This is a genomic window from Actinoallomurus rhizosphaericola (assembly GCF_024055675.1).
Lineage (GTDB): Bacteria > Actinomycetota > Actinomycetes > Streptosporangiales > Streptosporangiaceae > Actinoallomurus > Actinoallomurus soli.
The window spans coordinates 1-112,264 of sequence record NZ_JAMXMW010000020.1; the positions used below are offsets into that span (position 1 = coordinate 1).

Consider the following 112,264-nt stretch of genomic DNA (forward strand, 5'->3'; position numbering starts at 1 on the left):
CTCGATCCGCTCCCACAGGCTGTCCCGCACGATCCACGGAGGCTGCTCGCCCTTCTTCACGGAAGATGATCAAAGCTGCCCGGCAGCCACCGTGGGACCAAAGTGATCATTTTGTTAGGACCTCTTAACCGATTTCGCTAAGACCCGTCACATACCACGGGCCTCCGGCGATCTGCCCAATGAGGTGTTAGTTCACGGAGCTGGGGCGGACGACCAGATGAGGGGCGTCAGTGCGATGAGTCATGCGTTGGGTGAGGGCCGTGTTCCGACGGCCGCGGACGAGGACATTCGGCGGGTGGGACCGCCCGAAAGTCACCCGGAGGCGCCGCGGCGCCGGGAGGGGCGGACATGAGCGGTCCTCGAGGCGGATCGGTGACCCCCGATCTGACCATCGGCGTCGTCGGACCACACGATCTGGTCGAGCGCGTCATGCTCATGGGCCACGGCCCCACTCCGGTGCCGAGCCGCCTCGTCGCGGCCGCGTACCGCGACGAGCAGGAGGCGGCGGACAAGGTCGTACGGCTCGGGTCGGGGGTGGACGTCTGCCTGTTCGCCAGCCCCGTCCCGTACGAGTTCGCCCGTAAGGCGGGCGTCCTCACGATGCCGGCGACCTTCGTTCCCCTCAACGGCGCCGCACTGCAGGGGGCGCTCCTGCGCGCCGCACTCGACGAGCAGCACGAACCCTCGCGCGTCAGCATCGACGTGCTGAGCCGCGCGGAGGTCGAAGAGGCGTACGGCGAGATCAACCTCAGCACCGAGCACGTGCACTTGCGGGAGGAGGCGGCCGGACCGGGGACTCTTGCGGCCTTTCACGAGCGTTTGTGGCGCCGCGGTGCCACAAGTGTCGCGCTCACTTGCGTCCACGCCACGGCCGAGCGGCTCGAGCTGGCCGGTGTGCCGACGCTCCGCATCCGGCCGACGGGCGCGGCGATCCGGTCCGCGCTGCAGACCTCGGCCCTGCTCGGCGCCCACCACCGGCTGGAGGAGTCCCAGCTCGTGGTGGTGGTCGTGGACGTTCCCACGCTGCGCGAGACGCCGCGGCGCGTCACGCCGCGCTACTGGCGCGAGGAGCTGAAGCTGTCGCTGCAGCGCCTCCTCCTGCAGGAGGCGCACCGGATGAGCGCCGCCGTCTGGCCGCTCGACGACCACAGCTACCTGGTCACCGCCACCCGCGGCTCGATCACGGCGGCGACCGAGGGGTTCCGCACCCCGCCCTTCGTCGAGCGGGTACGGGAGGAGCTGGGGCTGGCCGTCGAGGTCGGCATCGGCATGGGCCGCACCGCCCAGGAGGCGGAGACGCACGCGCGGGCGGCGCTGGCCCGCTCGCAGACGTCGCAGCGGGCGCAGGGCTTCGCGCTCGACCGGGACGGCCGGGCGCTCGTGCCCGCCCCGCGGACCCCGCCGCGCGCTCCGGCGCCGGCCAAGCCGAAGGGCCTGGAGATCCTCGCCCGCCTGGCCGACAAGCTGGGCGACCAGCCGGGGGAAGAGGGCCCCGACGGCAAGCAGCCGCTCATCGTGGACGCGGAGAACGCCGGGAAGATGCTCGGCGTCACCCCGCGCACGGCCCGGCGGCTGCTGCGGACGCTGGTGGAGGAGGGCCTCGCCTGGCCGCTGCCGCCCAACCGGACCCCGCAGCCGGGCCGTCCCCGTCAGCTGTACCGCCTGATCGTCGAGAAGCTCGGGCCGAAGGCCGGCTGATCCCTCGGCGATCCGCCGGCGGATCCCTCAGCGGCCGGGCCGTCGGCCGCGTGCTCGGCGGATCCGTCAGCCGCGTCGCCGGCGGATCCGGCGGCCGGTCCGGTGGCGGATCGGTCCGGTGGCGGATCGGTCCGGTGGCGGATCGGTCCGGTGGCGGATCGGCCGCGGCGGGGGGGGCCGCGCGGTAGTGCCGGGCGGCCCACGGCACGGCGCGAGCACGACATTCCGGTCAAAGCCCGCTCCGGAGCCATATCCGGGAAATGCGGCCGCTCTGTCGGACCGTTGGTCAACATAATGGTCATGGCCGTATTCGGCCACTTCAGCGCGTGCCCTCAACTCGGCGACCGCCGCGAACGTCGCATACGTAGTGTCGGGATCCCGACGCTCTCCGTCGTTCGAAACAAGGAACGCCATGGACGGAAACCGGCCGGTTCCCGGATACCGGCAGATCCGCCTTCTCGGCCAGGGCGCCTCGGGCACGGTCGTCCTGTCCGTCCACGAGGCGACCGGCACCCCCGCCGCCATCAAGTACCTCTCCGAGGAGCTCAGGTCGGACGCCGGCTTCCTCGACGGGTTCCGTGCGGAGGCGCGGCTGCTGGCCGAGCTGACCGATCCCCACGTCGTCGGCCTGTACGAGTACTACGAGACACCGACGACCGCCGCCTTCGTCATGGAGCTCGTCGACGGCGTCACGCTCAAGGACGTCCTCAAGACGCAGGGACCCACCGGACCGGAGGCCGCGCTGGTCGTCCTGAAGGGCTCGCTGCGCGGCCTGGCGGCCGCGCACGCCGCCGGGGTCGTCCACCGCGACTACAAGCCCGCCAACGTCCTGATCCGCGACGACGGCGAGAGCAAGCTCGCCGACTTCGGCATCGCGGTCCGCGCGGACGAACACGCCACCGCCTCCGGCACGCCCGCCTACATGGCGCCCGAACAGTGGACGACCGGTGCCGTCGGACCGGCGACCGACGTGTACGCCGCCACCGCCGTGTTCTACGAATGTCTCACCGGCGAACGCCCGTACCCCGTCGAGGGGCTGTGGGCGCTGGCCGCCGCGCACCGGCTCGACCCGATCCCGGTCGACCGGGTTCCCACGGGACTGCGCGGCCTGGTCGCGCGCGGCCTCGCCAAGGACGCCGCCGGCCGGCCGGCGTCGGCCGAGGCGTTCCTCGCCGAGCTGGAGGAGACGGCGCTCGCCGAGTACGGCCCGGGCTGGGAGGAGCGCGGCCGGGTCCGCCTCGCCGCCCTCGCCGCGCTGCTGGCCTATCTCTTCCCGCTCTCCCAGCCGATCGCCGCCGGCGGCACCGCGCTGGCGCTGACGCGCCTGGGCAAGAGCAGGCTCCTGGTCGTGGCCGGGATGGCGGCGGGCGCGCTGCTGGCGGGCGGCGGCGGGGCGTACGTCCTGGCCGACTCCCACCACCGGCTCGGCGCAGGCGCCACCGCGACCTCGACGCCGTCCGTGGTGGCCGAGCCGAACCCCTCCCCGAGCGACACCGTCTCACCGTCGCCGAGCCCGTCGCCGTCGGACAGCCCCACGCCGTCCGGGTCGACGCCCACGCCCGGGACGACGTCGCCGTCCGCCCCCGGTGGCCCCGGCGCGACGACCGCGCCCCCGGCCAAGGGCCCGACCAGCCCCGTGGTCGTCGTCCCGACGCCCACGCCCACCCCCACGCACACCGAGCCGGCCCCCACAGTGGTCACGGGGATCAAGGTCGAGGGCGTCTCCACCGGCTCCGCCGCCCGCGCCGCCGCGGGGTACTCGGTGACCGCCCGCATCAGCGTCACCGTCAGCGGACCCGGCACCGTGAGCGTCGCCGTGACCTTCGCCGCGAACCGCGCCGGCGACCACTCCACCACGGAGTCCGTGACCGGTCCCGGCACGCACTCGCTGACGTCCACCTACCACTACGAGAGCTGTCCCGGCACGTCGGTGACCGTCACCGCCTCGGCGGACGGTCACTCCGACTCCGGCTCCGCCTCCTTCGGCTGCGGAATCGAGTGAGGGCCATGGACGAGACGCGGCGCGACCTCCACGCGACCGGACGCGACCTTCACGAGACCCGGCGCGACCTGGACGAGACGGCGCGCGACCTCGACGAGACGCTGCGGCCGGCCGCCGATGGAACCGACGGGATCCTGCCGTACGAGGAGCCCGAGCGATCCGGGGGCGACCGCACCCTGCCGCCCGGCGACGGTTCCACCCTGCGGTTCGGGCCCGGCGTTCCGGCGGAGGTGGCGAAGAAGTGGAGCGGGGGCGGCCGGCGTCGGCGGCTCGGGCGCCGGATCGCCGGCGGGCTGCTGACCCTGGGCGTCGCCGCGCTCGCCGGCCTGATCGTCTGGTGGCTGCTGCGCGGGGGCACCGGGGTCGCCGTGACCGGCGTGGACGTCAGCGCGCCGACCGCGATGCAGTCCTGCGACACGACCGTACGGCTCGTCGGGACGATCCGGACCAACGGCGGCTACGGCGACGTCAGGTACCGCTGGCGGCGCAGCGACGGCCAGGTCTCCGGGGTCCTGACCGAGAGCGTGCGCAAGGGGCAGCGCTCGGTCCGGGTCCCGCTGCGCTGGACCGTGAAGGGCGAGGGGACCCTCCACGCGGTCGCGACGCTGGAGATCGTCCAGCCGGGCGGGCCGGGCCTGCGGGCCTCCGGCGCCTTCGACTACGCCTGCGGGTGACCGCTCCGGCCGGATCCGTGGGGGCGAGGGCCGAAAAAGAGCGTGGCGCGCAGAAGGGCGTACCCACTAGCGTGTAATGAGCCATGACCACACAGACTCATGACTCCCGCTCGCCGTTGACCTGGACGACCCTGTCGATCGTGTACGTCGTCTGGGGCTCGACCTATCTCGGTATCCACTACGTCGTCCAGACGATGCCGCCACTGATCAGCGCCGGGCTCCGCTTCATCGTCGCGGCCGCCGTGCTCGCCGCCGTCCTGGCGATCCTGCGCGGCCCCTCCGTGCTGCGCGTGCCGTGGCGCCGTCTCGGCACCGCCGCCCTCGTCGGCCTGCTGCTGCTGACCGGCGGCAACGGCATGGTCGGCATCGCGGAGCAGCACATCTCCTCGGGCCTGGCCGCGCTGCTGGTCGCGAGCGTTCCGCTGTGGCTGGTGCTGTTCCGGGTGGCCACGGGCGACCGGCCGCCGGTCGCGACGGTCGCGGGGGTGCTGGTCGGCTTTGGCGGCCTGGCGCTGCTGACCCTCACGCGCGGCGGCGGCTCGGGCGACGTGACCGGCGTGGCCGTGATCCTGATCGCCTCACTGTCGTGGTCGATCGGGTCGTTCCTGTCGTCCCGGCTGCCGATGCCGGAGAACCCCTTCGCCGCCAGCGTGTACGAGATGGCCGCGGGCGGGGTCGCCCTGCTCGCCGCCGGGTTCGGGCGCGGCGAGACGCTGCACCTCGGCGAGGTCTCGCGGGCGTCCTGGCTGGGCCTCGCCTACCTGATCGTCTTCGGCTCGCTCGTGGCCTTCACGTCGTACGTCTGGCTGCTCGGCAACGCCCCGATCTCGCTCGTCGGGACGTACGCGTACGTCAACCCGGCGGTGGCGGTGCTGCTCGGGGTGGCGTTCGCCGGCGAGCACGCCTCGTGGGCGATCCTCGCCGGCGGACTGATCATCATCCTGGGGGTCGGCCTCGTCGTGTCGACGGAGCGCCGGCCCCGTACGGACGCGGAGCCGGGCCCGGCGGCCGCAGTCGAACCGGCCGCCGCCGAGCCCGCGGCTCAGGAACCGCCGCGGTAGGCCTCCGCGACGGCGAGGAACGCGTCGTTCTCCTCGGGCGCGCCGATCGACACGCGCGCGCCCTCGCCGGGGAACGGCCGTACGCTGACCCCGGCGGCGTCGCAGGCGGCGGAGAACCTCATCGTGTCCTCCCCGAGCCGCAGCCACACGAAGTTCGCCTCGGCGGGCGGCACCGTCCAGCCCTGGGCGAGCAGCGTGTCGCGGACCCGCTCACGCTCCTTCACGGTCGCCTCGACGCGTTCGAAGAGCTCGGCCTCGGCCTCGAGGGAGGCGATGGCGGCCACCTGGGCGACGGCGTTCACCGTGAACGGCAGGTAGGTCTTGCGCACCTGCTCGGCGATGTGCGGCTGGGCGACCATGAAGCCGACCCGCAGGCCCGCCAGCCCGTACGCCTTGGAGAAGGTGCGCAGAATGGCGAGGTTCGGCCGGTCGCCGTAGAGGGTGAGCCCGTCGGGGACCTCGGGGTCGCGGATGTACTCGTGGTAGGCCTCGTCGAGGACGACGAGGCAGTCCTCCGGCACCCGGTCCAGGAACTCCTCCAGCTCCGCGCGCCGTACGACCGTGCCGGTCGGGTTGTTCGGGTTGCAGACGAAGATCAGGCGGGTCCGGTCGGTGATGGCGTCGGCCATCGCCCGCAGGTCGTGGGTCTCCTCGGCCAGCGGCACGCGGACCGAGGTGACGCCGGCGAGGTCGGCGAGGGTCGGGTAGGCCTCGAAGGACCGCCAGGCGTACACGACCTCGACGCCTGGCTCGCCGACGGACTCCAGCAGCATCTGGGCGACGCCCACGGAGCCGCAGCCGACGGCGACGTGCTCGGGCGGAACGCCGAACCGCCCGGCGATCGCCTCGACCAGTGCGACGCAGCCGTTGTCGGGGTACCGGTTGACCAGCTCGCCCGCGCGGCTGATCGCCTCGAGCACCGAGGGCAGCGGCCCGTACGGGGACTCGTTCGAGGACAGCTTGAACGACCGGCCCTCCGGCGACCGGGCGACCTTGCCGGGCTTGTACGCGACGTAGTCGTCGAGCACGGAACGGAAACGTGGCATGCGCTGCTCGGACACCCTTGTCCTCCCGGGACGGAGACGTACGAGATCACTGTACGAAGCTTGACGGGGCGCTGTCGCCACCGGCGGCCGGTCAGAGCACGCCAAGGGCCGCGAACGGCCATGAACCGCCCGTCGGCGGGCCGGGGCCCCGGGAGCCCGGGGGACTAACCGAGCCGCTCGAGCTCCCGGATGAGCGCGCAGATGGCGACCACCCGGATCGTCTCGAAGTCGAAGTCCTCGTCCGGCCACCAGCCGCGCTCGATGGCGGCGTCGGTGAACTCGTCGAGGTACTCCCGCAGGAACTGCGGGGTGAGCTCCCGGCCCGACCCCGCGACGAGGTCGCGGATCGCCGCCGCGTGCTGGTCGACCGCCGCGGCGAGGCCCGGCAGACGTCCCATCGCCGCGACGCCTTCTTCGCCGACCTCGCCGATCATCTGGCGTACGAGCTCGCGTGCAACGTCCTCAGGCATGGCAGGAAGGTACCAAAACCGGACAAATGCCCCATCAACAGCCCGGGCGCATCATCGGCGGGTGCAGTGACTCGGCGCTGCCCCGGCGGTAGAGGCGCGCCGGCCGCCCGCCGTCCCGCGTCGTCGTGCGCTCCGTCGGCACCAGGAAGCCCTCCGCCTTGGTCACCTTCCGGTGGAAGTTCCGGGGGTCGAGCGGCGTGCCCCACACGATCTCGTACACCCGCCGCAGCTCCGCGACGGTGAACTCCGGCGGACAGAACGCCGCGGCCAGCGGGGAGTACTCCAGCTTGGCGCGGGCCCGCTCGACCCCGTCGAGCAGGATGCGCCGGTGGTCGAACGCCGCCTTGTCGCGCTCCGTCAGATCGCCGACCGGCTCCCACAGCACCTGCGCCCGGCTGGAGGCGGGCAGGTCCGGAGCGAGCCCGAGGTAGGCCACGCTGACCACCCGCTGCCGCGGGTCGCGGTCCGGGTAGCCGTAGGTCGCCAGCTGCTCCAGGTGCACGCGCACCCCGGCCAGGCCCGCCCGCTCGGCCATCAGCCGCTGGGCCGCGACGGGCAGGTCCTCGTCGAGCTGTACGAACCCGCCGGGCAGGGACCAGGCACCGGAGTACGGCGCCCGGTCGCGGCGCCAGACGAGCGCGCACAGCCGATGCTCGCGAACCGTGAGGACGACGAGATCGACGGTGACGGCCACCCGCGCGTCGGTCATGCCGTTACGCTATCGGGCCGCGCGGCCTCCGAGGGCCGAGAGCGAACGCTCCGGCCCTCATCACATCAGGCGGCGTTCCTCGCCGGCCCGTACGCGATCGAAGGTCGAATGGACGGCAGGAACAGCTTCGGGTGTGGCCGGGTTCGGAACCGACCGGCACATCCCGGTCACCAGTGCGCGGGCAACGTCTCCGGGAAGCGCCAGATCGTGCGGCTGTCCCAACGGATCTCCTTCTCCGGAACGGCGAGTTCGATGCCGGGCAGGCGGGTGACGAGCGTAGTGAGGACGGTCTCAAATACCAGGCGGGAGAAGTGTTGACCCACGCAGGCGTGCTGGCCCGCGCCGAACATCAGGTGTTTGGTGCCGGTCCGGGAGTCGTCGAACTCCGCCGGGCGCTCAAAGACGGCCGGGTCGCGGTTGCCGCTGGCATACGAGTAGACCACCGACTCTCCTGCCGCGATGGTCACGCCGTCGAAATGCACGTCTTCGAGCGCGACCAGCGCCGGGCCGAATCCGACGAGCACCTGGGTGTACCGGGCGGTCTCTTCGATGAATCGGGGGATGCCGGCCGGGTCGGAACGGAACCTCTCCACCTGCCCAGGGCGTGTCAGCATGGCGTAAAGGATGTCGCCGAGCAGCGCGTTCGTCGGGGCGATGCCGATCGCCAGCAGCTGGCCCAGAGCCGTGATGATCTCTCCGTCGGTCAGACCGCCGGGGGCGGCTATCAACCGGCTCGCCATGTCGCCGCCCGGATGCGCGCGACGTTCCTGGAGCAGTTCGGCTAGATAGCCGAACAAGCCCTTCTTGGCTGCGGCGGTTTCCTCGTGCCGCTCCGGTTCCATGCTGAAGAGCGCGGTGGTCCACCTGCGGATGTCATCCAGCACCGGCCGGGGGATGTCCATAAGGCGGCCCATGACGGTCAGCGGGACCCTGGAGGACACGGTCTCGATGAGATCGCCCGGCCGGCCGTGCCGCACCAGGTCGTCGATGGCCGCTTCGACTACCTGCTGCACGACTTCGGAGTAGGCACGCATCCGCCGGTGGTTGATGCCCTTGCCGATCGACTCGCGCATCATGGCCGACCGCGGGAGGTCTTTGCGCTGCACGGCATCCGGCGGCACGATGAACGTCGGCGTGACGCGAGGCGGGTCCACGGTGACGCCCAGCGCTGCCCTAGTGAAGCGGGAGTCGTTGGTCACGGCCTGGATGTCCGAGTAGCGGGACAGCAGCCAAGCGGGATCGCCGTAAGGGAGTGTGATCCGGGTGATCGGCGCGTCCGCGAGGAGGACGGCAAGGTCGGCGTCGAGTTCCAGGCCGTCGATGGCCTGGCCGATCACCGGTTTGGGGGAGGGCGTCACGACGACGCCTCTCCGCTGAGCGCCCGGGTCAGGGACGGCGCGTCGTAGGCGTTCTCCCAGTGCTCGGCGCTGCTAGAGCAGGCTTGCAGATAACGGGCATCCGAGCTCCCTCTCTCCACTTAAAAATAAGTGCCGTCGGCAGTTGCCTGCCGACGCCAAAGTGTGCCCCAGACCAGCGATGGATGATGACTGGTCCGACACCGATAGGGCCCAACCCTTTTGAGCTGGGCTGAAAATAGCGTAAGGCCGAACACTATTACCTGCGAGCCTGATACACGTCGCCTGTCCGTGTCAGAAGATGATTCGTGTTCGGCAGCGTCGGAATCGGAACCGAGTGAGCCGGAGAGCTCTTCCGCTGCTCGCGATGCGACAGATACGACAACATCGGTGCCGCGGCGAAGGTGATCGACTGTGTCAGGAAGCCATACGCTATCGCCATGGACAGGATGCCCATCGGCAGGACGGTCACCGACAGTACGGTGAATGCCAGGAAGACCACGGCGAATACGCCCTCTGCGGCAGCGCTCTGCAAAGCTGCGAACCTAGGCTGTATTCGGCGGAACTTATCGGTCCTTCGCCAGATGGCCTTCCGGCCCAGGAGAGCCGCCAGTGAGGCTTGGCCTATCGTGTAGGTGAGCGCCTTTGAGGCCAGCGCCCATCCGACGTAATCACGGATATCGTATCCCAAGATGTTCCGGCACAGGGTCCAGCGCAGGGCCTGCCTGCCGATGGATATGGCGGCGAAGGGGACGATCCAGGCAAGCGGAAAGGGCCAGGTATCGTGGTGCGCGATCATGGAGAGCAGGAGCGCCGGTCCGAGCACCAGGCCGGCGAAACGGATTCCCTCAATCGCGTTCTTTACACCATGGTTCGCGTGGTAGATCCGTTGGGTGAGGTCAAGCATCGACGGTATCCGTCGCCTCCCCGGACGAAAAAGCCCGGCATGCCTGCGCAGCTCCTGTACCGGGCCGTAGGTCCATCGAAATCGCTGCTTCTTGTAACCGCTCCAGGTGTCGGGTATCAGGCCCCAGCCGTAGGGCCGCTCGACGTAGGTCGACGTGTATCCGCAGGCGTGAATGCGGATGGCCAGCTCGGAATCCTCGGTCAAACACCACTCCGCCCAGCCTCCGGCCCTATCGAGAGCGGCCAGGCGGATCAGCGACATGGTGCCCACCGTAATGCCTGCACGATTCTCGTCGAGCCCGATCATGTCGGAGTAGAAGAATCCGCGGTATTCCGCATTGGCCATGCTGCGGAAGACCGACGACTCGTGGTCACGGTATGCGTGCGGGTACTGGACGAAACCCATGCGGAGATCTACGAAGTGGCCGACTGCGTGCGTGAGCCAGTCCGGGGCCACCACGTAGTCGGCGTCGACCACGCCCACCAGTTCGGTGCCGGGGTTCATATATGGCCGAGCCCAGTTCAGCGCGCCCGCCTTGGCACCGGTGATTCCTTCAACGTGCAGGAATCGGAATCGCGGGCCCAGCATCGCACAGTGACGCTCCACCGGCCGCCACAGGTCCTCATCGGCCGTGTTGTTGTCGATGACCAGCACTTCGTAGTTCGTGTAATCCAGCTGACTCAGTGCGTTGAGTGTCCGGATGACGATTTCTGGCGGCTCGGCGTGGATCGGCACCTGCACCGAGACCATTGGCGCGTACCCCGGCGGACAGGGCTTTACGCTGCTGCGCGCCCTACGCCATCTGCATCGCAGCATGATCTGCCACCGCTCGAGTTGCGCCAACAGGTCGGACGGCAAAAAGACGGTGTACAGGATGGCACCGGCCGATACCAGGAATATCGTCTCGGCGCTAACACCATGTTCGATGATGTATCTCAGGAACACTGTGGTCCAGACGACCGGCAGCACGCACAACACTGCGATCGTCACCATGAACACCGAACCCGCCGGCCAAAAATCGGTTAGTTTCCGCCCCGTCAGGACACCCGCCACGCCCCCGGAGCCTGCGACGACGAGAGCGAGCAGCGGATCACCGCCGAATGCCACGCTGATCGACCACCCTGCTCCGAAGCACAGGAAGTTGACCAGGGGAACGCTTTGTTGTAGCCGAGAGCGTTGATATAGCCCTCGGTGACGAGGGTTGCGGGACATCAAGATGGCGCTGAGCATCTGAGCGACGCAGAACACGGTAACTATGGTTATAACGCCGTTCAAACCTCACCTCTCTCAATAGATGGCGTTCGGGATCCGGCTTAAAGATGACAGCACTATCTGCTGCGGCGTGCAGCAACGGTAGGACGCGATAAGGATCACTTGCGTTATGGACGATGCGTTAAGGAGCGGCGGCCATCTTTGAATGGGCGCATACGACAGCCTGTGACCAGGCTTCCCGAGGCTTACTCCTGAGAGTCCGAGAGAGAGTCGAACAACTCTCCTGCTCCCGACCGCTTCTTAGCTGCAATGACAGGCCTGTTTCGAGGCCGTATCAGCCCCGAGCTATACCCGTCTGAGCCACCGAACAGCAGCACTGAGGGTGGCGGCTCCGGGTCGGAGGTGGCAGCAAGGGGTCGCCATCGACCTTGTTCGGCTGCGAACGTGAGGGCCTTGTGGGTGACTCCTGAGCTCAGCCATCGGCGCGCCGGCGTCCGGGCCGCCGGCCCCCGCCGTGTGCGGTGACGGCGATCTGCACGTCACAGGCGGCTCGCCATTCAGAGAACGACGGGTCGAGGAGGGGAGTCAGTTTTTGTGGCCGACCTGTAGTTAACAGTTGTTACTGTCAGGGTTCATCACACAGGAGATGTCGCGGCTCCACGGAGCATGCCATACATTGCCGACGGCGACGCAATTGCCGTAGGTTGGTGATCACGCCACTCTTTGCCAATCGTTGGCGACTCCCGCAGTGCCTGCGGTAGTGACGCCCGCCGCCGCGATCCCCGCGGCTGCCAGTCCATTGACCAGCACTTTATGCAACATGCAAAGTCTTTCTGTCAGATATGACGATATCACCATCATCGCCCGTGCGTGCCGACGATCTTATCTTCACCGCAGGCTGTCGAGTTATCGGCAATGTTGCCTATTCTGTCAAGGTAGGCAGTTCGCCCACGGTCAGCGTGGCCCCCACGGCTCCCAGGGCGTTCGACCTACGCGGAACCCGGGCTACGGAGGTCCGCCCGCCGTGACTTCCCGTTCGTCTGCACGAGCGGGTACGGGCATCCACCGCTCCGGGCCCGCGTCACTACGGCGCGGGGCCGGCCGCTGTCTGAGATCCACCATCCGCCCCGCCCGGATTCCGCGGAGGAGAGTCTGTTACCGCACCGCCGCTGCGGAACTGAAAGCGGGAAGATGCACACCGAGGCAGCCAGTAATGACGTCCCTTGAGCTGGCAGGCTTTGGACGCGTCTACCGGATCCGTGACTGGTGAGCGGGGCGGCCTGCAAGTCGCCGTAGGCCTGTCGGACGTGCCGGAACGGGCGGCCTACGGCGGCACTTGCGCCGCCGCCTTGGCAGCTCCTCGGCACCGTGACCGGTCACCGCTTCGAGGTCGCCATCGTGATCGCGCTGGCGTACGGGATGCGCAGCGGTGAAGTGGCCGGGCTGCACCGTTCGGCGCCCTGGCTCCCATGGCCATAGGCAGAGGTGCCGCGTGATGGCCGATGCCGGTGTCAGCCGCCTTCCGGCGCGCCTCGTGCGTCCTGAAGACGCCGCCGATGCGCTGGTAGTCGGACGGACGAAGGTCTACGAACTGATGCCCTCGGGGGCGCTCCGCCCGGTGAAGATCGGTGGCCTCCGGAGGATTCCGGCGGCTGCGCTCGCCGAGTTCGTCGCTCAGCTCGAAGAGGAGGATGCGGCACCTGGACGGTCTGGCCGCGCGCCTTCCGAGGGCCGGGAGCGCGATGCTCCAAGCCCTCTTCCGGCCCGGCGCCGCCCAGGACGACCGACGGCTCGAGGCGCCATCCGGCTCCCGTACGGCTCGAGGCGCCGCCCCGATCACGGCAAGGAGCGGGAGGGCGGCGTCCGTACGGCCCGGGGAACCACCGGGCCGTACGGACGGCGGGCCGGGTCATCAGGCCGCGCCGCCGGTGTCCGCAGCCGTTCCCGGCGCGGCCTTCTCCGGCGCGGCCGGCGCCGTCCCGCCCGCCCTGCCGTCGCGGACCGCGATCTCCTGCTGCCCGTTGTTCATCGACGCGAGCAGCTGCCGGGCGACGCCGAGACCGGTGCCGCCGAGGGTGAGCGCCTTGGCGAGCATGTCCTCGACGCCCTCCGCCCCGTTGAGCACGACCATGTTGTCGACGTTGCCGAACACCTTCGCGCCGGCGGCGACGATCTCGGGCCAGTTCTCGGCGAGCTGCTGGGCGATGACCGCCTCCTGGTTCTCGGCGAGCGCGTCGGCCCTGGCCTTGATCGCCTCGGCCTCGGCGAGGCCCTTGACGCGGGTGGCCTCGGCCTCGGCCTGGCCGGTCATCTTGGTGGCCTCCGCCTCGGCCCGTGCCCGGGCCACCTCCGCCTGCCGCTCGGCCTCGGCGAGGGTGACCCGCTCGTACGCCTTCGCGTCGGCGGGCTTGCGGACCTCGGCCTCCAGGGCCTTCTCCCTGCGGGCGGCCTCCAGCTCGGCGTTCTTGGTCTCCTTCAGGATGACCTGCTGGCGGGCCTCGGCCGCGGCCTGGTCGACCTGGCCCTGGTACTCACGCTTCTTGATCTCGGTGTCGCGGATCTGAGCGGCGTTGGCCTGCTCGGCGAGCTGCTCCGCCTGGGTGGCCTCCTGGTTGCGCTGTGCCTGGGCGATACGGGCGGCGGAGGCGACGGCGGCGGAGTTCGGCTTGCCGAGGTTGTCGATGTAGCCGACCTCGTCCTCGATGTCCTGGATCTGCAGCGAGTCGACGACCAGGCCGAGCTTGCCCATCTCGTCGGCGGACGAGGTGCGGACCTGGTTGGTGAGCCGGTCGCGGTCGCGGAGCAGGTCCTCGACGGTGAGGTTGCCGACGATGGAGCGCAGGTGCCCGGCGAACAGCTGGTGCGTCTTGTCGTCCATCTGCTTCTGCTGGTCGAGGAAGCGCCGGGCGGCGTTGGCGATCGAGGTGAAGTCGTCACCGACCTTGTAGATCACCACGCCGCGGACGTGCACCTTGATGCCCTGGGAGGTCACGCAGGTGACCTCCAGCCCGGAGACCCGGGTGTCCAGCGAGAGCCGCCGGCAGGTCTGGAAGCCGGGCAGGACCATGGTGCCCTTGCCCGTCGTGATCTTGAAGCCGAGACTCTCGGCGGTGTCCCGGTTGTGCGCGCGCGCACCGAGCCCGGAGATGATCAGCGCCTCGTTGGGCTCGGCGACCCGCCAGATCGCCTTGAACAGGACGGCGATGACTATGACGGCGACGACCACACCGATCGCCACGGCGACTATCGGCATCTGCTCCTCCTAGGGAGCCGTGCGGTTAGGACGTCAAATAGACGCAGAGGAGACGTAGACGGTTCGCGGTGGGTGGTAATCCATCACGACCACGAGAGAACCGACCGCCATCTCCTCGCCGTCGATCGCCGGGTAGGCGTAGAACGCCTCCACCCCGCCCCGGATCGCGATCATCACCTCGCCGACCAGGCCTGGACCGATCTTGCCGGTCACCCGGCCCTGCCTGCCCACCACGGCGTTCCTCCTTCTCCCACGGGCACCGTACCCGCCGCGATGATCCCGCCTCTAGAGCGCGGCCGCCCGAGGTTCCACGGGGACGTTCACGGCAGGATGCGTTCGGCCTGCTGGTACGCCTGCCGGGCCAGGTTCTCGGCCTCGTCGCGGGTCGCGTTGGGCCCGAAGAGGGTGATGGTGGCGAGGTATCCGCGCGAGCGCAGCACGACGTACCAGGTCTTCACCGTCGCCGTGCCCGTCGTCGTCGCCACGCCGACGGTCCGGGTCGCCTCGCCGATGCGCGCGCCCCGTGCCTCGACGATCGTGCCGGTCGACGAGCGGCCGCCGACGGTCGTGTGGAAGGTGCGGCACGAGGCGGGGACGCGGAGCCCGACCTCCTGCGCGGCCGCGTCCGGGCCGACCGCCATCAGCGTCTCCGAGACGGTCTGGTCCCGGCCCTTGGCGAACGCGGTGAACGCCGAGGGCGCGGTCCAGACCTCCTTGTTCGAGGAGACGGCGCGGGTCGACGACGCGCATTCGGGTTTGTCGAGTTTCGCGGCCTGCTGCATCTGGAGGGAATTTCGCACGGACGTGAGCGCGCCGTACTGCCCCGATTGCGGCACCCCTGAATGCTCATATCCGGGAATGTCGGTGAGCAGCGCCTGAGTCAGCTGATCGGCGTTGTACCGCTCCGAGGCCGGCGGCCCCGTCGGCGCCGTGGCCGTGGGCTCGGGCCGCCGGTCCTGGCTACAGCCGGCCGCGGCCACGAGCAGAAATGCGATGGCGTAGAAGCTCCGCGATGTCACATCGAATGACGATATCGCACTTACCGACTTGAACCCTCGAACGCCCACGATCGCCCGCCGCCGTCACACGCACGGTAAAAAGGAAGTGCGATGCCGAGGGCGCATCTACATTGTCCAACTCAGTGGGCTATTCGGGGGAAACGAATGCTCCGCAGATCGTTCGTCATCATTTCCATAATGCTGCTCGCCCTGTCCGGGTGCGGCGGCGGCACCAAGAACAAGCCGGAGGCGCAGCCTCCGGCCGCCGGCGCACCGGCGGCCCCGGGCGCGACCGGGCAGGGGGCCTACGGGCAGACGGCCACCCCGGCGGCCTGCCCGACCAAGAGGGAGCGGCACTTCGTCAAGACGCGGTTCCTCACCAACGCCGGCCTGGCGGCGGGCACGTTCCGGCGCTACATCTACAAGCCGTTCCGGGCGGGCGCGTTCAACAGCGGCGCGCCCAAGCGGAAGCGGTCGATCATCAAGGCGGGCGCGGCGGCGGTCTTCGCCTTCGACCAGCTCCGGCGGGCCCGGGCGAACGCCCAGGCCGACCCGACCCTCTGCAAGGTGCTCATCGGGCCGATCGACAAGCTCAGCGCGTCGATGAAGGACCTGTCCGGCAAGCTCAAGGGCGGGACGGTCGACCCCACGGAGATCACTTCCGTCGCCGGCGGGGTCGACGGGTTCCACAAGGACGCCGCGAGCGCGGGCGCCGGCTTCCAGGACAAGAACCCGCCCGCGAGCGCGGTCGGCGGCTGAGACGGCCGTTCGGTGACGATCGCGTGCCGTCCGCCGTTCCGGACCACGCGGTCGTCACCAGGCCGTCCCGTGGCCGTCCGCCGCGTCCACGCCGCCGTTCCGGCCACACGATCGTCACCCTCCGGTGAACGGGCCGCGCAGGGATTAGGCTTCGGCAGGTGACAACGCAGCCGGGCCCTTCGGGCGACACGCGAGGTCCTTCGGGCGACACGCGACTGGCGAGCTGGCCCGCGTTCGTCCGCGAGCTGGACGCCACCCTGTCCGTCCACGCGCAGTACGTCCTGTGGGGCAACCTGCACGACAGCTTCCTCGCCCCCGACGAGGGCAGGCTGTTCCCGCTGCGCGAGCTGCTCTGGGAGGCCCTGCGCCGCAGCGGCTACTCCTTCATGGTCGTCTACGACCGCGTCGACGGGCTGCGGGTCCACCCCGCCGACGACAAGGCCGCCGCCGATGCCGCGGCGAGCCTGTTCGGCAGCCGCGTCGACGAGCGGAAGGCCCCCTCCCTGGAGGGGCTGCGCACGTACCTCAGCGCGCTGGCCCGGCCGACCCGGCAGATCCGCGCCGCGTTCGTCATCGACTACGCGTCCCGGATCGCGCGCAGCCCGACCGACCTCGAACCCGCCGAGCGCGACTTCTTCGTGTTCTGCGAGAAGCTGTCCCGCACGGCGCTGCCGGTGCGCGGTGACGGCGACCGGCCCAAGCCGCTGTACAACCCGGTCATCTGGCTGGCCGGCCGTCCCGGCGACCTGCCGCCGTGGTTCACCGCCGACAACGACGCGGTCCGCGAGATCGCCATCCCGCGTCCCCACCTCGGCGACCGCCAGCAGACCGCCCGGCTGCTGGCCCGCGCGTTCGAGACGAGCGATTCCGGCGTCGACGTCACCGACGACTTCGCCCAGGAGGCGGAGGGCCTCACGCTCCAGGCGATGATCGAGATCACCCGGCTCGCCAAGGAGCGCGACGTCCCGCTGCAGGACCTGCCCGACGCCGTCCGCACGTACAAGCTCGGCGTGCTCGACAACCCCTGGAAGCGCGAGCACCTGCGCCGGCGCATCGTCGAGGGCGAGGAGCGGGTGCCGTCCCGCGTGGTCGGGCAGCCGCAGGCGGTCACCAAGACCCTGGACATCCTCAAGCGCGCGGTGCTGGGCCTGTCGGGCGCGCAGGCCGCCCGCGCCTCCAGCCGCCCGCGCGGCGTGCTGTTCTTCGCCGGCCCGACCGGCGTCGGAAAGACGGAGCTGGCCAAGGCCATCACCTCGCTCGTGTTCGGCAACGAGGACGCCTACCTCCGTTTCGACATGAGCGAGTTCTCCGCCGAGCACGCCGGGGACCGGCTCATCGGGTCCCCGCCGGGTTACGTCGGGTTCGAGGCGGGTGGCGAGCTGACCAACGCGGTCCGCCAGGACCCGTTCCGGGTGATCCTGTTCGACGAGATCGAGAAGGCCCATCCGCGCATCCTCGACAAGTTCCTGCAGATCCTGGAGGACGGGCGGCTCACCGACGGCCGCGGCAACACCGCGTTCTTCTCCGAGTCGATCCTCGTCTTCACCTCCAACCTCGGCACCCGTGGCATCACACCCGGCATGCCGTACGAGGACCTGGAGGCCCAGGTGCGCAGCGCGATCACCGAGCACTTCACGACCGCGCTGAACCGCCCGGAGCTGCTCAACCGCTTCGGCGACAACATCGTGATCTTCGACTTCATCGGGCCCGAGGCCGCCGACCGGATCTTCGACCTCCAGCTCGCCAACATCTGCCGCCGCGTGAGTGACGAACACCACATGAAGCTGCGCCTGTCGGACGAGGTGACCGCGACCCTGCGCGCGTGGTGCACGAGCGAGCTGGACAAGGGCGGCCGGGGCATCGGCATGGCCCTGGAGTCGTACTTCATCAACCCCCTCGCCCGCGCGCTGTTCGACCTCGGGCCGGCCGCCGACGTGACGGTCTCGGGCGTGCACCGCGACGGCAGCATCGTCCGGCTGGACCTGCAATGACCGCCGGCGAGGACGGTGGCCAGGAGCGGACACTCCTGCTCGCCAAGGCGCACTTCCCGGTCACCACGCTGGGGCCCGGCCGGCGTGCGGGCATCTGGACCCAGGGCTGCACGATCCACTGTCCCGGCTGCGTGTCCCGCGACACCTGGGAGGCGGACCCGCGCACCGCCATCCCCGTGAGCGCGGTCCTCGGCTGGTTGAGGTCGCTGACCGGCGTCGACGGCGTCACGATCTCGGGGGGAGAGCCCTTCCAGCAACCGGAGGCGCTGCGCGCGCTGCTGCTGGGCATCCGGGCCTGGGCGCCGCCCGAGGTCGACGTTCTGGTGTACAGCGGCTACGCGGCGTCACGACTCCGGAGGTCCGCCCGCACCCGCGAACTCCTGGAGTTGTGCGATGCGGTGGTCACGGGACCGTACATTGAACGCCTGAACCAGGTAGATCGGGGGCTTCGGTGGCGCGGATCGTCGAACCAACAGCTCATCACCGTCAGCGACCTTGGCAGGAAACGCTATGGTGACGCGGAGAGGGGCGAAGAACCCCCCCATATGCAGGTTTCGGTGGAAGACAACCGTATCTACTACATCGGGATTCCTCGGAGGGGCGACATGGAGCGGCTGACGCAGCGACTGTCGCTCTCCGGGGTACACGCCGGGGAGGTTTCATGGCGCCCCTGACATGCCCGGTCTGTGCCGCGCCGGTACGGCAAGGGGATCTCATCTGCATCAACTGCGGAGCGAACCTGGCCCGGCGGGAGGCACCCCCGGCGGCCCAGCAGCCCGGCGGTTACCCGCCGCAGGACCAGGGGCAGTCGCCGTACGGGCAGCAGCAGTACGGCGCGCCGCAGCAGGACCAGCAGCCGCCCTACGGTGCGCCCCAGCAGGACCAGCCGCAGTACGGCGCGCCCCAGCAGCCGTACGGAGCGCCGCAGCAGGACTACCAGCAGCCGTACGGCGCGCCCCAGCAGTCCCCGTACGGCCAGGACCAGCCGCCGCAGTCCTACGGCGCCCCGCAGGAGCAGCAGCCGTACGGTGCGCCGCCCCAGCAGGACCCGTCCCCGTACGGAGCGCCGCAGCAGGACCAGCAGCCGCCCTACGGCGGCGCGCACCAGCAGCACGACCCGTCTCCGTACGGCGGCGCGCAGCAGTCCTACGGCGCACCACAGGACCAGCAGCGGGGGTACCCGCCGGCGCAGAGCCAGCAGCCGTACGGCGCGCCGCCCCAGCAGGACCCGTCCCCGTACGGAGCGCCGCAGCAGGACCAGCAGCCGCCCTACGGCGGCGCGCACCAGCAGCAGCAGTACGCCCCGCCGCAGCAGCAGGGGTACGGAGGCGGCTACGGCGGGCCGGGCGCGCCGCACGTGCCGCCGCCGCCGCGCGAGCCGACCATGACCGGTGGCGAGTCGACGGCCGCGTTCACGCCGTTCTGCCCGCACTGCGGCGCCGACATCCCCGACGTCGGCAACCCCGTCTGCGTCAACTGCCTGCGCCCACTGCACGACCAGAGCGGCGCCCCCGGCCCGCAGCAGGTCACGGTGTTCGTCCAGTTCTCCTCGGGTGAGGTGCAGGTCGGCGCGGGTCAGGAGCTGGTCCTCGGCCGGGACCCGGTGCAGTCACCGGTCGCCGGCACGTTCTCCCGCTTCGACAACGTGTCCCGGCGGCACGCGGTGCTGGGCGTCGACGGCAGCGGCCAGGCGTGGGTGCGCGACGAGCGCTCGACGAACGGCACGTTCGTCAACGACCGGCGCCTCGGCCCGGGCGAGCAGGCACCGCTGCGGGACGGCGACTCCGTGCGGCTCGCCGCCGACGCGCGCGGCCAGGTCAGGTTCGGCCGCTGAGATGGTCTCGTCCGTGTCGGCCCGGCCTCGGATCCTCGAGGCCGGGCCGACCTGGATCTTCGACCGGCCGACGCGACCCGCGCGGCCGTACTCCCCTGCCACCGGGCTCACGACGATCGTCACCCGTCCCCGAAAAGTTCCGAGAAGGCACGTGCAGCGTGCACCAAAGGACGTTCATTGGGTATATGAACTCGGGACAAAACTGAGTCACGGTGACACGGATGAGTATGACCTCGAATGAGGGGCACGGTGAGACAGACATGCGAGGGCTCGTTATGGCGGTCAGACACCCCATAGCGGGGTCCTGGCAGCCACCACCGAACGATTCGGCCGGCCCCATGAGCGAGATGAAGTTCACGGCGGAACAGCTGCCAGGCGTACGCCGCTTCACGGAGGAGCACGCCCGCCGGTACAAGGTCGACGACGGCCTGATCGGCGACCTGGTGATCGCCGTCAACGAGATCGCCACGAACGCCGTACGTCACGGGTCGGCCCACGCCGAGCTGCGCATGTGGACCGAGGACGGCCGCGTCATCGCGGAGATCCACGACAGCGGCAACTGGAGCATCTCCTCGGCCCCCGGCGCCACCCCGCCCCCGCCCGAGGCCGAGGGCGGCATGGGCATCTGGGTCGCCCGCCAGATCTGCTCGGCCGTCTCCATCAACACCGGAAACAACGGCACAGTCGTACGATTGGAACTCTCCTCGACAGCGCGGTACATCTGACCGGTACCGTGGGTCCTCCAAGGCCGAGGGGGGCACCATGGCAGCGCTCGAACTTTCCTCCAGCCGGCATGGCGACCGTACCGTCCTGCATGTCAGCGGCGAGTTGGACATCATCAGCCGGGCTGAGCTCGTCACGTACCTGGACAGGACCATCAAGGAACACGGCGGGCGGATCATCCTCGACCTGACCGGCCTGGACTTCATGGACACCAGTGCGCTGAGCACCGTCGTCTCCTACTGGAAGCGCCTGGCCTCCAGCGAAGACGGCTTCCTCGCCCTGGCGGGCGCCCAGTACCGCACCGCACGCGTCTTGTGGATCACCGGCCTGGCCCAGCGCCTCCCCCTGTACGACGACGTCGCCGCCGCCCTCGCGGGCACCGAGAGCCACGCCTGAGCCGGCCCTGGAGGCAGGACCACCGAATGTCCAGCGCGCAATCGGGCCCGCCCCGCCGTGCCCTGCTGGTGACCGCGGCCCTCCTGCCGCTGGCGGCCTGCGACTCGCACGATCCTCCGGTCTCCGTCGCGTCTCCGGCGGCGCCCCGCCGCCCCTCCGCTTCTGCGGACACATCGGGATTCACGGCGCTCGAGCGCAGGTACCGGGCCCGTCTGGGCGTGTACGCCCTGGCGACCGGCACGGGGGCGACGGTGGCCTATCGGGCGGACGAGCGGTTCGCGTTCTGTTCCACCTTCAAGGCACTCGCCGCGGCGGCGGTCCTGCACGGGAACCCGCTCGGTCACCTGGACGAACGCGTCACCTACACGAGGGCCGACGTCAACTCGATCTCCCCTGTCACACAGCACCACATCGCGACCGGAATGACCATTCGGCAACTGTGCGACGCCGCCATCCGCTACAGCGACGGCACGGCCGGCAACCTGCTGATGCGCGACATCGGCGGACCGGCGCGCTTGACCGCCTATCTCCGTGAGATCGGAGACGGCGTCAGCCGGATGGACGACTACGAACCCAAGCTGAACCGGATCCCTCCGAAGGACCCGCGCGACACCACCACTCCCCGCGCGGTCGCCACCGACTACCGGCAACTGATCCTCGGCGACGCGCTGACCGCCGACAGACGCGCCCTGCTCACGGACTGGCTGCGACGCAACACCACCGGCGCCGAACGGATTCGGGCGGGGCTGCCCAAGGGATGGACGGTGGCCGACAAGACCGGAACGGGCGACTACGGCAGGGCCAACGACATCGCCATCGTGTGGCCGCCTCATACGGCCCCGCTCGTCCTGGCCATCATGTCGGACAGATCCGGATACAGCACGCCGCCTAAGAACGCCCTGATCGCCGAGGCCACGAAACAGGTCGTCTCCGCCCTGACCTGAGCTCGGGCCGGGGGACCGGCCTAGGAACCGAGGACGTGGGCGTTCATCCGCGCCGCCGCGTCGGCGAGTTCGGGGATCTCCACGACGGTGATCCCGGCGGCCTCCAGGGCCTGCACCCCGTGCGCGTCGGCGACGAAGACCGGCGGTTCACGCCATGCGACGACCACCCGCCGGATCGGGGAGTCGAGGATCAGCTCGGCGCACGGCCGGGGACGGGAGCTGCGCCGCGTACAGGGCTCGAGCGAGCTGTAGAGCGTGGCTCCGGGCAGACGCTCGTCATCGGGCGCGACCTTGCTCAGGGCGGACTCTTCGGCGTGGAAGTGCGGCCGTTCCCGCGAGAAGCCCCGGGAGATCTCGGATCCGTCCGCGTCGACGATCACGCACCCGACCGAGAAGGCGGTGTCACTGGGCGGGCACTGCTCGGCCAGGTCGATGGTGAGGGACAGCCATCGCCGGTCCTCGGAACGACTGGACGGTGCGGAAGACAACGAGACGGCCCTTCCCTCGGGGAGGTAGCGCAGGAACGCGATGTCCCCGATCGTACGGGCCTCCGCGAGCGTCATCCGGTTCCCCGGCCCGTACGGGAAGCGGCCCGGGTTGACGAACCGCGGAGCGTCCGGGTCGCCGAGGAAGAACGGCGCGATGGCGAGGTGGATCTCATCGGCGAGGCCGGCGGTGAGGAACTGCGTGTGGATCGTCCCGCCGCCCTCGACCATGAGGCGTCCGATCCCGCGCCGGCCGAGGTCATCGAGCATGACCCCGAAGTCGAGGTCCGGGCCGAGGCCGGCGACGTCGGCGAGGTCGCCCAGGCGTTCGCGGAGCCTCGGGACGGCCGGGTCCGGGCAGTAGACGAGCTTGTCCCCGCCGTGGTGCCAGAACCTGAGGTCGCGATCGAGATCGCCGCTGCGGGTGACGGTGACCTTCAGCGGATACGGCGGGAGCCCCCGTGCCTCCCGCTCGTCGCGCCGCCTGGCGGAGTTGACGAGCAGGCGCGGGTTGTCCCGCCGGAGGGTCGTGGCGCCGATCAGGATCGCGTCGGACTCGGCGCGCACCTGGTCGACGCGGTCGAAGTCGGCCTCGTTCGACAGCACGAGCCGGTCGGGGCCGGTGTCGTCGATGTGACCGTCCACCGAGGTGGCCACGCTCAGCACGACGTACGGGCGCGGGTGATCCATCGCACAGGCCGCCTTCCGAGAACTCCGACCGGATGTTGTCGCTCGCCTTCGAGAGCGTACGGGCACGGCGGTCCGTCCGCAGGCGGCGGCCGGCCGTCACCCGGCGATCGCGTCGAGACCGGCCGCCGGCCGGTGCCGACTTTCGGTCCGACTCCGCGCACCCTCCGCCACATTTCAGGTTATTTCCGGTAGGCGGTGTGGCCATTTTTATTACGCCCGAAAAGGGAGGATGTTTGACTAATTTCTGACTCGTCACGATTCGGCGTTGAGCCCTAGCCAGCCCCGTACGGCCGTGATTCTTTCGACCTGCGCGGCGTCGGGGACCTTGGAGAGCCCGCGCAAGAAGGGGACATCGTGAAGAAGCTCGTAGTGATCACTGCGGCCGCGACGGGGTTGGTGGGCCCGGTCGTCGCGGCACCAGTGGCCGTGGCGGCGCCGGCGAAGGCGCAGGCCGACCCGCCGGTCGGCGGCGTCGCCTGGTCGCCCTGCCCGGACGACGACCCGGTCCTCGGGGGACTGCTCAAGGGACTGGAATGCGGCTCGCTCAAGGTACCGCTCGACTACGGCCGGCCGCACGGCCGCCAGATCACCCTGGCGCTGACCCGGGCCCGGCACACCGCGCCGGACGCGCAGTACCAGGGCATCGTGCTGCTGAACCGCGGCCAGTGGCCCGGTGGCATCGGACGCGACCTGCCCACCCGCTTCGCCCAGGGCACGACCGGGCTGCCCAGGGCGATCGGCTCCACGTACGACTGGATCGGCTTCGACCCGCGCGGCGTCGGAGCCAGCGAGCCGATGGTCACCTGCGATCCCACCTACATCGACCCGGGCCACGCCCAGGCGGACCCCATGCCGCACACGGCCGCCGAGGAGCAGGCGTGGCTCGACAAGGCCCGGGCGTACGCCGACAGCTGCGGCAGCAGGTACGGCGACGAGCTCACCTACCTCGGCACCAAGGACAGCGCCCGTGACCTGGACATGATCCGGCGGGCGCTCGGCCAGGAGCAGCTCAACTACCTCGGCTACGACTACGGCACGTACCTCGGCTCGGTCTACGCCTCGATGTTCCCGAACCGGGTCCGCCGGATGGTCCTGGACACCGTGGCGCGGCCCGGCAGCGTCTGGTACGACGCCGGCCTGGAGGAGAACGTCGCGACCGAGAAGCGAGTCAGGATCTTCTTCGCCTGGATCGCCAAGTACGACGCGGTCTACCACCTCGGCACGACCGAGTCCGAGGTGGAGGCCGCCTACGACAAGGGCCTGGCGATGGTCCGCGAGGCGCCGATCGACGGCAGGATCGGGCCGGCCGAGTACAGCGACTTCTTCTCGGTCGACGTGTACCGCAACTACTCCTGGACCTACCACGCGAAGACGCTGGCCGACTGGGTGCTGCGCCAGGACCCGACGGGGCTGCGGGCCGGCGTCGGCGCGCCGGGGTACCCCCACCAGAACCTCCAGGCGATGTACAACGCGGTCCAGTGCCGCGACGCGGCCTGGCCGCGCGACTGGAAGCGCTGGCACAACGACTACTCCCGCCAGTACAGGCAGGGCAACACGTTCTGGACCTGGCGGAACGCCTGGATCAACGCCCCGTGCGCGTTCTGGCCCGTGCCCGCCGACAAGCCGCAGAAGGTCGGACAGCGCGACGTGAACATCCTGCTGGTACAGCCGGAGAACGACGCCGTGCACTCGGTCGGCGGCGCCTACGAGACGCACAGGCTGTTCCCGAACTCCCGGCTCATCCTGGAGCGCGGCGGCGACAACGTGGACGCGTCACTGTCGGCCAACGGCAACGCCTGCCTCAACGACTACGTCAGCTCCTACCTGCGGGACGGCACCCGCCCGGCCGCCGAGAAGGGCACTGACGCCGTCTGCCAGGCCAACCCGGAGCCGAACCCGACCGCACCGGCCCCCTCCGCCGCGACCTCCGCGACGCAACCCGCCCTCCTCTGACCATCACGGGGCGACGACGCCCCACCCGCCCGCCGCCGGCGCGCCGGCACGGGCCGCTCCCCCGGCTGAGACGCGGGACCTCAGGTCCCGCGTCTCACCCCCTTCCGGCTCGGATGCCGGCGCCTGGCGATTCTTCGGGAATCCGTTAAATTGAGCAGACGCCGGCCAGTCGGTGCCGGGCTCGAAAGAACTCGCAATGGTCCGCCGCCGTTCGCTCTTGGGGGCTCATATATGCGTGCTGCCGTGCTCAGGGCCCTTGGCTGGACGCTGATCGGCCTGGTGGCGGCCGCGTTAGTCGTGCTCGTCGTGGCGGCATTCGGCCCGTTGCCCGCCCGGCTGCTCAAGTTCTCACCCGCGGCCGCTCGACTGTCGGCGAACGAGCACATCCTGGCCGAGGGCGCCATTCGCACCGCGCTGCTGCAGGCGGTCGGTGGCATCCTGCTGGTGTTCGGCGCGGTCACCGCCTGGCGGCAGATGTTGATCGCACGCGGTCAGCAGCGCCTCGGACGGCGGGTCGCCGTGACGGAGGCCTTCGCCAAGGCAGTGGAGCAACTCGCCAAGGACGACGCGTTGGCATTGCGGCTGGGCGGCGTCTACGCCTTGGATCGGATCGCCGATGACGATCCGACCGAGCGACGCCGGATCGCCCAGATCCTGTCGGCCTTCGTACGCGACGGCGCGCCCGCCAGTGGGGCGTTGCCACGCGATGTGCGTACGGCCCTGGAGGTCCTGACCAAGCGCGACTGGTCAGTGGGAATCGACCTGGCCGGGGCGCGCCTGGCAGGCGCCAGCCTGCCGGCGGCACGGTTGACCGACGCCGTGCTGACCGGAACGGACCTGTCCGGCGCCACCCTGCGGGGGGCGATATTGCGAGGGGCGGACCTCAGCGGTGCCGACCTCCGTCGTGCCGACCTGAGCGGCGCCGACCTACGGACGGCGACGCTCACCGGCGCCCACCTGTCGGCCGCGCGCGCCACGGCGTCGACCCGCTGGCCGGACGGGTTCGTGCCGGCCGAGAACGGCATCCAGTCAGACCGACCCGCGTAGCCGGTCGAAGCGTTCGGCGAGTTCGACCACGTCGCGCGCTTTCGCGATCGCGTCGGCCAACTGCACCTTCTCCGCCTCGCGCACGGCCACGTGATCGACCTCGAAGCTCGGGATCATCAGGAACGCGATGACCAGGTCATCGTCCTCCAGCGGTGACCGGTCCGCCAGATCCGTCGCCGCGTCGGCGAGGAGCCCGTGTGCCGTCGCCCAGTCGCCCTCCAGCGCGGCGGCGATCGCGCCGTTGTACCGGCTAAGCGCCCGGTCCTCGGCGAACTCGCCCAGGGGTACGGCGCGTTGAGCCCAGTCCCGGGTCGCCGGATAATCGCCTGCGACCAGATGCAGGTAGGCCAGATTGTTCGCGGCGCGCCAGTGGGGCGACAGCCGGAACGCGGCGTTCAGGTGCTCGAACGTCCCCGCGAGGTCGCCCTGCTCGTACCGCACGTACGCGGCGGAGGCGTGCCTGTGGGCCATGTTGTACCGCGTATCGGGGTTCGCCCAGGTGTCGACCAGCCAGTCCACGATCTCGGGCATCGGCCGCAGCGGGATCGTCGCGCGCTCGGCCCGCAGCGTGCCGCCCAACGCGGCGATCCGCTCCTGCGCGGCTCGGAACGCCGGGTCGGCGTTCAGGTCGAAGTCGTCGGCCGCCGCGCGGCAGATCCACCGGGTCGCCGAGGTCGCGCCGTACGAACACTCCACCGTGGTCAGGTGCAGCGCCTGCGGTGTGTCGGATTCGAGGATCGCCTCGTGCAGGTACTCGACGGTGTAGCAGCTCTTCCGGTCGGCCGGCAGCTCGCCCAGATCGAGCACTCCCTGTGCCAGTCGTTCCGGCCGCATCCCGCCGCAGCAGGTGCGCAGCAGCCACCGCTCGTTACCGCCGAACACCTGGTCACGGAGCAGATCGAACAGCTCGTTGGCGAGCAGGTGCTGGAAATCGGCCCGGCTGATCAGGATCGGGGCGGCCGTGCCCAGACGCTGGACCGCCGACAATCGTGCGTAGATGTGTTCGGCCGTGTCGCCGATCAGCCGGACCTTGTTGTCGACGAGCTCGATGAGGCCGTCGCGGACGAACTGGTCGAGGTAGCGGTCCAACCGATCCGTCTCCAGGGCGACCAGGCCGGACACCCGGCAGGCGAAGCGGATCTCGTCCACCGCGGCCTGTTCCATGGAGGAGCACCAGATGTTGAGCGCCAGCAGTTCCTCGTCCGACATCCGGCGGACCGCGTTGACGAGCGGATGGTCCTGGTGCTGCCCCCCGACCTCCAAGGCCGCCCTCACGCCGTCGATCGCCTCCGCCGTCAGGTTCATCCCGGCCGCCTTGCCGGTCTGCCATTGGGTGAACAGGACATGGCAGAACAGTTGAACCTCGTACGGGTTGCCGTCGGTCAGCGGCATCAGGTCATTGGCGACGGCGCCGATGGGGTTCGCGAAACAGCGTTCCGGGGTCAGGCCGATCGCCTTCAACGGCCGCGTCATGCACTGCAACACGTCGGCGACCTTCACGAAGCGCTCGACCTTGACGAACTCGAACTGCCGCAGCAGGAAGTCGAATACCTCGTTGATCCGCGCGACCAGCTCCGGGGTGCCCGCCAGCACCAGTACGTAGCCCTGCAGGCGCATGCCGAGGGTGCGGAGCATGGACAGCACGTCGGGCCGGTCGGCGATCAGCTGCGCCTCGTCGACTAACAACACGATGGGACGGCCGACCAGCTCCATCAGGTGACGCAGGTCGTTGCGCAGCGCCATCTCCGACAGCTGCCCGCCCGTCACCGCGTGGGCCAGATTCTCCGGGAACTCCAACGGGAAGTCGTCGTCGACCGGACCGCCCTCGATGATCCTGCGCACAACGCGCGGGGTTATCTTGCGGCCGTCCGGACTGGCCAATTCGGATACCGCCGTGACTGCGCCGATCAGCTCCTCGTACACGGTGGCGAAGAAGCGCGCCGGGTCGGCGTCGGCCGGCACGAGGTTGACCCGCACGACGAGGTAGCCGCGCTCGGCGGCCAGTTTCTCGGTCATGTTCAACAGGCTGGTCTTGCCCGCCGCCCGCCGGCCGTACAGCGCCAGGTAGCCGACCGGACGCGTCGTACCACCCTGTCCGAGCACGTAATCGATCGTGGCCAGTTCCGCCCCGCGACCAGCGAAGTATTCATCGGTCCGCACTGGATTCGCGTAGTCGTACGGATTGCGAAGCCCCGCAATGTCCACTATGACCCCAGTCCGTCGTTATCCCCGGGTCGGTCGGATCTCGTCAGTGTATGCGGGGCGGGAAAAGCGGTTCAGGCCCGTTGTGCTCCGGAGCAGGTGCCACATGCAACCTCGAAAGCAGCCCGGCGAGGGGTCACCTCGCCGAACTGCTCTCGACATTGCCGACTCAGAGTCCGAGCTGCCGGGCGGCGAGGGCGGTGCCCTCGACGCGGGCTGCGATCTTGGCGAAGGCGGTCTCGCGGGAGGTGGAGGTGTCGTCGGCGAAGGGCGAGAAGCCGCAGTCGTCACAGGTGCCCAGGCGCTCGGGCGGCAGGTGCCGGGCGGCCGCCAGGATCCGGTCGCGGACCTGTTCGGGGGTTTCCACGCGTGGGTCGATCGGGTCGATGACGCCGACGAAGAGCCGGGCGTGGGCGGGAAGGTGCTCGGCGGCGATCGCCAGGACCTTGTCCGGCTCGGCCTCGCTGGCCAGCTGGATGTAGAAGTTGCCGACCTTGAGCTGGAACAGCTTGGGCAGGAGATCCGCGTAGTCGATGTCCAGGCTGTGCGTGGAGTCCTGGTCTCCGCCCGGGCACGTGTGCACCCCGATCCGGGCACGTTCGGCGTCGGTGAAGCGCTCCAGGACCCGGTTGTTGAGCGCGATGAACTCGTCCAGCACGCCGCCGCTCGGATCGAGCTTGAGCGACAGGCGCCCTTCGGTGAAGTCGAGCTGGACCACATGCGCTCCCGCCTCCAGCGGGCCGCGGATGTCGGCCTCCACCTCGTCGGTGAGATCGGCCAGGAACTCCTCGCGGGGGTACCCGGGGATGCCCGCCGGTGGGTAGAGGAGGCTGAGCGCGGACGCGGCGATGACGCTCTGCTTGACCGGCACCGTCGCGTGCCGCGCCGCGGCCGTGTAGTAGCGGTCGGCGTGAACCTGGTAGCGGAACGGGCCCGCGGTCAGGACGGGCAGCTGCCGCTGGTGGCCGTCGGCGAACGGGATCACTGCTCCGTCGGGCGCCAGATCGGCAAGGCCGGCGATCGGGTAGGTCGCGAAGCTGGGTTTGGCCTGTTCACCATCGGTGACGACCGGCGCACCGATCGCCTCGAGACGCTGGATGGTGTCGCGTACGGCCTCGTCCTGCGCGGCGGCCAGCCGCGCGTCGTCGATCTCCCCTGCGGCGTGCGCGGCCATGGCGGTCAGTAGCTGCGGGGATCGGGGGATGCTGCCGATCGGTTCTGTCGGAATCGCCATGCCGTGAGCGTAGATAACGTAATGCAAGGCGACAATCGCTACGCGCAACTGCCGGTGTCCAGGACAGGCCACCGGCGACCACGCCGACTTCCGAATCGTGGCTCTACTGCCCTACTGAAACCGTAGATATCCCGATATAAAAGTGAGTTCGTTGAACCTTCACATAAGTCGGGAGCGGTGACGTGGCGTTGGATGATGCCCTGCTACCCCTACAGCGCCACGATCCCCGCAAGATCGGTCCGTACCGGGTCGTCGGCCGCCTTGGCGAGGGCGGCATGGGCGTCGTTTACGCGGCAAGGCGCTCAGGCACCCGCGCCGCGCTCAAACTCATCAGGCCCGAGTACGCAGCCGACGCGCAGTTCCGCGAGCGTTTCCGGCGCGAGGTGGCCCTCCTCTCGCGAGTGGAGGGCGCCTGCGTGGCTCAGTTCCTCGCGGCGGACACCGAAACAGCTCGTCCATGGCTGGCGACCTCATATGTTCCCGGGCCGACTTTGAACGCCCATATCGGCCGAACCGGTCCGTTGCACGGCACGGCGTTGCTGTCCGTCGCGGCCGGCGTCGCCGAAGCTCTAGCGGTCATTCACCGCGCGGGTGTCATCCACCGTGATCTGAAACCCGGCAATGTCATCTTGTCACCGGACGGCCCGAAGGTCTTGGACTTCGGGATCGCCCGGGCCTTGGACGAGACAGCGATCACCGTGACGCACGTCTTCGTCGGTTCGTCGGGCTGGGCCAGTCCGGAGCAGTACCGGGGCGGTGAGATCGGTCCGGCCGGTGACGTGTACGGGTGGGGGGCGGTCATCGCGTTCGCGGCGACGGGCCGGCCACCGCTGGGAACCGGCTCCATCGAGGTCATGGCCCATCGGGTCCTGAAGGAGGAGCCGAATCTCGACGGCATCCACGACCCTCTCCGGAGCCTGGTCTCTTCCGCGCTGGCCAAGGATCCGGCCGACCGGCCCACCGTGCAAGAGCTCATCGAAGCGTTGGCCGAACTGGGCGAGGTGCCCGCGGACGACGCGACGCAGGTGGCGACGACCATCCTCGAGACCGGGTGGGAGCCCCTCGCGCGGGCACTGCCCGCCACGGTTTCATGGAGCCGGGCACCCCGCTTCTCACGACGGACCGCGGCGATCGGCGGTGTCGCCGCGGCAGCCGTCCTCGCATCGACCGCGGCCGCCGTCGTGATGGTGAACCGACCGGCCAAGACGGCGCTCCCGCGATCTACATCCCACCGGCTCCTGATCAACGCCGACAGCCCATCGCTGACGCCGCCCGCTTCTCTTGCGACGTCGACGACACCCCGGGCGTCCGTGACTTCCGCCGACCCGATCCCCACCTTCTCTCCGCCGTCGTCATGGCAGCCTGAAGACCTTTCAGGCATCGTCTTCTACGCGCCCGGAGACTGGAACAACGGTTTCCCGGACCTATCGCCGAGTGATTCGCCGGACTTCCTGTGCCTCCTACCGCCCACCGTCACCCCTGCGGGGATGGCGATGTGCCGCGGCGCGCTGACGTTCAGCCTGGGCCCGACGAAGCTCGACTCAGAAGCCGACTGGAGACGGCAGATCGGCGCGTCCGTCGGATGGGCCAATACCAGCAACGTTGACGCTGGTTCGATCCCGGGAACCTTCACACGGGCAGGTACCGCCTACGTCGGTAGCCACAAAGCGCTGTACCGCGAGTTCCTGTCGACGGACTCGGACGGCACCCAGATGAAGTTCCGGGTCTGGTGGCTGCCGGTGACGAAGCTCTGGATCTATTCGGCCCTCGACAGCAGGTACGACACCGTCGTCGATCACATGCTCGCCACCTTCGACTTCACAGGATTCCAGCAGCCCTCCGGATGACGGCGGATCCCGACCATGGCCAGGCGCGGCGTGGGATCGGGCTCGGGATCTGGAGAGGTCTTCGACTACTTCGTGCCGGGAGATTCCGCGGTGCGGGCTCGGACGTGGTGGTCGACGATGCGGGTCAGCAGCCGGATGAGCTCCTCGCGTTCGGGGTGTGAGAGCGGGGCGCACAGGTCCTGCTGGATCTGTGCCAGTACGCCGTCGAGGCGCGAGAGGTGATCACGCCCTTCGGGCGTGACCGTGATGATGTTCCGCCGGCGGTCCGTCGGGTCAGGGGACCGCTCGATCAGCTTCTTCTCGGCCAGTTCGTTCAGTGCCGCGACGACGTCGCTGCGGTCGACGCCCGTGCGGCGGCCCAGCTCGGCCTGGCTGGCGGGACCGAACTCCGCCAGCGCGGCCAGCAGCCGGTAGTGGTAGCCGCGGGCGTCGGCGGCGGCGAACCGTTCGGTCACCAGGCGATGGCTGTGCGCGGAGACCTGGCCGATCAGCCAGCTCGGCGCGCCCTTGAGACGCATCGGTGGCGCTTGGTCGCCCGTCATGGCCGTCAGCCTACCGACTTGTTGGTGGAACCCACGAATGCTTATGATTGGTTGCGCCAACGTTGGCACGACCAATGAACTGAGGGTCCTCGGTCTTCACGGACTCGACGACCTCATCGCCTACCTCGGGCGCCTGGACGAAACCCCTGGAGCTGAGAAATGATCAAGCCGTTCCGCATCGACATCCCCCAGGCCGACCTCGACGACCTGACCGACCGGCTCTCCCGCACCCGTTGGCCCAACGAGGTCGCCGACGCGGGGTGGGACTACGGATTCCCGCTGGCACGGCTCAAGGAACTCGCCGAATACTGGCGCACCGGCTACGACTGGCGCGCGCACGAGGCCGAGCTCAACGAGCTCCCCCACTTCACGACCGAGATCGACGGCCAGAACATCCACTTCCTCCACGTCCGGTCTTCCAAACCGGACGCGTCGGCGCTGGTCCTCACGCACGGCTGGCCCGGTTCCTTCCTCGAGTTCCTCGACGTGATCGAGCCGCTCTCGCGCGACTTCCACCTGGTGATCCCGTCCATCCCGGGTTTCGGCTTCTCGGGGCCGACCCACGAGCGCGGCTGGGACATCGCACGGGTCGCGCGGGCCTGGGCCGAGTTGATGCGGCGTCTCGGGTACGAGCGCTATGGCGCGCAGGGTGGTGACTTCGGCTCGGGCATCTCGCTGGCGCTCGGCGCGGTGGCACCCGAGCAGGTCGTCGGAGTGCATGTCAACTACCTGCCGACCCGGCCGATCCCGGACGCCGACCTCGAACTGTCCGAAACGGATGAAGCCCGCCTGGCCAAGATCCGGCAGCTGATGGCGAACCGTCCGCCGTACCAGGCGCTGCAGGCCACCACTCCGCAGACCATCGGCTACGCGCTGACCGACTCGCCGGTCGGCCAGTTGGCCTGGATCGCCGAGCGCTTCGCACAGTGGACCGACCCTCGCTCGCAGATCAGCGACGACCGGATGCTCACCGACATCTCGCTGTACTGGCTGACCGCTACCGCGGCTTCCTCGGCGCGGCTGAGCCGCGAGGCTCCCCGCCGGATCGAGCCGTGCCCCGTGCCGGTCGGCGTGGCGGTGTTCGCGCACGACATCACGCAGTCGGTGCGACCGCTGGCCGAGCGGTCGTACGACATCAGGCACTGGTCGGAGTTCGAGCGCGGCGGCCACTTCGCCGCGATGGAGGTGCCGGACCTGCTCGCCGAGGACGTGCGGGAGTTCTTCCTCACCACCATCGGATAGGACGACGCAGCGGTCAGCTCATCGCGGCCAGGAAGGCGAGCACTTTGGGCCAGTCTTGTGTCCTTGCGGCGGCGTTGTCGGCGCGGGTGCCGCCAAGCCGCAGGGTCCTGCCGTCGGTCGGATCGGTCACGATCACGCCGGCCGCGCCGTACGGAAAGGTGCCGACGCCGTGACCTCCTCTCGGATGGATGATCTCCCTGGTCGATCATCTACCCGCCAAGATCATTTCCACGCCTGGAGAGATACCCCCCTGATGGCCCCGGCGTCACCCTCATGGGGCGGTGCCGGGGCCATCAACCGATCGACGCTACTTTCCGGCGAGTTCGATATAGGTGGTGCCGGTGACCGGGCGGTGGTCGTAGGTGCCGGTGACGGCGGCGCTGCCTTCGTAGCCGGGTCCGGGGACCAGCATTTCCTGGTTCTTGGCGTAGACGGTGACGTTCAGCTTGGCGTGCTCGCCGGGGATGCTGACCTTCCAGCGAGTGGGGTAGCTCTTGCCGCTGGTCGGGCTGGTCCAGCGGGTGGACTCGTCGGGGGTGAGGGTCGCCTCGGTGACGGTCTGGGTACCGTCGGGCTTCACGATGGTCGCGAAGTTGTTCGTCTTGTCGCCGTACTTCTGGTTCCAGACGCTGACCTTCTCGCCGTTGGACAGGTCGAGGTTCATCCAGGACCAGGAGGCGCTGCCGGTGCTGAGGTCGGGCAGGGGTCCCCACTGGCGGTCCAGCCAGGACTGGCCGCGGAGCTTCTCGGTCCGGCCGTTGAGGGTGAGGGTCCCGGAGGTGTCCACGGTGGGCAGGGCGTATTCGTAGTTGGAGTACTTCGCCTCACCGAACATGGGGAAGTAGCCCGTCCCCAGGTTGTAGAGGACGCTTCCGCGGGGGCGCAGCGTGGCGTCGATGGTTCCCTCGGGGACGTTGGCGTGCAGCTTCATCTCCTTGGCGTCGCCGGTCCAGGTGAGGTTGTCGGTGTGGATGTCCACGCCCTGCTTATCGGACAGGCCCTTGCCGAGGGGGAGGGGGATCTCCGACCTCGTGTACCAGCCGGTGTCCTCGTTGACCACCGACACCTTCGAGATGGCGCCACCCTGCTTGCCGAGGCCGCCGTTGCGGTAGTGGACCAGGAAGCCGTACCGGTGGCCCCCGGCACTCACGTGCGCGGTCAGGTACCAGGACTGGTTGGGCTGGTCGGGGTCGTAGGTGAGGTTCGCGGCGGGGTCGACCAGGACCGGGACACTGGTCTCGGACAGCCCCTTCTGGGACGCGGTGGGGTGCGCCGCGGACGAGTCGGCGGTCGTCGCCGTAGCCGTTCCTCCCGAGGCGAGGGTGAGTGAGGCGATGAGCGCGGCGGCGATGCCGACCGCGCCGACGGTGGTCTTACGCATAGTGGCTCCTTGTGAGGTCCCCTGAACCGGTGGAGCCCGGATGCGTACGAAACGGTTTCGCACTATCCGAGGTCGCAATGCCGGGTGGAAGGAAACCTGCGGTGCGGGCGAGCGATACTCCACCCGGGGGTGTGGATGGCTCCGTCAGGGCGCCCTGTGAGCGACCCGGAGTTAAATCCTACACCTGTAGGATTACCTCTTGCCCGCTCCGTGTCAAGCGAGGTTCAGGCAGAAGGGGCTGCACCGATCCGCGATGTGGTGCTGACCTAGCGGTGCTCACCTGCGAAGATCGTGACGGCTACGCTGGTCCGACTGTCGGGCAGACGCCTGCACAGCCGGCTGAGGAGGATGGTTGGGAGACGAGCCGAGTACCACCCGACGCCCGGGCCGTCCCGGGGCGGATTCCAGTGCGGTGCCCGCGGAACGGGACGTGCTGCAGCGGGGCCTGGAGGCGTTCGCGACGCTCGGATACGACCGGGCGTCGGCGCGGGAGCTCGCGCGCCGTCTTGGGGTCGGACCCACCTTCATCAACGACCGCTACGGTTCCAAGGCGGCTTACTGGCGTGCGGTGGTGGATGCCGCGCTCGGCGCTCAACTCGGGGACATGGCGCCACCGGCTCCCGGGAGTGACGACGCGGACGTGGTGCGGCAGTTCGTCATGGAGTTCTACCGGGTCAGCATCGACGAGCCGTACCTGGCCATGTTGATGACTGATGAGTCAGCACGAGAGACCGAGCGGCTCGACTACCTCTACGAGCGTTACATCGAGCCGACGTTCGCCCTCGTCCTGCCCAGCATCGAGAGGCTGATGGCGTCGGGAGGCATGACTCGGGTCCCGACGGACATCGTGTTCTTCGCCATCATCGCTCCCGTGTCGGGACTGGTCCGTGAACCTCTCGCGCGGCGCCTTGGCAGCCCCGAACGCATGCAGCACGCGGACCGCCTTGCCCGGGCGGAGGCCCTGGCAAAACTGGTGGTGGACGGTCTGCTGGCAACAAAGCACCAGTGACCCGCTGGAAATGAGGTGAGAGAAGCGTGCGCGGGGCCCGATCGGAGAGCTGATCGCCTGGTGTCAGACGTGGACGACGCGGTCCGCCCCGGCATGCTCCGTGTTCCCGCCGCCGGACTGACGTGCAGGGCGGGGGCGCTTCTCAGGCGCATGTCATCCTCCGTCGTCGCGGTGATCGCCACCCGAAGAAACGGTAACAACGCCGATTCGTACGCTCGGAGAAGGCCGGCGAAAGATCAGACTGGTAGTCTCCTGGAGGCCGTGACTTCACGTGAGGAGGTGAGACCCATGAACGCTGTATCGATGTGGGTGCTCCCCTCGTCGTCATGGTCGGGCGATTGACATAGGTGTCGCCGGGAGCGCCTCGACAACAAGGCACTTCCGAAAGGCAACACCTGTGCATTCACTGCGTTTCATCGCGCAGACGTCGTCGAACGGCGTCCTCGAACGCGATTTCGTCGTCGGTGAGGTCACCGGCGTGCTCTGGTCGCCCGTCTCCGGATCCGGCCACGCCCCGCTGGTGCTGATGGGGCACGGCGGCGGCCTGCACAAGAAGACGCCGGGACTCATGGCCCGCGCCCGCGACGCCGTGACCCGGTGGGGTTTCACCGTGGTCGCCATCGACGCGCCCGGACACGGCGACCGCCCGCGTACGGCGGAGGACGAGCAGGCCCGCGCCGACCTGCAGCAGGCTCTGGCGGCAGGCGAGACCGAGCGCTTCGAGTCGATCAGCGTCCGCTACAGCGCCTCACTCGCGGAGCGTGCCGTACCGGAATGGCAGGCGACCCTGGACGCCCTCCAGGACCTGCCCGAGATCGGCACCGAAGCGCCGATCGGCTACGGGGGCGGCATGTCGCTGGGCACCGCGATCGGGATTCCGCTGACGGCGGTCGAGCCCAGGATCACCGCCGCGATCTTCGGCGGCGGGTTCTTCGCTCACCAGGCTCTGATCGAGGCGGCGCGACGGATCACCGTCCCGGTCCAGTTCCTGCTGCCGTGGGATGAGGAGTACGTCGACCGCGGGACCGTGCTCGCGTTGTTCGACGCCTTCTCCTCGAAGGACAAGACCTTGCTCGCCAACCCGGGCACCCATCGCCGCATGCGCTGGGTCGGGGTCGACGACGAGTTCCTGGTCCGGCATCTCGGCCCGGCCGGCGCGTCAGCGGCCTGACCTGACCCGTATCGGCGCCCGGCTCCGTGCCGGGCGCCGATACGGATTCTCCGGCCGAGGACGGAGACCCCGCCGCCTACTTGTGGATGGTGAAGCAGGCGTCGCCCACGTGGTCCACGTTCCTCTTCTGCTTGTCGACGCCGGTGCAGAGCAGGGTCTTGTTGGGGAACGACCTCTTGACGTCGGCCCGCGCGAACTTCACGTTCTTGAACGACTTCGTGGTCCAGAGGAAGTAGGGCTTGTGGTGGGGCGTGGTCACCTCGATGTAGATGTAGCCGCTCCACTTCGTGCTGCCCTTGTGCGAGACGGTGATGCTCTCGACCCTCAGCTTCTTGCCGTTCACGTAGCCGCACCACTTGGTGCCGCACTTGCTGGCGCTTTCCGTGTGCACCGTGCTCGCGCCCGCCGTACCGCTGGTGAATGCCAGGCCGGCCACCGCCACGGCGCCGGCGAGGACCATGGAGAGTTTGCGCATCTTTCCCCCAAGAGTCGATCCGTCGTGATCGAGATCAACCTAGGGATGCGTAACGCCGCCTTACAGAGGCTGCGGGATCAATGACGATTAGGCCCTCAGACCCATTCGTGGCCGGAGCGCCGGCCGCAGCCATGCCGGCCGCCCATCGGTCTCGGTGCGAGCGGGGCTGCGATCACGTGGTCCCCCCGTCGTTCCTGCGTCCCCGAGCAGCCCCTCACTGCAACGGCGATTACCGGGATTACAGTGATACACCGGGGTGGACGGCGGTCCACCGCAGGGAGGGGACGGGAGCCGATGAGTCTTCGTCAGTTCGAGTACGCCCTGGCCGTCGCTCAGGAGGGCTCGGTGACGGCGGCGGCGGAGCTGCTGCACGTCGCTCAGCCGTCGATGTCCCAGCAGATCCGGAGCCTGGAGCGCGAACTCGGCGTGCAACTGTTCGCCCGTACGCCGACCGGCCTGGTGCCCACCGTGGTCGGCCGCGCGTTCCTGCGGGAGGCGGAGGCCGCGGTGAGCGCGGCGCGGCGGGCGAGAGCGACGGCGCGGGCCGGCGCCGACGAGCTGGTGGGCGAGCTGGTGGTCGCGGCACAGATGGGCCTCGGCACGCGGCAGCTGCCGGGCGCGCTGGGCGCGCTGCGCCGCCGCTTCCCACGGCTGGAGGTCACCGTCTTCGAGGAGCCGAACCTCGCTGAGCTGGAGCGGCTGGCGCGCCGCGGCGTCCTGGACCTGGCCCTGGTGGCCGGGCCATGCGGGGAAGAGCTGTACGAGGGCCACCGCCTCGGCGACGAGGAGTTCGTCGTCGTGCTGGGCGCCGGGCACCCGCAGCTCGCCGCCGACCGGGTCGAGCTGCGCGAGCTGGAGCGGGAGCCGTGGGTGCGGTTCGACCACAACAGCGCGCTCGACGGTGTGCTGCGGGACGTGCTGCGGGACAACGGGCTGGCCCCGACCACGGCCGCCCGCGTATCCCAGACGGCGACGGCCGTGCACTGGGCCGTCCACGGGCTGGGGGTCACGCTCGTCCCCGCTTCCGCGGTGCCCCACGGTCACGAGCACCTCGCGCGCCCGGTGTTCCCGGTGGTCTCCCAGCCCGTCGTCGCCGCGGTCCGGCCCGGCTCGGGACCGGCGGAGACGGCCCTGCTCGAACTCCTGCGTCAAGAGAGCTGGTACAAGGCCGCGTCCTTCTCACCGGTGCCCTGACGGCCGAGAAGGAGCAGTCGACGACGGTGATCGCCCCGAGGGCGGCGGTGGCGCCGCCCTCGAGATTCGATCGGGTGTCAGCGGCGGGCTTCGATCTTCAGGTCGCCCCTGGTCACGGTGCGGATGTGGTCACTGGCGAGGATGTCGTGCGGGAAGCCGAGGTCGATCGCACTGGCCTCGTTGAGGCGGGCCAGTTGGGAGGCGGTGAAGTCGACCTCCAGGGCGCCCAGGTTGTCCTCCAGCTGCGCGGGGGTGCGGGCGCCGATGATCGGTGCCGTGACGCCCGGATGCTGCAGGGTCCAGGCCAGCCCGACCTGGGCGGGAGTGCGGCCCAGCTCCGCGGCGACCTCCTTCACGACGTCGGCGATGGCGAGGTTGCGTTCGGTGAGCGCGCCCAGGCCGACGTTGAAGCTCTTGCGGGTGCCGTCGGAGGCGACGTTCGTCGCGGTCAGGTCGTCGCGGCTGTATTTTCCGGTGAGCACCCCGCCGGCCAGCGGTGAATAGAGGACCACTCCCAGCCCCATCTCGCGTGCCATGGGGATCAGGTCACGTTCCCCGGCACGCTGGATCAGGTTGTATTCGATCTGCAGCGCGACCAGCGGCGACCAGCCGCGCAGGTCGGCGATCGCCTGCATGCGCGACACCTGCCAGGCCGGGGCGTTGGAGATCGCCGCGTACAGGACCTTGCCCTGCCGGACCAGGTCGTCCATGCCGCGCAGGATCTCCTCGACCGGCGTCGTGGAATCCCACACGTGCAGGTAGAGCAGATCGATGTAGTCCGTGTTCAGCCGTCGCAGACTGTTCTCCACCGACGCGAACAGGTTCTTGCGGTGAGCGCCCCCGGAGTTCGGGTCCCCGGGCCGTCGCAGCGTCGTGTACTTCGTCGCCAGCACCAGGCTCTCGCGATTGGCGCGGGTGAATTCGCCCAGCAGGCGCTCGGAACTGCCATTGGTGTAGGTGTCGGCGGTGTCGATGAAGTTGCCGCCCCGTTCGACGTAGAGGTCGAACAGTTTGCGCGCCTCGTCCTGCTCGGCGCCCCAGCCCCACTCGGTGCCGAAGGTCGCCGCACCCAGCGCCAACGGCGAGACCCGAAGCCCGGAACGGCCCAACAACCGGTAGGTGTCGAGGGTGAGCGACATCGTGTCCTCCTGTGCTTTTCAACCGTTGTCGAAAACAAGTCGACGATGCGCTGAGCGCGATTCTTCAAGGGATCGCGGTGGGCGCCTCATCGAGCTGTTTCACGGTACGACCGGGGAATAATAGGAGGCAAAGACGAAATGTCAGCAGGTGCCATAGGGGTTTCCTATGGGCCCCGGCTCCCTCCGCCCGTGGCCGGCTCGGGAAGCGGCGCCGAAAGGCCGGCCTCGGGCATGGGCACGCCGTGGCACGTCAGTTCGCCGCTGGGGCGAGAACGGGGTAGTCGGTGTAGCCGCGGTGGTCGCCGCCGTAGAACGTGGCCGGGTCGGCCTCGTTCAGCGGCGCGCCCGAACGGATGCGGGCCGGGAGGTCAGGGTTGGCCAGCGCCATCGTGGCGACCGTGATGACGTCGGCCAGACCGGCGTCGAGATCGGCGACGCGCGCGTCGATGCCGGCGCCCGCGCGGTTGAGGAGCAGGGCCGTCGGCCATGCCGCTCGCAGCTTTCGCAGCAGTTCCTCGTCGCCGCCGTGGATCATGTGCAGGTAGGCGAGGTTCATCGGCGCCAGGGCGCCGATCAGGGCCGAGTAAAGGTCGTGGGTGTCGTGCTCGACCATGTCGTTGTACGGGTTGCCCGGCGAGATGCGCAGCCCGGTGCGTTCGGCGCCGATCTCGTCGGCCACCGCCGACACGACCTCGGTCGCGAAGCGGATGCGGTTGTCGATCGAGCCGCCGTACCGGTCGGTGCGCTGGTTGGCGTTGCTGGAGAGGAACTGGTGGACGAGGTAGCCGTTGGCGCCGTGGATCTCGACGCCGTCGAAACCGGCGGCGATGGCGGCCGACGCCGCCTGGCGGAATTCGTCGACCACGCCGGCGACCTCTTCGGTGGTCAGAGCGCGGGGGGTGGGCATGTCCTGCAGGCCCGAGGCGGTGAACATCGCGCCCTTGGGCCGGACGGCCGAGGGGGCGACCGGCCGGCGGCCGTGCGGGGTGTTGTCGGGGTGCGCGATGCGACCGACGTGCATGAGCTGTACGACGATGCGGCCGCCGGCGGCGTGCACCGCGCCGGTGACCTCCTGCCAGCCGGCGATGTGCGCCTCGGTGTAGATGCCGGGGGTCAGCAGGTAGCCCTGCCCGTCGTCGGAGGGCTGGGTGCCTTCGGTGATGATGAGGGCCATCGAGGCGCGCTGACGGTAGTACTCGCGGTTGAGGTCGGTGGGGACGCCGTCCGGTCTGGAGCGGTCGCGGGTCATCGGCGCCATGGCGAGCCGGTGCGGGAGTTCGATGGCACCGACGGTGGTGGGGGTCCAGAGGGTCATGTGACTTCTCGTTTCGTGGTGAACCCGCGGGTTCAGATCGATTCAAGGACGCGGACGCGGTCGGCGATGGCGCGCCGGGCGACGTCGGAGGTGAAGGCGATGGAGTCGAACTCGTGCGGGGCGCCGGGGTGCAGGTGGAACTCCACCGGCACGCCGGCGCGGCTGAGCTTCGTCGCGTACGCGAGGTCCTCATCGCGGAAGACGTCGAGCTGGCCGACCTCGATGTAGGCCGGGGGCAGGCCGGACGCGTCCTCGAGCCGGGCCGGGGCCGCCGTGGGCGGGACGTCGGGGCCGCCGGCGGCCTCCCCGAGCAGTGCCGGCCACGCGGTGCGGCTGTCGTCGTAGGACCACAGCAGGTAGGGCGCGATGTGCGGATCGGGCGTGGTGGTGCGGTCGTCGAGCATCGGCAGGAGCAGGATCTGGCGGGCGATCTTCGGACCGCCGCGCTCCCGCGCGAGGATCGTCAGCGCCGCCGCCATGCCGCCTCCGGCACTGTCGCCCATCACGCCGATCCGGTCGGGGTCGACGCCCAGCTCCGAGGCGTGCTCGTGCAGCCAGCGGAGCGCGGCGTAGGCGTCCTCGAGCGGCGTCGGGAAGGGGTGCTCGGGCGCGCGGCGATACTCGACCGACAGCATCGGCACGCCGCTGGCGGACACGTAGCGGGAGACCGGCCCGTCGAAGAGGTCGATGTGGCCGAAGATGTACCCCCCTCCGTGGAAGAACAGCACGGCCGGGCCCGGCGCCGCGCCGTCCTTGACGTACCAGCGCATCGTGATCTGCGCACCGTCGTCCGCGGTCGCGTAGTGCTCGCTGGTCGTCACGTCGGCCGGAATCGGCTGCGCGGTGCCGGCGGCACCGATGATCGGCTCCCACAGGGCGCGGCGGCCCGCGATGTCGCCGACCGGCGGCGGTGTGAAGCCCCCGTCGGCCATCGGGGCCAGCGCCTGGGCGATCTCGGGATCCAACGAGAGTGACATGGTCGTTCTTCTTTCCGTGCTCAGGGGGGATCAGGCGGCGGGCGTGACGATGACGACCTTGCCGTGCAGGGTGCCCGCGGCGGCCTGGGCGTGGACCGCCGGCAGCTCGGCCAGCGGCACGCGCTGGGCGACGTCGACGCGCAGCTCGCCGGAGTCGGCCAGCGCCACCAGCCGCGACAACTGGTCGGCGTCGCTGCGGACGAACAGGTCGATGCCGCGTACGTCGCGCTCCTCGTCGGAGGGCGCGGGCATCCACACCGTCGTGTTCACCAGCACGCCACCGGGCCGGATCAGGGCGACCAGCGCGGCCAGCCGCTCCGGGTCGACCGGCGCGAGGTTGAGCACGACGTCGACCGGCTCGCTCACCGCCGCGGCCACCTCGGTGGTGGTGTGGTCGATGACCTCATCGGCGCCCCAGGCCGTGACCTGCTCGCTGCTGCGCGGGCCGGCCGTGGCGATCACGTACGCGCCGGCGTTCTTCGCCAGCTGAACCGCGTAGCCGCCGACCGCTCCGCCCGCACCGTTGATCAGCACCCGCTGCCCGCTCGTGAGCTTGGCGTGGTCGAAGAGCGCCTGCCACGCGGTGAGACCCACCAGCGGCAACGCGGCGGCGTCGGGCAGCGGGACGCTCTTGGGCGCCGCCGTCAGGACCTCGGCCGGCGCGAGGACGTACTCCGCGGCCGCGCCGACCCCCGTCATCGGCAGGAAACCGACGACCTCGTCGCCGACCTCGATGCCGTCCACGCCCTCGCCCAGCGCGTCGACCGTGCCGGCGACGTCGAGGCCGGGAGTGTGCGGCAGCGTCACCGGGATCGGACCTTGCATGAAGCCACCGCGGATGTTGCCGTCGACCGAGTTGAACGACGTCGCGGCGACCCGGACCCGTACCTGTCCGGCACCGGGGACGGGCTGCTCCACGTCCTCGTAGCGCAGGACGTCGGGGTCGCCGTACTCGTGGAAACGCACTGCCTTCATTGCTGAGCTCACTTCCGATGGAGAGGCTATTGCTTCGAACTTGAAGCAACTAGGGATGACCTTAGGTCTGCTTCGAATTCGAAGCAAGAGCCCATGTGTGTGTTGTGGGTCACAGCCGTCGGGGGCCAAGGCGATCGACATGTGCCTCGTGAGAGGCGACGGAGGCTCGCCGGCGGCGAGACGCCACCGGCTTCGGCGGCCGCAGATCAACCCTAGAAACGTCGGTATGCGGGAAACGTGTACCGTCGCGACAGCCGATGGAACTCCGGCGACAGCGTGATCGGCACGGGAGACAGGGGATGCGCAGACCGCGATTTCATGGTCCGGGCGGCAGAGTCGGCACGTTCACCGTCGACGCCGACTCCACCGGCGCCGGCCGGGGCACCTGGGAGCCGTTCATCGACACCTGGAACGACCGCATGGGAGACCTGTACCCCCTCCCGGAATTCACCGCCTCCACGGTCGACGGCTTCCAGGGAACGATGCGCTCGGTGACCTTGGGAGACACCGCCGTCAACGAACTCTGGGCGTCCTCACCCCTGAACACCCAGGCGGTCGGGAGGCAGGAGCAGGACCTGGTGCGGCTCTACGTCGGGCTGCGCGGCGGTCTGACCCTGCGGGACCCCCACGATCAGGGCGGCGACGCGTACGTCTCGGCCGGCACCTACTACGCCCACCACTGCGTGACGGAGAACCACTTCCACTCCACTCCCGTGATCGGCGCCCGGATCTTCATCTTTCCCGGCAGCGATCTGCGGGCCCTCGTCAGCGGCAGGCCGCGCACCGGTCAGGTCGCTTCGCCCGCGGCACAGATCCTCATGGCCCACACCAGCATGCTGCAGCGAACCCTGGGCGGCCTCGGCCCGGCCGGTGCCGACGCATCCCGCAGCGCCCTCCACGAACTGGCCAAGGGACTGATCCTCGACCACTTCGACGACCGCGAACCCACCTTCGTCCCGGCACTGGCACAAGCGGCCAAAGACCTGGCCGACGCCCAGCTCACCGACGCCGAACTGTCGTCCACCACGATCGCCCGGCAACTGCACGTCTCGGTCCGCACCCTTCAGCGGGCCTTCGCGAGTCTGGACGAGTCGTTCAACGCCTATGTCCGCCGCCGGCGCCTGGAGGAGGCGGCCGAGGCGCTCATCGCTCCCGGGTCACGGCTGAGCGTGTCACAGGCCGCGGCGCGCTGGCATTTCAGCGACAGCAGCCACTTCATCCGGGCCTTCAAGAAGCTCTACCACGCGACGCCGGCGGAATACGCGCGTCGGCACGGAGCCCTCTGAGCGTGCGATCGCAGCCGCCGCCACGATCACGTGGCCGGCTGACCGTGTGTGGGGGACTCGACCACGATCTCCGTTACGCCCGGAGCGTCGGCACCCGGAGATACCGGGTGTAACGTGAAGTAATCATGGCTGGTCCGAAGGTCCGCTGCCCAGCGGGCAACCTTCCGGCGGAGGTCGAAGAGCTGGTCGGGCGTCGGCGCGAGGCGGCCGACATCAAGCGGCTCCTCTCATCGACCCGCATCGTGACGCTCACCGGCGTCGGCGGGGTCGGCAAGACGCGACTGGCCCTCCGGGTGGCCGCAGAGGTGACCCGGGCCTTCCCCGACGGGGTCTGGCTCGTCGAGTTGGCGGAACTCACCTATCCCGAGGCGCTGCCGGAGACGGTGGGCGCCGCGCTGGGAATGCGCGACCGCTCCACCGCACCGACGGTGGCCAGGCTGATCGACTACCTGAGACATCGACGGCTGCTCCTGGTCCTCGACAATTGCGAGCACCTGGCGGATGCCTGCGCGATCCTGGTGAGCGAGCTGTTGAGGGCCGCTCCCGGCGTGCGGGTCCTGGCGACGAGCCGGGAGCTGCTGAAGATCGCCGGCGAGCACGTGTTCGAGGTGCCCCCGCTGTCCGTACCGGCGGAAGACGAGCCGTTGGGAGCAGGTGACCTGCTGCGCTATGAGGCGATCCGCCTGTTCGCCGAACGGGCGGCCGCCGTCGTCCCGGATTTTGAGATCACGGCCGCGAACGGCCCGACGGTGGCCCGGATCTGCCGGCTCCTGGACGGGATTCCGCTGGCCATCGAGCTGGCGGGGGTCCTACGGCGATCGATGTCGTTGGATCAGATCGTCGCACGACTGGACGACCGATTCCGCCTGCTCACCGGCGGGAGCCGCACCGCGCTTCCCCGCCAGAGGACGCTGCGGGCACTGATCGACTGGAGCTATGACCTCTGCTCGCCGGCCGAGCGCATGCTGTGGGAACGGCTGTCGGTGTTCACCGGCGGGTTCGATCTGGCCGCGGCGGAACAGGTCGCGTCCGGTGAGGGGATCGCCGTCGACGAGGTCCTCGGGCTGATCGCGGGTCTGGTGGACAAGTCCATCATCGGCCAGGACGGGAACGGCAGGCGTTACTGGCTGCTGGAGACCGTCCGCCAGTACGGATGGGACCGCTTGACCTCATCCCCGGAGGGACCGGATTCCGTCCGGGTCCGCCACCGGGACCATTACCGGCGATTGGCCACCGAGTCGGAGGAGGACTTCTTCAGCCCCCGTCAGATGGAATGGGGGGCCCGGCTGTCGGCCGAGCACGCCAACCTACGGGCCGCGTTGGACTTCTGCCTGAGCCGGCCCGGACACGCGGACGCCGGGCTGGAGATCGCCGCCTCCCTCTGGCATTACTGGGTCTTCGTCTCCGGCAGGGTCGGCGAGGGCCGTCGATGGCTCGAACGCGCACTCGCCCTGGAACCGCGACCGGGGCCCTCGCGGAACAAGGGGCTGTGCATCTGCGGCTGGCTCGCGCTGCTGCAAGGTGACGCCGTGGCCGGCCTGGCCATGCTCGAGGAATGCCGTGGCGTGGCGGAGCGGATCGGCGACGAGGACGCCCTCACCCAGGTCGCCCAGCTCTTCGCCCTGGCCGAGATGCTTCGAAGCGAGCCCGACCCTGCCCGGGCCGTGTCGCTGTTCGAGCAGGTCCTGGCCCGGCACCTCGCCAGGAACGATCTCAACGGCCTGTGGGTCACGCTCTATCAGATGACCATCATCGAGACTCTTCGCGATCCCGACCACGCGGGAGACCTCGGCGAGCAGGGCCTGGCTCTGTGCGACCGCCATGAGGCACTCTGGTCGAAGTCCCTCCTGCTGTGGGCCACCGCGTACACCTGGTGGCGGCGTGGCCGTCATCGCCGGACCCTCACGCTCCTGCGGGAGTCCCTGCGCATCAAACAGCTCTCCTACGATCCCTGGGGCAGCACGTACTGCCTGGCGACGATGGCCTGGCTCGCCGAGGCGAACGGCGAGCACTCGCGCGCCGCCCGGTTGTTCGGTGCCGTCCACGCGCTGGACCAACTGATGGGCGCGTCACCGACTCATCTCAGTTGGCTCGCCGGGTTCCACGAGTCCTGGGAGACGCGGACGCGCCGGGCGATGGGCCCCGCGGCGTTCGCGGCGACCTTCGAGCGCGGCGCGGGCATGTCCCTGTGCGAGGCGATCGCGTTCGCGCTCGAGGAGAAGACGGCCGCCGCCCCGGCGAAACCGTCACTACCGGCGCGCGAGGATCTCCCCATGCTCACCCCACGGGAACGAGAGGTCGCGGAACTGGTCGCACAAGGGCTGAGCAATAAGGACATCGCCGCCAAGCTCGTGATCGCCCAGCGGACGGCCGAAGGCCACGTCGAGCACATCCTCACCAAGCTCGGATTCACCTCGCGTGCGCAGATCGCGGCATTGGTGACGGCGGCGCGCGACGCGCCGGGGCCGGACAGCGAGATCATGGCGACGCACCCCCGTTGATCGGCCGTGACGTCCTGCGCGAGGACTGACCTGGTAGCCCGGATCAGGCCGCGGGTAGCTCGAACCAGACCACCTTGCCGATCGTCGCACGGGCGTACCCCCAGCGACTGGACAGTGACTCCACCAAGTGCAGTCCGCGTCCTCCCTCGTCCTCGTCGTCGACCGGGCGCATGCGCGGATACCGTGGGCCGGCGTCCGCGACCTCGAACCGCAGTACGCCGCCGAGGAATCGAATGCTCAGCCGAATCGGGCCGACGCCATGCCGCAGAGCGTTGGTGACCAGTTCGCTGATGAGCAGTTCGGCCGTCTCACAGTGCTCGGCGAACCCCCAACCGGCCAGCTGACCGGCGGTCAGATGGCGGGCGCGGGCCACCGAGGGCGGCGATGAAGGAAGCGACCAGGAGACTCGCAGGGGGGCGATGGGTTCGATGATCGGGGCGCCGCTCGCTCCCGGGCGCTGCGGTCGGGCGAACCGATACGCCCGTCGGCGGACAAGCCGGCTGGATTCGTAGAAGATCACCACACCGCTGCGGAGCAGTCTTGATCCCTTGCTCTGTGTCCAGAACGTTCGCGGGCGGACAGCCGTGCGCTGGTACGGATGCATGATGCTCTCGGCTCCTTACCGAGCGTTGAGTGGATCCCTCTCGGCATCTACCAGACTGTCGCTGAGCGTCACCTGTCGACACGGGGAAAGCACCTATGTGGGTACCCGGTCCGTACCTGGGTAGGTGCCGCGAGGCGGCTGTTATCGTGCCGACCGTGACGCCCTCGGACTGGTCGGATGTACGTGAACGGCTCGCGCGCCTGGCCGCTGAGGCGGGCGCCGGTGAGATCTTCGGTTCGAGGAGTCACCGGTGGCGGCTTGAGCCGCCCCTGAGCGCCGCCGAGTTGGACGAGGTCGAGGGCCAGTTGGGGGTGGAGCTGCCGGGCGAGTACCGGCCCCTCCTCTCCGGGGCGGGGAGAGGAGGGGCCGGGCCTGCTTACGGCCTGTTTCCTGTCCGTCGAGTCGATGGGCGATGGCGGTGGGAGGGCGACGGGGCCGACCTGACCGACCTCGCCACACTGGCCCGGCCTTTTCCGCACGTTGCGGCGTTCAACCCGGCCGATGGGCTGCCCGACCCGCCGGACGAGGACGATTACGACTCGTTGGACGCCTTCAACGCCGCCGAGGACGCTTACTGGGAACGGCACGACCAGGTCGTCTTCCAACCCGAGCATTCGATCGGGCTGCTGTACCTATGTCACCTGGGCTGTGCGCAGCGTGAGGTACTCGTCGTCAGCGGGCCGGCGAGAGGCCAAATGTGGGCTGATGACACCGCCGACGACGGCGGTTTCCGGCCGCTGGCCGACGATGACGGAACGCCGCTGGGGTTCGCCCGGTGGTATCGGCAGTGGCTGGACAACGCCGAAGCCCGGTTGTCCCGCGACCTACCTGCTTGAGACCGCCGTCGGTTCGGCGGACCGGCGGCCACGCCCGGTCTCCCCTCCCGCTCAGATCGATCGAGCGAACACCGGGCAAGCATGCCCTGTTCGTCAGTCCGGCCTTGTGACCGGCGCTTCGGTCACGAAGATCGTGGCGGATCGGCGCGTCTGCACCGCCTGCATCCGGTCGACTCCCTCGAACTCGTTGCAGAGCAGGAACAGGTGGCGGCCGTCGGGACCGCCGAGGGCGGCGGCGAAGCACGGCAGTTCCGTCTCGACACGATGGGTGATCTCGCCGCCGTCGAGCACCCGGACACACGCGCCCGCCGGTGCGTTCGGATCGCCCGTGTGGGCGGCCGTGTCGGCGGTCTGCGTCCAGATCGCCGATTCGGCGTCCACGCAGATGCCGTCCGGGCCCAGTCCCTCGGCCCACACTCTGCGGCCGGTAAGCGCACCGTCGTCCTGGATGTCGAACGCACTGAGCCGTCCGGCGAACGACTCGGCGACGACCAGGGTAGAGCCGTCCGGCGTCACCACCATGCCGTTGGGGAACTCGATGTCGCCGGCCACTCGGCGGTAGGTCCCGTCGGACGCGACGAGGTTGATCCAGCCCGGCTTCGGCGTGCCACCACCGATGAAGTCGAAGTCGAAGCCGTTGACGTACATGTGGCCGCGCGGATCGATCACGATCTCGTTGCCACCCCGCTCGCAGTGCGTCACCAGCGCACCGTCCGGCTCCTGGCGGGTGACGGCCGGGCCGGTCGTCACCAGGCGTCCGTCGGGCAGCCAGTCGATCGCCCAGCCCATCCTGGGCGGGCCCTCGGCCATCACCTCGGCTTCGCCGTCCATGTCGACGGCGACGACCTCGCCCGCACCCCAGTGGGCGAACCAGAGTCGGCCGTCGTACCACCGGGCCGACTCGACCATGGCCAGGCCGGTCAGCAGTCTGCGGGGTGGGGGCAGGTACTCGATCACGGCTTCGGTCCTTCCGCTCCGGCGGGCCGTATCGGCGGCCCCTCACCCTCTACACGAACAGCCGACCCCCGAATCGACGTTTACCCGCACTGAAGCATGCGTCTTGTCCTCACCACTGTCGTCAGTCTTCCGGCGAACGCCAGGGACCAGAGGGCCTCCGCTCGGTGGCTGCCGGGCGGTAGCCTCGGAGTCCATGGCGGATGAGGACGTGTTGCAGGACGCCCCGCACCGCAGGGTGGTCCGTATCGGTGACACCGTCCGCAGGCCAACCCACCCATGGACGCCGGCTGTCCATGCCTTGCTCGCACATCTGGAGCAGGTCGGTTTCCGATACTCGCCGCGGGTGCTCGGGATCGACGAAGAGGGTCGTGAGATCCTCACCTATCTGGCCGGCGAGTCCGGCCCGGACGGCTGGGCCAAGGTAGTCGGCGACGCGGGTCTGATGGCCTTCGCCCGCCTGCTGCGCGACTACCACGACGCCGTCGCCGACTTTCGGCCGCCCGACGACCTCGCCTGGTTCACCGGCGAGAGTGGATTGAGCGATGAGCAGTTGATCTGTCACGGTGACTTCGGACCCTGGAACATCGTCTGGCGCGGCGCGCGCCAGGTCGGGATCCTCGACTGGGACTACGCCCGGCCGGCAGACCGTATGCACGACATCGCCTACGCGCTGGAGTACGCGGCACCGTTCCGTGATGACGCCGAATGCCTGCGCTGGCTGCGCTATCCCCGACCGCCCGACCGACGTCGCCGGGTAGAGGTGTTCGCCACCGCCTACGGCCTGACGTCCGCCACTGGACTGATCGACGCGGTCATCGACATCCAGCAGGGCGGCATCGACCAGGTCCACAGACTGGCCGACGCCGGACACCAGCCCCAAGCGCGCTGGGTCGCCGACGGCCTTCTCGATGAACTTGGCCAACGGCTGGCCTGGAGTCGAGCCAACCGCCACCTGTTCGAGTAGCCAGGCGCCCACACGCGCTCAGAAGCGCGTCATCTGGGTCCTCTTCGGGCCCCGCTGCGACTCGCTGAGCACTCGGTCGAACGGCAGCCTGGGCACCGACCTGGTCCGGACATCGCGATATCCACGGTAGAGCCGCCCGAGATCGCGCACACTCACCGCCGCGCTGGAGACGGCAATCCCGAACCGTGGGCCGACCACTGCTGGTCGCGATCAGTGGGTCCGTTGTCGTCAAAAGGGCCTATCCCGTGATCGGGATAGGCCCCTGACCTGCGCAGCCGGAGGTATTCGAACCCCCGGCCTTCTGATCCGTAGCCGACGGTGGCGCATGGCCGATGCGCCGCGACCGGGGGACGGCGTCCGGTGACTGGGATCGTGTGCTGGTCGTTGTCGTCACCGCTGTCGTCAGGTGGCCGCAGCGGCGCGGCAACGCGATTCAAAGATCCGTGGACGTCTGCGTCTGCGCAGGTGAACACGCGGATCTCGAAACGTCGGCGGACCCTTGGCGTACGTCAACGACTGTTATCTGATCTCGGCCACGAATGAACCCAGTTCTGGGACCACCCGCGTCTGGCAGAGACCGCCTGGGGGCGTACTCATTCCCTTTTAGACGGCCGCGGACCCGTCCGGAGGTCTGCAGCACGGCTGCTCATTGCTCGCGCCCCTTGTGGGTCTTCGTGGCTTTGCCCGACGGGGTCGTGCAGGGCGCATCACCGGTCGCCCCGCAGCGCGGGCACGCGGCGGGCGCCGTGGCCGGCTCAGTGGCCGACTCGGTGGCCGACTCCGCGGCCGACTCGGTGGCCGACTCCGTGACCGACTCGGTGGCCGACTCCGCGGCCGACTCGGTGGCCGACTCCGTGACCGACTCGGTGGCCGACTCCGTGACCGACTCGGTGGCCGGCTCCGTGACCGACTCGGTGGCCGACTCGGTGGCCGGCTCGGTGGCCGGCTCGGTGGCCGGCTCGGTGGCCGGCTCGGTGGCCGACTCGGTGGCCGGCTCGGTGGCCGACTCGGTGGCCGGCTCGGTGGCCGGCTCGGTGGCCGACTCCGTGACCGACTCCGTGACCGACTCCGTGACCGACTCAGTGGCCGGCTCGGTGGCCGACTCAGCGGCCGACTCCGTGACCGACTCGGTGGCCGACTCCGCGGCCGGCTCAGTGGCCGACTCCGCGGCCGACTCCATGACCGACTCGGTGGCCGACTCGGTGGCCGACTCAGTGGCCGACTCAGTGGCCGGTTCGGGCTCCGGTGCCTCGTGGGCGGGGTCGGCCGCTCCGCCGAGCGGGTCGCCGGTCGAGCGGGGGTCACGTCCCTTTTTCTCTCGGATGTACGCCTTGACGCGGTCGATGATCTTCACGGTGGGGGGCTCCTTAGCGTCGGGTACCGGGCCGCGCCGGCAGGCTGGACACGGTCACTCGGATCGCGTCGGTGCGTTCGGCGTCGACCTGGTCGCGCTTCTCGAAGGTCATCAGATCGTAGGGCAGGCCGCAGCCGTACTCGCGCATGAGGACCTGTCACAGACTTCCGCCGGCCTGCTGCGGGATGACTGCTGAACCGTCCAGTTCGGTTCACGGCCGCCCGGGGTCGAGTTGGCGAACCCGTTAGCAGAAGCCCCCTCTGCAAGATCGCAATGGGGCTTTGACCTGGGCGCGGCCGACGAGATTCGAACCCCCAAGCTTCTGGTCCGTAGCCGACGGTAACCCACGCTCGATGGCCGGCGATCGTGGGCAGACGGCGTCTGATGGTCGTGATCGTGTGGTGTTGGTTGTCGTCAGGGGTGCGTGGCGGTAAGAGATCTGGCCCGCGGCGGTGCTGGCTAGTCGCACCAGATCACAACGGCGAGGTGTTGATCTGCGGCTGTGGTGTAGAAGTCGCGGAGCGCGGTGAAGTGCTTGGCGAGGTAGCGGCGCGGGTCGCCGATGAGGTCGTGAAGGTTGCCGCCGAGCGTGTCTTTCACTGCTTGGGGATCGGCGGGAAGCGCGGAGAAGATCCGCTCTAGGTCGATGTCGCGTAGCGCGGTGGCCGAGGCCACGACGTCGGCTGGCTCTAGGAGCATGGGCTGTTCCATCACCGAGTCCGGGTGGTCACGGTAAGCGGGGTTGACCTCTGCGCCTCCCTCTACCGCTCGTCGTACGGAGGCGACGTCTCCGATTCCGGTGTGTTCGCACATCCGGATGATGCCGTCGTCCGCCCAGTCGAGATCGAGGTGGTCCGACATGGGTACGAGGTCAAACGAACAAAGCGTGTTCAACGTATCGTCTGATCGTCGGCACTCCGCAAGCTGCGCCGCAGTGATCCGAGCGAGCTGCAAGGTGACCGCCATGAGCGGAGTATCGCAGCCTGATCCGTAGCAAGATCGGGACCGTGCACAGCCCCGCTCGGTTTCGACATGTATTCGGCACGATCACGGGCGACATCTAGCCCGACGAACACTCAGATCCGCAACACCGCAGCGCGGACTGTCCTTGTCAGGTGTCGATCTCGTACCGGTACCACTGCCTCGGATGGTCGTCCTCATGCAGCCACAGCGACCCGTCGCGGCCGATCTTGCCGCGCGCCCATCCCTTCGGCTGCCGGCCTCCTGGCAACATCAGCTTCTCGCGATCCGTCTCGATGACGACTCCGCCTTCTCGGCGGGCTCTACGGATCTCCCAGCGGAACCCGCCGTCTGCCCGGTCCTGGTCGAGGAAGGCGAGTTCGGAACCGGAGACGGCCAGGCCGGCACATCTGGTGACAGGGTTCGGCGTGACGGCCCGGACGCTGTTCGCATCGAGCTCGACCAGCGGGAATTTCGTGTAGGGACAGGCGTGGACCAGCTCCCGGCCGACGTTCAGCGCATAGCAGTCGCACCAGTCGACACCCGGGGTGTCGTCCGCCACCATCCAGGATGGCCCTCCGTCGCAGTCCCAACGGACGAGACCGACCATGAACTGGTACGAGCGCGTGCCGTCCGGGTTGGGCGTCCAGTAGCTCGACTCATCGAAGTAACTGGCCCAGATGTTCCCCTGAGGATCCGTCATGAGTTGTTCGATGCCGTCACCCGCGTAAAAGGACGCTCGGGTCTGCCCTTCGCCGTCGATCACCCGGATGTTGGCGGTGAGGCGTAGCTCATGCTCAGGGATCGGCTCCCCGTAGCGCTCGTAGGGGATGCCTTGTCGCTCGCAACGGGCGGCGGCCAGCACGACGCCGTCGCCGCGGGTGTCGATGTGAGTGAACCACAGGTCGAGATCGTTCAGCGGGATCTCGCGGATCTCGGGTCCGTCGCAGATGAGGGCAGTCGCGTCATAGCGCGGGGGCGGCCGAAGCACGGAGAAGTGCGGGACGGAGACGAAGCCTTGGGCAGGATCGGCGACCAAGGCGGCGAGCCGGCCGCGATGGTCGATGGTCGAGGCAAGGACCTCGAGATGGGCGTAGCGGTCAGGAAGCATCGCGTGCAACGCGAGCCGGCGCTCAGCGGCCATGGGCCTTTCGGGTCGACATGGACCGATGATCCCACACAAGCCATGGCCCAGATTCCCCCGTGGCCACACGATCAGCTGGGGAATTAAATGAGGATCGGCCCCGGGGTTCTGGCCTGCGGCTGCGACGGTCCGCGAGTGGCCCCCGTTGTCCCTTGCTCACCCTGGCTAGTTGCACGCTAACTGCACGCCTCCGGCCGCACGGGTGTTGTTGACCTGCGGTGAAAGGCGGATCCTGCAGGCGAGGGCTCCGATTCGCTGGGGCCTGGAGACGGTGAAGAGTCGCGCTCGATCAAGCGGCCCACGGAGCCTCGACTCTCGAGGCCACCTACACCGGCGCCCGTCGGGGCGAGCTGCTGAACCTGCGGTGGCGTGACGTCGACCTCGACGGCAGGCAGATCACCATCTCCGGTTCGGCGGCGTTCATCGCGGGGGAGCGCATCGAGGGGACGACCAAGAGCGGCCGGTCCCGTGTCGTCAGCATCGACGCCGGGACGGTCCAGGGCCTCAAGGCGCACCGGCAGCGGCAGAACGCCGACCGCCTGGCGGCGGGCGAGGAATGGGAACGTGCGGCCGGCAAGGACGACGATTACGTGTTCGCGACGACCTGAGCCGCTCCACCCTGACACGGTGTCGTCGCTGATGGCCTCCCTGATCGCCCGGCATGCCCGTTCACGTCGTTGCAGCTCGCCTCGGTCACGCGGGCCCGTCCATCACGCTCCGGGTCTACGCGCACGTGATCAACGAACAGCTCGTAGAGGCGGCGGACATCTTCGCCAAGCAGATCACGGCGGTGTAGGAAGGCCGCTGTTAGCAAACCCGTTAGCAAAAAGGCCCCTTGCGTGATCGCAAGGGGCCTTTGACCTGGGCGCAGCCGGAGGGATTCGAACCCCCAACCTTCTGATCCGTAGTCAGATGCTCTATCCGTTGAGCTACGGCTGCTGGCGTCCAAGAGTGTAGCGGCACTCTGGGGGGACACGCGAATCGGATACCGCGGCGCCCCTGCGCCGGGTCGGAGTGGCCGGTGGGGCTGCCGGTTCGGGACGGCCTCCTGTGAGCGCCAGGGCTCCCCGCGACCACGTCTCGTACGTAACGTCCGCGCGGTTCCGGCCCCGGGAGGTGTCCGATTTCACCGTCCCGACGACCGCCGGCCGGCCGGGCCGGCCCTCGCGTCGGCGCGTACGGGGGTGGCACGGGACCCGAATGCGGGGTGCCCGGGCCGCTCGTCCGGCGGTTCGGCCGCTGAGCGATCTTTCTGCAAACGCGGAGGAGATTCGCGTTCCGCCATCGAACAACAGATCAAGCTCACGGCTTTTGCGGTAATTCGGGTGATCTTGTGACCTATCCTTGACACTGGTGTAAACAGGGAGCCGCGCCGTCCGATATCTGGAGCACGTGCATGGCAAGGTGGTCCGCGTTCGCCCCCACCGCCGACAGGCGCCTGGTGAAGGCGCTGCACGAGGGGGACGAAGAGGCGCTGGCGACGCTCTACGACGTTTACGCCGAGCGGCTGTACGACTACTGTGCGGCGCTCCTGGGCGATCTCAAGGCCGCCGAGGAGGTCGTGCACGACACCCTGATCGACGCGTCGCGCCGTGCCCCGCGGCTACGGGAGCGCGAGCGGCTCCGTGCCTGGCTGTACGCCGCCGCGCGGCGGCGCTGCCTCCTCCGCAAGCGGCCGGCCGCGATGGCGGACGATGAGGCGTTCGCCCGGCTGGACTTCTTCGACCGGGAGGTCCTCTTCCTCGTCCACCGGCACGATCTGACCGGCGAGGACCTGGCCGCGGCGCTCGGGATCACGACGCTGCGGGCCCAGCGGCGCCTGCACCGGGCCACGCAGCAGTCGCCCGAGGCCGAGACGATCGTCGGGGCGGTCGCGGTCCCCGAGCCTCCCGCTGCGCTCCGGCACCGGGTGCTGCACGCGGGGACGGATCCGGAGCTCGCCGGGTACCGGACGGAGATCGCCGCGCGCGGCGGCGCACTGACGGCCGAGGGGATGCCCCGGCAGCCGGACGCGCCGTCCCGGCTGGCGCGGCGCTGGGCGTTCGCGAGCGGTGGGTCGGTGGCGGCGCTGGCGACCGCCGTCGCGGTGATGATGTTCATCGGCCCGAACGTGGCCGTGCCGGACCTGCAGTGGCCGGGCGGCGGTAAGCCGCGGACGGGCACGCCGGCGACCCGGACGACGCCGCCGCGCGGTGGGCCGGTCGTGACCCGGCCGCCGGCCGCGTCACGCTCCCAGGGGCAGACGGGCCCCGAGACGGGCCCGCAGCTCATGCCGTCGCCCACTCCGACCAGGCCGCACCGGCCGCCGAAGTCGCCGACGAAGCCGCCTACGGGCGTCCTCGCGGTGGCGCCCCTCTCGGTGCACATTCAGGGCCGGGGCACGATCGGCGAGATCGGCCTCACCGCTCAGGGCGGCAGGGTCGACTGGACGGCCGCCGACTCCGACCCGAACGTCGTGCTGTCCAACGTGAGCGGCGCGATCGCCGCCGGAGAGCACGTCAAGATTCAGGTCATCCTGAAACGGCAGGCCGTCACGCTGCCCGGTCAGACCGTGGTGACGGTGACCGACGGCGGAGGGCGTTCCACCGCGGTCACCGTCTCCTGGGACCTTTCGGTCTTCTGAGTCACGGAGGTGCCGTGCCGCGGTGGTCAGCCCCGGCCGCCGGGCAGGGCGACGAGGTTCGCGCCGCCGGCCTCGCCGAGCGCCCGCAGCACCGGCTGGACGATCTCCTCCTCGGCCGTACGCCGCGGAACGACCTGCTCCTCGGCCGCGCGCCGCTGGACGAAGCCGTGGTAGAGCACGCCCTTGGCGTTCACCCGGACCGGCTGGAAGTCCCGCGGGTCGAGGGAGCAGAAGCCGGTCCGGACGACGTCCTGGTACAGCGTCTGGGACACGATCAGCGCGACGTCCCGGTGCTGCTGGTCGGCGAGGAGCCGGCGCAGCGGCTTGGCGTTCAGCAGCCGGCTGACGACGATGGGGGCGTCGCCCGCCGGGCCGAACGGCCCCGGCGTGAGGGTGCCGTGGTGCAGCGCGACGCGCAGCCGCAGTCGCCTGCCGCCGCTCCGCTCCCGGTTGAACTCCCCGAGGATGGCCTCGAGGCGGCGGGTGAAGTCGCCGACGACGAGCGAGACGTCGACGTCTTCGGGCAGCACCGCGAGCTCGCCGTCGCCGCTGACCTGCTCGTACCAGAGGTTGCGGTCGAGGCCGACGTCCTGCGCGGCCAGGCTGAGGATGGTGCGCAGATCAGTCTGCGCACGCAGCTGGCCGCGCGCGTCGCGGGCGCTATATTTCTCTACGTCCACCGCCAGGACAAGGCGGTAGGTAAGGCGAACGTCAGCGTGAACGTCCGTGAGCGGCATGGACACCTCCAAAGCAAACTGGGCTGTGCGCCCCCATTCGCTCCACTTCGGAGAGAGTGTGCCTCTCGGAGGATGACCAGCGCCCCTCTTTTTCGGTACCTTCCCCACGTCCTTCCGGTGACCGGCGAAACCAGCGGACCTTAGACGCGAGAACGGCGCCGGAAGTTCCTTCAGGTAAGCCGAAGGTTACCCAGACGACAGGTGACCTGTCGGATCACGCCGGCCGGCCGACTCGTTGCACGAGGTCAACGAGTCGTAACCGGCAACGAGGAGAGGGCGTCGGCCTCGACGCGGAAGGCACGTGGCAGTCGGTTCGGCGAAGGGCGTTACGCATAAGTCCAGTTTTTGCGGCCTTTAGGGTAATTGCCCGCGACCTTACCGCTTGACGGCCACACCCACGACGCCTGCAAACTTTTCACGCGCCGCCTCATCGCGCTCCGGACGCCATTCCGTCGGCCCCACCAATCCGGGCTCGAGAACGTCGAACCCGTCGAAGAACCGGAGGATCGCGTCCCGGCTCCGCGCGCCGAGCCGCGCGCTGGCGCCCTCGTACACGCGTTCCGCCCTGGCCATCTTCTCCGGATGCGGATCGGACGACAGGTGGGACAGGATCAGGTGGCTCCCCGGCGCCATCGCCTCGCGGTACCGCGCGACGATCGCCCACGGATCGTCCTCGTCCGGCACGAAGTGCAGCACGGAGACCAGCATGACGGCCACCGGTCGCCCGAGGTCGATGACGGCCCGTACGTCGGGATGGCCGAGGATCTCCTCCACCCGGCGAAGGTCCTCCTGGACGAAGCGCGTACGGCCCTCCCGCGACAGGAGCGCCTCCCCGTGCAGCCGTACGACGGGGTCGTTGTCGACGTAGACAACTCTCGCCTCCGGGTCAACGCGCAGCGCCACCTCGTGGACGTTCTCCCGGGTCGGCAGCCCGGACCCCAGATCCAGGAACTGCCGGACCCCCGCGTCGAGGGCCGTCCGCACCGCCCGGCCGAGGAAGGAGCGGTTGAGCTTCACCCCGCGCAGGACACGTCCCTCGGAGATCCGGATGACCTCCTCGGCCGCGGTCCGGTCGGCGGCGAAGTTGTCCTTGCCGCCGAGCCAGTAGTCGTACATGCGCGCGACGTTCGGCACCGAGACGTCGATCCCCGGCGGCGGCCTCTCGGTCATGGCGTGGAGTCTAACGAGGGTGATCTTCGGCCGACCTCGGCCGGAGACGATCCACTCGACTACTTCGAGTGACATTAGGGTAACTAGCTGTCGTGACCGACATAACGGAGGAGGGACGCCGCGACGGCCGGCTCCTGGTCATCGGCGGCGCGGAGAACCGCACCTGCGGGACCGGGCCGCTGAAGGAGTTCGTCTCCCTCGCCGGTGCGGATGAATCCCGGATCGTGGTGGTGACCACGGCGACCGAGAAGCCCGAACAGGTGGCCGCCGAGTACGCGCGGGTGTTCCATCGGCTCGGCGTCTCCTCCGTCACCGAACTCCGGCTCCCGCACCGCGCCGTCGCCGACAGCCAGGACTCGCTCGACGTGCTCCGCAAGGCCACCGGCGTGCTGTTCAGCGGCGGTGACCAGTCCCGCATTCGCAGCCTCGTCGGCTCGAAGGCCAACGCCCTGCTGCGGCGGCGCCTCACCGCCGACGGGCTCGTCATCGCCGGGACGAGCGCGGGCGCGACCGCGATGGGCCGCTGGATGATCCTCGGTGGTGACGGTCACGAGGTCGCGGCCTCCACGGTCCGGATCGGGCCCGGGCTCGGCCTGCTCGACGACGTGCTCATCGACATGCACTTCGCCGAACGAGGCCGGCTGCCCCGTCTCCTCAGCGGCATCGCGCTCGACACGCTGCGGCTGGGCGTCGGAATCGACGAGGACACCGCGATCGTGGTCCGCGAGGGCCGCTTCGAGGTGATCGGCAGCGGGGTCGTGACCATCGTGGACGCCGACCAGGCGACCGTCGGTTACGCCGAGTGCGACGACGATCCGATGGCCCTCTTCGACGTCCGTCTCCATCTCCTTCCGGCCGGCTGCTGGTTCGACATGGAACAGCGCAAACCGTGGTTCGGCCCCGTACCCGCAGCAGAGGAGTGACCATGCACCTCGAGCATCTGCGCCGGCTGAACGGTCCCAATCTCTACCTCGCGCGACCGGTGGTGATCGCCCGTCTCGATTTAGGAGAACTGACCGGCCGGGAGACCACGGACTTCCCCGGTTTCGCCGAGCGGCTCGTGGCCGCGCTCCCCGGTCTGGCCGAACACCACTGCTCCGCGGGCCGGCCGGGCGGGCTGCTGACCGCGATGGCGCGCGGAACGTACTTCGGGCACGTCACCGAGCACGTGACGCTGGAGCTGTCCGCGATGATCGGCCGGGACGTCTGCTTCGGCCGTACGGTGTCGGCCGAAGCACCGGGACACTACGACGTCATCCTCGAACGCCCGGTGGACGAGCCCGAGGAGTCACCGGTCGTCGGCTGCCTCATCGACCTCGCCATCCGTACGGTGACGGGCCTGCTGAACGACGGGGACGTCGCGTTCGACGCCGAGCTCGCCGCCCTGGCCGCGACGTACGAGCGGACGAGCCTGGGCGTCAGCACCGCCGCCCTCGCCACGGCGGCCCGGCGGCGCGGCATCCCCGTACGCCGGGTCGACGACCTCAACCTGCTGCAGCTCGGGCACGGACGGCACCGGCGCACGGTCTGGGCCGCGATGACCGACCGGACCTCGGCGATCGGCGTCGAGGCCGCGGGCGACAAGATGCTCACCAAGCGGCTGCTGGAGGGCGCCGGGCTGCCGGTGCCGGAGGGCGTGGTCGTGACGACCGCCGCGGAGGCGGTCGCCGCGTTCGAGAAGATCGAAGCGCCCGTCGTGGTCAAGCCCCTCTCCGGCCACCAGGGGGAGAACGTCTGGATCGAGCTGACCGACGCCGGCGAGGTGGCCGCGGCCTTCCACGCCGCGTCCGCCGAGGGAGGCGCGGCGCTCGTCGAGGCGTACGTCCCCGGCCGCGACCACCGGGTGCTCGTCGTCGGCGACCGCGTGGTGGCCGCCGCCGAACTCAACCCCGCGCGGGTGACCGGGGACGGCAGGTCCACCATCGCCGACCTGATCGCCGCCGCGAACACCGACCCGGCGCGCGGCGAGGGCCACGACCGGCCGCTCACCCGCCTGGCGCTCGGCGAGACCGAACGCGCGCACCTGACACGGCAGGGCCTCGCCCCGGACTCCGTGCCGAACCCCGGTCAGGTCGTGACGCTGCGCCGCAACGCCAACCTGTCGACCGGCGGGACCAGCAAGGACGTCACCGACCGCGTCCACCCCGACGTCGTACGGCTCTGCCGCCGCGTCGCGGCCACCGTCGGCCTCGACATCTGCGGCATCGACCTGCGCCTGCCCGACATCGCCGCCCCGCTGCCGGCCGACGCCGGCGCCTCCGGCGTGATCGAGGTGAACGCCTCACCCGGCCTGCGCATGCACCTGGCGCCGTACGAGGGGCGCCCGCGCGACGTCGCCGCGGACATCATCGACCGGCTCTACCCGCCCGGGACGTCCGGGCGCGTGCCGATCGTGGCGGTCACCGGCACCAACGGCAAGACCACGACGGTACGGATGATCGCGCACCTGCTGGCCCAGGACGGCCGCCGCGTCGGCATGACCACCACCGACGGCGTGTACGTCGGCGGGGAGCTCGTCTACCGCGCGGACGCCTCGGGCCCGCTGTCCGCGGCGATGGTCCTCGCGGACCGGACCGTGGACGCGGCGGTGCTGGAGACCGCGCGCGGCGGCATCGTACGGCGCGGGCTGGGCTACGACCGCGCCGACGTCGCCGTCCTCACCAACATCACCGACGACCATCTCGGCGTCGACGACATCGCCACCGTCGAGGACCTCGTCGAGATCAAGGCGCTCGTCGCCGAGGAGATCCGCCGTGGCGGCCACCTCGTGCTGAACGCCGACGACCCGCGGACCGCCGCGCTCGCCGACCGCCCGCGCGTACGGGACCGCGAGCCCGTCGTCCGCTACTTCGCCCTGTCCGCGTCCGCTCCGCGCGTCGAAGAGCACCTGGGCGCGGGCGGGATCGCGTACTTCGTCGAGGACGGCGCGCTGACCGAGGCGTGCGGCACCGGCAGGTCGCGGATACTCCCGGCCGCGGACGTCGCCGGGTCGTTCGGCGGACTGGCCCGGCACGTCATCGGCAACGCGCTCGCGGCCGTCGCGGCGGCCCGCGCCCTCGGCATGCCCGCCGACCTGGTCGCGCGCGGACTGCGGACCTTCGACCCGTACGACCTGAACCCGGGACGCGGCTGCACCTTCCGGGTCGAGGACCGCCCGGTCGTCGTCGACTACGCCCACAACCCGGCGGCCGTCGCCGCCGTCGGCGAGCTGATGCGGCGCGTGTGGCGGCGGGACGGCGTGGCGGCCGTGACGCTGCCCGGTGACCGCTGCGACGAGCTGGTGATCGACACCGCCCGCGCGGTCGCCCGGTCCTTCGGCCGTGTGGTGGTGTACGAGGACGAGGACCTGCGGGGCAGGCGGCCCGGCGAGATGGCCCGGCTCATCACGCGCGGGCTCGTCGACGCCCGCCCCGACGTCCGCGTGCACCCGGCCGGCGACCTGAAGGACGCGGTCGGCATCGCGCTGGGCGTGTCCACGCCGGGCGAGCCGATCCTGCTGCTGTACGAGAAGCTGCAGCCGGTCATGGACCTGCTCGACGCGCTCGGCGCGGCCTCGCCGCCGGACGCCCGGTGACCGGCCCACCCGGTGACCGGGACGCCCGGTGACCGGGACGCCCGGTGACCGGGACGCCCGGTGGCCGGGACGCCCGTCTCACGGCGGCAGCGGCCTCAGAGCCACGCCCGCTCGCTGGCGATCCGGATCGCGTCGATCCGGTTGCGCGCGGCCGTCCGCGTGATCACGCTCGACAGGTGGTTGCGCACGGTCTTCACCGACAGGGAGAGCCGGGCGGCGATCTCCGCCGTCGTCGCCCCGTTCGCCGCGATGCGCAGGACCTCGAGCTCGCGTGGCGTCAGCGGGTTCTCCTCGACGGCACGGGCGGTGCCGGCCAGCTCCGGGTCGATCATCCGCCGGCCCGCCGCGACCTGACGGACCACGCGCATGAGGACGTCGGCCGGCGCCTGCCTGCTGAGCAGCCCGAGCGGATCGACGGTCATCGCCCGGCGGACGCCCATGGGGTCACCGCGGTCGGCCAGCATCACCACGGAGCACTCCGCGGTCAGCTCGCGCAGGTGTGCCACGCCCGTCGATCCGGCCGGGCCCGGCAGGTCGACGTCGATGACCGCGACGGTGGGGCATAACGTCGCGACCGCCGACGCGAGGCCGTCCCCATGGGACAGGTCGGCGACCACGTGGATATCGGGCTCCCGGTCGAGACAGGCGGACAGCCCTAACCGGAGCAGGTGTACGTGCTCTGCCACCAGCGTACGGATCACCGCGTGCCGTGGATCGTTCCGTGACGGCGCCCAGCGCCTGAGACCGGCCCGGCGTTCCGCACGTTGATCGTTCTTATTCATGTATCGCCCCTGTCGACAGCCGTAACGCACTTTGCCCGGTACATCGCGAATAAACCTTGCAGAACGCATCAATCGGAAGTCGTCGGTCAAGCCGCCGCCACCTGTCCGATTCCGGACAGGTGGCGGTCGGCCGGCGCGGACGGTCACACGGTCGGCGCGGAGTCGCCGAGTGCGGACTGCGCATCGGCGGGCGAGCCGGAAGGACCGGATCCCGACGGGCCGTTCGGCTCCGCGGGGTCGCCTCCCCCGCTCGGGACGGAGGCGGCCTCGCGGGAGGCGGCCTCCGACGGCGTCGGAGCGGGCGTCGAGTCGCCCGCGGCGGCCGGCCGGTGGCGCGGTACGGACACCGGACCGTCCCAGGCCGCGGCCCGGGCCGGAACGGAGACCGACCCGGTGACCCGTCGCCGAGGACGGCCCGCGAGGGTCCTGACCCAGCGAGGCCACAACCGGTACGCGGGCGCTCCGGGCCGGGCCGCGCCCGCGAACGCCCGGCGACGCCAGCCGGTCAGCGAACCGCGCTGGATGACCGTCCCGGTGTGCGGAGCATGGACGAACCGGCCACGTCCGACGTAGATGCCGACGTGACTCGCGCCCGAGAAGAACACCAGGTCGCCGGGGCGCAGGCTCCTCATCGGGACCTTGCGCCGGATGATGTGGTACTGGATGTCCGCGCGGTGCGGCAGGCGGACACCGCCCCTCCGCCAGGCGGCCATCGCCAGGCCCGAGCAGTCGTACGACCGCGGTCCGGCCCCGCCGAACCGGTACGGCTTGCCCATCTGCCGGTAGGCGAATCGGACGGCTCGGCGGGCCGCGACCCGCTGAGCAGCGATCCGGGCCAGGTAACGCTCGTAGGCGTACAGGATCCGGGACTGCCGGTGAGTCGGCCCGGAGATCGCGATGACCGCGTCTCCCCGCTCCGTACGGGCCGCCGCGCCGGATGGCGTCCAGAGGGCCAGGAGCACGCTGACGCCGATCACCGGGTATCGCAGTAAAGCGGGGCCCGCCACACCGAGGTGCGCTTTACCGGCCCGAACGCGGTCGTGATACGTCGACTTCATCCACCATCCTCCAAATGGCGAGTGAGCCTTTTCAGCGCATGATCTACCCTGAAAGGCGGGGCGCGTACCATTACCCTTTTCGCCGCAATCCCCGCCATCCGGATTCCGGCCGGGTCTCCTATAACAAGAAGTCAGTCCCGGGATTTGAATACACCAGCCGCCGGTAAACGGAACGCCGCCTTCCCTGCTCCGAGAAGGGCGGGAAGACGGCGCACCGGGTGAAATGAAAACCGCCCGGCCGGAGGACCGGCCGGGCGGAATGGAATCTCCGGGTCAGGAATTGCCACCCTTGGCGAAGGAGGCGTTCCCGTCGCAGGCCGCCGCGGCCAGACCGCGGATGGCGCCCGCGTTGCCGCAGATGGTGATGGGCATCGTGGCCGGAGCGCTGACCTGGTCGTTGCTGAGCAGGTGGGTCGACGAGGAAGCGGTGTTCTGCGTCGAGGACTGGCTGCAGGCCTCAGGGCAGACCGGCGCGCCGATCGGCTGCGAGCACGCCTGGGCGCAGGCGGGCGCCTCGTGCGTGGTGGTCTGCGCCGGCGGCTGGGCCGCCGGAGCGCAGGCCGCCGGGCAGGCCGGAGCGGCGGGCTTGGCGGGCTCGGCGTTCACCTGGGTCGACGACGAGCAGGTGGCGGGGCAGGTGGCGTTCGCCTGCGACGACGCGCTGCCGCTGCTGATGCTCGAGTGGCCGTGGCACGCCGCGGTGCCCAGGCCCTTGTCGGAGATCGCGTTGCCGCAGATCAGGATCGGGACGGTCACCGGCGCGCTGACCTTGTCGTCGCTGCCGATCGAGGTCGCCTCGATGCCGTGGGTGTGGTGGCTGATGTAGCTGAGGCGCTGCGTGGCGCCCGTGACCGCGCTCGAACGCGGGCTCAGCGCGTTGAGGGCGTTGCCGTTCGCCGCGTTGACGGTGGCGCCCCGCAGCAGGTTGTTGGCGGTGATCGGAGCGGTCACGGGGGCCGTGACGTCCGCGAGCACGCCACCGAGGAGGCTGCGGTCGCCGCGCGTGGTGTTGGTGTCGGCGTTGGCGATGCCGCCGCCGACCGCCGCGAACGCGGCTCCGACGAGGAGGGCGCGGGCGGCGCGAACAGTCCATTTACGCATTGGTCCCCCAAGGGTGTCTGTTTTCCAGTGATGATGCGGTGATTTTCCGTCGCGGCGGGATCGCACGATCACGTTGAATCGGAATGTGCGCGAGATGCAGCCATCGTGCCCGCGAAAGCGGCGATCTGGATGCTTGAGCGGTGATTCGGACGCGTGACGCGAAATGCCATCCACGCGTACGGGTCGTACCGCTTCACGCACCCTCCAGGTGGCCGGTGATCTCGAAAAGTCGAAGGTTCTTGCTGACCGGTGGAAAGGCTAACACCGCCTTTCCGGCCCGCCGGGGGACGCCGACTCCCTATGTAAAGGGCTGACCCGCCGCGCGGCCGGGTTCTCCACGGCGAGACTCAGGGGAGCTCAGCGCGGAGCCGGAAGGGCAAACGGCGGGCAATGGAGCGTGTCCCGATCGCCGCAGATCCTTGACGTTGCCCTTACCCGGTTTCCGGCATCCCCCCGGACCGGCGGGCCGCCGATGTTCGCAGCGGCGGCAGAAATCGGATGACATGTCGATATCCGGTCTCTAAGCTGCGCCGGGTGCGCGACCTGACCCTCCTCCCCAAGGCCCACCTGCACGTCCACCTGGAGAGCACCATTCGCTGGGCGACGCTCGGGGAGATCGGGACGGCCAACGGTGTGCCGGTTCCGGAGCCGCCCGCCGACGGGCCGGTCGTCTTCGACGGCTTCGGCCGGTTCGCCGACCTCGGCACGCTCGTACGCGACTGCCTGCGCCGGCCGGAGGACTTCCGCCGTGTCGCCCTGGAGTTCTGCGCGGACGAGGCCGCGCAGGGGACGCGGTACGCCGAGGTCACCTTCACCGCGGCCGCGCACGGTGAGCGCCTGGGCAGCCCGGACATGCCCCTCGAAGCCGTGCTCGACGGGCTCGCCGAAGGACAGGCCGCGTACGACATCGAATGCCGGGTCCTGCTCGACCACTCCCGCCGGCGCTCGGTCGACCGCTTCCGGCGCACGGTGGACCTGGCCGTGCGGTACGCGGACCGCGGCGTCATCGGCATCGGCCTCGCCGGGGACGAGTCCCATCCCCTCGCGCCGTTCGCCGAGGTCATCGAGTCGGCGCGGGACGCGGGCCTCCACCTCGTCCACCACGCGGGGGAGACCTGCGGGCCGGAGAGCATCCGCGAGGCGATCACCGTCGGCCACGCCGAGCGGCTGGGACACGGGATCCGGATCCTGGACGACGCGGACCTGGTCGCCGAGGTACGGGACCGGGGCCTGCCCCTGGAGGTGTGCCCCTCGTCGAACGTCGCGCTCGGCCTCGCGCCCTCCTTCGCCGCGCACCCGCTGCCCCGGCTGCGCGACGCCGGCCTCGTCGTGACGGTGAACACCGACATCCCCGTCATCATCGGCACCACGACGACCGAGGAGTACGCCCGGATCCGCACCGCCTTCGGATACGACGACGCCGTGCTGGCCGAACTGTCACGGGCGGGAGTCGAAGCGTCGTTCGCCCCGGAGCCGACCAAGGCCCGGCTGCGCCGAGAGATCGACGCATGGCTCACCACCCCCGCCCCCTGACCGGGGGCGGTCACCGGAAACCTGCGGGTAAGCGCCGGCACGGCGGCGTGCCCCTGCCCGCAGGTCCGCGGCCATCCTCATTAGGGTCGGAAACATGTCCGATATGGCGTATCGCCCGCTGGGCGACTCCGGCCTCGTCGTCTCCGTCGTCGGTCTCGGGTGCAACAACCTGGGCCGCGCGAAAACCCGTACGGAGACGCTCGAAGGCACCAGAAAGGTCATCGACGCCGCGTTCGACGCCGGCATCACCCTGTTCGACGTGGCGGACATCTACGGTGCCGAGCCGGGCCTGTCCGAGGACCTCCTCGGACAGTGCCTCGCCGGCCGCCGCGACGATGTCGTCGTCGCCACCAAGTTCGGGATGGACATGCGCGGCGCGAACGGTCCCGACTTCGGCGCGCGCGGGTCCCGGCGCTACATCCGCCGGGCCGTCGAAGCGTCTCTGCGCCGGCTGCGCACCGACCACATCGACCTCTACCAGTACCACGCGCCCGACGGCGTGACCCCGATCGAGGAGACGCTCGCCGCGCTGGACGAGCTCGTCCGCGAGGGCAAGGTCCGTTACATCGGCTCCTCGAACTTCGCCGGATGGCAGGTCGTCGAGGCCGACTACGTCGCCCGCGCCGCGGGCGGCGCCCGCTTCATCAGCGCGCAGAACTACTACAACCTGCTCCACCGTGACCCCGAGGCGGAGCTCATCCCCGCCTGCCAGGCCTACGGCGTCGGCATGCTGCCGTTCTTCCCGCTGGAGTCCGGCCTGCTGACCGGCAAGTACCGGCGGGACGAGGAGCCTCCGGCCGGGACGCGGATCGGCGACAGCCGGCGTTCCATGCACGCGGACGCGGACTGGGACACCATCGAGGCGATCCGCGAGTTCGCCGACCAGCGCGGCGTGTCGATGCTGAACGTGGCGATCGGCGGGCTCGCCGCCCAGCCGGCCGTCGCCTCGGTGATCGCCGGTGCGACCTCGCCGGAGCAGATCCGTACGAACGTCGAGGCCGCACAGTGGATCCCGAGCGACGACGACCTGCGGAAGCTCGCCGAGATCACCGGGTGAGGTCGGCCCCGCACGACCGGCGTGAAGGCGATGGCCCGTGCACCTTCTGCCTCCAGAAGGTGTACGGGCGCCGCAGTATCCATCGCCGCGGAGGACGCGTCCCTGACGCGTTCACGCCCTCGATCCGACGCCGGCCGTTCACGATGGACGGCATGAGCGGAGTCATGGTGAGGAAGGTCCGGCCGGGAGACGGCGAGGGCTGTGCGCGGGCCTGGCGAGACGCCGGCCGCCACTACGCCGCGATCGTGCCGGAGGTCGTTCAGGAACCCGACCCCGAGGGACTCGTCGAGTGGTTCGAGCAGTCCATCGGCCGATCACAGGGGGACGACACCGTCTGCCTGGTCGCCGAGGACGACGGGCGGGTGATCGGGGTCATCGAGGCCGCGGTGATCCGGCCCGCCCCGGACGCCCGCTGGCAGCTCCAGCGGGACCTGTCGCGGGTGCGCCTGGTGATCAACGCGCTCGCGGTCGTCGCGGAGTACCGCCGCCAGGGTGTCGGCACGGCGCTGATGGAGGCCGCCGAGGAGTGGGGGCGGGGTGAGGGCGCGGAGGTCGCGGTGACCGACACGAACCTGAGCAGCCCGCTGTCCGTCCCTTTCTACGAGAAGCGGATGGCCTACCGCAGACAAGGGGTCATCCTCCGCAAGCCCCTTCGATCCGAGTGATCCTGCGCTCGTGGTCGCCGGGGGCTCCGCGTCCGACGGCGCGGAGCCCCCGGCGAACGGCGGTCCACGGCGACCCCGAGATCCGGAACCGCCCGATGGACTCGATCAGCTGTCCGCGATCTCGGCGGGGTCGACCGGGATCGTCGGGCTCTGCCCGAGGGCCCGTTGTTTCGCCCCGGCGGACGAAATCGATGCGAGCTCAGCGTTGAAGTTCGCCAAGTAGGCTCGGTAAACGGCCGTACTAGTGATCTTCAGGTCCGACTCGTCATTGTGATAGAGCGAATTCGCGGTGTAGTTCGCCGAGCCGGTGAAGACGACCTTCCGCCCGCTCGCCCCGTTGTATCTGCCGTCGATCAGCAAATACTTGTTGTGCGTGTAGTGCTCGGCATATCCCTTACTGTTTCTGCCGTGCGTCGAGTCCCGTACATCAGCCCTCGACTTCGCCAAAGTCGACCGAACGCTCGAGGACACCGCGCTCTTGGTGTAAAGCACCGTCACCCTACATCCCTTGGATGCCATGGCGGCGACCTGCTTGGCGAGTGACAGCCGGTTATCGGTCCACTCGAACATCGCGATACGAATCTGAGTGGGATAAGTCTTCGAACAGGTGACGAGCTTCAACGCACTCAGGATCGTGTCGCTGCCGCTCCTGGCCTTGGGCCAGTAGTACGCCTTCGGGTTCGAACCGTACGTCCAGTAATAGTCCTTCTTGTGAGCGCCTGTCGCGCCTCTCGACATGTCGGTGAAGTATTTGACGTAGGCGTTGTAGAGGCCCGTGTTGCCGACCACCGTGTAGCTGTTGTTCCAGGCGACCTTCGCCTGTGCGGTCGTGGGGTTCGCGCTGGAGACGGTCACGGTGCGCCTGCCTCCGCCGGAGAAGAGGTAGTACTTCGCGTGGAGCCACGCCGCCGATTCGCCGCCCGAGTAGTCATGGCTGATGCATCCGCCGTAACACAGCGCCGCATAGCTGCTCGCGCTCTTGGTGCTCACCTTGCTACCGAGTGCGGCCACGAGACGTTTCCAGATGGCATTCTTGGAATGCTGGTCCATGAGGACCTTCACATGAACTCCGCGCTTATGTGCGGCGATCAGCTTGTCGGCGAAGTCGTTCAGAGTCATGCTGTACACCGCGACCCGGATCACCGACCCTTTGGGAGCCGTGTCGATGTTGTGCTCGATCTGTCGGACAATCGCGTACTGCCGGGCCGAACCGCCCTCAGGGTCGTTGAAGACCGGCCCCGCTTGCGGGCTGAACGCCGCACTCGCCGTACCGACGCCGACGGAACCGACCCCCACGCCGACCAACCCGATGGCGGACATTCTCGCCACCATACGCCGGAAGGTGAAATACCGCACGCATCTCCCCGTTCCCCTGGAAAAAGCCTATGAGGACTTTAACTACGGGAACGGCATAAGGGAAGTTTGCGACCCGCTTCGGCCATACAGCGACATGTGTACGCCGCCGTCGCTGATCACTTCGGCGACGTCGCGGTAGAGGAGTCGATGCCGTCGACGAAGGCGAGAACGGCCTTCGCCAGCTCTTCGGGGGCCTCCATCGCGGCGTAGTGGCCGACACCGTCGAGCCGGACGGAGCTGATTCCCGACGACGCGGCGCGGGACATGGTGTCGGCCGTGAAGGAACCGCCCCCGGCGCCGACCGCGAGCACGGGCACGTTCAGGCCAGGTGATTCGGCGAGGGCCTGGATCTCGGGGCCCTCCCGCAGCATCGACCGGTAGAGGCCGATCGCGCCGCGCCAGCCGTCGGGACGCGCGTACGTGCGGGCGAACTCGTCGATGTCCGCATCGGCGATCATGGAGGGGAATGCGTACCGCCCGAGGAACTCGCGTTCGCGGCCGGTCAGGAGCATCTCGGGAATGCCGGGCGCGGTGAGGGCCCCGATGTGCCAGGCACCACCGCGGGTGATGTCGGCCAGCATCTCGAGACCGAACCCGGCCAGACCCATCTCGATGGCGGTGAGACTGAGCACGTCTTCGGGGTGGGTGGTGGCCAGTCGGAAGACCGTCGCCCCGCTGATGTCCTGCCCCGTGAGGTGGACCGGGCCGATGCCGAGGTGTGCGATCAGCTGGTGCAGGTCTTCGGCCGCGGTCGTGCTGGTGAAGTCGCTCGGCGCGACGTCCGAGTCGCCGAAGCCGCGCAGATCGACGGCGAAGACCCGGTGACTCGCGGCGAGCAGGGGGATGAGCCGGCGGAAGGCGTACCACGTCTCGGGGAAGCCGTGGACCAGCAGGATCGCGGAGCCCACGGTTCCCGCGGCGACGTAGTGCAGGGTCGTTCCGTTGACGTGGGCACGGTGGTGGGCGATCCCCGGCACCGTGGGACTCGCTGGTGTGGTCATGTTTCTTCTCCTCGACTAGACACCATGGCTGTCGAAATATAGACACCAAGACTGTCGAAGTCCAGAGGGTGCCGTAGTCTTGCCGCATGTCTCGCTCTGGTGCCGATCTCGCGCTACTGCTGCTCGGGGGCTTCCGTACGCTCGTGGACGCCGCGATCGTCGAACTGGCCGAGCGCGGGCACGAGGACGTGCGACCCGTCCACGACTTCGCCCTGCGAGCCATCGCCGCAGGCGCCGACAGCGCCTCGGAGCTGGGCCGCCGCCTGTCGATCACCAAGCAGTCGGCGGCGAAGACCATCGTGGTGCTCCAGGAGCGCGGATACGTGACACGCGAGCCGGATCCACGCGACGGCCGCCGCAAGCGGCTTCAGGTCACCGCGCTCGGCTTCGAGGTGTTGCGCCAGGGTGAGGCGATCTTTGACGAGCTACGTGAACAGTGGGCGAAGCAGATCGGTGCCGCCGAACTGGAGACCATCGAAAAGCACCTGACCGCACTGGTGGGCGCGCAGCCCGTGCGCTTCGACACGCCCGGCTGGATCGCCCGCGACGTCGGCGATCCGGTCTGAGCCACCGCTACGAGCGCGCTCTCCCATGAGCGACCGTACGGTGCCGGCGCGCATGACCGTCGACACCGGCCGATCACCCCGAGCCCTGACCCGCCCGGTCCGAGCGCCGGCTCAGACCTGCTGCTCGCTGGGGTCACGGATCATGCGGATGGTGGGTTCCTTCTCGGTCATCCCCGCGTCTCCCGCGCGTTCCATCGCCATGTGAGTCGCCCGCATCACCGCGTCGGCGGCGGCGTCCGCAGCCGCGACGACGTCCGGGCGGCTGGTGCGCCACAGCACTCTGACGATGTAGTACCCGGTGACCGGCAGGTCGGTGATGGTGGCGTTCTCGAGCTGTCGCAGTTGCGCGCCGACGAACGCGGGAACGACCGTGGCGCCGAGCCGTGCGGCCACCATGGCGCGTACCCCGGCCTGATGCAGCGCGCAGTGCTCCAGTGAAGGCCGAATCCCATGCGCGGCCATCAGCCTTTCGTGGGCGCGGCCGTTGGCGGAGGACTCCGACATCGTGATCCACGGGCGGCCGGACAACTCCTGGACCGTCCGCGGAGCCGGCCACCCGTCCGGGACCACGATCCGGTACTCGTCGCGGAACAGGACGCGGGCGCGGACGCCGAGAGGCAGGGGCAGGGCGGTGTCCAGGTCATCGGCGACCAGCAGGACGTCCAGGTCTCCCAGCCGCAACGCGTGCAGCCCCTCGACGATCGCGGTCTCGACGAACCTGGGGACCAGCGCCGGGTGAGTGACGGTCAGTTCCGCAGCGGTATCCGTGGTCAGCTGGCTGAGGCCGTCGAGGGGCGCGCCGATCGAGACGGGACCGCTCACCCGGCCGCTCAGCGCGCTCAGCCGGCGCGCCGCGTCGGTCAGTGCCTCCGCGATGCGCTCGCCGCTGTCGGCCAGCAGCCGCCCCGCCACGGTGAGTCGCAGCGGCCCGCCCGCCCGATCCACGAGCGGCATGCCGACATCCCGCTCCAACCGGCTGAGCTGCTGGGAGACGGCGGAGGGAGTATGGCCGAGAACGCGTGCGGCGGCGGCCAGGGACCCGCCGTCGGCGATCGCCCGCAACAGGAGCAGCCGCCTCGGATCGAGCTCCATGGCGTTAAGTATTTCTAATCGGTGGGTTGAGTGATGCCGTATTGCCGCCCTCGAACGCCGATCGCGACGATGTCCGGGTCGCGACATGCCACGTCGAATCCCTCACCGAAGGAACTGACCATGTCACGCCCAAGATCACGCGCGGTGTACGGCGCGGTCGCACTCGCCTGCGTCCTCACCGCCACCGCGTGCGGCCCCGACCACGCCTCCGGCGGCGGTGGTCCGCGGGCATCGGCCGGCGCTCCGACCCGGGCCACGGCCGCACCGGCCGCGCCCGCCAAGGCGTACGTCCTCACCACCCCGCCCAGGATCGGCGCCTACCCGCGGTACCGCATGACCGCCGACCAGCAGCGCATGCTGGCCCAGGCGCTGGCGGGGCAGACCCGGGCACTCGGCATCTCCGGCACCCAGATCTCCGCGGTCTACGAGGACAAGGCCGATCAGCTGTACGCGGTGTTCGCCGGGCTCAACGGGAGCGGCTTCGACCCCGCGACACTTCACGCCAAGCTCTGGAGACCACCACAGACGCAGGTCGTCGGCACCGCTCGAATGACGTCGAGTTGGGAGGACACCGATCCGGGCCCCCACGGCGGAGCGGCCATCTGCAACCAGACGCTCGGTCAGTCGGGCATGATCGCCGCCGAGGGCACCTCCTGCTCCTGGATGAGCACCACCACTTTCGGCGTCGTCTTCCTCCGGCAGCCCCGAGGCGCCCGGCAGATCTTCTACAACCAGACCGCGGCGAACATCGGCCCCATCATGCGTAAGATCCGGGCCGCCGTGGAGCGGCGGCAATAGCCTCGGGCGCCCTGGACCGGTCGGGTTCCCCACTGCTCCAGGATCGACCGGATCATGCGACGTGCGCCACATCCGGCGCACGTCGCTTCTCGGGGCCCGGCGTATGCGGTGAGCAGTGCGGCTGAGGCGGCGCTGAGCGCTCGGCTTCCACCTCAGCCACTGACCGACCTTGCGCCAAGTGCGGTGTCGGGCATCCCCGAGGTGCCCCCGCCGGAGGCGCGGTCTTTGCTGCGTTGATTCGGACGACTGTGGGAGCTGCCGTGGGTGCTTGGGGATATGGCCCTTTCGATAACGATGCGGCCGATGACTTCCTTGCTGAGCTGGAGCGGACGAACGATGCGCCTGCTGACCTACGCAAGGTTTTGACACGGCGTTGGCCGGCCGTGCACTCGGCCGTTTGCTGGACCCGGTCGACAACGAGTGGCATGACCTGTGGGTTCGATCGAACGCGCTCGACCAGGTAGCGGTGGAGTTGGAGCGGTTCCGGCGCGCGGTGGCACGGTTCTGATGACGCTGCGAGGTCTGCTGCCGTCGATCGCGGTATGCGGCCGCCCGACCGGCACGGCCGGAGGGACCGACACCAGTGCCCGGATGGCCGCTGCCCTGTGGGACGAGGAGTAGCAACTGCAACGGGAACTGCAACTGGGGCCGCAGGTGCCCCAGGAACGATCAAGGGCCTTCCCCGTCGTCTGCTGGGGAAGGCCCTGATCACTGGGCGGAGGCTCGGGGATTTGAACCCCGGATGGACGGTAAGCCCAAACCGCATTAGCAGTGCGGCGCCATAGACCGGACTAGGCGAAGCCTCCTCGGTGGCCACCAGGCCGCACACAGCGTACCGGGCATCAGCCCCTACCGGCAAAGCGTTAGGCCACGTCGCTCGAATCAGGCCCGTACGCGGTCGCCCGGTGGCCTTGCGCCGAGGGTTTTCGTCGCTCCGGCGACGAGGATCCTCGGCGCTGAGCGCCCGCTGACGACACCCCGCGGCGCCCCACCCTGCTCTCGCCACCTCGCCGTCGGGACGGACCGCGGCGGGGGCTGAGGGGCGGGGCTAGGTGGTTTCGGTGACTTCCAGGGCGCCGTCGGCGTACATCTGGCGGAGGGTGCGCTTGGAGAACTTGCCCACCGAGGTCTTCGGGACGGCGGCGATGAAGGACCAGCGCTCCGGGACCTGCCACTTCGGTACGCGTTCGGCGAGGTAGGCGCGCAGCTCGTCGGCGGAGGTGCCGGCGCCTTCGCGGAGGACGACGGAGGCGAGCGGGCGTTCCTGCCACTTCGGATCGGGAACGCCGATGACGGCGGCCTCGATGACGTCCGGGTGGCCCATCAGGTGGTTCTCCAGGTCGACCGACGAGATCCACTCGCCGCCGGACTTGATGACGTCCTTGGCGCGGTCGGTGAGGACGAGGTAGCCGTCGGGGGAGACCGTGCCGACGTCGCCCGTGCGCAGCCACCCGTCGTGGAACTTCGAGGGGTCCTCGTCCTTGTAGTACGAGCCGGTGATCCAGGCGCCGCGGATCTCGATCTCGCCGACGGAGGTGCCGTCGGCGGGCAGGGCCGTGTCGCCGTCGCCGACGACGCGGACCTCCAGGCCGCTGAGGATGCGGCCCTGGGTGGCGCGGTACCGCCAGGGGTCGGGGCAGGCGGGCGGCGGGTGCGCGATCGAGGCGACGGGGGAGGTCTCGGTCATCCCCCAGGCCTGCACGATCCGTACGCCGAGGTCGTCGAACGCACGGAGCAGGGACTCGGGGACGGCCGAGCCGCCGCAGGGGACGAGGCGCAGGGAGCTGAGGTCGGACTCGTTCTCCCGCGCGTACCGGAGGACCTCGTTCCAGATGGTCGGGACCGCGCCGGAGACGGTCGGGCGTTCGTCCTCGATGATGCGGACGAGCGGCTCGGGCTGCAGGAACCGGTCGGGCATGACCAGCGACGCGCCGGCCATGAGGGCGGCGTACGGGAGGCCCCAGGCGTTCGCGTGGAACATCGGCACGACCGGCAGGACGCGGTCCGTGGCGCAGAGCCCGACGGCGTTGCCGGTGCAGACGGCCATCGAGTGGAGGTACGCGGTGCGGTGGGAGTAGACGACGCCCTTGGGATTGCCGGTGGTGCCGCTGGTGTAGCACATGGCCGCGGCCTGGCGTTCGTCGATCTCCGGCCAGTCGAACGTGTCGGGTTCGGCGGCGAGCAGGGCCTCGTACGAGTGCAGCTCCTTGCCGGCCGACTCCAGCGGCGTCACGTCGGCCTCACCCACGACGATCACGTGGCGGACCGTCTTCATCCGGGGCAGGACGGCGGCGAGGAGAGGGACCAGGCTGTCGTCGACGATGACGACGTCGTCCTCGGCGTGGTCGGCGATGTAGACGAGCTGGTCGGCGGCGAGCCGGATGTTGAGGGTGTGCAGGACCGCGCCCATCGACGGGACGGCGAGGTACGCCTCCAGGTGCTCGGTGTTGTTCCACTGGAAGGTCGCGACCCGCTGGTCGGCGTCGACGCCGAGACGGCGGAGGGCGTTCGCCAGCCGGGCGGCGCGGCGGCCGAGCTCGGCGTAGGACGTGCGCCGCATCCCGTCGCCGGTGAAGGTCGCGACCTCGGCGTCACCGGAGATCTGGGTGCCGTATCGCATGATCGAGGAGATGGTCAGCGGATAGTCCTGCATCGTGCTCCACACGGCGGCCTCCACGCTCGAGGGTGTGACCGGATTGTGGTCCTCCGCACAGTCCCATGTCAGCATGTCCGGGCAAATCCGCGCTCAGTCCAGGGCGGCGAACTCCTCCTCGGCGTCCTCGCGGAGTTTGGCCATGGCGCGGGAGACGGTGCTCTTGACCGTTCCGACGCTGACGCCGAGGGCTTCGGCGATCTCGGCCTCGGTGAGGTCGTCGAAGTAGCGCAGCACGATGTACGCGCGCTGGCGGGCGGGCAGGCGGTCCAGCAGGCGTTCGAGGGCGTCGCGCAGTTCGCTGCGGCCGGTGTGGTCGGCGACGGGAGTGTCGGGCATCTCGTCGGTCGGGTACTCCTCCAGCCGGCGGCGCCGCCACCAGGAGATGTTGATGTTCACCATCGCGCGGCGGACGTAGCCGTCGAGGGCGGAGCGGTCCCTGATCCGGTCCCAGGCGAGGTACGTCCTTGCCAGGGCGGCCTGCAGGAGGTCCTCGGCCTCGGTACGGTCGGCGGTGAGCAGGAGGGCGGCGCGCAGGAGCGTGGGGCGCCGTGCCGCGACGAAGTCACGGAACTCATCGTGCGACGCAGTTCCCACGGGACCGCCCGGCATGCTGGGGAGTTCGTACCGACGATGCCGACGATCGCACGCGGACCGTAATTACGGATCAACTCGCGCCTCATGTTTCGGCCAACGCGCCGCGCATCAATCATGAAAAACTGTCACGTATACCTATCGGCATCTTTGGCCGATTTGGACAAAGGAGTCGACAGAAGGAACGCGTGGGGTAAGGCTTGACGTGCGGCTTCCCGCCGCAACGGCCGTGAGCACTGTCATCGATGTTCGGAGCTTCCCCCATGCTGCCTTCCCGCGATTTAATGCACCGCCGACGCAGGCTCCGGGCGGCGGTGTCGGGCGACGCGCCGCATTATCCGGAAAGAGAAGACCATTGGCCACGGCGCGCGCTGGAGGGGGTGATCGTCGATGCCAGTCCGCATGTTCTCACGCTCGCCCTGGGGGACGGCTCCGAGGTGCGGCTGCCCATGTCGGCGAGCGTCTCCATCTGGTACGACGGCCGCGCCGAGCTCGCGGCGCTCCGCCCCGGCCGGTACGCCGTGGTGCGCCCGGCGGCGACCGGAGGGCTGGCCGCGGAGCAGATCTGGGTCGACATCGCACGGGTCACCGGCGTGATCACCAAGCGCGTCGGCGACGTGTTCGAGGTCGACGCGGGGCCGCATCGCGGGCGGCTCGCCGTGACCGTGCCGGCGCAGGCGCTGCGACGCGTGCAGGTGCGTCATCCGCGGCTGGAGCCGGGTGCGCTGCTGGACGTGATCGGGGTCCGGCGGGGCCATGAGGTCCTCGGGCTGCGGCCCGCGCACACCTCGCCCCAGCCCGCTCCGCACGCGATCGAGCCGGCGTCGCGCGGGGTCGCCGGGTCCGTACGGGTCCTGCGCGGCACGGCGACCTGGTTCGACCACCCCGACGGCGTGCGCGGCGCGGCGTACCCGGCCCTGGACCCGTACGGCGACAGCGGTGGCTGCGGCACCGGCCCGGTGACCCGGCTGCCGTACCTCTCGCTGGGCAGCGTGGTGCGGGTCCGCAACGAGTGCACCGGCCAGGAGGCGTCCGTGCCCGTCATCGAGTGCGGCTGCCTGGCGGCGCGCTTCTGCGACCGCTGCGTACGGTGCGGGACGTCACCGCGCGGACGGGTGGTCGAGCTGTCGAGGAGTGCCTTCGTCGATCTGGGCGGCGACCTGGACGCCGGATGCTTCAACGTCACGGTACGAGTGGATCAATGATGACCGAGCTCTTCCGCGAGGTGCAGATTCCGTTCCTGGCCGCCGTGCTCCTGGCCGCGGCGGCCGGCAAGGCGCTCCCCCAGGGCCGTACACCCCTCCCGACCCGGTACGGGGGAGGCGTCTCCGTCCTGGCCCTCGCGGCCGGCGAGGCGTTGCTCGGCGTCCTGCTGCTGACGACCTCGCTGTTCGTGGTGCGGCTGGCGAGCGTGGTGTTCTTCGCGACCGCCACGTCCGTGGTGGCCGACCTCGTACGGCACGGGTCCGATGAGGCGTGCGGCTGTTTCGGCCGGTTCAGCACGGAGCCCGCGCGCCGTCTGGGCGTCGTACGGGCCGGGGTGCTGACCGGGGCGGCCATCCTGGCGGCCGGCGTCCCCCGTACCGGCGCGCGGATCCTCGCCTCGGCGGACGGCCGGTCCGCGGCGCTGCTGGCCGTGGAGTGCCTGGCGTTCCTCGCGCTGTCCCCCGAGCTGGCGGCCGCGGTCGAGCGCAGGCTGCATCCGGTCCCGTGCGAGCTGCGCGAGGTCCCCCTCGACGCGACGTACGCGACCCTGCGGCCGAGCCCCGCGTGGCGCGAGCACGCGGGGTCCCTCACCTCCGCCGAGCCCACCGACGTGTGGCGTGAGCTCTGCCACCGCTACCTCGTCTACCCCGGCGAGGTCGACGGCCGGCCGGTCGAGGTGGTGTTCGCCGTCCCGGTCGACGGGGGACCGGCGGCCGTACGCGCCGGGCTGGCGTGGGACTCGGGGTGGGATCGCCAGGACGACGACTCCGGACCGCAGCGGGTGCACAGTCCCGTCGGATGACGCTGACGGCACGCCGACTCCCGCCCGCCGAGTGCCGCAGGCGGCACGCCGAGACCCGTCCGCCGGGGACGCTGACGGTGCGCTGACATCGGTCCGGTGCGGGCTGCCAGCGGGCCGTCAGCCCGCGGTGCGCGCCGGGCGTGAGAGTCGGATCAGGCGCGGGAACGCCGCGTCTGATCCGAGTCTCAGGGAGTCCTCTCATGCGGAACACGCGCGTTCTCATCTCCGGCGCCGGCATCGCGGGTCTGGCGCAGGCGTACTGGTTGGAACGGCACGGCTTCGACGTGACCGTCGTGGAGCGGGCGGCCGAGCCCCGGCCCGGCGGTCAGGCGATCGACGTACGCGGCACGGCGCTGACCGTCGCCGAGCGGATGGGCATCCTGGCGGACCTGCGCCGGCTCAAGACGGACATGCGCGGCTCGTCGATGGTCGACGGGTCCGGCAACGAGCTGTACTCCAGCACCGAGCGGACGTTCAGCGGGGGCCCCCTCGACGGACCCGACGTCGAGATCATGCGGGACGACCTGGTCGGCCTGCTGCGGGAGGCCGCGGGGGACCGGGTGGAGTACCTCTTCGACGACTCGATCGCCGCGATCGCCCAGGACGAGGAGGGCGCGCACGTCACGTTCGAGAGCGGCGTCGCACGGTCGTACGACCTGGTGGTGGGCGCCGACGGGCTGCACTCGAACGTCCGCAGGCTGGTCTTCGGTCCCGAGACCGACTTCATCCAGCACCTCGGGATGTACGTCGGGGTCTACACCGCGCCGAACTTCCTCGGGCTCGACCGCTGGCAGACCTTCTGCATGGAGGACGGCGTCGGCGGTGGCGTGATGACCGCCCGCGGCAACACCGAGGTGCGGGTGTACGTCGGGTTCTCGTCCGAAGAGCCGTTGGACTACGACTACCGGGACATCGAGGCGCAGAAGCGGCTGCTGGCCGACCGCGTCGGCGACGTGTGGGTCTTCCCCACCGCGCTGAAGTACATGTGGGACGCGCCGGACTTCCACTTCGACGGCATGGCGCAGATCCACATGGACCGCTGGGCGCGCGGCCGGGTCGTGCTGCTGGGCGACGCCGGCTACTGCGGGTCGCCGATGTCGGGTCAGGGGACGAGCATGGCGCTCATCGGCGCGTACGTCCTGGCGGGGGAGCTGGCGGCGGCCGGCGGCGACCACGAGGCCGGGTTCGCGGCGTACGAGGCGGAACTGCGGGACTTCGTCGCCAAGAACCAGGCGCTCGCGCTGGTCGACCGGGACCGCCTGGAGGCGTCCGGCGAGGACGCGGTCCCGGACGACGACATCGCGCGCCTCATGGAGGTGGTCAACTCGCTCACGTTGAAGGACTACGCGCCGGCCGGGGACCCGGCGAATGTCCGGCGGTAGCTCGTGGGCGGGACGCCGACGACGCGGGCGAAGTGGCGGCGGAGCATGGTGGCGGTGCCGAACCCGGTGCGGGCCGCCACCTGCTCGACCGCCAGGTCGGTGGTCTCCAGCAGGCGCTGCGCCTCGGCGACGCGCTGCCGGATCAGCCAGTGCGCGGGCGTGGTGCCGGTCAGCTGCGTGAAGTGCCGGGCGAACGTCCGCGGAGCCGTGCCCGACCGCCTCGCCAGGTCCGCCACGGACAGCGGCTCGGCCAGGTGGTGGCGGGCCCACTCCAGGGTGTCGGCGACGGCTGACTGCGCGGTGGCCGGGGCGGGGACCGGGCGCTCGACGAACTGCGCCTGGCCGCCCTCCCGGTGCGCGGCGGTGACCATGCGGCGGGCGATGGCGTTGGCGACGGCCGCGCCGTGGGCCCGGCGTACGAGGTGGAGGCACAGGTCGATGCCCGCCGCCGTGCCCGCCGAGGTCCAGATGCCGCCGTCCTCGGTGAACAGCACGTCGGGCTGGATGCGCGCGGCGGGGTGACGCTCGGCGAGCGCGCCGGTCAGCGCCCAGTGGGTGACGGCCCGGCGTCCGTCGAGCAGGCCGGCCGCGCCCAGCACGAACGCCCCGGCGCACAGCGACGCGATGGGCACCTTCGCCTCGTACGCGGCGCGCAGCGCGCCGAGGACGGCGGCGGGCACAGGGGCGAGGGCGTCGACCCGGCCGGGGACGACGACCAGGTCGCACTCGGTCAGCGCGTCCAGGCCCCGGTCGGGCGCGAGGGTGACGCCGTGGTCGAGCACGACGGGGCGCTCGCCGCAGCGCCACAGCGCGAAGTCCGGGCAGCCGGGGCGGGGGACTCCCCACACTTCGGTGATCACGCCGTAGTCGAAGGGGCGGATGCCGTCGCAGACCACGACGCCGACGGTACGCATGGCAGGAAAGTACCGCACACCGGCTTTTCTGCCACTCGTCGGCCGACGCCGTGCGCGGAATGCTCCCTGACATGACAGAACTCACCGAGAACGCGGCACTCATCGTCATCGACGTCCAGAAGGGGTTCGAGGACCCGTACTTCGGCCGGCGCGACAACCCGGCCGCCGAGGACAACATCGTGGCCCTCATCCGGGCCTGGCGGTCGGCGGGCCGGCCGATCGTGCTGGTCCGGCAGGACAGCGCCGAGGGATCGCCGCTGGCGCCGACGTCACCGGGGAACGCGATCAAGGACGTCGTTCTCGCGGCGTTCGAGGGCGCCGAGCCCGACCTGTTCGTGACCAAGAACGTCAACTCGGCGTTCTACGGCACGCCGGACCTCGACGGCTGGCTCCGCGAGCGGGGCATCGGCCAGCTCGTGATCGTCGGCATCCAGACGAACATGTGCAACGAGACCACCGCCCGCATGGGCGGCAACCTCGGGTACGACGTGCTCTACCCGATCGACGCCATGCACACGTTCGACGCCGTCGGCCCGGACGGGGAGACGGTGACCGCCGAGGAGCTCACCCGGGCCACGGCCGCCAGCCTGCACCACGGCCGGTTCGCGCGCGTCCTGCGCACCGCCGACGTCCTCGGCCTCTCTGCGGGCGTATAGCGGACTCTTTCCTCCAGGCTAGAAAGCGCTATAGAGACCTCGAGTCGACTCTCGACCATTCTCTAGGGCTATCTAACGTCGCAGCTAGACAGGCGTAGATTCCGCTCGACGCCCGAGGCCCGGCGCTCGATCGGGCCGTCTACGCCTCTCTAGCGTGTTCACAAGAGACCGAAATACGAGGTCAGACGGTCGCGGCCGGCGGAAGGACGATCCGCCGGACGCCGAGGAGTCAGACCGGCTGAGACCGCAGGAAATGCCCGAAGTGCGGCACCGTGAAGGCGACCAGGCCGCGCTCCGCGCTGTAGATCAGCCCCTTCTTGATCAGGCCGTCGCGGGCCGGCGAGAGGCTGGACGGCTTACGGCCCAGCTCCTCGGCGACGGTGGAGGTCGGCACCGGGTCGTCGCCCAGCGACGCCATGGCCCGCATGTAGTCGCGCTCGGCCGGGGTCGCGCGCTCGTACCGGCTGCCGAAGAAGCCGACCGCCAGCTCCCCCTCCGCCTCCGGGGCCGCGACCTTGATGTCGTCCGCGCTGATCGGGGTCTCGGGCGCGATGTCCCAGGCGACCTTGCCGTACGCCTGGACGAAGTAGGGGTAGCCGTCGGCCGCCTGGTAGAGCGCGTCGAGGGCGTCCGGGGTGAAGGTCACGCCCTCCCGCTCGGCCGGGGCGAGCAGCGCCAGGTCGGCCGCGGACCGGTCGAGCCGGTCGATGCGGGCGTACCGGAAGAGGCGCTCGGAGTAGGACTTGCTGGCCGACAGCACCGCGGGCAGGTGCGGCAGCCCGGCGCCGACGACGATGAGCGGGCCGCCGCTCTGGGACAGCTCGTGGCAGGCCGCGCACAGCGCCGACACGTCGTCGGCCGGGATGTCCTGCATCTCGTCGACGAACAGTGCGATGCCCACCCCGAGGTCGGTGGCGACCGAGGCCGCGTCGACGAACAGCTCGGTCAGGTCGATCTCCAGGTCGCCGGAGTCGGCGCGCCCCCGTGCGGCGGGCACGTCGATGCCCGGGTTCCACCGGCGCGGGACGGCCTTGCCCTTGGCCGGCTCGGTCTCGGCCTGTGCGAACGCCTTCAACACCCCGAGGAACCCCTCGATGCGGTCGGGCGCGCGGTGCCGGGGCGCCAGCTCGCGCACGGCCATGTGCAGGGCGGAGGCCACGGGACGGCGGATCGACTGGTCGGGGCGGGCCTCGATCTTGCCGGTGCCCCACAGCCGCTGGATCGCCATCGACCGGAACGTGTTGAGCAGCACGGTCTTGCCCACGCCGCGCAGGCCGGTCAGGATCATGCTGCGCTCGGGGCGGCCGTGCGCGACGCGTTCGAGGACCACCTCGAACTGCCGCAGCTCGCGGTCGCGGCCGGTGAGCTCTGGGGGCCGCTGCCCCGCGCCGGGGGCGTACGGATTGCGCACGGGGTCCACGCTCTCGGACTCTATGAGCGGATATAGCTGCGGCCGTAGATTTCCGTAGAAAGTGCTACGGCGTGTCGCGCGCCGGTGCGGCCGGCACCGCGTCGCGCCCGGAGCGGTGAGGATCGCCACCGGCCCCGCCTCCTCAGACATGCGCATACAGAATGTCGAACCTGTGTTCGAAGTTCTGCAACGGTAGCGCACCCGAGCGGCCCCGTCAGCGGAACGCCCGCTATCGGTCGAACAAAGTATCGATCATGCGATGGAGCGAGCCGGCCATCTCCGCGCGCTTGTCCGGCGCCGCCGCGATGACCAGACCCGCCTGCCATAGCGCGCCGAACAGCAGGTGGGCGAGCGGCTCCGGCGCCTCCCCCGGACGCAGCTCCCGTACGGAGGCCCGCAGCAGCCGCCGGGAGCAGTACGGGTTGTCGAAGTCGAGCGAACGCTCCCAGCCGAGCACCAGCGGACCCTCGATCAGCACGATGCGCCGGACCGCGGGCTCGAGACACGAGCCGAGGAACGAGTCGAGGCCGACCTTCAACCGCTCGACCGCGTCGCCCTCCGCCGTCTCGGCGGCCGTACGGGCGCGCTGGTAGATGTCCTTCTCGATCGCCGCGTGCGCCGCGCGGAACAGCTCCTCCTTGTCGGCGAAGTGGTGGTAGAGCGCGCCGCGCGTCACGCCGGCGCGACGAACGATCTCCGTCGTCGACGTCTCGGCGAAGCCCTTGTCGGTGAACAGGGCGATGGCGGCGTCGACCAGTGCCGCCCGCGTCGCCTCACCCTGTTCCACCTTGAGACTCATGAGGGTCATCGTAGGTGCACGTTGATGCTCGCGTCCGTCCCGAACTCTCCCGGATCCGCCCGTCCGGTCGCCACCAGCACGAACCGCAGGGGATCGCCCCGCAGCACGGGGCCGCCGGCGCCGACCGCGTACTCACCGGCCCCGTCGAGGACCAGCCGGACCGGGCCCCGCCCCAGCCGCTCCAGCTCGTCGCGCAGCCACCGGACGCTCGCGAGCAGGCCGGGCCCGCGTTCACCGGGCCGCCCGAGCGCGGCCCGGATGTCGTCGCCGTGCACGAACGCGTCGTACCAGAGCGTGTGGACGCCGTTGCCGAGCGACCGATGCGGCTGCGGGCTCGGCCGTTCCCAGGCCGCGTCGTCGAGCGCCTCCAGGAACGGGATGAGCCGGGCGGCGGCCTCGCGCAACCGGGCGGCGAGATCCGCCGGCTCGGCGTCCCGGAACGCCCGTGCCTGGTCGTCGGGCGTACGCGAGCCGATCACCCCGCGCACGGAGTCGACGACGTTCCCGACGACGTGACCGGCGACGTCGCGGACCTCCCAGCCCGTACACCGGGTCGCCGTGCGCCATTCCTCCGGCGACAGCCCGTCGATCAGCGCGGCGAACCTCGCGTACTCCCCCGCCAGACCCGCAACGACCTCCGCTCGCCTCATCGGACGTCCCCGGCGACGGCCCGCGTCTCCGCCCGTACGGCCCCCGCCGACCTCACCGCGTCGCCCCCGGCGACGGCTCGGGCCTCCGCCCGTACGGCCTCCGCGATCCGGGCGACGGCCTCCAGGTGGGGCAGAGCGTCCAGGGCGCCGACGCGGATGACGAACCGCCGCGCCCCCGCCTCCGCGTACGCCGTCAGGCGCTCGACGCACTCGTCCGGCGTGCCCGCGATGAATGCCTGGAGCCGCGCCATGTCGTCCAGCGAAGAGCCGTAGTAGCCCCGGACGTAGGTCTCCAGCTCCGCCCGCGCCCGGTCCGGATCACGCTGCGGGAGCACGGTCACGTACAGCGCGGGCGTGACCGCATCGGGCTCGCGTCCGGCCGCGGCGGCGACCGCGTCGATCTCCGTACGCTGCCGGCCGTACTCCACGGGATCGGGGAGGTACGGCAGCCAGCCGTCGAAGAGCCGCCCGACCCGGTCGACCGCCTTCGGCCCGGCACCGGCCAGCCAGAGCGGCGGTCCGCCCGGCCGCGCCGGCGCCGGAAGGTCGGCGAGGCCCTCGAAGCGCCAGTAGCGGCCGTCGAACGTGTCCGGCCGGTCGACGCTCCACAGCGACCGCCACAGCCGTACGGTCTCCAGCAGGCGGCCGAGCCGCTCGGTGAACGGCACACCGGCCGCGGCGAACTCCGCCGCCGTCTGCGGGTAGGGGAAGCCCGCGCCGAGGCCCAGCGTCAGCCGGCCTTCGCTGACGAGGTCGAGTGTCGTGATCGCGTGCGCGGCGAGCAGCGGCTGCCGGAGCGCGCCGGTCAGCGCCGCCGTTCCGACGCCCACGGTGGAGGTCGCGGCGGCGACGGCGGACAGGAGGGTGAGTGGTTCCACGCGGGGCCGTGCGGTCAGTGAGTCACCGGCCCATACGGACCCGAAGCCCAGGTCCTCCGCACGCCGCGCGAAGTCGATCAGTCGTGTCACGTCCCGGTCGCCGCTGATCGCGGCTTCCCGGGTGGGGAGAAGAACACCGATGTCGATCACGCCGCACACCATACATACATGCAGCCTGTACGTACAGTCTGCATGCATGTCCTCTGAACGCATCGCGCTCACGCGCCTAGATGATCAGGAATCGAGAAGCGCGAGTTCCGGCATCGCTTCTAGTCTGTTCGTCACAGGGGTTCACCGGATGGGCGTAAGACCATCTCTCAAAGCCTCGACCATCAAGCGATCCGCAAGAAAGAGATCAACCATGAGCAACACCGCCGACAAGGCGTACGAGGGGTTCACGGCCGAGGAGCGGGCCGCGATGAAGGACCACGCCCAGGAGATGAAGAAGTCGGCGCGGCGCAGTTCAAAGGCCGAAAAGGCGGCGGAGGCGCTGCGGGACGCGCTCGCGAAGATCGCCGAGATGGAGGACTCGGACCGGGCCATGGCCGAGCGGGTGCATGCCGTCATCACGGCCAACGCCCCGGCTCTCGCGCCGACGACGTGGTACGGGATGCCCGCCTACGCGCTGGACGGCAAGGTCGTCTGCCACTTCCAGCCCGCGAAGAAGTTCAAGACGCGCTACGCGTCGCTGGGGTTCAGCGACGTGGCCAAGCTGGACGACGGAACGATGTGGCCGGTCGCATTCGCCCTGGCCGAGATCACCCCCGAGGTGGAGGCGCGGATCGCCGAGCTCGTGAAGCAGGCGGCGAGCTGACATCTCCTCGGCTCTCACAGTGGCCGCCCTCCACGTGTCCCAGGGCGGAGCCCGATAGGGCCGCCGGTGGGGCGGCGAAGCCGATCAGCTTCACGTTCTGGTCAGAAGATAGCCTGACGAAGCACGGCAAATGGTCAGCGCTTGACCAAACCGGCGACACCTCCTGCCGGCAGCGAATCCAAAGCGTCTACCAGGAGAAGAATTTTCTACTCCTAGTAGACGCCTCGCAATAAGCACTCCCCCTCGGGAGAGTGGTTTCCGCCGATTCGGGGGATTGGTGGTCGGGGTCAGCCGGGTCCGTCGCTCGCGGATGCCAACAGTGGCACCACCACCTCGCTGATGGGCAGCGGAATGCCATGAGCTCGCCCACGCCGGACTATGACACCGTTGCGGAGATCCCATTCGAGCGGCCGGCCGGCTTCACGGTCGGCGAGGATGGAGGTGCCCATGTCGGCCGGGTACGCCTGGAACGCGGCGACGATCTCTTGCGGCACCTCGTCGCCCAGGACCGCGCCCTCCGCGCGGGCGACCTCAAGACACTCCTTCAGGTAGTCCAGGGACAACCGGGCGATGTCGGCGCGGCGGAACATGCCTGAACGGCGGCCGCTGAGAACCATCAGCCCGGCGACCGCGTTCTGGAGCAGCTTGCGCCACGCCACGGACGTGAAGTCCGCGGCCACATCGACCGCGCACCGGGTACCGCGCAGTGCGTCGAGCACCACCCGGGCCGCCGGTACGTCCGGCACGGTCAGGCGGGCCTCGCCGCGCAGCCACACCGAACCGCCGGGCTGGACCTGGGCCGGGAACCACACGACAGAGGGCACTACCGGGCGGTCAGGGACATAGGGCGCGACGGTCGATTCCTGCTCGACGCCGTTCTGCAGAACGCAGACCACGGTGTCCGCATGGCACAACGCCGACAGCCACGGCGCCGCCGCGTCCACCTGTGTCGATTTGACGGCGAGGAAGACAAGGTCGACCGCCTCTTCGGTCTGCGCTGGATCGATCCGCACCGGACCGGGCACGACGACGAGACCTTCGGCGTCCTGCAGCTCCAGGCACTCGCGAGCCGTGCGGCCACAGAGCATCGGGGTCCGGCCGGCCTCGTGCAGCGCCGCCGCGACGGTGGTGCCGATCGCCCCCGGACCCACCACGGCGACGGTCGGGTGCCTGGACGTTGCCATCTTCTCTGGAGAGTCGATCTTGGCCATGATGGCCAGGTTACGCTGTTACACATGGCCCATGGCAGCGGTAATGAAATTTCTCCCGGCGATGATCCGCTCACGAGATGGCTCGGGATCATCCAGGCTCGCAGCGGCGGTCTCGCCGCGAGTGAGGCGAAGGTGGTGAACCTCCTGCTTTCGGATCCGTTGTTCGTCGGCACGAGCACGACCTCGCAGGTCGCCGCACGCGCCGGTGTGTCCGCCCCGAGCGTGGTCCGCGCCGCGCGCGCGATCGGGTTCAACGGCTTCACCGAGCTCAAGCTCGAGATCGCTCGCGCCCGTGGGACCACCGAGTTCTTCGCGCCCTCCGAAGCACTCGCCGAGAACGCCTCGACGGCCACCGTGCTGGAGACATCGGTACGAACGGGCATCGACGCGATGACCGCACTCAGTGGCGCCCTGGACCTCGCCGCTCTGGACGAAGCGGTCACCGCGCTGCGAAGAGCGGGTCAAGTGATCGTCGTGGGTGCAGGCACATCCGCGGCGGTCGCCGCGGACGCCGTGTTCCGCCTCCGCGCACTCGGCGTGAAGGTCTCGGCCATCCCGGACCACGAGTCGGCGATGATCGCGATGCGCCTCCTCGGCGTCGAGGACGTCGTCATCGCCGTCAGCTCGACTGGACGCACCTCATCGACGGTCAGTGTCGCCGACGCCGCCTGCTCCGCCGGCGCGACGCTGATCGCGATCACCAATCAGTACGACACGCCGCTCGCCGTCCTCGCCGACATCGCCCTCGTCGTCGGCGGCGCACCCTTGCCGGCGCAAATGGCCGCTGCGGGAAGCCGGCTCGCCCACCTCGTCGTCATCGACGCGCTGGCGGCCGCTCTCGCCGTCCGGGACCCGGACCGAAGCCGCCGAGCCGCGCACGCGAGCATCGACCTCCCCGACATCCACTGATGCGGCCCGGCACCATCGCCATCGTCCTCGTCGCCGCGGTCGCGCATGCGGTCTGGAACACGATGTCGAAGTACAAACGAGGCGACACCATCCTGTTCGTCTGGGCCTACACCTGCGCGGCGGCACTGCTGTGCGTGCCGATCGGCATCGCCCCCGTGATCGCCGGCACGCAGCCGGTGAGCTGGCAGCTCGCGGCCGGTTCGATCGTCTCGGCCGTACTGCACGCGGTGTACTCCTTGACACTGCAGGCCGGTTACGACCGCTTCGACCTCGGCGTGGTCTACCCCGTCGCTCGTGGGACCGGGCCCGTTCTGACGATGCTGTCCGCGATCCTCCTCCTCGGAGAGCGGCCCACCGGGATCGCGGTGATCGGCGCCATCGTCGTCGTCGCCGGCATCGTCATCGTCGCCGGCAACCCCTTCCGAAGCGGTCAACGCCACCCCCTTCGCGGCGTGCTCTGGGGCACCGCGACCGGTGCCACGATCGCGGCGTACACCCTCTGGGACAGCTACTCGGTCACATCCCTGCACCAGACCCCCGTGACCTATTTCACCGGCGCGTTCCTGCTGCAGAGCCTGCTCCTGACCCCACGCGCCCTCCACCGACGGGATCAGATCCAGACCGCCATCCGGACGAACGCGGCGCCGATCCTGACCGTCGCGGTGTTCTCCCCGCTGGCCTACATCCTCGTCCTCACCGCCATGCGGACCGCACCCGTCGCGCTCGTCGCCCCCCTGCGCGAATCCTCCATCGTCGTCGGATCCCTCCTCGCCTGGCGGCTCTTTCACGAGACCCACCTCGCGCGCCGCATCATCGGCGCCGCGATCGTCCTCGCCGGAATCGCGGCGGTCAGCCTCTGACGCCCGCCGAGTCGGACCCTCCCCCTCCGACGAAGTTGGATATTCCCTCGCATAACACAAACGATCTTTAACCTGGCCCGTCAGAACCCCCCCTCCCGGCCGGATGTCTCATCAGTTGTCCGAAATCCGGGGGGGGATCGACCCCGTGTGTTACGCGAGCGGTTCGTCGGCGGCGCTGCGGTGCGGGACCTTCTCGGCGGGGACGGTGCCCATCCGGCCGGCCTGGAAGTCCTCGAACGCCTCGATGATCTCCTGGCGGGTGTTCATCACGAACGGGCCGTACCGCGCGATCGGCTCCCGGATCGGCAGGCCGCCGAGGATGAGGATCTCCCAGCCGTTCCGGCCGGCCAGCGGCTGGGAGTCGGCGGCCGTGACGGTGAGCGCGTCGCCCTTGCCGAAGACCGCGAGCTGCCCCTCGTCCACCGGCCGCCCGTCCGGTCCCGCCTGGCCACGGCCCGACAGGGCGTACACCAGCGCGTTGAAGTCGCGCGGCCACGGCAGGGTGAGCCGCGCGCCGGGCGCGACCGTCGCATGCAGGTAGGTGATCGGCGTGTACGTCACGCCGGGCCCCTGGTGTCCGGCCAGCTCGCCGGCGATGACCCGGACGATGGACGAGCCGTCGTCGCTGGACAGCAGCGCCACGTCACGGGACTCGATGTCCTGGTACCGCGGCGGCACCCGCTTCTGGGCGCGCGGCAGGTTCACCCACAGCTGCACGCCGTGGAAGAGCCCGCCCTTGGTGACCAGTTCGGGCGTGGGCTGCTCGATGTGCTGGATCCCGGCGCCCGCGGTCATCCACTGGGTGGCGCCGTCGGTGATCAGTCCGCCGCCGCCGGTGGTGTCCTGGTGCTGGAACGCGCCGTCGATGATGTAGGTCACGGTCTCGAAGCCGCGGTGCGGATGCCACGGCGTGCCCTTCGCCTCACCCGGCGCGTACTCCACCGCGCCCATGTGGTCGAGCAGGAGGAACGGGTCGGCCAGCGACAGGTCGATGCCGGGGAACGGCCGGCGGACCTGGAAGCCCTCTCCTTCGAGGTGCTTGGAGGCGGTGACGACCTTCGCGACCGGCCGCCAGGCGGTGTCCTGCTCCGGCAGGCGGGGCAGTCGGGTCAGGGTCAGCGGGTCTGCGGTGACGGCGGGCATCGGGTCCTCCTCGGTCGATACGACCAGTGGAACGTGATTGAAGATTCAACTATTCCGCCGCACCCTCGCTCCGGCACGCCGAACAGCCGCACCGCACGCTAGTCGAAGCTTGTTGAAAATTCAATCAATAAGTATCATGGAGACATGAGCGAACCGCGCTGGCTCGATGCCTCCCAACAGCGTGACTGGCGCGCCTACATCGAGGGCAGCGTCCGGTTGGCCGACCTCCTCGACCGTGACCTGAAGGCCAAGCACGGGCTGACCACCGCCGAGTACGAGATCCTCGTGCGGCTCTCCGAGGCTCCCGACCGGCGGCTGCGCATGGCCGAACTCGCCGAGTACGCGAGCCAGTCGCGGAGCCGTCTCTCCCACACCGTCGCACGCCTGGAGTGCAAGGGTCTCGTTTCGCGCGGCACGTGCGGCGACGACAAGCGCGGAGTCAACGCCGAGCTCACCGAGAAGGGCTTCGCCTTCCTGGAGCGGGCCGCGCGCGATCACGTCGCCACCGTACGGGAGTACTTCATCGATGTCATCGACCCGGAGGACCTGAAGGCGGTCGGCCGGGCCTTCAGCGCCGTCGTCGAGCAGGTCGGCAAGGCCCGCTGAGCGCAGGTCGGCGAGGCCCGTCGGGTGCGAGCCGGCCGAGGTCACGAGTTCAGCCCGGTGCAGAAGCCGAGCGAGAACAGCGTCATGAACGTCCAGCCGCACATCAGCCCGACGCCGTACAGCCGCGTGAAGCCGGTCATCTTCCAGGCGAGGAAGCCGCCGAGCCCGAACGCCAGCAGCAGCAGCGCCAGCGCCTGGGCCAGCAGGCTGAAGTCCTTGCCGCCGGAGAGATTCATCTCGAGGGCGGAGTACATCATGATCGAGTCGACGAGGATGAAGGTGACGAGTCCGCTACCGACAGCGGTGATCTCCCGCATGCCGAGGGTCGGTCGCCGCTTCTCGCCCGTATCCGTCATGATCGGTCCTCGCGGATCGACTGCCCCGGCCGTAGCGGCAGACTAGTTCGCCCGCCGATTACGGACGAAGCACCGGCGCCCGCATGTAATCCTTCCGTTATGGAACGCCTGACCCTGGCCGCCGTCCTGGGTGGCGCGGCTCTGGCACTTTCGGCCTGTGGCGGAGGATCGTCGGGTACGACGGCCCGTCCGCCCGCCGCGCCGGCGGCGACGTCGCCGGTCACCACTCCGGGCTCAGCCACCCCGACCTCCTCGCCTTCCGCAACGGCCTCGGCGAGACCGCAGACCTTCACCGCAAAGATTTCGAAGATTCCGTCGCGCGCGACGGTCAAGTACTCCTGGCACTCCGGCTGCCCGGTCGGTCTCGACGACCTCCGGCTGATCCGGATGACGTACTGGGGCATGGACCACAAGCCGCACCAGGGCGAGATGGTGGTCAACGCCCGCGTGGCCTCCAAGGTCGTGAGCGTCTTCCACAAGCTGTACGACCAGCGCTATCCGATCCGGCGCATGGAGCTCGTCGACAAGTACAAGGGCAGCGACTTCGACTCGATCGAGGCCGACAACACCTCGGCGTTCAACTGCCGGAACGCCACGGGGTCCAGTAACTGGTCGCAGCACGCGTACGGGCTCGCCGTCGATCTCAACACGTGCGAGAACCCCTACGTGCACTCCAACGGCCACATCGAGCACCCGCGCTGCGTCAAGTACGGCGACCGCAAGCGCAAGGACCCCGGCGTGATCCATGCGGGTGACAAGGTGGTCCGGGCCTTCCGCTCGATCGGCTGGGGCTGGGGCGGCACGTGGGGCGGTCCCTGGGACTTCCAGCACTTCTCGGAGAGCGGCCACTGACCGGTCGCGGCGGGCGTGCCGCCGTCAGATGACGAGGAGCGCGATCACCACGATGACCACCAGCAGGACGACCCCGCCGCCGATGATCAGCCCGGTGTTCGGGCCGGACGACGCGGAGTCTCCCCGGTTGGCGAACGCCCGGAACTGCTGGGTGCTGCCCGCAGGATCCTGTTCGTTTTTCGGCATGCACGTGAAGATAGTGGAGATACGCCGAGGTCACCGACCTTTCGCCACATCCGGCGAGACCGGGTATGACCAGGGACGTCGGGCGGTCGGCGGCCGCGCTTTCCAACCTCGGAAGCGTCACATAACGTGACACGCATGGGCGGATCGGAAGTGCGCGCTGAAACAGCGCGCGGCGCGGCGTACGACGCTCCCTCCGGCGCCCTCCTCCTCCGGCTGCTGGACGAGCTCGGACCGGACAACCAGTACCTCATCGTCGACCGGCTCGACGCGCCCGGGGCCGGCCACTACATGCAGGTGTACCGGGAGGTCGACGGGACGTTCGCCGTGGAGTACCGCGAGGGCGCGGCGGACCGGCACTTCGAGGCCGTCGCCGTCGACCTCTGGCAGGTCCACGAGGTTCTGACCGCCTGGGCGGCCGACGCACCGGGATGGCGAGACGCGTTCGACTGGCAACACTGGCCCTCGGACGGATGAGCCCCGGCCGACGGACGAAACCGAAGGACAAATCAGTCGCGCAGGGCGCGCCGTCCGCTTACCGTTCGACCATGGCGCTGCTCCTTTCGGTCAACATCGGACGGCCACGGCCGAACCCGTGGAAGACCACGGGAATCACGGGCATCGACAAGCGTCCCGTCGACGGGCCGGTCGCCGTCACCGCGCCGGGGCCGAAGGGCACGGGCGCCGTCGGCCTCGCCGGTGACCGCGTATACGACGTCCGGAACCACGGCGGCGACGACCAGGCGGTGTATGCCTACGCGCGCGAGGACCTGGACGGCTGGGCGGCGGAGCTGGGCCGCGAACTGCCGGACGGCGTCTTCGGCGAGAACCTCACGACCTCCGGCCTCGACGTGAACGGCGCGCTGATCGGCGAACGCTGGCGCGTCGGCGAGCGGGTCCTGCTCGAGGTCTCCTGCCCGCGCATCCCCTGCGGCACCTTCCAGGGCTGGATGGAGCAGCAGGGCTGGATCAAGCGGTTCACCCGGGCCGCCCTCCCCGGCGCGTACCTCCGGGTGATCGAACCGGGCGACATCCGGGCCGGCGACTCGATCACGGTCGAGGACCGCCCGGCGCACGACGTCACCGTCGCGCTGGCCTTCCGCGCCCTGACCTTCGAGCCGGAGCTGCTGCCCAGGCTGTCGGTGGCCGAGGCCCTGCCGCAGGAGGACCGGCGGCGGGTACGGCGCCGCACCGGCTGATACCTCGCCCGCCCTCGGTGAGACCCGGCGTACGGCAGGTGTCCGGCGCGCGCGGCCTCGCTCGGGCCGCTAAGGTGTTGACCACTTGGAGGGTTCGCATAGTGGACTAGTGCAGGCGCCTTGAAAGCGCCCAGGGCTGGGGACAGTCCTCGTGGGTTCGAATCCCACACCCTCCGCCGACCGAAGAGGCCGCCGCCCGTGCCGGGCGGCGGCCTCTCGCGTTCGTTCCGGGGTCAGCGCGGCCAGGCGAAGCCGTCGCCGACCGTCGCGGCCAGAACGAGGTAGGCGTCCCTCGTCGCGGGGGAGAGCTGGTCCAGCTCCACCTCCGCGCCCTCCTCCAGGTGCGGGTCGTACGGGATGCGGACGACGGCGCGGCAGCGGCTCTCGAAGTGGGCCTGCAGCCGGTCGAGATCCACCGTGCTGCGGCTGCGTGACCGCACCATCGACAGCACGACGACGCCGCCGCGGACCAGCTCGCCGTAGTGGTGGGCCTCCAGCCAGTCCAGCGTCGCCGAGGCCGAGCGGGCGCCGTCCACCGACGGGGAGCTGACCAGCACGAGCTGGTTGGCCAGGCCGAGGACGCCCGCCATCGCCGAGTGCAGCAGGCCGGTGCCGCAGTCGGTCAGGCAGATCGAGTAGAAGTGCTCCAGGACGTGCGCGACCGTGCGGTAGTCCTGCTCGCTGAACGCCTCGGACACCGCCGGGTCACGGTCGGATGCGAGCACCTCCAGCCGGGACGGGGACTGGGAGGTGTAGGCGCGCACGTCGGCGTACCGCTGGATCTGCTCGTGCTCGTTGAGCAGGTCACGGACGGTCGTCGCGGTTTCCAGCCGCACCTTGTCCGACAGCGTGCCGCGGTCGGGGTTGGCGTCCACCGCGATCACCCGGTCGCCGCGCAGCGACGCGAGCGTGGCGCCGAGCCCGACCGTCGTCGTGGTCTTGCCGACGCCGCCCTTGAGGCTCATCACCGCGACCCGGTGGTGGCCGCCGGCCACCGGCGTACGGGCGCGGGCCAGCAGCTCGCGGCGGCGCAGCTCGGCCGGGGACTCACCCGGGTGGATCACGCCGCCCGACGCCTTGTAGAGCGCGCGGCGCCAGCCGTTGGCGGGGGCCTGCCGCCGGCCGCGCAGCAGCGTGTCGGCGCTCAGGCTGTCGGAGGTCGGCCCGGCGCCCTGCTGCTGGGCGTACGTCTCCGGCAGCGGCTGGAACGGCGGGCCGTCGTCCGGCTGTGCGTACGAGGGCGCCTCCTGCGGGAACGGCGGCGCCTCCTGCTGGGGGAAGGGCGGGGCGTCCTGCCGGCCGCCGTACGGCGCGGCCTCGGGCCGGCCGCCGTACTGCGGTGGGGCGTAGGGCTGGCCCGGCTGCTCGGCGGGGCGGCCGGGGTACTGCTGGGGCCCGTAGTCGGGGGATCCGGGGTACTGCGCCGAGTAGTCCGGAGCCGCGCCGGGATAGGGCTGGGCCTGCTCGGCCGCCGGGTAGCCGGCCGGCGGCGGCGCGTAGGGCGCCGGGCCGAACCCCGGAGCGGAGTACTGCGGGTAGCCCGGGTAGCCGCCGTCGCCGTACACCTCGAAGCCGTCCGCCTGGGTGACCTCGGCGATGGGGCGCTGCTGCTCGACGAACTGGGTCCGCTCGGCGTCGTCGATGTCCGGCTCCCGGTCTGCCGCGGGATCGGCCGGCTGGGCCGGCTGCTGCACGTCGTAGGGCGCCGAGCCGTCGTCCGGGTCCGCGGGCCCGGCATCGTACGGCTGGGCCGGCACCTCGTCCGTACGGTCGCCCTGCGGGTGCCGGCCGGAGTCCCGCTGCTCGGCCGCACCGCCGTCCTGAGGCTCCTGCGCGGAGCCGGGGAAACCCTGCTGCGGGAAGGGGAGGAATCCGGGGCCGTACTCCTGCGACGGCGTGCCCGGGAACTGCGGGGGCACGCCGAACTCCGGCGGCGGCGGGTACCCCGGCGCCCCGAAGGCGTACGGCGGCTGAGCCTCACCGGCCGGCTGGCCCTCACCGGCCGGCCGCTCCTCGTCGGCCGGCTGCGCCGCGTCCGCCGGCGGCGCGGGGAACATCGGCGCCGGAGGGGTGTTCGTCCACGGGTTGGGCGGCGCGGCCTCCTCCGCGGCTTGGTCCCGCGGCTCGGCGGACTCACTGTTCATGGCATCAAGAGACGCGAGCTGCTCTTCAAGAGAACGGCCCGTTTTATCCTGATCGTTCTTGGCCACCAGGTCCCCCTCGCGGACGCGCAGTGGATGAATCAGCACGATATGTTCATCCGCAGCCTAAGCCACCACAGGCATTGACCAATACCGTGTCGCTGGAGCATCCCCGGCTACCGTGAAACCCATGCATGCCATCGTCATCGAAAAACCGGGCGATCCAGACGTATTGCACTGGCGCGAAGTGCCCGACCCCGTCATCGGTCATGACGAGGTGTTGCTCGACGTCGTTGCGGCAGGTGTCAACCGCGCCGACACCCTGCAACGACGGGGATTTTATCCACCGCCGGAAGGCGCATCGGAGTATCCGGGCCTCGAAGTGTCCGGGCGCGTCGCCGCGGTCGGCGACGGCGTCACCGGATGGAAGGTCGGCGACGAGGCCTGCGCGCTCCTCAGCGGAGGCGGATACGCCACCCGCGTGGCCGTGCCCGCGGGGCAGCTCCTGCCCGTTCCGCGCGGCCTGAGCCTGGTCGAGGCGGCCGCCCTGCCGGAGGTCGCCTGTACCGTCTGGTCGAACGTCTTCATGGTGGCCGGGCTCCATGCAGGCGAGTCGCTGCTCGTCCACGGCGGTTCGAGCGGGATCGGGACGATGGCCATCCAGCTCGCCAAGGCGCACGGGGCACGGGTGCTGTGCACGGCCGGCACCGAGGAGAAGCTGGAGCGCTGCCGGGAGCTGGGCGCCGACGTCGCGATCAACTACCGCACGGAGGACTTCGTCGAGGCGGCCCACCCCGTCGACGTGATCCTCGACATCATGGGCGCCAAGTACCTCCCCCGGAACATCGACGCCCTCGGCACCGGCGGCCGGCTCGTCGTCATCGGCCTGCAGGGCGGCGGGGTGGGAGAGCTCGACCTGGGCAAGCTGCTGGCGAAACGGGCGTCCGTCCACGCAACCTCGCTGCGCGCCCGGCCGTTGAAGGAGAAGGCCGAGGTCGTCGCGGCGGTACGCGAGGGCATGTGGCCGCTGCTGGAGGACGGGACCGTACGCCCGATCGTGGACCGTACCCTTCCCATGGCGGACGCCGCCACGGCGCACCGCGTGATGGAGGAGAGCACGCACGTCGGCAAGATCGTTCTAACGGTGTGAGACTGGGACATCTATGAATAATCCACTGAACAGCGAAGACCCACAGGTCGTCGTCGTCGGACCCAACGGCATGCCCATCGTGGCCGGAGAGCCCAAGGGCGACGCCGAGTCGGAGGAACGACCGGTCACCGAGATGGTCGAGCAGCCGGCCAAGGTCATGCGCATCGGCAGCATGATCCGCCAGCTCCTGGAGGAGGTCCGGGCCGCGCCGCTCGACGAGGCCAGCCGGGCGCGCCTGGCCGAGATCCACCAGCGCTCGATCAAGGAGCTCGAGGACGGCCTGGCACCCGAGCTGATCGCGGAGCTGGGACGCATCTCGCTGCCGTTCACCGACACCGGGGTCACCCCGAGCGAGGCCGAGCTCCGCGTCGCACAGGCGCAGCTCGTCGGCTGGCTCGAAGGGCTGTTCCACGGCATCCAGACCACGCTGTTCGCCCAGCAGATGGCGGCCCGCGCCCAGCTGGAGCAGATGCGGCGCGCCCTTCCCCCCGGGGTCATCCCCCAGCAGGACGACCCGGGCAACGGCCGCTCGTCCGGCCCGTACCTGTAAACCGTCAGGCGGCGCGGGACCGGCCCACGCCGGCTCCCGCGCCGACCCCCGACCACCGGCCCCATACCAGGGACCGGCCTCTAACCGGGGACCGGCCTCGTACGTGAACCGGCCTCGAACCGGGACCGGGCTCCATTACCGGGACCGGGCTCCATACCAGGATCGGGCTCCGTACCGGGGCCGGTCAGCCGGGGAAGAGCTCCTCGATCGTGCGGGCGACGCCGTCCTCGTCGTTGGCCGGCACCTTGTGGTGGACGGCGGCCAGCACCTCCGGATGCGCGTTCGCCACGGCGTACGAGCGGCCCGCCCACTCCAGCATCGGCAGGTCGTTCGGCATGTCGCCGAACGCCACGACGTCGGCGGCCTCGACGCCGTACCGGCCGCACAGCTCGGCGAGCGTGCTCGCCTTGGACACCCCCGGCGCGCTGATCTCGATCAGCCGGTCGCCGTTCGAGTGGGTCGGCAGCACCAGGTCGCCCACGAGCCGTCGCGCCTCGGCCAGCAGGGCGTCGGCCTCCAGCTCGGGGTGGCGGGCCAGCAGCTTGGCCGCCGGCCGGGCCACCAGCTCTCTGATCGGCGTCGGCGTACGGGGCGTCTGCGAGTCCCAGTAGGACAGCTCGAAGCCGTGCGCGTAGAGCATCCCGTCGTCGTACTCGGCCGCGAAGCCCAGACCCGGCAGCGCCTCACCGAGCACCGCGACCGCCGTACGCAGCCGGTCGACGGGGATGAGGTGCGTGTCCACGACCTGCTCGGTGTGCAGGTCGTAGGTGATCGCGCCGTTCGCGCAGATCGCCAGGCCCCGGTGCGCGACCAAGTGGGCGACGGACCGCATCCAGCGCGGCGGGCGGCCCGTCACGAGGACGAGCATGGCACCCGCCCGCTCGACGCGGGCGAACGCCGCCACGGTGCGCTCGGACACCGTGTAGTCACTGCGGACGACGGTGCCGTCCAGGTCCGTGGCGACGACCCGGGGAGTCATCGCGTGACGGGCTCGAGCACCTCGCGTCCGAGGTACTTGCGCAACGCCTCCGGAACCCGCACCGAGCCGTCGGCCTGCTGGTGGTTCTCCAGGATCGCGACGATCCACCGGGTCGTGGCCAGCGTGCCGTTCAGCGTCGCCACCGGGCGGGTGCGGCCCTCGCCGTCGCGGAAGCGCACGGACAGCCGGCGCGCCTGGAACTCGGTGCAGTTGGAGGTCGAGGTCAGCTCGCGGTAGCGGCTCTGCGTCGGCACCCAGGCCTCGCAGTCGTACTTGCGGGCCGCGCTCGCCCCCAGGTCGCCCGCCGCCACGTCGATCACGCGGTACGGCAGCTCGACCTTGGCGAGCATCTGCTTCTCCCAGTTCAGCAGGCGAAGGTGCTCCTCGTGCGCGTCCTCCGGGTCGCAGTAGGAGAACATCTCGACCTTGTCGAACTGGTGCACCCGGATGATGCCGCGGGTGTCCTTGCCGTACGAGCCGGCCTCCCGCCGGAAACAGGACGACCAGCCGACGTACCGCCGGGGCAGCGCGTCGACGATCTCGTCGCGGTGGTAGGCCGCGAGCGGCACCTCGGAGGTGCCCACGAGGTACAGGTCGTCCTCGGGCAGGTGGTAGACCTCCGACGCGTGCGCGCCGAGGAACCCGGTGCCCTCCATGGACTCCGGCTTCACCAGGACCGGCGGGATCATGGGGGTGAACCCGGCCTCGATCGCCTGCTCCATCGCCAGGTTGAGCAGCGCCATCTGCAGCTGCGCGCCCACCCCGGTCAGGAAGTAGAACCGGGCGCCGGAGACCTTCGCCCCGCGCTCCATGTCGATGGCCCCGAGCCGCTCGCCGAGCTCCAGGTGGTCCTTCGGCTCGAAGTCGAACGCGGGCGGCGTGCCGATGGTCTCCAGGACGACGTAGTCCTCCTCGCCGCCTTCGGGCGCGTCCTCCTCCACGACGTTCGGCACGGTGAACAGGAGGGCCTGCAGCTCCTGGTCGAGCCGCTGGGCCTCGGCGTCGGCCTCCTTCACCTGCTGGGCGAGCTCCTTGGCCCGGTCCAGCAGCTTCTGCCGCTCATCGCCCTGCGCCTTCGACACCGACTTGCCGAAACTCTTCTGCTCCGCGCGCAGCGACTCGAAGGCGCTCAGCGCGGATCGGCGCCGCTCGTCCAGGCCGAGCAGCTCGTCGACGACGGCCTCGTCCTCGCCCCGGGCGCGCTGGCTCGCGCGCAGCCGGTCGGGATCGTTTCGAAGGGCTCGCAGGTCAATCACAGAGACGAGGCTACCGCCCGCCCCGCCCCCGGACCGACCGGATAACCGATCATCCGGCCGATCCGGCCGACAGCGGCCTCGATGATTCCATGCGCGGTGGACGCCGGGCGGGACCGAGCCGTTGTCCTGTCGAAGAGCACGAAATGATCAGGGTCGCGGCACCGCCGACGATGGCAGAGTCACGGGCATGGATGATCTCTCATTCGCGCTCTTCCTGGCCGACCGGGCGGACGCCGTCACGATGGGCCGGTTCCGGCGCGCCGACCTCGACGTGCGGACCAAGCCCGACCGGTCCGCGGTGACGGAGGCCGACCTCGCGACCGAGCGGGAGCTGCGGGCGCTGATCGCCGAGCACCGGCCGGACGACGGCGTCCTCGGCGAGGAGTTCGACGAGACGCCGGGCGAAGGCCGCCGCTGGATCCTCGACCCGGTCGACCACACCGACAACTACACGCGGGGCATCGAGGTGTACGCGACGCTGATCGCGCTGGAGGAGCACGGGCGGATCACCGTCGGCGTCGTGTCGGCTCCCGCGATGGGCCGCCGCTGGTGGGCGGCGCGCGGCCACGGCGCGTACACCAGCGGGCCGCCATGGCTCGACACGCCGGACGCGGCGCGCGAGGGCCGGCGGATCCAGGTGTCCGGGGTCGACGACCTGGCGGACGTCCACCTCTCGTACGCGGCGCTGGACCACTGGGAGTCGCGCGGCCTCGTCCCCGGCCTGCTCGGCCTGTCGAGGGCAGCGCGGTACGAGTTCGCCTCGGCCTGCTTCTGGGGGCAGATGCTGGTGGCGGAGGGCCGCTGCGACGTCAGTCTCAACCCACGCGGCAAGATCTGGGACAACGCGCCGATCCAGGTGATCGTCGAGGAGGCCGGCGGGCGGTTCAGCGATCTGGCGGGCGAACCCCGCATCGACCGGAACTGCGCCATCGTCACGAACGGCCTCCTCCACGACACCGTCCTGGCCCGGCTCTCCGACCGGCACGCCCAGGATTGATCGTGTAGCCGACCGGCATGGCCGAGGCATACCTGTCGATCGCCACGCCCGGCGACTACGTCCAGGTCATGTGACGCGGCTCGTCGGCGGTGGCTCCGGGGCCGGGGCCGCCGCCGTCTCGCGTCAGAGGTCGTGGCCGGAGCGGATGGCGTGCAGCCAGGCGGACGCCTCGGCGAAGTCGCTGTCGTGGGTGCCCCGCCGGATCTCGATGCGGCCCTGGTCGGCGCGCGGGTAGCTGCCGAGGAAGCGCACGTCGGAGCAGATGCGGCGCAGGCCCATGAGCGCCTCGCCGACCCGCGCGTCCGCCACGTGGCCCTCACAGTCGATCCAGAAGCGGTAGCGGCCGAAGCCGCCCCCGGTCGGCCGGGACTGGATGAGGGTCAGGTTGACGCCGCGGACCGCGAACTCGGTGAGGAACTCCAGCAGCGCGCCCGGATGGTCGTCGGTGATGTACGCCATCAGCGAGGTGCGGTCGAATCCGGTCGGCGCCGCGGGCGGGCCGGGCCGCCGGACGAGGACGAACCGGGTCACCGCGCCCGGACGGTCGGCGATGCTCTCCGCGGCGGGCACCAGGCCGTACCGCTCGCCCGCGATCGGCGCGGCGATCGCGGCGTCGAAGCCCGACGTGGGGTCGGCGACGGCCATGGCGGCGCCGGCGGTGGACGTCCCGGTCGCCACGTGGGCGTCCGGGAGCGTACGGGCCAGCCAGCGGCGGCACTGCGCGTGCGCGTGCGGGTGGGTGCAGATGTTCTTGATGTCCTCCAGCGCGGTGCCCGGCCGTACGAGCAGCGCGAACTCCACCGGGATGAGCACCTCGCCGGTGATGAGCAGCGCGTCGCCGTCGGCGAGCTCGTCCACGGTCGTGGTCACCGGGCCCTCGACGGAGTTCTCCAGGGGGACCATCGCGGCGTCCGCGTCGCCGCGGCGGACCGCGTCCAGCGCCATCGGCACCGTCGTGAACGGCTCGCGGCTGCCCCGCCGCGCCTCGGGCAGGGTGAGGAGGGCGGCCTCGGTGAAGGTGCCCTCAGGGCCGAAGTAGGCGAAGAGCTCGGGCCGGTCGGCCGGTGCGGCCGCGTTTCGCGGGCTGTCGTCGGTCACGGAGGTCCCCTCATGCCGCTGCTGGACAGATCCGGCGTCACCCCAGGTTATGGGCGGTTCAGAGCTGGGAAGCACCGTTCGCCGGTCACATGGACGTCGAGGATCCCCCGTGCACGCCGATGTCGCGCCCGTCGTCGAGCCGGATCTGCGGCCCTTGGCCGAGCCTGGCCGCGCGTACGACCTGGTCCTCTTCTGGAGAAAGCAACTGCAGGCTGCGGCCACTGTGCACGATCTTGGCATAGGTGCGGGTCTCGGTGCGCCCGTTGATCGAAGTGAGCACGACGCCGTCTCCCGCGGCGTTGAGGAGGGCCAGGGAGAAGGACAGTCCTCCGGCGTCCTCGCGCAGCGCGTCGTAGTGGACGATCGCGACATCGCGGATGGCCCGGCCGTCGGTGACGTCGGCGGCCGTCTCCAGGCGACGGCGTACCAGCTCGATGCACTCCTCGACGGCCTGTGCGGCGCGACGCCGGGCGGTCAGCCCGGCGTAGAGACCGAGGAGCCCGATGCCGACGGCGGCCAGGGCGATCGTGACGAGGATCACGATCCGAGCGTACCCACCTTGGGCTCGTCACGCGACGCATCCACGCGATCACTTTCGGATCTCCGGCCCGGCCCCATCTCCGCCGGCCGCCGGCGATGGAACACGAAGAGAAGGACGAGCGCCCCCAGGCCGTACGCGTCCTGGACGATCCGCCCGATCGGACGTGGGCCGACGTGGTGGGCGAGCAGGTCGATCCCCCACCACGGGATCGTGAGGACGTAGAACAGCCACACGCCGGCGGCGAGGGCGAGGCCCTTCCGGTCGCGGCCGGTTCCGGCCAGCGCGCCGAGGACGACGACGAGCCAGGCGAGGTGGTGGATCCAGGACACCGGAGAGACGAGCACCCCCACGAGCCCGGTGATCGCGACGGCGCCGATCTCGTCGCCCGCCTGTGCGGCACGCCGCGCGGCGCGGAAGCCGACGTAGGCGATCAGCGCCGCGCACGCGAGCCACAGCGCGGCCACGACGGGGCTCGGCAGGTAGGCCCGCAGCAGCATGCCGCGGATCGACTGGTTCGTCGTGGCGGTGTTGGAACCGAGCCGTTCGCTGTCGAACAGGGCGCCGAACCAGTAGTCGGCCGAGTCCGCCGGCAGGACCAGGAACGTCCCGAGGGTGGCGACCGCGGCGCCGACGACGGCGTTGACCGCCTCGCGGCGGCGGCCGGTGACGAGGAAGTAGACGACGAAGACGCCCGGCGTGAGCTTGATCGCCGTGGCGAGCCCGACGAGCAGGCCGCGGGGCCAGCGCGTCCGGGGCGCGGCGCAGTCCGCCACGCACATCGCCACGAGGAAGACGTCGACCTGCCCGAACCGGAACTGGTCCCGCAGCGGCATCGGGTACGCGCAGATCGCGACGAGGACCCCGGTGAGGACGGGCGCCCACGCGGGGAACCGCTGGAGCAGGCCGCGGAAGGCGTAGCGGACCGTGACCGTCAGCGCGAGCAGGATGAGGCCGGCCCACACCCACTGGGCGGCGGCCCACGGGAGGAAGGCGAGCGGCACCGCGAGCAGCACGGCGAACGGTGGATAGGTGAACGGCAGCAGCTGCGGCGGCTGGGTCATGAAGTCGTAGACCGGCGCGCCGCGCAGCACGGCCTGCCCGCCGGAGCGGTAGACGTCCAGGTCGACCATCCGCTGGTCGGGCGCGTTGGTCAGCCAGTGCAGCGCGAGCGGCCCCACCGCGGCCACGACGATCGCGAGCCCCGCGACGACCATCGCGATCTCGCGTTTCGTCCTTCGCTCAGCCATGGGTCCATCCTGTCCCACCGCGCGCAGTGCTGCGGTGCCGTACGGGGCCGGTGAACGGCCGGGAAGGGGACCACGCGGTGACGAAAAGGCCGCCGCAGTGGCCTCCGGGACGCGAAGATCGGCAAAGCGGAGTACACCGGCGAGCATGGTGGACACGGCACTAGCCTGGGGGCGTCCCAAGATTCCGGAGGTGATCGTGGCACGGCCACGAAAGGCGGAACGTCACCATTTGGGCGCTGTGATCGCCGTGGTGGTGCTGTTCACGGCCGCGTCGCTGGGCCTGCTGCCGGGCATGGCGACCGCCGCGCCCACCGACGCGTCGCCGACACCGGGCGCGACGAGCCCGGGGGCGGCGAGCCCGACGCCGACGCCCACCACCTCCGCCGGTTCGGCGGCCTCCTCGCCGACCGCGGGCACGTCCGCGAAGAGCCGTGGGCGGGTGCTGCTCATCGGCGTTCCCGGGCTGCGCTGGGGGGACATCCGCCGGACCGGCACCCCGAACCTCTGGAAGCTGACGGGCCAGGCGGCCGTCGGCATGCTCTCGGTCAAGACGGTGGGCGGGCACACCTGCCCGATCGACGGCTGGCTGACCCTGTCGGCCGGGCAGCGTTCCCAGTTGCGCCACGGCAGTTGCGGCCTGCCGGCCGCGCCGACCGGCACGTCCGTCCCGGGCTTCGCCGGGATGCGCGAGGACAACGCGCACAGCAAGTACGGGTCGAAACTGGGCCTCCTCGGTGACGCCGTGCACGGCGCCGGGGCCTGCACGATGGCGATCGGTCCCGGCGCGGCGGTCGGCGTGGCGGACCGCGCCGGACGCGTCGACGGGTACTACCCGTCGGCCGACAAGACGCCCGCCGACGCGTGGTCGCGCTGCGCGCTCACGGTGGCCGACGTCGACGACGTCGTCCGCGCCTACGTCGACGCCGGCGTCGACGTGAACGGCCACCCGGTCCGGGTCACGCCGAAGGTCCGCGCGTCGGCGGCGTCGGCCGCCGACGCGCAGGTCGGCCGGATCCTGCGAGCGGCGCCCGCCGGTACGACCGTGCTGCTGGCCGGGCTGTCGGACAACACCGGCAGCGAGCGCCTGCACGTCGCCATGGCCGCCGGGCCGGGATACGCCCCGCGCTACCTGACCGCGAACTCCACGCGCACGGGCGGCCTGGTCACGCTCACCGACGTGACGTCGACCATCCTGCACACCCTCGGCATCGCCCAGCCGAAGGACGCGGTGGGCTCGCCGTGGCGCCTCGACGGCCGGAAGTCGGCGTCGGTGCCCCGCGTGGTGCGCGCGATGGCGGACCGGGACACCCACGCGCGGATCTACAGCCGGTACGTCATGCCGTTCTACATCGTGCTCATCGTGGTGCAGGTCGCCCTGTACGCCTTGGCGACGGTGGCGCTGCGCCGCAAGAGCGACCGGCGGCTCGCGGCGACCAAGGTGCTGGCGCTGGCGGCCGGCGCGCTGCCGGTCGCGTCGTTCCTGGCCAACGTCGTCCCGTGGTGGCGCAGCGGGCATCCCGCGCTGACGCTGGGGGTGGCGATCCTGGCCGGCGCCGTCCTGGTCACGGGCGCGGCGCTGGCCGGGCCGTGGCGCCGGTCCGTGACCGGGCCGGGCGCGATCGTCGCCGGGGCGACCGCGCTGTTCCTGAGCCTGGACGTGATGACCGGGAACCACCTGCAGAACTGCAGCATGCTCGGGTACACCCCCGTCGTCGCCGGCCGCTTCTACGGCTTCGGCAACACGACCTACGCGCTGTGGGTCACCGGGCTGATCATCGCGGCGGGCGCACTGGCGGGCCTGGCCATCGCCCGGCGCGGCGACCGGCGCCTCGTCCCCCTCGCCATCGTGGTCGTGGCCGGGGTGGTCGCGCTGGTCATCGACGGCGGGCCGATGTGGGGAGCCGACTTCGGCGGCATCATCGCGGTGATCCCCGGCTTCACGGTCTTCGGATTCATGATCGCCGGACGCCGGGTCCGGCCCACGCGGGTCATCGCCGTGCTCGCGGCCGGGGCCGTGCTCGTGCTGGGCGTCTCGTTCCTCGACTCGCTGCGGGCGAACCCGACCCACATCGGGGAGTTCTGGGACCAGCTGACGAGCGGCGACGCCGGTACGGTCGTCATGCGGAAGTTCCTCGGAATGATCGGCACGTTCAGTCACTGGCAGCTGTCGGCGATCGTCGTGCTCGGCATCGGCTTCCTGTTCTTCGGCCTGCTGCGGCCGCTGGCCTGGCGCGCCGCCGCGCTGCACATGGCCTACGAGCGCGCTCCCGCCCTGCGGGCCACGCTCACCGCCGCGCTGGTCACCGCGGTGGTCGGCATGCTCGTCAACGACTCCGGCACGGCGATCCCCGCGATGGCGTTCACGGTCGCGGTTCCGCTGGCGCTCGCGGCGAGCGTACGGGCGCTGGAGCTCGCCGGGAACGAAGCGCCACCACGACCAGAGCGATCAGAAGAGCCGTCAGCAAGCACGGGGTGACCCGCGAGCGCACGTCGGTGATCAGCCAGTCGAGGGAGCGCGGGAGCCCGGCGAGCCGCGGGTCGCGGGCGGGCAGGTAGGCCAGGGCCAGCACGCTCGTACGGGCCAGGAGCAGCCCGTCGAGCCGCGACCACGGCACGAGCGCCAGCGTCGCCCAGCCGAGGCCGTCGTACCAGGGCAGGGCGTACGGCGCGGCGAACAGCCAGGCGATCGCCAGCACCGTGGTGATCCGCAGCGCGTCCTCACCGGTCGGGTCGGCGGCGACGCGGACGTCCCGCAGCCGGGACGGGGGCGCGGCGCGCAGGAGCAGGACGGCCAGGACGGCGGTCAGGACGATGGCCGAGTTCTGGACGGCCGAGCGCGGCAGCGTCAGCAGGAGCCCGCCGTCCGTCCCGGCGAACAGGTGCCAGGGCGTGGCCAGCGCCACCGCCTTCGACGCGCGCTGCAGCTGGTCGAACGAGTGCGGCCCGGCGATGAGGTACGCCAGGCCGGTGACGACGAGCGCCGCACCGGGCAGCGCGACGAGCCGGGCGAGCGCCGACCCGGGCGAGGCGGGCGACCGGACGAGCGCGGCGCCGCGCGGCGCGGGCAGCCGGGCGGCCACCGCGCCCGCGCCCGTCCGTACGGCCGGTCGCGCGGGACCGGCGGCGGCACGCGCCTGCCACCACTCGCGCAGCAGAACCCAGCCCGGCCCGGCGCCGGCGAGCGCGACGTTGAGCTTGACGGCGGCACCGGCGCCGATGAGGATCCCGGCGGCGACGCAGCGGCCGAGCGTCCGGCCGTCCGGCCGGCGCGCCCACGGCGGGTCGGGCAGCGCGAACACCACGAGCCCGGCGACCGCGAACGCGAGCGCGAGGACGTCGTTGTGCGCCCCGGCGACCACGGCGTACAGGATGAGGGGGTTGGCCGACCACAGCAGCGCCGCGCGCAGCCGGCGGTCCCGGTCGCCGCGGGCGGCGTGCGCCAGCAGCAGCCCGACGGCGAGAAAGGCCATCACCTCGGTCACCGACATCACGAAGACGGTGAGCCGTACGGAGTCTCCGCCGATCAGCGAGGCGAGACTCTGCTGGGCCGTCGCGATCGGGCCGTACAGGGTGGGGGCGTTCCGCCAGTCCTGGACGGCGCCGATGACCGGGTCGGCGGGCAGGTCGCGCGGCGCCGTGGCGTACGGGTCGTTGCCGGTGACCGCCATGCGGCCGTACGCCGCGTAGTTGAGGTGGTCCGCCGAGCCGATGGGCGGCATGAACATGAACGCGACGGCCACGACGGCGCCCGCGATCAGCAGGATCCGCGGCCGGATCCACCAGCCGCGCCGGGACGCGAAGAGGCACAGGCCGAGGCCGAGCGCCGACAGCCCGACCCCGGCCGCGGTCAGCGCGAGGACCGGGTGCGCCGAAGGGTGCGCCGTGAGGGAGTACGGCGGCTGCCCGGCGCCGCCGGACAGGACGGGCTCCATCACGGACGGTCCGAGCAGCGCCACGGTCAGGAAGCAGACCAGGCCGAGCGCCGCGGCGGACAGCCCCGCGAAGCCCAGTCGGTCAGCGCGGGTCACGACGGAGCCGGGCCAGTTGCCGGGCCACGGCGGGTTCACGGGCGGCGAGCGCCCGTCCGACGTCGCGGAACTGCCGGGCGCGGTGCAGCTGCGCCCGCCAGTCGGTGCCGGTGGCGCGGTGCGACAGGGCGACCTCGACCTCGGTCACCTTGAAACCCTGGCGCAGGAGGTCGATGGTGAGCCCCGTCTCGACCCCGAATCCGGGTGCGAGCGGCAGGGCCGCCTCGAACGCCTGCCGGGTGAGGCAGCGCTGGCCGTTCAGCGGCTGGGTCGGCGTCCAGCCGGTCAGGCGCTGGATGCCGTCACGGGACAGGCGGACGACGAAGCCGTGGCCGCCGAGCTTCACCCGCTCGGAGAACGCGGCGATCGTCATCGCGGCCGTGCCCGCACGGACCGGCTCGATCAGCGGCCCCGCCAGCCGGGCGGTGTCGCCGAGGTCCGCGTCGAGGAACAGCAGATGACGCGGGACGTCGCCGTCCAGCAACCGGACGGCGGCGGCGCCCGTCTCCATCGCCGCCCCCTTGCCACGGTTGCGCGAGTGCCGTACGACCTTCGCGCCCGCGCCCTCGGCCAGCCGTCCCGTCGCGTCGGTGGACCCGTCGTCGACGACGACGACGAGGTCCACCCCGGGCAGCGACGCCGCCGCCTCCACCGTCGCGGCGATCCGGTCCTGCTCATCCTTGGCCGCGATGATGACGGCCGTGTCCGCCTGCATGATGGCGATGGTAGTGGCGGTCAGGTGCCTTCCAGGGCCGGTAGGGCATCGTGCACGGAGAACACCGTGTCGAGGCCCGTGACCTGAAGGATGCGGCGCACCGCCGGGCGCGGCGACGCCAGCTCCAGTGTTCCGCCGTGTTCACGGAGTCGTTTCATGGCCGAGAGCAGGACGTTCATCCCGGTCGAGTCACAGAACTCGACCCCGCTCAGGTCCACCACGACCCGGCCGGCTCCGTCGCGAACGAGCGAGGCCAGCTCGGCTTGCAATCTGGGTGCCGTATAGAGATCGACCTCGCCGTAGACGGAGACGACGGCGTGACCTCCCTGAGATGCGGTCGAGACCTTTAGCTCCACGTGCCGCACACTAGCGCCCTCCGAGCGGGTGAACCAGAGCCGAACGGGATTAGGTCCCGCCCATTGCCGGGCTATGGTCTGCGCTTTGCCAAGAAGCCCACGACTTCTGCCCCTTACGACGGAAATGTCCGTCAATTCTGGCTCCGGCGCAGCGACATGGAGATCTTCTCAAATATCGCCGCCGATGTCCGCGAATCCGTCCACCGGCGCGTCGGCATGCGAGAAGCTGGGATGGTGACACGACGCGCGATGGCAACCCGAATGTCCGGCGATTTCGGACACCGCCGTGTCCGCGAACGTCTGGAGACGATCCGCACCAGATCCGAGAAGTCCAGTTCGTGGCGGTCCATGACACAGTACGTGTCCCGGCTGGTCAACCGCGAGGGCTACGTTCCCGTGAAGGCGCGACTCGCGCGCGAGGACATCGTCTTTCTCGCCTCCGCCCGCGACGACGTCATCGCCTTCTGCGAAATGACCCTGCGCCTCATCGATCTGCACCAGCCGCGCGACGCCGGCGGGATCACCAGCGACGTCGGAAATCCGATGTGCCGATGCCGGGCGTGCATGTGGCGATGGCCGTGCCCGACCTTTCGCGCCATTCAGGAGGCCGTCGATCGGGTGCCGGGCTCCTGACCCTTTACGACCACGGCCGTTCGCGCGGTGGTCGACGCGCTCCGCGTGATCGCCACGAGGAATTGCGGCGTTCTTCGCGGGCGGTTCCCCGATCCGTCACCGGCCGGTTCGATGGGCCGGTGACACGTGGCACTCCGGGCCGCCCGGCCGTCGCGGGCTCCTGGGCACGCCTCCCCGTCCGGCCTCCTCCGCCCGGGTGGACCGTCGACGTCGTGCCGTACGGGCTTCCCGGCCCTCCGCCGTACCGATCGCCGCGCGCACGGGCCCGCACGACCGGGTTATCCACAGGGTGTGGGTTTCGCCGTCCACAGGGTCCACATGCCTGGGAAAGCGCCACTGACCAGCGCGGTGAGGGCCTGCCGACATGAGACGCCGAGTCGCGCGCCCGCCTTTTCCACGAGTTGTCCACCGGTTGTCCACAGGTGGGGGGTGGACGGTGGACGAACACGGGAACCCGGAGAATCAGGAGTGATCGCGGCCGAGATCCACCTGGTTCGGCCCGTGATCGTGCCCGGACCGCGTACGCTCCCCCCTATGGGGCGGACCATCCTTAACATCATCGGAATCCTGCTGGCGATCTGGCTGTTCTTCACGGTCCTCGGAATGCTCGTCGCCGCGTTGAAGTTCCTCATCTGGCTCGGCGTTCTCGCGGTCGTCGGCGCCATCATCGTCACGGTCATCAGCAAAATGGCGAAGAGCTGACAACGGGCCTTGTGCGGCCGCAGGGCGTGCGCGGATGATTCCGGCATGGATCTGACGGGCATCCTGCGGAGCCGCGCGGCCGAGCGACCGGACGCGACCGCCTATCTCTACGAGGGCGCCCGCGTCACGTACGCCGAGTTCGACCGCCGGGTGGACCAGGTCGCGACGGCTCTGCGCGCCTCCGGGGTACGGCCGGGCGACCGCGTCGCGGTGCTCGACAAGAACTCCCTGGCCCACGTCGAGCTGCTGTTCGGCGCGGCGCGGGCCGGAGCCGTACAGGTCCCGATCAACTACCGGCTGGCCGCCGACGAGGTCGCCTACATCGTGGACAACGCCAAGGCGCCCGTCCTCGTCGTGGGACAGGAGTTCGTTCCGGTGCTCGACGCGATCGCGGATCGCCTCGAGCACACCGGGCACCTGATCGTCGTCGGCGGCACCGGTCACCGCTACGCGGACTACGCGGCGTGGACCGACCGGGACGCCGAGCCCGTCGACGAGCCCGGCGAGGTGTTCGTCCAGCTGTACTCCTCGGGCACCACGGGCCGCCCGAAGGGGGTCATGCTGACCCACGGCAACTTCCTGACCGCGCTGCCGATGAGCGAGGAGATCTGGGACCTCCGCCCGGACAGCGTGCTGATGGCCGCGATGCCGCTCTACCACGTCGCCGGGTGCGTCCTCGCCGTCTCCGGCGTCTACAACGGCATCCCCTGCGTGCTCGTCCGTGAGCCGGACCCGGTGGGCATCGCCCGGGGCATCGAGGCGCACCAGGTCACCCACACCTTCCTCGTCCCGGTGATCCTGCTGTTCATGCAGCAGCTCCCGCAGGTGGCCGAGACGGACCTGTCCAGCCTTCGCCTGCTGATCTACGGCGCCTCGCCGATCAGCGAGGACGTGCTGCGCGGCGCGATGCGGATGCTGCCCGGCTGCGCGTTCATGCAGGTGTACGGCCTGACGGAGACGACCGGGGCGATCACGCACCTGCCGCCGGCGGACCACGTCCCCGCGAGCGAACGGCTGCGCAGCGCCGGCATCGCGAACCCCGGCACCGAGCTGAAGATCATCGATCCGGCGACCTCCGAGCCGGTGGCGCCCGGACAGGTCGGCGAGATCGTCTGCCGGACGGCCCAGAACATGGTGGGGTACTGGTCGCTCGACCAGGCCACCAGGGACGCCAGGCTCCCCGGGGGCTGGCTGCGCACCGGTGACGCCGGGTACCTCGACGAGGACGGCTATCTCTACATCCACGACCGCGTGAAGGACATGATCATCTCGGGTGGGGAGAACATCTACCCCGCCGAGGTGGAGAACGTCCTGATGAGCCATCCGGCCGTGGCCGACTGTGCCGTCATCGGCGTGCCGGACGCCAAGTGGGGCGAGACGCCGAAGGCGATCGTGGTCCGCGACGGCGAGGTCGGCGAGCGGGAGCTGATCGACTACTGCCGGGGCCGGCTGGCCCACTTCAAGTGCCCGACCTCCGTCGAATGGACGGACGCCATCCCGCGCAACCCGACCGGCAAGGTGCTCAAGCGCGACCTCCGCCGGCCGTACTGGGAGCACGAGAGCCGTTCCGTTCGTTGAGACAGGACGGCGGAGGGGGTCGAGCCGAAGGTGAGGTGAGCCGCAGGAGCGATCCGCCGACCAGTCGACGCCGCACGGCGCACCGAACCGCGCACGCAGGGGGAGACCATTGAACGCGTACCCGCCAGGATCGCCATCGGGGCCGTCCGACTCACCGTCGTGGCCGCCGCCGGGGCAACCGGGCCCCGTCCCGGGTCCTCCGGGATCGCCCCCACCGCCTGGAGCACCGCTGCCGCCGGGACTCCCCGGGCCGCCGGGGCCCGGAGCACCGCCGCCGATGCGTCCGACGCTCCCTCCCGAGCAGATCCGCGCCATCCTCAACAGCGCGATCATGCGTCAGGCGTCCCTCGGGTGGCGCGTGCAGGCGCAGTCCGACGTGCAGGCGGTGATGGCGAGCGGCGGCCAGGTCAACCACGTCCTGCACCTGGTCATCACGCTCCTGCTGTGCGGGCTGTGGCTGCCCATCTGGATCATCCTCGCCATCACGGGCACCGAGAAGCGCCTAACGATCACCGTCGACCCGTACGGCGTGCTGCTGTACAACGGCCGCCCGGTGACGCCGATGGGGCCGCCGATGGTCGCCCCGCCCGGCCCGCCGGGCCCTCCGCCCGGAAACGTCAACGCCCAGGCGGTCGCCGCCGCGAACCAGCGGCGCGACCTGCGGCAGAAGGCGCGGGAGCAGGCCGCGGCCGACATCGTTCTCGCGCGCGAGCTGCGGATCGGCCGCCCGGACCTGCCCCGCCAGTACGACGACGGCGGGCTGATCGACGTCAACCACGTGCCCCCGCAGGTGCTGACCCTGTTCTCCGGCGTGACACCGGAGCTCGCCGAGCACATCGCGCGCATCCGCGACCACGTCGGCGGTTTCTCCTCCGCCGAGGAGCTCGCCGCAACGGCCGACCTGCACCCGGACCTCATGCCCGAGATCGCGGAGTACGCCGTCTTCCTGCCCTGATTCGGCCGCCGGCCGCCTCGGGTCGCCGAACCCTCGTGGCGACGTGGGATGGCCGGACGTCTCGCCCGGCCGGGCCGATCAGGCCGGCGTCTCCGCGGCGGTCTCCCAGGGGACCGGGCGGAGGAATCGTGTTCCGAGCAGTCTGGTGTGGTTCCACTGGTCGTCGTCCGGCGCGTCGAGCCCGTCGAGGACCAGCCGCGCGGGTGGGAACGGCCGCCCCTCGCGCAGCTGTGCCAGGTCGGCCAGGCGGGACCGGTCGGCTGCGAGGTCGCCGGGCCGGTCGAGGCTGCCCAGCGCGGTACGCAGGTCCCGGTAGAACCGCTCCTCGTCGATCAGCACCGCGATCTCGTAGAGCTCGATCGTCACGGACCGGCCCGGCATGGACGCCAGGCCCTCCCGCAGCAGCGCGGCGTGGTCGTCCAGCGGCCCGGCGCCGTCGAAGATCCGGTTCAGCACCGGGACGGCCGCGTCGAGCTGGGCGAGCGCGCGTTCCTTCGGCGCGAGCGGCGCGGTGGCCTCGATCGGCCCGTCATCCTCGTCGTCCTCGTCCTCCGGCGGGAACGTCGCGGTAACCAGGTCCGCCGGCCGGAACAACGCCAGCCACAGCAACGGCACGCAGAAGACGTCCTCG

106 protein-coding genes, 3 tRNA genes and 1 pseudogene (1 of these 110 cut by a window edge) are annotated in these 112,264 nt (G+C 70.4%); 54 read left to right on the forward strand and 56 right to left on the reverse strand.

The genetic code is table 11. From position 1 onward, the window contains the following. Positions 1–414: 414 nt before the first annotated feature. The 4 genes from NE234_RS34300 (at position 415) to NE234_RS34315 (ending at position 5,435) form a co-directional block, all read left to right on the forward strand. Positions 415–1,698: a transcriptional regulator gene (locus tag NE234_RS34300; protein ID WP_252785277.1), complete on the forward strand. Its 1,284-nt coding sequence runs from the start codon at positions 415–417 to the stop codon at positions 1,696–1,698. 412 nt (positions 1,699–2,110) lie between these two features. Beyond that, on the forward strand, positions 2,111–3,700 hold the full coding sequence (locus NE234_RS34305) for a serine/threonine-protein kinase (RefSeq protein WP_252785060.1): 1,590 nt from the start codon (positions 2,111–2,113) through the stop codon (positions 3,698–3,700). A gap of 5 nt (positions 3,701–3,705) precedes the next feature. Continuing rightward, a complete protein-coding gene (locus NE234_RS34310; RefSeq protein WP_252785061.1) occupies positions 3,706–4,374 on the forward strand; it encodes a hypothetical protein in 669 nt (222 codons plus the stop codon). A gap of 83 nt (positions 4,375–4,457) precedes the next feature. Next, positions 4,458–5,435 carry an EamA family transporter gene (locus NE234_RS34315; RefSeq protein ID WP_252785062.1) on the forward strand — a complete coding sequence of 326 codons (978 nt, stop codon included), beginning with the start codon at positions 4,458–4,460 and terminating at the stop codon, positions 5,433–5,435. Here the strand turns inward: NE234_RS34315 and hisC are convergent. From hisC to NE234_RS34340, 5 genes are all read right to left on the reverse strand, one after another. Beyond that, positions 5,417–6,481, reverse strand: coding sequence for a histidinol-phosphate transaminase (gene hisC, locus NE234_RS34320; protein WP_252785063.1), 1,065 nt, complete (start codon positions 6,479–6,481; stop codon positions 5,417–5,419). The two genes, NE234_RS34315 and hisC, sit on opposite strands and share 19 nt — an antisense overlap. Before the next feature lie 164 nt (positions 6,482–6,645). Further along, on the reverse strand, positions 6,646–6,951 hold the full coding sequence (locus NE234_RS34325; RefSeq protein WP_252785064.1) for a DUF6401 family natural product biosynthesis protein: 306 nt from the start codon (positions 6,949–6,951) through the stop codon (positions 6,646–6,648). Between the two features lie 34 nt (positions 6,952–6,985). Next, positions 6,986–7,660: an NUDIX hydrolase gene (locus NE234_RS34330; protein WP_252785065.1), complete on the reverse strand. Its 675-nt coding sequence runs from the start codon at positions 7,658–7,660 to the stop codon at positions 6,986–6,988. A gap of 167 nt (positions 7,661–7,827) precedes the next feature. Next, positions 7,828–9,018, reverse strand: a complete 1,191-nt coding sequence (locus NE234_RS45585) for a cytochrome P450 (RefSeq protein WP_252785066.1) — start codon at positions 9,016–9,018, stop codon at positions 7,828–7,830. Positions 9,019–9,274: 256 nt separating this feature from the next. Continuing rightward, on the reverse strand, positions 9,275–11,029 hold the full coding sequence (locus NE234_RS34340) for a glycosyltransferase (RefSeq protein WP_252785067.1): 1,755 nt from the start codon (positions 11,027–11,029) through the stop codon (positions 9,275–9,277). Positions 11,030–12,629: 1,600 nt separating this feature from the next. Between NE234_RS34340 and NE234_RS44700 the strand changes: the two are divergent. Continuing rightward, positions 12,630–12,800: pseudogene (locus tag NE234_RS44700) on the forward strand (helix-turn-helix domain-containing protein); the annotation flags it as partial. Positions 12,801–13,046: 246 nt separating this feature from the next. Here NE234_RS44700 and NE234_RS34345 read toward each other — a convergent pair. The 3 genes from NE234_RS34345 to NE234_RS34355 all read right to left on the reverse strand — a co-directional run bounded on the left by NE234_RS34345 (position 13,047) and on the right by NE234_RS34355 (position 15,406). Next, the gene (locus tag NE234_RS34345) at positions 13,047–14,387 is read right to left on the reverse strand and encodes a flotillin family protein (RefSeq protein WP_252785068.1); all 1,341 of its coding nucleotides are present in this window, start codon (positions 14,385–14,387) and stop codon (positions 13,047–13,049) included. Between the two features lie 33 nt (positions 14,388–14,420). Then, entirely contained in the window at positions 14,421–14,621 is a 201-nt protein-coding gene (locus NE234_RS34350; RefSeq protein WP_252785069.1) for a hypothetical protein, read from the reverse strand. A gap of 86 nt (positions 14,622–14,707) precedes the next feature. Beyond that, the gene (locus NE234_RS34355) at positions 14,708–15,406 is read right to left on the reverse strand and encodes a hypothetical protein (RefSeq protein ID WP_252785070.1); all 699 of its coding nucleotides are present in this window, start codon (positions 15,404–15,406) and stop codon (positions 14,708–14,710) included. 177 nt (positions 15,407–15,583) lie between these two features. Between NE234_RS34355 and NE234_RS34360 the strand changes: the two genes are divergently transcribed. The 7 genes from NE234_RS34360 (at position 15,584) to bla (ending at position 22,032) form a co-directional block, all read left to right on the forward strand. Continuing rightward, the gene (locus NE234_RS34360) at positions 15,584–16,144 is read left to right on the forward strand and encodes a hypothetical protein (RefSeq protein WP_252785071.1); all 561 of its coding nucleotides are present in this window, start codon (positions 15,584–15,586) and stop codon (positions 16,142–16,144) included. Between the two features lie 158 nt (positions 16,145–16,302). Further along, positions 16,303–18,135 (forward strand): AAA family ATPase, encoded by a 1,833-nt coding sequence (locus tag NE234_RS34365; protein WP_252785072.1) that lies wholly within the window; start codon positions 16,303–16,305, stop codon positions 18,133–18,135. After that, positions 18,132–18,809 carry a 4Fe-4S single cluster domain-containing protein gene (locus NE234_RS34370; RefSeq protein ID WP_252785073.1) on the forward strand — a complete coding sequence of 226 codons (678 nt, stop codon included), beginning with the start codon at positions 18,132–18,134 and terminating at the stop codon, positions 18,807–18,809. Before NE234_RS34365 ends, NE234_RS34370 begins: the two co-directional genes overlap by 4 nt. Next, the gene (locus NE234_RS34375) at positions 18,797–19,969 is read left to right on the forward strand and encodes an FHA domain-containing protein (RefSeq protein WP_252785074.1); all 1,173 of its coding nucleotides are present in this window, start codon (positions 18,797–18,799) and stop codon (positions 19,967–19,969) included. The genes NE234_RS34370 and NE234_RS34375 overlap by 13 nt, the downstream gene beginning before the upstream one ends. A gap of 338 nt (positions 19,970–20,307) precedes the next feature. After that, positions 20,308–20,694: an ATP-binding protein gene (locus tag NE234_RS34380; protein WP_252785075.1), complete on the forward strand. Its 387-nt coding sequence runs from the start codon at positions 20,308–20,310 to the stop codon at positions 20,692–20,694. 37 nt (positions 20,695–20,731) lie between these two features. Further along, positions 20,732–21,088, forward strand: coding sequence for an STAS domain-containing protein (locus tag NE234_RS34385; RefSeq protein ID WP_252785076.1), 357 nt, complete (start codon positions 20,732–20,734; stop codon positions 21,086–21,088). A 26-nt stretch (positions 21,089–21,114) separates the two neighbouring features. Then, a complete protein-coding gene (gene bla / locus NE234_RS34390) occupies positions 21,115–22,032 on the forward strand; it encodes a class A beta-lactamase (RefSeq protein ID WP_252785077.1) in 918 nt (305 codons plus the stop codon). Positions 22,033–22,052: 20 nt separating this feature from the next. Here the strand turns inward: bla and NE234_RS45590 are convergent, their stop codons facing one another. Further along, positions 22,053–23,207: a dihydrofolate reductase family protein gene (locus NE234_RS45590; RefSeq protein WP_308206961.1), complete on the reverse strand. Its 1,155-nt coding sequence runs from the start codon at positions 23,205–23,207 to the stop codon at positions 22,053–22,055. Positions 23,208–23,561: 354 nt separating this feature from the next. Here NE234_RS45590 and NE234_RS34405 point away from each other — a divergent pair, with 354 nt between their 5' ends. Continuing rightward, entirely contained in the window at positions 23,562–25,160 is a 1,599-nt protein-coding gene (locus NE234_RS34405) for an alpha/beta hydrolase (RefSeq protein WP_252785078.1), read from the forward strand. Between the two features lie 231 nt (positions 25,161–25,391). Next, positions 25,392–26,207: a pentapeptide repeat-containing protein gene (locus tag NE234_RS34410; protein ID WP_252785079.1), complete on the forward strand. Its 816-nt coding sequence runs from the start codon at positions 25,392–25,394 to the stop codon at positions 26,205–26,207. Here the strand turns inward: NE234_RS34410 and NE234_RS34415 are convergent. Together NE234_RS34415 and NE234_RS34420 are read right to left on the reverse strand one after the other, a co-directional pair. Further along, positions 26,190–28,412, reverse strand: a complete 2,223-nt coding sequence (locus NE234_RS34415; protein WP_308206962.1) for an ATP-binding protein — start codon at positions 28,410–28,412, stop codon at positions 26,190–26,192. The two genes, NE234_RS34410 and NE234_RS34415, sit on opposite strands and share 18 nt — an antisense overlap. A gap of 166 nt (positions 28,413–28,578) precedes the next feature. Next, the gene (locus NE234_RS34420; protein ID WP_252785081.1) at positions 28,579–29,643 is read right to left on the reverse strand and encodes a cobalamin-independent methionine synthase II family protein; all 1,065 of its coding nucleotides are present in this window, start codon (positions 29,641–29,643) and stop codon (positions 28,579–28,581) included. Between the two features lie 182 nt (positions 29,644–29,825). Between NE234_RS34420 and NE234_RS34425 the strand changes: the two genes are divergently transcribed. Further along, complete coding sequence (locus tag NE234_RS34425; protein WP_252785082.1) at positions 29,826–31,490, forward strand: serine/threonine-protein kinase; 1,665 nt, start codon at positions 29,826–29,828, stop codon at positions 31,488–31,490. A 65-nt stretch (positions 31,491–31,555) separates the two neighbouring features. On the opposite strand, the gene NE234_RS34430 is transcribed toward NE234_RS34425, so the two are convergent. After that, positions 31,556–32,032: a MarR family winged helix-turn-helix transcriptional regulator gene (locus tag NE234_RS34430; RefSeq protein ID WP_252785083.1), complete on the reverse strand. Its 477-nt coding sequence runs from the start codon at positions 32,030–32,032 to the stop codon at positions 31,556–31,558. Between the two features lie 159 nt (positions 32,033–32,191). Between NE234_RS34430 and NE234_RS34435 the strand changes: the two genes are divergently transcribed. Next, positions 32,192–33,274, forward strand: a complete 1,083-nt coding sequence (locus tag NE234_RS34435; RefSeq protein ID WP_252785084.1) for an epoxide hydrolase family protein — start codon at positions 32,192–32,194, stop codon at positions 33,272–33,274. Between the two features lie 13 nt (positions 33,275–33,287). On the opposite strand, the gene NE234_RS44705 is transcribed toward NE234_RS34435, so the two are convergent. Continuing rightward, positions 33,288–33,410: a hypothetical protein gene (locus NE234_RS44705; protein WP_256529913.1), complete on the reverse strand. Its 123-nt coding sequence runs from the start codon at positions 33,408–33,410 to the stop codon at positions 33,288–33,290. A 171-nt stretch (positions 33,411–33,581) separates the two neighbouring features. Then, positions 33,582–34,655, reverse strand: a complete 1,074-nt coding sequence (locus tag NE234_RS34440) for a lipocalin family protein (protein WP_252785085.1) — start codon at positions 34,653–34,655, stop codon at positions 33,582–33,584. Positions 34,656–35,085: 430 nt separating this feature from the next. Here NE234_RS34440 and NE234_RS34445 point away from each other — a divergent pair, with 430 nt between their 5' ends. Next, positions 35,086–35,664 carry a TetR/AcrR family transcriptional regulator gene (locus tag NE234_RS34445; RefSeq protein ID WP_252785086.1) on the forward strand — a complete coding sequence of 193 codons (579 nt, stop codon included), beginning with the start codon at positions 35,086–35,088 and terminating at the stop codon, positions 35,662–35,664. A gap of 397 nt (positions 35,665–36,061) precedes the next feature. Then, positions 36,062–36,835, forward strand: coding sequence for a dienelactone hydrolase family protein (locus NE234_RS34450; protein ID WP_252785087.1), 774 nt, complete (start codon positions 36,062–36,064; stop codon positions 36,833–36,835). 76 nt (positions 36,836–36,911) lie between these two features. Here the strand turns inward: NE234_RS34450 and NE234_RS34455 are convergent, their stop codons facing one another. Beyond that, positions 36,912–37,310, reverse strand: coding sequence for a hypothetical protein (locus NE234_RS34455; protein WP_252785088.1), 399 nt, complete (start codon positions 37,308–37,310; stop codon positions 36,912–36,914). Between the two features lie 294 nt (positions 37,311–37,604). Between NE234_RS34455 and NE234_RS34460 the strand changes: the two genes are divergently transcribed. Then, a complete protein-coding gene (locus tag NE234_RS34460; protein ID WP_252785089.1) occupies positions 37,605–38,504 on the forward strand; it encodes a LysR family transcriptional regulator in 900 nt (299 codons plus the stop codon). A gap of 77 nt (positions 38,505–38,581) precedes the next feature. On the opposite strand, the gene NE234_RS34465 is transcribed toward NE234_RS34460, so the two are convergent. From NE234_RS34465 to NE234_RS34480, 4 genes are all read right to left on the reverse strand, one after another. Next, positions 38,582–39,643 carry an aldo/keto reductase gene (locus NE234_RS34465; RefSeq protein WP_252785090.1) on the reverse strand — a complete coding sequence of 354 codons (1,062 nt, stop codon included), beginning with the start codon at positions 39,641–39,643 and terminating at the stop codon, positions 38,582–38,584. A 250-nt stretch (positions 39,644–39,893) separates the two neighbouring features. Next, positions 39,894–40,958 (reverse strand): alkene reductase, encoded by a 1,065-nt coding sequence (locus NE234_RS34470; protein WP_252785091.1) that lies wholly within the window; start codon positions 40,956–40,958, stop codon positions 39,894–39,896. A gap of 32 nt (positions 40,959–40,990) precedes the next feature. Next, on the reverse strand, positions 40,991–41,935 hold the full coding sequence (locus tag NE234_RS34475) for an alpha/beta hydrolase (protein ID WP_252785092.1): 945 nt from the start codon (positions 41,933–41,935) through the stop codon (positions 40,991–40,993). Between the two features lie 30 nt (positions 41,936–41,965). Further along, positions 41,966–42,910, reverse strand: a complete 945-nt coding sequence (locus tag NE234_RS34480) for an NADP-dependent oxidoreductase (RefSeq protein ID WP_252785093.1) — start codon at positions 42,908–42,910, stop codon at positions 41,966–41,968. Positions 42,911–43,209: 299 nt separating this feature from the next. Here NE234_RS34480 and NE234_RS34485 point away from each other — a divergent pair, with 299 nt between their 5' ends. Beyond that, a complete protein-coding gene (locus tag NE234_RS34485; RefSeq protein WP_252785094.1) occupies positions 43,210–44,196 on the forward strand; it encodes a helix-turn-helix domain-containing protein in 987 nt (328 codons plus the stop codon). A gap of 125 nt (positions 44,197–44,321) precedes the next feature. Further along, positions 44,322–46,697 (forward strand): ATP-binding protein, encoded by a 2,376-nt coding sequence (locus NE234_RS34490; protein WP_252785095.1) that lies wholly within the window; start codon positions 44,322–44,324, stop codon positions 46,695–46,697. A gap of 43 nt (positions 46,698–46,740) precedes the next feature. On the opposite strand, the gene NE234_RS44710 is transcribed toward NE234_RS34490, so the two are convergent. Further along, positions 46,741–47,301 (reverse strand): ATP-binding protein, encoded by a 561-nt coding sequence (locus NE234_RS44710; RefSeq protein WP_256529914.1) that lies wholly within the window; start codon positions 47,299–47,301, stop codon positions 46,741–46,743. Positions 47,302–47,456: 155 nt separating this feature from the next. Here NE234_RS44710 and NE234_RS34500 point away from each other — a divergent pair, with 155 nt between their 5' ends. Then, positions 47,457–48,137: an SMI1/KNR4 family protein gene (locus NE234_RS34500; RefSeq protein WP_252785097.1), complete on the forward strand. Its 681-nt coding sequence runs from the start codon at positions 47,457–47,459 to the stop codon at positions 48,135–48,137. 93 nt (positions 48,138–48,230) lie between these two features. Here NE234_RS34500 and NE234_RS34505 read toward each other — a convergent pair whose 3' ends face one another. Beyond that, positions 48,231–49,094 (reverse strand): SMP-30/gluconolactonase/LRE family protein, encoded by an 864-nt coding sequence (locus NE234_RS34505; RefSeq protein WP_252785098.1) that lies wholly within the window; start codon positions 49,092–49,094, stop codon positions 48,231–48,233. Between the two features lie 193 nt (positions 49,095–49,287). On the opposite strand from NE234_RS34505, the gene NE234_RS34510 reads away from it, so the two are divergent. Further along, positions 49,288–50,058: an aminoglycoside phosphotransferase family protein gene (locus tag NE234_RS34510; protein ID WP_252785099.1), complete on the forward strand. Its 771-nt coding sequence runs from the start codon at positions 49,288–49,290 to the stop codon at positions 50,056–50,058. 646 nt (positions 50,059–50,704) lie between these two features. Here the strand turns inward: NE234_RS34510 and NE234_RS34515 are convergent. The 4 genes from NE234_RS34515 to NE234_RS34525 form a co-directional block, all read right to left on the reverse strand. Beyond that, positions 50,705–51,412: a hypothetical protein gene (locus NE234_RS34515; RefSeq protein WP_252785100.1), complete on the reverse strand. Its 708-nt coding sequence runs from the start codon at positions 51,410–51,412 to the stop codon at positions 50,705–50,707. A 13-nt stretch (positions 51,413–51,425) separates the two neighbouring features. After that, positions 51,426–51,560 carry a hypothetical protein gene (locus NE234_RS44715; RefSeq protein ID WP_256529916.1) on the reverse strand — a complete coding sequence of 45 codons (135 nt, stop codon included), beginning with the start codon at positions 51,558–51,560 and terminating at the stop codon, positions 51,426–51,428. 311 nt (positions 51,561–51,871) lie between these two features. Beyond that, positions 51,872–52,378, reverse strand: coding sequence for a DUF1877 family protein (locus tag NE234_RS34520; protein ID WP_252785101.1), 507 nt, complete (start codon positions 52,376–52,378; stop codon positions 51,872–51,874). 145 nt (positions 52,379–52,523) lie between these two features. Then, positions 52,524–53,516 carry a hypothetical protein gene (locus NE234_RS34525; protein WP_252785102.1) on the reverse strand — a complete coding sequence of 331 codons (993 nt, stop codon included), beginning with the start codon at positions 53,514–53,516 and terminating at the stop codon, positions 52,524–52,526. 359 nt (positions 53,517–53,875) lie between these two features. Between NE234_RS34525 and NE234_RS46165 the strand changes: the two genes are divergently transcribed. After that, on the forward strand, positions 53,876–54,124 hold the full coding sequence (locus NE234_RS46165) for a site-specific integrase (protein ID WP_406567110.1): 249 nt from the start codon (positions 53,876–53,878) through the stop codon (positions 54,122–54,124). 53 nt (positions 54,125–54,177) lie between these two features. Continuing rightward, positions 54,178–54,312, forward strand: coding sequence for an integrase (locus NE234_RS34530; protein ID WP_252785103.1), 135 nt, complete (start codon positions 54,178–54,180; stop codon positions 54,310–54,312). 70 nt (positions 54,313–54,382) lie between these two features. Here the strand turns inward: NE234_RS34530 and NE234_RS34535 are convergent. Next, positions 54,383–54,455: transfer RNA gene (locus NE234_RS34535), tRNA-Arg, on the reverse strand. Positions 54,456–54,912: 457 nt separating this feature from the next. On the opposite strand from NE234_RS34535, the gene NE234_RS34540 reads away from it, so the two are divergent. Then, positions 54,913–56,139, forward strand: a complete 1,227-nt coding sequence (locus tag NE234_RS34540) for an RNA polymerase sigma factor (protein ID WP_252785104.1) — start codon at positions 54,913–54,915, stop codon at positions 56,137–56,139. 26 nt (positions 56,140–56,165) lie between these two features. Here the strand turns inward: NE234_RS34540 and NE234_RS34545 are convergent, their stop codons facing one another. Continuing rightward, entirely contained in the window at positions 56,166–56,876 is a 711-nt protein-coding gene (locus NE234_RS34545; protein ID WP_252785105.1) for a hypothetical protein, read from the reverse strand. 375 nt (positions 56,877–57,251) lie between these two features. Then, the gene (locus NE234_RS34550) at positions 57,252–58,046 is read right to left on the reverse strand and encodes an SAM-dependent methyltransferase (protein WP_252785106.1); all 795 of its coding nucleotides are present in this window, start codon (positions 58,044–58,046) and stop codon (positions 57,252–57,254) included. 92 nt (positions 58,047–58,138) lie between these two features. Here NE234_RS34550 and NE234_RS34555 point away from each other — a divergent pair, with 92 nt between their 5' ends. Continuing rightward, positions 58,139–58,969, forward strand: a complete 831-nt coding sequence (locus NE234_RS34555; protein WP_252785107.1) for a cyanophycinase — start codon at positions 58,139–58,141, stop codon at positions 58,967–58,969. Between the two features lie 2 nt (positions 58,970–58,971). Then, positions 58,972–61,620 carry a cyanophycin synthetase gene (gene cphA / locus NE234_RS34560; RefSeq protein ID WP_252785108.1) on the forward strand — a complete coding sequence of 883 codons (2,649 nt, stop codon included), beginning with the start codon at positions 58,972–58,974 and terminating at the stop codon, positions 61,618–61,620. Between the two features lie 95 nt (positions 61,621–61,715). Here cphA and NE234_RS34565 read toward each other — a convergent pair whose 3' ends face one another. The 3 genes from NE234_RS34565 to NE234_RS34575 form a co-directional block, all read right to left on the reverse strand. Further along, complete coding sequence (locus NE234_RS34565) at positions 61,716–62,306, reverse strand: LuxR C-terminal-related transcriptional regulator (RefSeq protein ID WP_252785109.1); 591 nt, start codon at positions 62,304–62,306, stop codon at positions 61,716–61,718. 239 nt (positions 62,307–62,545) lie between these two features. Further along, a complete protein-coding gene (locus tag NE234_RS34570) occupies positions 62,546–63,379 on the reverse strand; it encodes a C40 family peptidase (protein WP_252785110.1) in 834 nt (277 codons plus the stop codon). A 354-nt stretch (positions 63,380–63,733) separates the two neighbouring features. Further along, a complete protein-coding gene (locus tag NE234_RS34575) occupies positions 63,734–64,561 on the reverse strand; it encodes a hypothetical protein (RefSeq protein ID WP_252785111.1) in 828 nt (275 codons plus the stop codon). A 534-nt stretch (positions 64,562–65,095) separates the two neighbouring features. Here NE234_RS34575 and add point away from each other — a divergent pair. From add to NE234_RS34590, 3 genes are all read left to right on the forward strand, one after another. Beyond that, positions 65,096–66,094 carry an adenosine deaminase gene (gene add / locus NE234_RS34580; RefSeq protein ID WP_252785112.1) on the forward strand — a complete coding sequence of 333 codons (999 nt, stop codon included), beginning with the start codon at positions 65,096–65,098 and terminating at the stop codon, positions 66,092–66,094. 94 nt (positions 66,095–66,188) lie between these two features. Continuing rightward, a complete protein-coding gene (locus NE234_RS34585) occupies positions 66,189–67,151 on the forward strand; it encodes an aldo/keto reductase (protein ID WP_252785113.1) in 963 nt (320 codons plus the stop codon). Positions 67,152–67,303: 152 nt separating this feature from the next. Further along, positions 67,304–67,816 (forward strand): GNAT family N-acetyltransferase, encoded by a 513-nt coding sequence (locus NE234_RS34590; protein ID WP_252785114.1) that lies wholly within the window; start codon positions 67,304–67,306, stop codon positions 67,814–67,816. A 105-nt stretch (positions 67,817–67,921) separates the two neighbouring features. Here NE234_RS34590 and NE234_RS34595 read toward each other — a convergent pair whose 3' ends face one another. Together NE234_RS34595 and NE234_RS34600 are read right to left on the reverse strand one after the other, a co-directional pair. Beyond that, positions 67,922–69,136 (reverse strand): phospholipase D-like domain-containing protein, encoded by a 1,215-nt coding sequence (locus tag NE234_RS34595; RefSeq protein WP_252785115.1) that lies wholly within the window; start codon positions 69,134–69,136, stop codon positions 67,922–67,924. Positions 69,137–69,288: 152 nt separating this feature from the next. Then, positions 69,289–70,173: an alpha/beta fold hydrolase gene (locus NE234_RS34600; RefSeq protein ID WP_252785116.1), complete on the reverse strand. Its 885-nt coding sequence runs from the start codon at positions 70,171–70,173 to the stop codon at positions 69,289–69,291. An 86-nt stretch (positions 70,174–70,259) separates the two neighbouring features. On the opposite strand from NE234_RS34600, the gene NE234_RS34605 reads away from it, so the two are divergent. Further along, positions 70,260–70,739 carry a MarR family winged helix-turn-helix transcriptional regulator gene (locus NE234_RS34605; RefSeq protein WP_252785117.1) on the forward strand — a complete coding sequence of 160 codons (480 nt, stop codon included), beginning with the start codon at positions 70,260–70,262 and terminating at the stop codon, positions 70,737–70,739. A 111-nt stretch (positions 70,740–70,850) separates the two neighbouring features. On the opposite strand, the gene NE234_RS34610 is transcribed toward NE234_RS34605, so the two are convergent. After that, entirely contained in the window at positions 70,851–71,831 is a 981-nt protein-coding gene (locus tag NE234_RS34610) for a LysR family transcriptional regulator (protein ID WP_252785118.1), read from the reverse strand. 120 nt (positions 71,832–71,951) lie between these two features. Here NE234_RS34610 and NE234_RS34615 point away from each other — a divergent pair, with 120 nt between their 5' ends. Further along, positions 71,952–72,629, forward strand: a complete 678-nt coding sequence (locus tag NE234_RS34615) for a hypothetical protein (RefSeq protein ID WP_252785119.1) — start codon at positions 71,952–71,954, stop codon at positions 72,627–72,629. Positions 72,630–72,889: 260 nt separating this feature from the next. Further along, the gene (locus NE234_RS46170) at positions 72,890–73,093 is read left to right on the forward strand and encodes a DUF4259 domain-containing protein (protein ID WP_406567108.1); all 204 of its coding nucleotides are present in this window, start codon (positions 72,890–72,892) and stop codon (positions 73,091–73,093) included. Between the two features lie 252 nt (positions 73,094–73,345). Here NE234_RS46170 and NE234_RS34620 read toward each other — a convergent pair. From NE234_RS34620 to NE234_RS34630, 3 genes are all read right to left on the reverse strand, one after another. After that, positions 73,346–73,435: transfer RNA gene (locus NE234_RS34620), tRNA-Ser, on the reverse strand. 242 nt (positions 73,436–73,677) lie between these two features. Beyond that, positions 73,678–75,357: a fatty acid--CoA ligase gene (locus NE234_RS34625; protein ID WP_252785120.1), complete on the reverse strand. Its 1,680-nt coding sequence runs from the start codon at positions 75,355–75,357 to the stop codon at positions 73,678–73,680. A gap of 18 nt (positions 75,358–75,375) precedes the next feature. After that, the gene (locus NE234_RS34630) at positions 75,376–75,894 is read right to left on the reverse strand and encodes a SigE family RNA polymerase sigma factor (protein ID WP_406567109.1); all 519 of its coding nucleotides are present in this window, start codon (positions 75,892–75,894) and stop codon (positions 75,376–75,378) included. 362 nt (positions 75,895–76,256) lie between these two features. Between NE234_RS34630 and NE234_RS34635 the strand changes: the two genes are divergently transcribed. The 3 genes from NE234_RS34635 to NE234_RS34645 all read left to right on the forward strand — a co-directional run bounded on the left by NE234_RS34635 (position 76,257) and on the right by NE234_RS34645 (position 79,266). Then, on the forward strand, positions 76,257–77,081 hold the full coding sequence (locus NE234_RS34635; protein WP_252785122.1) for a hypothetical protein: 825 nt from the start codon (positions 76,257–76,259) through the stop codon (positions 77,079–77,081). Then, complete coding sequence (locus NE234_RS34640; RefSeq protein ID WP_252785123.1) at positions 77,081–77,884, forward strand: MauE/DoxX family redox-associated membrane protein; 804 nt, start codon at positions 77,081–77,083, stop codon at positions 77,882–77,884. The genes NE234_RS34635 and NE234_RS34640 overlap by 1 nt, the downstream gene beginning before the upstream one ends. 200 nt (positions 77,885–78,084) lie before the next feature. Further along, complete coding sequence (locus NE234_RS34645) at positions 78,085–79,266, forward strand: FAD-dependent monooxygenase (RefSeq protein WP_252785124.1); 1,182 nt, start codon at positions 78,085–78,087, stop codon at positions 79,264–79,266. Here NE234_RS34645 and NE234_RS34650 read toward each other — a convergent pair. Then, entirely contained in the window at positions 79,227–80,180 is a 954-nt protein-coding gene (locus NE234_RS34650) for a GlxA family transcriptional regulator (RefSeq protein ID WP_252785125.1), read from the reverse strand. The genes NE234_RS34645 and NE234_RS34650 overlap by 40 nt on opposite strands. A gap of 71 nt (positions 80,181–80,251) precedes the next feature. On the opposite strand from NE234_RS34650, the gene NE234_RS34655 reads away from it, so the two are divergent. Further along, positions 80,252–80,836, forward strand: a complete 585-nt coding sequence (locus tag NE234_RS34655) for a cysteine hydrolase family protein (RefSeq protein WP_252785126.1) — start codon at positions 80,252–80,254, stop codon at positions 80,834–80,836. Positions 80,837–81,065: 229 nt separating this feature from the next. Here the strand turns inward: NE234_RS34655 and NE234_RS34660 are convergent, their stop codons facing one another. The 4 genes from NE234_RS34660 to NE234_RS34675 all read right to left on the reverse strand — a co-directional run bounded on the left by NE234_RS34660 (position 81,066) and on the right by NE234_RS34675 (position 84,724). Next, positions 81,066–82,256: an AAA family ATPase gene (locus tag NE234_RS34660; RefSeq protein WP_252785127.1), complete on the reverse strand. Its 1,191-nt coding sequence runs from the start codon at positions 82,254–82,256 to the stop codon at positions 81,066–81,068. 220 nt (positions 82,257–82,476) lie between these two features. After that, positions 82,477–83,046, reverse strand: coding sequence for a TetR/AcrR family transcriptional regulator (locus NE234_RS34665; protein WP_252785128.1), 570 nt, complete (start codon positions 83,044–83,046; stop codon positions 82,477–82,479). Positions 83,047–83,051: 5 nt separating this feature from the next. After that, positions 83,052–83,696 carry a maleylpyruvate isomerase family mycothiol-dependent enzyme gene (locus NE234_RS34670; protein WP_252785129.1) on the reverse strand — a complete coding sequence of 215 codons (645 nt, stop codon included), beginning with the start codon at positions 83,694–83,696 and terminating at the stop codon, positions 83,052–83,054. Beyond that, positions 83,693–84,724, reverse strand: coding sequence for an LLM class flavin-dependent oxidoreductase (locus tag NE234_RS34675; RefSeq protein ID WP_252785130.1), 1,032 nt, complete (start codon positions 84,722–84,724; stop codon positions 83,693–83,695). The genes NE234_RS34670 and NE234_RS34675 overlap by 4 nt, the downstream gene beginning before the upstream one ends. Before the next feature lie 211 nt (positions 84,725–84,935). Here NE234_RS34675 and NE234_RS34680 point away from each other — a divergent pair, with 211 nt between their 5' ends. Next, the gene (locus NE234_RS34680; protein ID WP_252785131.1) at positions 84,936–85,388 is read left to right on the forward strand and encodes an iron chaperone; all 453 of its coding nucleotides are present in this window, start codon (positions 84,936–84,938) and stop codon (positions 85,386–85,388) included. 287 nt (positions 85,389–85,675) lie between these two features. On the opposite strand, the gene NE234_RS34685 is transcribed toward NE234_RS34680, so the two are convergent. Next, the gene (locus NE234_RS34685) at positions 85,676–86,599 is read right to left on the reverse strand and encodes an oxidoreductase (RefSeq protein WP_252785132.1); all 924 of its coding nucleotides are present in this window, start codon (positions 86,597–86,599) and stop codon (positions 85,676–85,678) included. A gap of 24 nt (positions 86,600–86,623) precedes the next feature. Between NE234_RS34685 and NE234_RS34690 the strand changes: the two genes are divergently transcribed. Continuing rightward, a complete protein-coding gene (locus NE234_RS34690; RefSeq protein ID WP_252785133.1) occupies positions 86,624–87,508 on the forward strand; it encodes a MurR/RpiR family transcriptional regulator in 885 nt (294 codons plus the stop codon). Next, the gene (locus tag NE234_RS34695) at positions 87,508–88,368 is read left to right on the forward strand and encodes a DMT family transporter (RefSeq protein WP_252785134.1); all 861 of its coding nucleotides are present in this window, start codon (positions 87,508–87,510) and stop codon (positions 88,366–88,368) included. The genes NE234_RS34690 and NE234_RS34695 overlap by 1 nt, the downstream gene beginning before the upstream one ends. 150 nt (positions 88,369–88,518) lie before the next feature. Here NE234_RS34695 and NE234_RS34700 read toward each other — a convergent pair whose 3' ends face one another. Beyond that, a complete protein-coding gene (locus NE234_RS34700; protein ID WP_252785135.1) occupies positions 88,519–89,511 on the reverse strand; it encodes a pirin family protein in 993 nt (330 codons plus the stop codon). A gap of 144 nt (positions 89,512–89,655) precedes the next feature. Between NE234_RS34700 and NE234_RS34705 the strand changes: the two genes are divergently transcribed. Next, the gene (locus tag NE234_RS34705; RefSeq protein ID WP_252785137.1) at positions 89,656–90,117 is read left to right on the forward strand and encodes a MarR family winged helix-turn-helix transcriptional regulator; all 462 of its coding nucleotides are present in this window, start codon (positions 89,656–89,658) and stop codon (positions 90,115–90,117) included. 41 nt (positions 90,118–90,158) lie between these two features. On the opposite strand, the gene NE234_RS34710 is transcribed toward NE234_RS34705, so the two are convergent. Beyond that, entirely contained in the window at positions 90,159–90,473 is a 315-nt protein-coding gene (locus NE234_RS34710; RefSeq protein WP_252785138.1) for a hypothetical protein, read from the reverse strand. A 99-nt stretch (positions 90,474–90,572) separates the two neighbouring features. On the opposite strand from NE234_RS34710, the gene NE234_RS34715 reads away from it, so the two are divergent. Beyond that, on the forward strand, positions 90,573–91,325 hold the full coding sequence (locus NE234_RS34715; protein ID WP_252785140.1) for a M15 family metallopeptidase: 753 nt from the start codon (positions 90,573–90,575) through the stop codon (positions 91,323–91,325). A 24-nt stretch (positions 91,326–91,349) separates the two neighbouring features. Here NE234_RS34715 and NE234_RS34720 read toward each other — a convergent pair whose 3' ends face one another. Then, positions 91,350–91,511, reverse strand: coding sequence for a hypothetical protein (locus NE234_RS34720; protein WP_252785146.1), 162 nt, complete (start codon positions 91,509–91,511; stop codon positions 91,350–91,352). 135 nt (positions 91,512–91,646) lie between these two features. Between NE234_RS34720 and NE234_RS34725 the strand changes: the two genes are divergently transcribed. The 3 genes from NE234_RS34725 (at position 91,647) to NE234_RS34735 (ending at position 92,883) form a co-directional block, all read left to right on the forward strand. After that, complete coding sequence (locus tag NE234_RS34725) at positions 91,647–91,985, forward strand: hypothetical protein (protein WP_252785149.1); 339 nt, start codon at positions 91,647–91,649, stop codon at positions 91,983–91,985. Between the two features lie 71 nt (positions 91,986–92,056). After that, positions 92,057–92,707: an MOSC domain-containing protein gene (locus NE234_RS34730; protein ID WP_252785150.1), complete on the forward strand. Its 651-nt coding sequence runs from the start codon at positions 92,057–92,059 to the stop codon at positions 92,705–92,707. Positions 92,708–92,794: 87 nt separating this feature from the next. After that, positions 92,795–92,883: transfer RNA gene (locus NE234_RS34735), tRNA-Ser, on the forward strand. Positions 92,884–92,940: 57 nt separating this feature from the next. On the opposite strand, the gene NE234_RS34740 is transcribed toward NE234_RS34735, so the two are convergent. After that, positions 92,941–94,851: a nucleotide-binding protein gene (locus NE234_RS34740; protein WP_252785152.1), complete on the reverse strand. Its 1,911-nt coding sequence runs from the start codon at positions 94,849–94,851 to the stop codon at positions 92,941–92,943. 187 nt (positions 94,852–95,038) lie between these two features. Here NE234_RS34740 and NE234_RS34745 point away from each other — a divergent pair, with 187 nt between their 5' ends. Both NE234_RS34745 and NE234_RS34750 read left to right on the forward strand, forming a co-directional pair. Beyond that, complete coding sequence (locus tag NE234_RS34745; RefSeq protein ID WP_252785154.1) at positions 95,039–95,998, forward strand: NAD(P)H-quinone oxidoreductase; 960 nt, start codon at positions 95,039–95,041, stop codon at positions 95,996–95,998. A gap of 13 nt (positions 95,999–96,011) precedes the next feature. Next, the gene (locus NE234_RS34750) at positions 96,012–96,548 is read left to right on the forward strand and encodes a bacterial proteasome activator family protein (protein ID WP_305886737.1); all 537 of its coding nucleotides are present in this window, start codon (positions 96,012–96,014) and stop codon (positions 96,546–96,548) included. A 184-nt stretch (positions 96,549–96,732) separates the two neighbouring features. Here NE234_RS34750 and NE234_RS34755 read toward each other — a convergent pair whose 3' ends face one another. Beyond that, a complete protein-coding gene (locus NE234_RS34755; protein ID WP_252785156.1) occupies positions 96,733–97,527 on the reverse strand; it encodes an HAD family hydrolase in 795 nt (264 codons plus the stop codon). After that, positions 97,524–98,783, reverse strand: a complete 1,260-nt coding sequence (gene serS / locus NE234_RS34760; protein ID WP_252785157.1) for a serine--tRNA ligase — start codon at positions 98,781–98,783, stop codon at positions 97,524–97,526. The genes NE234_RS34755 and serS overlap by 4 nt, the downstream gene beginning before the upstream one ends. A 187-nt stretch (positions 98,784–98,970) precedes the next feature. On the opposite strand from serS, the gene NE234_RS34765 reads away from it, so the two are divergent. Beyond that, on the forward strand, positions 98,971–99,780 hold the full coding sequence (locus NE234_RS34765; protein WP_252785159.1) for an inositol monophosphatase family protein: 810 nt from the start codon (positions 98,971–98,973) through the stop codon (positions 99,778–99,780). Between the two features lie 123 nt (positions 99,781–99,903). On the opposite strand, the gene pheA is transcribed toward NE234_RS34765, so the two are convergent. The 3 genes from pheA to NE234_RS34780 form a co-directional block, all read right to left on the reverse strand. Next, the gene (gene pheA, locus NE234_RS34770; RefSeq protein ID WP_252785161.1) at positions 99,904–100,878 is read right to left on the reverse strand and encodes a prephenate dehydratase; all 975 of its coding nucleotides are present in this window, start codon (positions 100,876–100,878) and stop codon (positions 99,904–99,906) included. Positions 100,879–100,963: 85 nt separating this feature from the next. Continuing rightward, positions 100,964–101,419 carry a DUF4446 family protein gene (locus NE234_RS34775; RefSeq protein ID WP_252785163.1) on the reverse strand — a complete coding sequence of 152 codons (456 nt, stop codon included), beginning with the start codon at positions 101,417–101,419 and terminating at the stop codon, positions 100,964–100,966. After that, positions 101,416–102,666 carry a glycosyltransferase 87 family protein gene (locus tag NE234_RS34780; RefSeq protein ID WP_252785165.1) on the reverse strand — a complete coding sequence of 417 codons (1,251 nt, stop codon included), beginning with the start codon at positions 102,664–102,666 and terminating at the stop codon, positions 101,416–101,418. Before NE234_RS34780 ends, NE234_RS34775 begins: the two co-directional genes overlap by 4 nt. A 238-nt stretch (positions 102,667–102,904) precedes the next feature. Here NE234_RS34780 and NE234_RS34785 point away from each other — a divergent pair, with 238 nt between their 5' ends. Next, entirely contained in the window at positions 102,905–105,142 is a 2,238-nt protein-coding gene (locus NE234_RS34785; protein ID WP_406567111.1) for a hypothetical protein, read from the forward strand. On the opposite strand, the gene mptB is transcribed toward NE234_RS34785, so the two are convergent. From mptB to NE234_RS34800, 3 genes are read right to left on the reverse strand one after another with little or no spacing between them, the layout of a single operon-like run. Beyond that, positions 105,027–106,694: a polyprenol phosphomannose-dependent alpha 1,6 mannosyltransferase MptB gene (gene mptB / locus NE234_RS34790; protein WP_252785168.1), complete on the reverse strand. Its 1,668-nt coding sequence runs from the start codon at positions 106,692–106,694 to the stop codon at positions 105,027–105,029. The genes NE234_RS34785 and mptB overlap by 116 nt on opposite strands. Next, positions 106,681–107,409: a glycosyltransferase family 2 protein gene (locus tag NE234_RS34795; protein WP_252785170.1), complete on the reverse strand. Its 729-nt coding sequence runs from the start codon at positions 107,407–107,409 to the stop codon at positions 106,681–106,683. The genes mptB and NE234_RS34795 overlap by 14 nt, the downstream gene beginning before the upstream one ends. Before the next feature lie 20 nt (positions 107,410–107,429). Next, positions 107,430–107,765: an STAS domain-containing protein gene (locus NE234_RS34800; RefSeq protein WP_252785280.1), complete on the reverse strand. Its 336-nt coding sequence runs from the start codon at positions 107,763–107,765 to the stop codon at positions 107,430–107,432. Between the two features lie 63 nt (positions 107,766–107,828). On the opposite strand from NE234_RS34800, the gene NE234_RS34805 reads away from it, so the two are divergent. The 4 genes from NE234_RS34805 to NE234_RS34820 all read left to right on the forward strand — a co-directional run bounded on the left by NE234_RS34805 (position 107,829) and on the right by NE234_RS34820 (position 111,633). Continuing rightward, on the forward strand, positions 107,829–108,398 hold the full coding sequence (locus tag NE234_RS34805; protein ID WP_252785171.1) for a hypothetical protein: 570 nt from the start codon (positions 107,829–107,831) through the stop codon (positions 108,396–108,398). Between the two features lie 534 nt (positions 108,399–108,932). Next, positions 108,933–109,100, forward strand: coding sequence for a hypothetical protein (locus tag NE234_RS34810; RefSeq protein ID WP_252785172.1), 168 nt, complete (start codon positions 108,933–108,935; stop codon positions 109,098–109,100). A 45-nt stretch (positions 109,101–109,145) separates the two neighbouring features. Beyond that, entirely contained in the window at positions 109,146–110,678 is a 1,533-nt protein-coding gene (locus NE234_RS34815; protein WP_252785178.1) for a long-chain-fatty-acid--CoA ligase, read from the forward strand. 277 nt (positions 110,679–110,955) lie between these two features. Further along, positions 110,956–111,633: a helix-hairpin-helix domain-containing protein gene (locus NE234_RS34820; RefSeq protein ID WP_252785179.1), complete on the forward strand. Its 678-nt coding sequence runs from the start codon at positions 110,956–110,958 to the stop codon at positions 111,631–111,633. 78 nt (positions 111,634–111,711) lie between these two features. On the opposite strand, the gene NE234_RS34825 is transcribed toward NE234_RS34820, so the two are convergent. Next, positions 111,712–112,264, reverse strand: partial view of a hypothetical protein gene (locus NE234_RS34825; RefSeq protein ID WP_252785180.1) — the 3' portion only. The gene runs 95 nt beyond the window's last position; only the last 553 of its 648 coding nucleotides appear in the window; its start codon lies off the right edge, out of view — the gene reads right to left on this strand; its stop codon occupies positions 111,712–111,714.

What these genes read in the sequence shown, in the direction of transcription:
- NE234_RS34305 (WP_252785060.1), top strand. Translation starts at nt 2,111, where the DNA reads ATGGACGGAAACCGGCCGGTTCCCGGATACCGGCAGATCCGCCTTCTC.
- NE234_RS34310 (WP_252785061.1), top strand. Translation starts at nt 3,706, where the DNA reads ATGGACGAGACGCGGCGCGACCTCCACGCGACCGGACGCGACCTTCAC.
- NE234_RS34315 (WP_252785062.1), top strand. Translation starts at nt 4,458, where the DNA reads ATGACCACACAGACTCATGACTCCCGCTCGCCGTTGACCTGGACGACC.
- hisC (WP_252785063.1), bottom strand. Translation starts at nt 6,481, where the DNA reads ATGCCACGTTTCCGTTCCGTGCTCGACGACTACGTCGCGTACAAGCCC.
- NE234_RS34325 (WP_252785064.1), bottom strand. Translation starts at nt 6,951, where the DNA reads ATGCCTGAGGACGTTGCACGCGAGCTCGTACGCCAGATGATCGGCGAG.
- NE234_RS34330 (WP_252785065.1), bottom strand. Translation starts at nt 7,660, where the DNA reads ATGACCGACGCGCGGGTGGCCGTCACCGTCGATCTCGTCGTCCTCACG.
- NE234_RS34345 (WP_252785068.1), bottom strand. Translation starts at nt 14,387, where the DNA reads ATGCCGATAGTCGCCGTGGCGATCGGTGTGGTCGTCGCCGTCATAGTC.
- NE234_RS34360 (WP_252785071.1), top strand. Translation starts at nt 15,584, where the DNA reads ATGCTGCTCGCCCTGTCCGGGTGCGGCGGCGGCACCAAGAACAAGCCG.
- NE234_RS34370 (WP_252785073.1), top strand. Translation starts at nt 18,132, where the DNA reads ATGACCGCCGGCGAGGACGGTGGCCAGGAGCGGACACTCCTGCTCGCC.
- NE234_RS34375 (WP_252785074.1), top strand. Translation starts at nt 18,797, where the DNA reads ATGGCGCCCCTGACATGCCCGGTCTGTGCCGCGCCGGTACGGCAAGGG.
- NE234_RS34380 (WP_252785075.1), top strand. Translation starts at nt 20,308, where the DNA reads ATGAGCGAGATGAAGTTCACGGCGGAACAGCTGCCAGGCGTACGCCGC.
- NE234_RS34385 (WP_252785076.1), top strand. Translation starts at nt 20,732, where the DNA reads ATGGCAGCGCTCGAACTTTCCTCCAGCCGGCATGGCGACCGTACCGTC.
- bla (WP_252785077.1), top strand. Translation starts at nt 21,115, where the DNA reads ATGTCCAGCGCGCAATCGGGCCCGCCCCGCCGTGCCCTGCTGGTGACC.
- NE234_RS45590 (WP_308206961.1), bottom strand. Translation starts at nt 23,207, where the DNA reads ATGGATCACCCGCGCCCGTACGTCGTGCTGAGCGTGGCCACCTCGGTG.
- NE234_RS34410 (WP_252785079.1), top strand. Translation starts at nt 25,392, where the DNA reads ATGCGTGCTGCCGTGCTCAGGGCCCTTGGCTGGACGCTGATCGGCCTG.
- NE234_RS34420 (WP_252785081.1), bottom strand. Translation starts at nt 29,643, where the DNA reads ATGGCGATTCCGACAGAACCGATCGGCAGCATCCCCCGATCCCCGCAG.
- NE234_RS34430 (WP_252785083.1), bottom strand. Translation starts at nt 32,032, where the DNA reads ATGACGGGCGACCAAGCGCCACCGATGCGTCTCAAGGGCGCGCCGAGC.
- NE234_RS34435 (WP_252785084.1), top strand. Translation starts at nt 32,192, where the DNA reads ATGATCAAGCCGTTCCGCATCGACATCCCCCAGGCCGACCTCGACGAC.
- NE234_RS34440 (WP_252785085.1), bottom strand. Translation starts at nt 34,655, where the DNA reads ATGCGTAAGACCACCGTCGGCGCGGTCGGCATCGCCGCCGCGCTCATC.
- NE234_RS34455 (WP_252785088.1), bottom strand. Translation starts at nt 37,310, where the DNA reads ATGCGCAAACTCTCCATGGTCCTCGCCGGCGCCGTGGCGGTGGCCGGC.
- NE234_RS34460 (WP_252785089.1), top strand. Translation starts at nt 37,605, where the DNA reads ATGAGTCTTCGTCAGTTCGAGTACGCCCTGGCCGTCGCTCAGGAGGGC.
- NE234_RS34465 (WP_252785090.1), bottom strand. Translation starts at nt 39,643, where the DNA reads ATGTCGCTCACCCTCGACACCTACCGGTTGTTGGGCCGTTCCGGGCTT.
- NE234_RS34470 (WP_252785091.1), bottom strand. Translation starts at nt 40,958, where the DNA reads ATGACCCTCTGGACCCCCACCACCGTCGGTGCCATCGAACTCCCGCAC.
- NE234_RS34475 (WP_252785092.1), bottom strand. Translation starts at nt 41,935, where the DNA reads ATGTCACTCTCGTTGGATCCCGAGATCGCCCAGGCGCTGGCCCCGATG.
- NE234_RS34480 (WP_252785093.1), bottom strand. Translation starts at nt 42,910, where the DNA reads ATGAAGGCAGTGCGTTTCCACGAGTACGGCGACCCCGACGTCCTGCGC.
- NE234_RS34485 (WP_252785094.1), top strand. Translation starts at nt 43,210, where the DNA reads ATGCGCAGACCGCGATTTCATGGTCCGGGCGGCAGAGTCGGCACGTTC.
- NE234_RS34490 (WP_252785095.1), top strand. Translation starts at nt 44,322, where the DNA reads ATGGCTGGTCCGAAGGTCCGCTGCCCAGCGGGCAACCTTCCGGCGGAG.
- NE234_RS44710 (WP_256529914.1), bottom strand. Translation starts at nt 47,301, where the DNA reads ATGCATCCGTACCAGCGCACGGCTGTCCGCCCGCGAACGTTCTGGACA.
- NE234_RS34510 (WP_252785099.1), top strand. Translation starts at nt 49,288, where the DNA reads ATGGCGGATGAGGACGTGTTGCAGGACGCCCCGCACCGCAGGGTGGTC.
- NE234_RS44715 (WP_256529916.1), bottom strand. Translation starts at nt 51,560, where the DNA reads ATGCGCGAGTACGGCTGCGGCCTGCCCTACGATCTGATGACCTTCGAG.
- NE234_RS34520 (WP_252785101.1), bottom strand. Translation starts at nt 52,378, where the DNA reads ATGGCGGTCACCTTGCAGCTCGCTCGGATCACTGCGGCGCAGCTTGCG.
- NE234_RS34525 (WP_252785102.1), bottom strand. Translation starts at nt 53,516, where the DNA reads ATGGCCGCTGAGCGCCGGCTCGCGTTGCACGCGATGCTTCCTGACCGC.
- NE234_RS34530 (WP_252785103.1), top strand. Translation starts at nt 54,178, where the DNA reads ATGCCCGTTCACGTCGTTGCAGCTCGCCTCGGTCACGCGGGCCCGTCC.
- NE234_RS34540 (WP_252785104.1), top strand. Translation starts at nt 54,913, where the DNA reads ATGGCAAGGTGGTCCGCGTTCGCCCCCACCGCCGACAGGCGCCTGGTG.
- NE234_RS34545 (WP_252785105.1), bottom strand. Translation starts at nt 56,876, where the DNA reads ATGCCGCTCACGGACGTTCACGCTGACGTTCGCCTTACCTACCGCCTT.
- NE234_RS34550 (WP_252785106.1), bottom strand. Translation starts at nt 58,046, where the DNA reads ATGACCGAGAGGCCGCCGCCGGGGATCGACGTCTCGGTGCCGAACGTC.
- cphA (WP_252785108.1), top strand. Translation starts at nt 58,972, where the DNA reads ATGCACCTCGAGCATCTGCGCCGGCTGAACGGTCCCAATCTCTACCTC.
- NE234_RS34575 (WP_252785111.1), bottom strand. Translation starts at nt 64,561, where the DNA reads ATGCGTAAATGGACTGTTCGCGCCGCCCGCGCCCTCCTCGTCGGAGCC.
- NE234_RS34585 (WP_252785113.1), top strand. Translation starts at nt 66,189, where the DNA reads ATGTCCGATATGGCGTATCGCCCGCTGGGCGACTCCGGCCTCGTCGTC.
- NE234_RS34590 (WP_252785114.1), top strand. Translation starts at nt 67,304, where the DNA reads ATGAGCGGAGTCATGGTGAGGAAGGTCCGGCCGGGAGACGGCGAGGGC.
- NE234_RS34595 (WP_252785115.1), bottom strand. Translation starts at nt 69,136, where the DNA reads ATGTCCGCCATCGGGTTGGTCGGCGTGGGGGTCGGTTCCGTCGGCGTC.
- NE234_RS34600 (WP_252785116.1), bottom strand. Translation starts at nt 70,173, where the DNA reads ATGACCACACCAGCGAGTCCCACGGTGCCGGGGATCGCCCACCACCGT.
- NE234_RS34605 (WP_252785117.1), top strand. Translation starts at nt 70,260, where the DNA reads ATGTCTCGCTCTGGTGCCGATCTCGCGCTACTGCTGCTCGGGGGCTTC.
- NE234_RS34610 (WP_252785118.1), bottom strand. Translation starts at nt 71,831, where the DNA reads ATGGAGCTCGATCCGAGGCGGCTGCTCCTGTTGCGGGCGATCGCCGAC.
- NE234_RS34615 (WP_252785119.1), top strand. Translation starts at nt 71,952, where the DNA reads ATGTCACGCCCAAGATCACGCGCGGTGTACGGCGCGGTCGCACTCGCC.
- NE234_RS34625 (WP_252785120.1), bottom strand. Translation starts at nt 75,357, where the DNA reads ATGCTGACATGGGACTGTGCGGAGGACCACAATCCGGTCACACCCTCG.
- NE234_RS34630 (WP_406567109.1), bottom strand. Translation starts at nt 75,894, where the DNA reads ATGCCGGGCGGTCCCGTGGGAACTGCGTCGCACGATGAGTTCCGTGAC.
- NE234_RS34640 (WP_252785123.1), top strand. Translation starts at nt 77,081, where the DNA reads ATGACCGAGCTCTTCCGCGAGGTGCAGATTCCGTTCCTGGCCGCCGTG.
- NE234_RS34645 (WP_252785124.1), top strand. Translation starts at nt 78,085, where the DNA reads ATGCGGAACACGCGCGTTCTCATCTCCGGCGCCGGCATCGCGGGTCTG.
- NE234_RS34650 (WP_252785125.1), bottom strand. Translation starts at nt 80,180, where the DNA reads ATGCGTACCGTCGGCGTCGTGGTCTGCGACGGCATCCGCCCCTTCGAC.
- NE234_RS34655 (WP_252785126.1), top strand. Translation starts at nt 80,252, where the DNA reads ATGACAGAACTCACCGAGAACGCGGCACTCATCGTCATCGACGTCCAG.
- NE234_RS34665 (WP_252785128.1), bottom strand. Translation starts at nt 83,046, where the DNA reads ATGAGTCTCAAGGTGGAACAGGGTGAGGCGACGCGGGCGGCACTGGTC.
- NE234_RS34670 (WP_252785129.1), bottom strand. Translation starts at nt 83,696, where the DNA reads ATGAGGCGAGCGGAGGTCGTTGCGGGTCTGGCGGGGGAGTACGCGAGG.
- NE234_RS34680 (WP_252785131.1), top strand. Translation starts at nt 84,936, where the DNA reads ATGAGCAACACCGCCGACAAGGCGTACGAGGGGTTCACGGCCGAGGAG.
- NE234_RS34685 (WP_252785132.1), bottom strand. Translation starts at nt 86,599, where the DNA reads ATGGCCAAGATCGACTCTCCAGAGAAGATGGCAACGTCCAGGCACCCG.
- NE234_RS34690 (WP_252785133.1), top strand. Translation starts at nt 86,624, where the DNA reads ATGGCCCATGGCAGCGGTAATGAAATTTCTCCCGGCGATGATCCGCTC.
- NE234_RS34695 (WP_252785134.1), top strand. Translation starts at nt 87,508, where the DNA reads ATGCGGCCCGGCACCATCGCCATCGTCCTCGTCGCCGCGGTCGCGCAT.
- NE234_RS34700 (WP_252785135.1), bottom strand. Translation starts at nt 89,511, where the DNA reads ATGCCCGCCGTCACCGCAGACCCGCTGACCCTGACCCGACTGCCCCGC.
- NE234_RS34705 (WP_252785137.1), top strand. Translation starts at nt 89,656, where the DNA reads ATGAGCGAACCGCGCTGGCTCGATGCCTCCCAACAGCGTGACTGGCGC.
- NE234_RS34710 (WP_252785138.1), bottom strand. Translation starts at nt 90,473, where the DNA reads ATGACGGATACGGGCGAGAAGCGGCGACCGACCCTCGGCATGCGGGAG.
- NE234_RS34715 (WP_252785140.1), top strand. Translation starts at nt 90,573, where the DNA reads ATGGAACGCCTGACCCTGGCCGCCGTCCTGGGTGGCGCGGCTCTGGCA.
- NE234_RS34720 (WP_252785146.1), bottom strand. Translation starts at nt 91,511, where the DNA reads ATGCCGAAAAACGAACAGGATCCTGCGGGCAGCACCCAGCAGTTCCGG.
- NE234_RS34725 (WP_252785149.1), top strand. Translation starts at nt 91,647, where the DNA reads ATGGGCGGATCGGAAGTGCGCGCTGAAACAGCGCGCGGCGCGGCGTAC.
- NE234_RS34730 (WP_252785150.1), top strand. Translation starts at nt 92,057, where the DNA reads ATGGCGCTGCTCCTTTCGGTCAACATCGGACGGCCACGGCCGAACCCG.
- NE234_RS34740 (WP_252785152.1), bottom strand. Translation starts at nt 94,851, where the DNA reads ATGAACAGTGAGTCCGCCGAGCCGCGGGACCAAGCCGCGGAGGAGGCC.
- NE234_RS34745 (WP_252785154.1), top strand. Translation starts at nt 95,039, where the DNA reads ATGCATGCCATCGTCATCGAAAAACCGGGCGATCCAGACGTATTGCAC.
- NE234_RS34750 (WP_305886737.1), top strand. Translation starts at nt 96,012, where the DNA reads ATGAATAATCCACTGAACAGCGAAGACCCACAGGTCGTCGTCGTCGGA.
- NE234_RS34755 (WP_252785156.1), bottom strand. Translation starts at nt 97,527, where the DNA reads ATGACTCCCCGGGTCGTCGCCACGGACCTGGACGGCACCGTCGTCCGC.
- NE234_RS34765 (WP_252785159.1), top strand. Translation starts at nt 98,971, where the DNA reads ATGGATGATCTCTCATTCGCGCTCTTCCTGGCCGACCGGGCGGACGCC.
- NE234_RS34780 (WP_252785165.1), bottom strand. Translation starts at nt 102,666, where the DNA reads ATGGCTGAGCGAAGGACGAAACGCGAGATCGCGATGGTCGTCGCGGGG.
- NE234_RS34795 (WP_252785170.1), bottom strand. Translation starts at nt 107,409, where the DNA reads ATGCAGGCGGACACGGCCGTCATCATCGCGGCCAAGGATGAGCAGGAC.
- NE234_RS34810 (WP_252785172.1), top strand. Translation starts at nt 108,933, where the DNA reads ATGGGGCGGACCATCCTTAACATCATCGGAATCCTGCTGGCGATCTGG.
- NE234_RS34815 (WP_252785178.1), top strand. Translation starts at nt 109,146, where the DNA reads ATGGATCTGACGGGCATCCTGCGGAGCCGCGCGGCCGAGCGACCGGAC.
- NE234_RS34820 (WP_252785179.1), top strand. Translation starts at nt 110,956, where the DNA reads ATGCGTCCGACGCTCCCTCCCGAGCAGATCCGCGCCATCCTCAACAGC.